Raw genomic sequence first — 114,639 nt, forward strand, 5'->3', positions numbered from 1 at the left:
AGAGCACGATCAAACCGCAGATTCTGATCTCGCTGGTCGAGGTCGATGTTGCCTCGATCATGAAGGCAAAGCGCGCCGGCGCCCAGGGTTATCTGTTGAAGCCGTTCAACCGGCCGCAACTGCTCGAACGTTTTCGTACCTTGAAGGTTGCCGCCTGACTCGGCACGTCCTCGGCCAAGAAGGACAGCAAAAAACCCGGCCTGAGCCGGGTTTTCTCATTAAATTCAATTGGATGATGTTCGCTCAGGCGCTGACGCGGATGTCTTCCGGCTCGCGCAGCACATAGCCGCGACCCCAGACCGTCTCGATGTAGTTCTGGCCACCGGATGCTGCGTCGAGCTTCTTGCGCAGCTTGCAAATGAAAACGTCGATGATCTTCAGTTCCGGTTCGTCCATGCCGCCATAAAGGTGGTTGAGGAACATTTCCTTGGTCAGCGTGGTGCCCTTGCGCAGCGAGAGCAACTCCAGCATCTGGTATTCCTTGCCGGTCAGATGCACGCGCTGGCCGCCGACTTCGACGGTCTTGGCGTCGAGATTGACCACCAGGTCGCCGGTGGTGATGACCGACTGGGCATGGCCCTTGGAACGGCGCACGATGGCATGAATGCGGGCGACCAGCTCGTCCTTGTGGAACGGCTTGGTCATATAGTCGTCGGCGCCGAAGCCCAGGCCGCGCACCTTGTCCTCTATACCGGCCATGCCGGACAGGATCAGGATCGGCGTCTTCACCTTGGACAGGCGAAGTGTCCGCAAGACTTCGTAGCCGGACATATCGGGAAGGTTGAGGTCGAGAAGAATGATATCGTAATCATAAAGTTTACCGAGATCGACACCTTCTTCGCCGAGGTCGGTCGTGTAAACATTAAAACTTTCAGATTTGAGCATCAGCTCGATGCTCTGAGCGGTTGCACTGTCGTCTTCTATCAGCAGAACGCGCATTTCATTCCCCTTTTCTGCCGCCGGACCATGTCACGACCCATCCGGGACCGGAGCAGTGATTGCCTGAACAGAGGCTGCCATCGAATGGTTAACAAAACCTAATTCCGCACCAAGGACGGTACCAGATTTTTTAACCCCTTTCTACACCCTCTTGAATCTAATGATGAATCACAGAACCAAATCGCTAATGCAACACATTAATAAGTCGGACTAAGTGACTCAAGGGACTCGCTGGCCGGCTTCCGTATCGGGAGCCGGAATTTTTACCCGGCCTTAAGTCCTCGCCCTTATGATTAACAATGCGCGTAAACGAATGGTTACCGCCGGCAAAAAACTTTAGGGATTTGTTTCCCATAGTTCGGGGAATGCCGGTGGATACGGGCGGCGCCAGGCCCTGGCGGGCGGATTGGACGATATGTGCAGGTGTGCGTTTCCGGGAGTACCGAATCATGAAGTCACGTGAAAACCTCGTTCGGCTGAAGCAATTTCAGGTGAATGAGAAGCGGCGGCAGCTGCTGCAGCTCGACATGATGATCGCCGAGTTCGAGCGCATGGCCGTTGAACTGGAGCTTCAGATCACCGCCGAGGAGAAGAAGGCCGGCATCACCGACATCAATCATTTTGCCTATCCGACCTTCGCCAAGGCGGCGCGTCTGCGCCGTGATAACCTCAGAAACTCTCAAAGCGACCTCGCCCAGCAGCGAAGCGCTGCCGAATCATTACTCGGCGAAGCTGAAGCGGAGCTTTCCAAGGCCGAGATGCTGGAATCGCGCGACACCAAGATCCGCGACGCGGAACTCGGCGGTCGCAGCGCCATGATCGGCTGACGGCAGAGTTTTAACCCGACCGGCGCCGCCTGACGCCGCGCTTTGCTTTGCGTGTAGCGCGCCAAAAAGCCCCGGCGCTGCTGATCCGGCCCGTAAGGCGGCCGCAGCTTCAGGCCCGTGCCAAATCCCTGTCCAGGTTCGCAGCCGCCCTCGCCCGCGCTTGCTTGATGTCAGGCACATGCTCTTCCGACCAGGAGCGTATCTGGGTGAGCAGCCCCGCCAGGTTCTGGCCAAGTTCGGTCAATTCATATTCGACCCGCGGCGGGATCACCGGAAAGATTTCGCGCCGCACAAGCCCGTCGCGCTCGAGGACGCGCAGCGTCTGCGTCAGCATTTTAGGCGTGATGCCTTCGAGCTTACGCGCCAGTTCGCCGTTGCGCATCCGGCCACGGCGCAGCGCACAAACCGTCAGATAGACCCATTTGCTGGCCAGCATCTCGAGCACGGCGTGCGAAGGACACGTCCGCTGGAAGGCGTCATAGCCGGAGCCGCAATCATTATCACTATCCATGAGGTGCCTATATATGGAAAAGGTACATACTGGACAAGGGAATATTACTATCCAAATGATAGTGGCACAGAAACCCCAGCAGGAGCCTCCCATGCGTGCCGTTGTCCAGAATTCAGTCGGCGGACCCGACGTCCTCGTCATCGCCGATCGCCCCGCGCCCTCGCCCAAGTCAGGCGAAGTGCTCGTGCGCGTGCATGCCGCCGGCATCAATCCGGTCGATGGCTCGGTGCGCGCCGGTTACTATCCTTTGCTGGGCGAACCGCCCTTCACTTTGGGCTGGGATATTTCAGGCACGGTCGAGGCGGTGGGCCCAGGCGTCGATGGCGGCCTCAAGGTCGGTGACGCCGTGTTCGGCATGCCGCATTTTCCCAAGCAGGCCGCAGCCTATGCGGAACTCGCTGTCGCCCCGGCCGATGAAATCGCACCGAAGCCGCAAGGCATCAATCACTTTCATGCAGGCGCGCTGCCGCTGGCCGGCCTGACTGCCTGGCAAGGCCTTGTCCACCATGGCGGCCTGAAGCGCGGCCAGCGCGTGCTGATCCATGCCGCCGCCGGCGGCGTCGGGCATCTGGCGGTGCAGATCGCCAAGGCGCACGGCGCTTATGTCATCGCCACCGCCAGCCCGAAGAAACTCGATTTCGTCCGCTCGCTCCGCGCCGATGAAGTGGTCGACTACACCAAGGGAGATTTCGCCGCCGAGGTCAGCGACGTCGACCTGGTGCTGGAGCCGATGGGCGGCGACCATGCCGACCAATCGCTGACAGTCCTGAAGGACGGTGGGGTCCTGGTGTCGCTGCTCAATTTCCACGACACCACCCGAGCCAAGGCTGCTGCGCGTGGGATCCGCGTCGAGCGCATGTCCGTCGTGCCCGACCGTGAAGGCCTCGTCGAACTTGGCAAACTGGTCGATGCGGGAAAGCTTGCGGTCCATGTGGCAAAGAGCTTTCCGCTCGAACAGGCGGGCGCCGCGCACGCTTTTCTCGCCACCAGGCCGATCGGCAAGGTGGTGCTGACGGTCTGAGCAGCAGGCATTACCGACAGGCAAAAGGGCGCGGTTACCGCGCCCTTTTCTATTGTGGTCCTGGCTCTAGTGCCGGTATTGCTGGATGCGCGTCGTGCGCAGCCCGGCAAGGCCGTATTCGTCGATCGACGCTTGCCAGGACAGGAATTCCTCGGTGGTCAGCTTGTAGCGCTGGCATGCCTCGTCGAGGCTCAAAAGCCCGCCGCGCACCGCAGCAACCACTTCCGCCTTGCGCCGGATAACCCAGCGACGTGTATTCGTCGGCGGAAGATCGGCAATCGTAAGAGGGCTGCCGTCAGGCCCAATAACATATTTGACTCGCGGTCTAACAAGATCGGTCATCGTACTCTCTACTAAAAACTCAAAGACCCAATCCCCACCACATTACCGCCACAGCTTTAAAAATTGCCTAAGCGAACCCTAATGAGTAGGTAAGGATCATGAACGCCGCGTTAGTCTTTTCGTCGGCATTTGAGGCAACGGCGGGCAGGCGCGCAATTTTCCCGCAAAATCGGCACCGCCGCAAAGCTGGCGCCGCTGGTGTGGTTGACCTATATTCGCGCCACTGCCATTGAAGCGCCACGCAGAACGAAAGAACCATGAATAGCCTCGACCTTCCCGCCAGCCCGCAAAACACCCGCATCGTCGTCGCCATGTCGGGCGGTGTGGATTCGTCTGTCGTTGCCGGCCTTTTGAAGCGCGAAGGCTATGATGTCGTCGGCGTCACGCTGCAGCTCTACGACCATGGCGCCGCAACGCACCGGGCCGGGTCGTGCTGCGCCGGCCAGGACATTGACGATGCCCGCCGCGTTTCCGAGACACTGGGCATTCCGCATTACGTGCTCGACTATGAGGAGCGCTTCCGTAAGGCGGTCATCGACCCGTTTGCCGAAAGCTACGTCGCCGGCGAAACGCCCATTCCGTGCGTCTCTTGCAATCAGACGGTGAAGTTCGCCGACCTTTTGGCCACCGCCAAGGACCTTGGCGCCGATGCGCTCGCCACCGGCCACTATATCCGCTCCGGGGCCAATGGCGCCCACCGCGCGCTATTCCGGCCCGTCGATGCCGACCGCGACCAGAGCTATTTCCTGTTTGCCACCACGCAGGCGCAGATCGACTATCTGCGCTTTCCGCTGGGTGGGCTGTCCAAGCCTGCGGTGCGGGCCATCGCCGAAGAAATGGGGCTGACCGTTGCCGCCAAGCAGGACAGTCAGGACATCTGCTTCGTGCCGCAGGGCAAATATTCCGACATCATCGCCAAGCTGAAGCCAGCTGCCGCCAACCCAGGCGACATCGTCCATATCGACGGCCGCGTGCTCGGTCGCCATGACGGCATCCTGCGCTATACGATCGGCCAGCGCCGCGGCATCGGCATCGCCTCGGGCGAGCCGCTTTACGTCGTCCATCTCGACGCCGACCGGGCCCGTGTCATCGTCGGCCCGCGCGAGGCGCTGGAGACCCACAAGATCTATCTGCGCAACATGAACTGGCTGGGCGATCGCGCGCTGTCCGACATTCCGGCCGCCGGCATGGAGCTGTTCGCCAAGGTCCGCTCGACGCGGCCGCCGCGCCCGGCCGTGCTGCATCACCGCGCCGGCAGCACCTTTGTCGAACTGGCCGACGGCGAGTCCGGCATCGCGCCCGGACAGGCCTGCGTGCTCTATTCCGACGACGGCAACGAAGCCCGCGTCTTCGGCGGCGGCTTCATCGAGCGCTCCGAGCGCGGCGCCGAGGCCGAAGCCATGCTCAGCCGGCTCGCAGCCAGGCCGGCGCAGATTCCCGCAGAGTAAACACTACCCTCTCGGAGACAGTTTTAGTTTCGATCTGCCTTAAGGGCAGAGTTTCGAAACGGTCTCAGGACTTTGTGTGCGTGACTGTACCCGCCGTCAGGATGCGGAGCACCCTGATGGCTTCCTCGCCGCTGGTGCGCGGCTCGGCCCGCGTCTCGATACACTGGATAAAGTGCTCGAGCTCGCGCGTCAGCGGCATGCCCTGGCCGACCGCGACATAGGATGGCTCGTTGGTGGTGAAGGCCCACTGGCCGCTGTCCTGCCACACCGCGTGGCGGTAGACGGCCAGCTTGCGCTCCCAGGGCTCGACATCGTCGAACACCGCCATTGCCTTGGTGCCGACCACGGTCAGCCGCCGCTCGCGATAGGGATTGAGCCGCGAGGTGAAGAGATGGCTGCGCAAGCCATTGGGAAAGCGCATGTGCAGATGCGCGAAATCGCTGAGATTGTCGAGGAGTGCTGCCCCCTCGCCCCTGACCTCGATCGGCTCGGTGCCGGTGATGGCCAGGATCATCGACAAATCGTGCGGCGCCAGATCCCACAGTGCGTCGTTCTCGGTGTGGAATTTGCCGAGGCCGAGCCGGTGCGAGTGGATGTAGCGGACCTCGCCGAGCTCGCCATTGTCGATCAGCGCCTTCAGCGTCTCGAAGGCGGGATGGAAGCGCAAGACATGGCCGACCATGAACACGCGGCCATTGTCCCTGGCCGCCTGCACGGCGCGCTCGGCGTCGGGCACGGTCAACGCAATCGGCTTTTCCACCAGCACGTCCTTGCCGGCCTCAGCGGCGCGCACGGCAAGATCGGCATGGAACTGCGGCGGCAGCGCCATGACGATGGCGTCGATATCATCACGCACGAACAGCTGGTCGGGCTCGATCGCCAGGCAGTCCTGCTCGCTGGCAAAGCCTTCGGCCCGCGCCCGATTGGCATCGGAAACCGCATGCAGCGCGCCGAGCGCCTTGAGGGTGCGGATGTGGTTGCTGCCCCAGTATCCGCAACCGAGGACTGCAATGCGCGGCTTCATCAGCTTCAAACTCTAATTTCTTGGCCGAGACATAGCGGCGTGCCCCGTCGAACTCAACCCCGGTGGCTTACCGGAGATGCCAGCCCGGCAAAGCTTTTACCGGCGACAATATGCCGGCGCCCCTCGCGCATCGATGCTTGACAGGCTCGCCCTCCCAACCTTATATCCGCGCGACCTTGGCGAACGCCTCGAAATGCCTTTCGATTTAAGGCGGATTTCGGGCCTTTCGCCGCCCTGGCGGGGTAGCTCAGTTGGTTAGAGCACGGGAATCATAATCCTGGGGTCGGGGGTTCAAGTCCCTCTCCCGCTACCAGCCTACCTAAGCTACTGAAATCATAGTAAAAACGCCGACCTATGGTAGCGCCCTGTCCGAAAAAATCTTCAATGATTCTCAGGACCTAGCCTGCTACCGTTGTGACGCCAACGAACGTGTTGCAACGCTTCGCAGACGACAAACTGCGCCTCGAGAGACGTGATTTGCGGGAATTGAAGTCTGCACCTGCGGACCCATTCGGTCCCAATTCCGAGGCGCAATCGACGCGGATTTTCGAATGGCGCGCCCATGTCGCACGCCAGCCCTCAACGCTCGGCGGCTTATGCCCAAGTTATCCAGCTAAATTAAGCAGTCTCATCGGGCGGGCGCTCTGGATTCGCCGACGCCAATCCGCGTGAGCGTACGCGGATCGTCTGACAGATACGATCAGCGAGAGAAGCGAGCGCGCCCTGCACAGTGCGTGCCCCAAGAACGGATTGGAGGGTAACGGCCTGTGTTGCAAACCTATGTTTGAAGGCCTCTCCGCCACAGAGGAAATCGACCAATCCCAAGCCGTGATCAAACGACCACTGTATATACTCCGTAATCAGGACCGCACCCGGCGACGCTCGGCTAAAGTCAGGGTCGTAGGTGGTAACGAATGCCATCATGACGTTGTGCTGGACGATGTTGATGGAAACCGCGACCATCGCACCATTGCATTCAAGTACGAAAATGCGCAGCACACCGGCGCGTGACAGCGCGTCCACCAGGGCGGCAAGAACCGGCTCGCCCTCTTCGAAAAGGTCGGATTCACGCGTGTGCTTTTCCAGCCATCTGCGCTTCAGCGCCGACAGTCGCTCCAGCAATGGCTGCAGCGGCTCGTCGGCCGACAGGAGGCGGAATTTCACTTCGCCTGTTTCTTCCAGTATCTTGATGCCGCGCCGATAGTTCTGGCGCATCTTTTTCGGCTGGTCCGCCAGCCATGCTGCTCCGCTGGCCCACTGTCCAGCGACGCGATAACTGACTTCCTCCCGGTGATTGGCGCGAAGCTTGACGCCGCTGGAAGAGCCCGGTGTAAAAATCCTGCGGGCTGCCGCATCCGGCGACAGACGATTGATAAAAGCAAGATCGAAGCCACCCGCCGAACAGATCCGGTTCCAGAGGTTCTGGAGGGCCGATAGGGAGCATTCCGGCGCGACAAGAATATCACCATAGTCCGTATAGCTATTGGCGGCCCATTCGAGGAGCCGAAGTCCTTTTCGTCTGCCGATCGCCAGGGGAATGACAGCGACCAGCCTGTCATCGCTCCATACCAGGCCGATCCGCAGCGAGCGCCGGTCGCGGTCACGCACGGTGCTCCACCATGCCGAAACCCAGGCATGGCTCTGAAAGATCAGTGCATGGGTACGATGCCATAGGTCTACCCATTCGGCTTCGATGGCGGCCAGGCGATCCGTCGAACTGACGATTTCCAGTCGCTCCGCATCAACAGCGTCAATCGAAGCCATTTTGTTCATGGTTGGAGACGGTCCTGCGGCTGCGCGACATCGATGCGCTTTTGAAAAAGTCGCATGATATGGTTTGCCATTTTCTTGAGCGGCAGCACGTAAAGTCCGAAAAGCGACTGATAGTCGCGTACGTCGCGATCTATCAGTCCAAACTTGAGGTCTTCGTCCGGATCCGGGATGAACTGCGTTCCGAATATGCGATCCCAGAATGAAAAAAGCAGCCCGAAATTCTTGTCGTAGTGGCGAGGGTCGACACTGTGATGCACCTGGTGCCAGTGCGGACACAAGATGACGCCGTTCAACCGGCCGAAGGAAATCTTCAGATGCGTGTGGCGAACAAAGTCCATCATGAGAATGTTGCGAATGACATAGACGTTGATGCCAAATATGGCGATCTCGACCGGATCAAGCGCAATCAGGCTCCACAAGCCGAAACTGATCCCCGGTATGACGCCGTCCCAGATCCGGTTCATCAGATCGTCCAGGGGGTGAACCCGGTCCTTGGTGATCCCAACCATCACTTCGGCCGAATGATGCACCTTGTGCAATTCCCACAGGAACGGGAAACGGTGCTGGGCAACGTGATATAGGTAGTAGGAGATATCGTAAGCAACGAGCATGGTTGCGGTGAAGAGGATGATCGTCACTGGGCCGGCGGGGCCGGGTATCAGCGGTTGCGAGATGCTGAAGAGCCAGCCGACTGCCTGGTTTGTTGCATATCCCGTGGCGGCAACGAAGGTGACACCGGCGGGAATGAGCAGGAAGGGCATCACCAGCCTTTTCGTGATCCAGAACAATGCGTCCGCTCGCGCGGATGGGTGCATGATGACTTCCGCGGGAAAGGCGAAGTCGAAAAAGTCCCGGAAGGATTTCTGTTCGACCGTTCGCCAGTAGGCGACCACCGCGCTCCCCAGCGCCGTGAGCAACAGGAGACCGAGTGTCAGCAGATCGATGTGTGAGAGTTTTTCCACGATCACTCTGGCGAATTCCGAAAACATCGATGCAGTGGCTCCTAGGTGGTGAAATGGTGATCCGGCTCGTCGCGAAGCACATATTGCCAAGCCTATCATATGCTGCCCGCAACTGTGTATCGGGATGCGACTGGCAGAACAATCATGGCCAAATTAGCAGATCAACGGTGTCAAAACCGCTAAATATCTGAACGTAATTAATGTCGAACGCTGCGCCTGCAACCTGCCCGTTATCGGGTCTGCGGCGGACTTGGCGCGAGCCGGATGACTACTCCCTTTTCGCCTACTTGGCCACGCCATGCGAGGCGTTCGGCTGGCTGCCTTGCACCAAAACGCGGCGAAACCCAGCCGCCCTGGCCCGGTGTGTCGCCGCCGGAACGGATGTGGATCGCTGCGTCTGGAAAGTGGATAGTCATCAAAGGTTCAGCGCCGCGCAATATCGTGACAATGTTTCCATCCCTGTTGGCGTGGAGGTCGGCGGCGAGTTGGAAGACGATCTCAGCGACGCGGCTGCCGCCGAGCAGTTGGTCGGTCACGAGGATGCCGTCGCCATCGCGTGTCACGGCGCGTTGATGCACAACGCCGAAGCGGCCTTTGTACCCGTCATGTCGGGCACACAGCCTCCAGTGCGGCCCCGGCTCGCTCTCCACCAATGTCGCAACCGCCTTGTGCGACCAGTTGAACGCCCCGGAGATGATGCTTTGGCTTTTACCCTCTAGGTTCAGCGTGTTGTGCGCCGGCGTCGAGCGGAACCAGTCGCGCCAGCCTCCCCCCGAACCATAGAGCCATGTGCCGGGGTCGACCAGCACCGGATCGCCGTCAATGCACAGGGTGAGCGACAGCGCGTCGGCATGACCGTGCGCCGCTATCGAAAGGTAGCCCAGCGGGCCGTGGTCGTATGTCAGATGGACGTTGCGACCATTCATCTCGCCGCGCCAGACGGAGAGCCCGCCTTGCGTGAATGTATGCAATCCATTCGGCACCGGCGCCGGCCGCGGTGGCGCGCCGAAGAAAAGCGCACGAAAATCGCCAGGCTCCGGTGCGCTGCCCGGCATCCGTAGAAAACCACGGATGGCGGCCGCGACCGATCCGACATAATCGGTTTCGCCCCCCAGCGTGATCACGCGGCCTTCATCATTGTCGCCGAAGCCGCTGGTTTTCGGCGGGAGCCAGCCTGCGAAATTGGCGAAAGCGGCCAAACGCGCTTCGACGGGCTGGGGAAAAGGCAGTCCGGCCTGGCGCGCCGCCGCAGCGCACAGCAGGAAAAGTTCGGCACTGAAGGCGGCGTAGGTCGGGGTCTGCTCGGCCCCGGCGCCATCGGCCAGGATCTGTTTGAGCACCTCAGCCAGGAGCGACTCGCGAGCCACCTCGGCCCCGAAAGCCAGACCGATCAAATATTCGCCAGCCAATTCCGCGACGAGATGGTTGTTGGCGGACGAAAAACGGGAGGGAAACCGCGGCAGCCAATAGGCGCTTGCCGCCAGTATTTCACCGACTTTTTCTCGCGTCGCCGCGCCAAGCCGGTCGCCGACGAGGTCGAGCGTGACAATCAGGCTGATGGCTCGTAGCGCGACCTCGATGCCCGAGGCCCAGCCAACGCCCCGAAATGGTGGGTTGGCGAAATGCCAGCTCTCGATCGCCGCCTCGATGGCCGCACGGGATTGATCATCGCCGGTGAGAAGCAGATGGGCAGCCAGTGGCGGCAGTTGCTGCAGCCGGTTGATTTCCCAGACATATTTTACATCGCCACGGCCGGTGGCATGGCGAAAATCGATATCGAAAGTATGGGTCTTGGGGCCTGGCCAAAGCCGGCCGGTCACCGGATCAAGGCGCCAGAGCTCGGGTGGAAAGAGAGTATAGGGGTCTCGCTGTGGCCAGGTCTGCCCAAGTGCTGAAAACTGGCCCCGAAGAGTGTTTTGCGCAGCCGCCTCGATAGCTTGCCGCTGGGCTGGTGTCGCAGCGGCCGGCACAGCATTCCGCAATCCGTGCAGCACCGGGTGCAACTGCGGCGACGCATAGCGCTGCCAGCCGTTGTCGCGGCGGCGCGAAACGGTCCTCCGGCGCTGCTCGTCCAACCGATGCAATATCTCGGCCAACTCCATGCTGCGCAATCGGTTGAAATACCACCCGACCCTCATCCGCGCTCCGCCAAGATTTTGATCCTCATACACCATCCCGTCGAAAAAGCGTGTGGCGGCATCCTCTTTTCCGTTCCCGCGGTTAATATCTTCGGCCATGACGCGGAGTTTTGCGATGAGAAAAGTTGTCTACGTCATAGCGTGCGCGCTTGGCATGGCTTTGTCAGCCGAGGCGGCGCCGATCCCGCTTGAGCGCGGCGTTGGCGTCCATGAATGGCTCAACTGGTCGCCGGTGGAGAAAGATGGTTCCTACAAATGGCCGCCCTATCGCAGCGAGAAGGAATGGCTTGCGGGCGGCAGGCCGCTCACCGATTGGCCGGACGGCGACCAGTTTGATCGCATTCGATCCATGGGCTTCGACTTTGTCCGGCTGAGTGTCGACCCTGGCCCTCTGCTTGCCAGCGAGGGCGCCAAACGACAACAGGCGCTGGACATGCTTGCCGCTGCGGTGCAGCGGGTGGTTTCAAGCGGGCTCAAGGTGGTTTTCGATCTGCATGGCGTCAGCCAGGTTCCGGCCTACAGCATGGAAATGATCTATGGCGGGGCCGACAGCGAGGGTGTTGCCCGCTATCGCAAAATGGTAGTGGCGGTGGCTGCCATGCTGATCAAAATTGGCGCCGACAAGGTCGCCCTCGAGCCCTATAACGAGCCCGCCTACTACCCTTGCGATTCAAGCGGCAGCGATGACTGGCAGCGGATCATGGCAGGCACGGTTCGCGATATTCGCGCCGTCAGCAGCGAACTCACCATCGTCGCGACCGGCGCCTGCGGCGGGAGCATCGCGGGACTGGTCAACCTGGACCCCAACTTCGACGACCCCAACGTCTATTACAGCTTCCACATGTATGATCCGCACAGCTTCACGCACCAGCGGGCCGATGACAAGAACGCTTTCTCCTCCGGCCTTCCCTGGCCTGCCGACGCCAGCACGCCCGAAGTGGTCGCCGAAACCCTCAAGGCGCAGATGGACGCCGCCGGCTTGAGCCAGATCGAAGAGGTGATGAACATGGCCTCGGCGCGTGAAACGATCGCCCGATACTTTGAGCAGAATTGGGGGCAGAGCCAGCTCGAAGCGGGTTTCCGTCAGGCGGTCGACTGGGCTGAAGCCCATGGCATAGCGAGCCGACGCCTGTTCGTGGGCGAATTCGGCGTTATCCTGATGTCTGCGGATGGCCGCATGGGAGCTTTCGATGCTGATCGCCTGCGCTATCTCATGGCAGTGCGCAGAGAGGCGGAACGCTTCGCGATGCCGTGGTCGGCCTGGGAATTCTCCAATCCTTACGGAATGAGTGTTATCCAACCCAAGGGGCCTGCGATCCCGGACCGGGAGATGTTGCGGGCACTAGGCCTGCCATAACTCGTCATCGCGTCAGGATCGGCTCGAGCGGTCTGCGTGGTTGCTGGCGATCAATCGCGTGAAACCCAAGGACTGTCGTCTCCAGTTGCAGCCGAGAGAGCCTGATCGAACCAAATCAGGCTCAGTTTTAAAATCACTCCACCGAGCAGCTATTTAATATATTCGCTGTAGATTGGTGTCCTCAATCATACGCAAACAAGGGAAAGAGGGCCAAGGGAAAGAATGTGCGGAATTGCCGGCTGGATTGGGCGCAGGGTCGAGAAGCCACAAGATCGGGCCGCCGGGATGTCGAATGCCTTGCAGCATCGTGGTCCCGATGCCGAAGGCATCGAACTCCTGGACCTGAATACAGGCGAGGACCAGTTGGCATTGGTGCATCGCCGCCTGGCGATTATTGACTTAAACGCCGATTCAAATCAGCCGATGCAGACCGAGGACGGACGGCTCCGGATTATTTTCAACGGCGAAATATACAACTACATCGAGCTGCGTGAGGAGTTGATCGGTCTCGGTCACCGTTTTCGCACACGCTCCGACACGGAAGTGCTGCTCAGGGCTTATGACCAGTGGCGCCTGGCCATGTTCGACCGATTGAGCGGGATGTTCGCTTTTGCGCTGTGGGACGCTCAACGGCGCGAATTGATCCTCGCTCGCGACCCCTTTGGAAAAAAACCCCTTTACCTCATGCAAGGCAGAAATTTGCTGTCGTTTGCCTCGGAGATCAGCGCGTTGTTGTCTGCGCAGCCAGATGGCCAGCAGCTCGATCTGGATGGAGTGCGCGAGTATCTGACCTGGCGTTACGTGCCTGGACCGCGGACGCTTTTTAAACAGATCCGCAAGCTCAACCCGGGAAGCTACGCTGTGTGGTCGCAAGGGGAAGTAACGGAAACGCGCTATTATGCGCCCCCGGATCAGACCGATCTGACAGCGGATATCGATCCAGGAACCGCCAAGCGACGATTTCTGGAATTGCTCGACCGTTCTGTCGAGATCAGGATGCGCAGTGATGCGCGGTTTGGCGCCTTTCTGTCCGGGGGGCTCGACTCGTCGGCAATCGTTGCCCTGATGACCAGGCACAGCGACAACCCCATTCGTACGTTTTCGGTCGGTTTCAGCGAACAGGCTTACAGCGAGCTTCCATTCGCCCGGCGCGTCGCCGATCATTTCAAGACCGATCATTGCGAAATCGTCATCCAGGCGGATGACCTGATGAATCATCTGCCCAAGATGGTCCGCCATCGGGGGGCACCTGTTTCACAAAGTACGGACATTCCAATTTACCTGATGTCGGTTCGAGCCTCGCGGGACGTCAAGATGGTGCTTACGGGCGAAGGGGCGGACGAGATTCTCGGCGGCTACCCCAAACATCGCGCAGAGTCTCTGGCGGGTGTCTACCGGTCACTTGTTCCAGCGTCGCTTCACAACAATCTCCTCGCCCCTTTGATGCGCGCATTGCCCGGCGCATCGGCCAAGTTCGACATATTTGCCCGAAGCGCGGGTGAACGGGACTTTGCCACCCGGATGATCTCCTGGTTTGGAGCCATGACGGCGCGGGAACGCGATTCGCTCCTCGGTGGGTTGGCCACTTGCGGCCATGACTGCAACGATTTCCCGTTCTCTTCGAGTGTGACGGAATCTCATCTGCGCCGTGTGTTGTTTTTTGATCAGACATCGTGGTTGCCCGACAACCTCTTGGAACGGGGCGACCGAGTGATGATGGCCGGTTCAATCGAGGGGCGAATGCCATTCCTTGATCGCGATCTGGTTTCCTTCGTCAGCCAACTGCCCGATCGTTACAGGCTGGGCTTCCTGCACAGCAAACAGATCCTGCGCGACTGCATGGCCGGCATGGTTCCCGACGAGGTCCTCAACCGCCCAAAGATCGGCTTCAAGGTGCCCGTCGCCGAATGGTTCCGCGGGCCGATGAGCGATTATGTACGGGACCATCTGTGTTCGTCCCATTCGGTCATCCGTAGCTATTTGAGCGCCAAGAAGCTGGACCAGATTGTCAGGGAGCACGCCGAGCGCGCCGCGGACCACGAAAAACTGATATGGGCGCTTTTGAACCTGGAGATATTCCACCGCGAATTCGCGCTTGGCCCGCCGCAGTGACGACAATGAAGGACAGCGTCAGCGCTTGACCGATCGCGCCTCGGACGCGACCGATCTCCAGACATCGCAGATCGCGTCGACAAACGGTGCAAGCTCAAGCCTTTCCCGGTGCACCGCCATGGCGGCGGCGCCAAGCCGCGCGCGCAGCGCCGTATCCTCGACCAGCCGAGTTAACGCCTCGGTCAACGCCGCCACATCGCCGGGCGGCACCAACAGACCGGATTGTTCGTGGGTGATGATGTCCTCGACCGCGCCAACCGGGGTGGCCACGACAGCCAGGCCGGCCGCCATGCCTTCGATCACTGACATTGGCAGATTTTCGGCGAACGAGGGGAGCACCAGAATATCGGCCGAAGCGATCAGTGATGCGACCTCGTCAGGTCCCACCCAGCCCGGAAAAGCAATACGGTCGGCAATCCCTAGAGCGACCGACCTCGCTCGTGCCGGCTCGACCTCACCATCGCCGGCGATCGTGGCACGCCAACCCCTGAGATGTTTCATCCGCTCCAGCGCCTCGCCCAACTGCGGCACGCCCTTTCGCTCGCCGATGCGGCCGAGGAACAGGATGTGCACGTGATCGCCTCCGCCGACATGCGCCAGGGAAGGAACTGCCGTGGCGTTGGGAACGATGACAATATTGCCGCCGTTCGCCGGTGCCCGGCTGGCGACGAAATCGCGCCAAAGCCCCCCCAGGACAATCACCCGGCCGGCATGCTCGAACAGAGCCCTGATACGGCGGCTCATGAAACTATGATCATCTTTCCAGAATGTCTGATACTGCGCCCCATGCAGATGAAGGACATATGGTATCGACAACAGCCTGGCGCAGGCGGCGATCATCATCTTGCGATAGGTGCTGCCGGAGACCGATATATTGATGTGAATGACGTCGGCGCGTCTGTCGAGGCGGGCCGCAAGCATCCGCGCGCAAAAACCAAGCATGTAGAAGATCGAAAGCCCGACATGTCCCGGGCCACGGCTGGAAAGAAAGCGCAGATCGATGTCGGCGATCTCTTGCCGTTCGAACTCCTGCTTCAGCGCCCCCATGATCCGGTCAATGCCGCCTTGTCCCGAAACGCCCGAGGGCGTTGCGACCAAGACATGTATTTTTCTATTGTGGGCGAGACGCTGCAACATGACACCATTTGGATTGCGGATGCCGGGTGACCGTAAAGCAAAGGTTCCAAAAAAGATTTACGACAAATCTTTTGGTTCAAACTGTATCCGTTCACCCTTTGCCGTCATCGTGCTGGAATTCCCGTCGGTCAACGATTAATCGACGGCAAATTTTCCGGGAACAACCCTTTGCTGCTCCGTTCCACACTCATCTATGGCCCAGCTATTCTGCTGACGCGGGTTTCCGCTCTGCTCCTGCTGGTCGTCATGACGCGGCTGATCGACCAGACGGAGTATGGCCTGCTGACCCTGGTGGTCACCGTGGGCGAAATGACGGATGTTGCCGTTACCAACTGGCTGCGCATTGCCTTGTTGCGGCTTGGCGGAAAAGGCGACGTCAGCCGTGGCAGCCTGATGCTTGCCGGACAGGTATTGCTTGTCACCACGGTGCTGGCCCTGATCATATCCGTGATCGCCTCGGCGGTGATCGTGCCGGAGCGCTGGATCGAATTTGCAATCGCCGTCTGCAGCTATCTGATTGCCGGCTCCATCAGCCGGTTCGCGTTGACGGTGCTGCAAATGCAGCAGCGTCATTCCCTCTATTCGATGCTTGAATATCTGCGCGGCCTGCTGCAACTCGCCTTGCCGATCGCCGCCATCCTTATCTTCCAACGCTCGTTTCTGACGGTATCGCTCGGCTCGAGCCTCGCCGTGCTGATTGCCGGCATCGTGGCGTGCGTGGTGGCATCCGGGCGCGTTATTGGCGGCCCGCCGCGCTTCACCCACAAGGAGTTTTTTGCCCTCGGCGTGCCCCTGGTCATCATGGCGCTGGTCGGTTTCGGTCTCAACAGCGCTGAACGCGTCTTCCTCAAGCTCTACTACGATGCCGGCGCGGTGGCCGTCTTCGCAGCCGCCTACGCATTGGCTCGGCAGCCGATCGATATGGTCGCCAACGCAATCAACATGGGCGCATTTCCAGAAGTGGTCAGCCGCTTCGACGAAGAGGGATCCGAGGCGTCCGGGCGGTTGTTGTCGCAACTCATGGCCTTGATGATACGCCTTTGCCTGCCGGTCGCAGCAATGCTTATCGCGCTCAGCGGCGACATCACGCGACTCCTGCTGCCCGCGGAATATCATGGTCGCTTCGGCCTGCTGTTCCCGATCATCGCCTTCAGCGTTCTTTGTGCCAATCTCACAAGCTTCGTTTATGGCGTCGTGGTGCACGCACATAAGCGGCCGTGGTTGCTGATCATCGCCAATTCCTTCGGCTCGGTGGCAACGATTTCACTGTCTTTTCTGTTGATTCCCACCATGGCGGAGGTTGGCGCGGCGTTGGCGTTGGCGGGCGGATCGCTGGCAGGTCTTGCAGCCTGCATCGTCATCGCCGAGAGGCTCACGCCGGTGCCGGTGCCCTGGCGCGACATCGCTGTCTCAATCATAATTTCTATCTGCACCGGATTGGCCGCCAGCCTCGCCAGCACTGCGCTGGGCTATATGCCGGCGATCTTTCCGCTCGCGGCGGGCGGCGTCGCCGGCGCTGCGGCTTTCCTGGGACTGACCTGGTTGTTTCACCCCGCGGCCGTGACGCATTTCATCGGCAAGCTAAGGGCACGGCTCCGGATCGCATAAATCCCGCGCTATGAGGCATGCTTGTCTGAAAGTCGCGAGCTTACGGATTGACGTTTCGGCGTCCCCGGCGAGACCAGAACTCACGCCACAGCAGCAGTGCATAGGCGGTGTTGGTATCGTAGTAGCGGCGCCACAAGCGTCGCGGCTCCTGCGCCACGCGGAACAGCCACTCCAGGCCGGCCGCCTGAACCAGTTTCGGTGCCCGGGCGACCTTTCCACCATAGACGTCGAAGCTGCCGCCCACGCCCATGACGAAACTCGGAGCGAGTACGTCGCGATAGCGCTTGAGAAAGCGCTCCTTGCTCGGCGTCGGCATCGCCACAAACAGGCAGTCGGCACCTGAAGCGTTGATGGCCTCGACGATCGCGGCCTCTTCCTCCGCCTTGAAATACCCATTGCGCCGGCCGGCAATGGCCAGGCTCGGATGATCTCTGGCAAGTCGGCTTTCAACTGCGTCGAGAATGTGCTGTTCAGCGCCCAAAAGGTAGGGGCGATAGCCACGCTTGGCGCACAGCGCAAGCAGGTTGATCATGACGTCGACGCCGGTCACACGCTCCGGCAACTCGACGCCGCAGAGCCGCGCGCCCCAAAGCACGCCTTTGCCGTCGACATTGACCATATCCGCCCCGACGACATCCTCGCGCAGTTCGGCATTCTTGCGCATGTTCACAAGCTTGGCGACGTTCACGACAACATGATGAAGCGGTCGCCGCGTCGCCATCGCCTCGTCTGCGATGGCCAGCGTCTCGGCCATGGTCAGCGCATGGATGGTCGCACCGAGAAACTCGCGGCGGCGTGATGCCAATAGGGAGTGTTGCGCCCATGCCGGGTCATGCGAGTTCATGCCGCTTCTCCGGTGCGAGCGAGAGACTGCGAGCGTTCCATTTCGGATTTCTTGCCTTCGATGCGGGCGTCGGGCTTGCGCGCCTTGCGCCAGGTCCACAGGCCTCGTGTGTCGACGAGCTTCTTGTCCTTGAGCGCTTCGGGATCGATCAGATTGAATTGTCGATGGTCGACCAGCAGGACGACGATATCGGATTGGTCAATAGCGGAAAGTGCATCGGTGAACATGATGCCGCTGCCCTCGAGCTCGTGTGGCAACTGACGCGCATTGGGCTCGGCAGCGACGATCTTGATATTGGGAATCTTGGACAGAAGCTTAACAACCTCGACAGCCGGGCTCTCGCGCATATCGTCGATATTGGGTTTGAAGCTGAGGCCAAGACAGGCGATCGTCTGGTTGCGGGTCGGGTCGAGCAATGCCTCGATGTCCCTGACCACCGACAAGGGTCGCTCGGAATTGATGCGCCGTGCCGAACTGATCAGCCGCGTATTGTTCGGTGCGGCGTCGATGATAAAATACGGATCGATCGCAATGCAGTGGCCGCCCACGCCCGGGCTCGGCTGCAGGATGTTCACGCGAGGATGCCGGTTGGCGAGATCGATTACCTCCCAGACATTGAGCGATAGATCCTGGCACACCGCCGCAAGCTCATTGGCGAAGGCGATATTGACATCGCGGAACGCATTTTCGGTCAGCTTAACCAGTTCCGCGCTTTCGGCCTGGGTTATGAACAGGTCGCCGGCGACGAAGCTTGAATAGAGTGCCGCTGTCCGCTCCGAAGACTTTCGGGACAGTCCGCCGATCGAGCGATCATTGTTGATCAGCTCGGTCAGCACCTTTCCCGGCAGCACGCGCTCGGGAGAGTAGGCGACCAGGACGTCAGCTTCCTCGCCATGCGCAACGGGAAATTTGAGATCGGGTCGCAGTTCCGCGAGCAGCGCTGTCATGACGCGCGTCGTGCCGACCGGCGATGTTGATTCCAGCACCACCAGGTCGTCCCGTTTTAGCACCGGAGCGATGCTTCGCGCTGCCGCAAGCACGTAGCTGACATCCGGCTTGCGGTCCGGGGTGATCGGAGTTGGAACGGCAATAATATAGGCATCGGCCGGCTGAGGCGTGCTGAATGCCTTGAGCTTGCCATTGGCGACGACTTTCTGGATCAAACCATCCAGGTCCGGTTCGATGATGTGGATTTCGCCGCGGTTGACCTTCGCGACCACCGCCTCATTGATATCGACACCGATGACTTCGAGTCCGCGGCTGGCAAAAATGGCGCAGGTCGGCAGGCCGATATAGCCCATGCCGATAACGGAAACGGTTTTGATTTCAGCCATGATTCAGCAATTCCTCAACGATCCGGGTCGCAGCTTGGCCATCGCCGTATGGGTTGTGCCTCTCCGCCATGCCGCGATAGACGCTCTCATCATCGAGCAGGCTATTGGCATTGGCCAGAATTTTTTCGATATCGGTACCGACCAGCCGGGCAGTACCAGCGGCGATCCCTTCGGGTCGCTCCGTGTTTTCCCGCATCACCAGCACCGGCTTGCCGAGTGAAGGCGCCTCTTCCTGCACGCCGCCGCTGTCGGTCAACACCAGGTAGCTCTGTTTCTGCAGGTACAGGAACGGCAAATAGTCCTGCGGGTCGATCAGGTGGATGTTCGGCACCGTCCCGATTTCGGCGTCGACCACGGAGCGCACATTCGGGTTGGGATGGACCGGGTAGATGATCTGCACATCCCTGCGCGCCGACAATGCCTTCAGCGCGGTGCAGATCCTCTGGATGCCGCCATCGAAATTCTCACGGCGATGACCGGTGACGAGGATCATTTTCTTGGTCGGATCGATGAAGGGGAAACGAGCGGCGAGCTTGGCGTTCATCAGCTTGTCGGCATCGATCTCGCTGGAGAAATGCAGCAGCGTGTCGATCACGGTATTGCCGGTTACGAAGATGGTGTTCGCAGCCTTTCCTTCGGCGATGAGATTGTCGCGCGCCTCGGTGGTCGGCGCAAAATGCCAAGTGGCGATGTTGCCGGCAATCTTGCGGTTCAGTTCCTCCGGAAAGGGAGAGTTGATGTTGTGGCTGCGCAATCCCGCCTCGATATGGGCAACCGGAATCCGCTTGTAGAAGGCAGCTAGAGCCGCGGTCATCGCGGTGGTTGTGTCGCCCTGGACGATGACGATGTCCGGCTTCGCCTTCTCCAGCACCCCCGCCATTCCGAGGAGCACGCGCGAGGTCACGTCGAACAACGTCTGACCTGGCTGCATGATGTTGAGATCGTAGTGCACCGGCAGGCCCGTCAATTCAATGACCTGATCGACCATCTCGCGATGCTGGCCCGTCACACATATTTCCGTGGTAAAGCCTGGATGGGCGAGCGCGGCGCGCGCCACCGGAAAACATTTGAGCGCCTCCGGCCTCGTGCCGAACACGATCAGCAGTTTTCGCCTTGAGGGCAAGTTCGGATGTGAAACGGCGTTCATGGTTGACCCTGGTCACCGAAAGCGTGGGCGCCCGGCTGACATGTGCTTTCAGCCTAACAATAGCGCCCTGAACCGCCTTCGTGTTCAAAAAAATTAACGTATGATTAACGCTAGAGTCCGCAGCCCCCCTTGGGCAACCCTTGCCAGGAACTGTGGGGAAAGATACCAGAGCAAGCCATTTTTGCTTTAACGAGAATAACTTGGGTTGACTAATATTTTAATCATCGGCCACGCCGTCGGATCCCGGCGCTGGGAAAATGAGCTTTTTATGCGGTTGGATGCGGCAGGTTACGTGGTCTCGAGTTGCCACGCGCCGGCGCCGGCGCCAACCGCTCGGGGGCTGGACACTGTCTTGGCGATCGAGAGCCGGCGTTTCGGTCCCTCGCTGGCGGGCCGGTCCGAGCCGTTGCCGCCCATCGATCGCGGCCCTCCGGACCTCGTCATAGATCTCACTGCCAGCGCAACGGGGCAAGACGCGCCAGTCCTGAGGCTCGAATTTTGCGGTCGCAACAGCTTTCCAGCCGGCGTTGCCGCAATGTTGGCGAGCGGACAATTGCCTGAACTTGGCGCTCGCCTCGATGGCGTTGTCGTGGCCCAGGCTAGACCGATGCTGGCAGACAGGCTCTGGCTATCCCGAAGCTGCAACGACCTGCTCGCCGGCGCCATGTCGCTGATCATGCAAACCGTCGCCCGCTTCTTTGCGGGCAAGCTTGTGCCGGTAAGCGACAACCCGGTGCCGATCCTGAAGAACGGCAGTTTTGTTCGACACTATGTGCCCCTTTTCGGCAGGGCTTTGATCGATCGCGCCGTGCAAAAAATCAGGCGGGGACGACGCCCCTTCTATTGGCAGGTTGCCTATCGGGTGATCGACGGACCAGGCATCGCCGAAACCGGGCAACTCGACGGCAAACCGTTCACAGTCCTGCCGGACGATGGCCAACGCTTCTATGCCGACCCGTTCGTCTTCGAGACCGACCGCCGCCATCATCTGTTTGTCGAGGAATTCCCCTACGCGACGAGTCGCGGCGTGATTTCCGTCGCCGAGCTCGGTGACGATGGCACTTTCGGTGTTCCAAGGGTTGTATTGGAGGAAGCGCACCACCTGTCGTATCCGCAGGTGTTCGCACACGATGGCGAGATTTTCATGATCCCCGAAAGTGGTTCGGCTCGCGAACTTGTGCTCTATCGCGCCGCGCAGTTTCCCGACCGCTGGGTCCGCGACACGGTGCTGATGACGGACAGGGATTTCAACGACGCGACGCTGCTCGAATCCGACGGTCGCTTCTGGCTGGTTGGAACGGAGCGGTTCGGCTACGGCAGCGCGTCGGACACGATGGCGGTCTATTGCGCGCCCTCGCTGCGCGGGCCATGGGTCGCCCATCCGCTCAATCCCATTGCCGTCGATCATTCGGCCACCCGGCCGGGCGGCGCCTTTATCCGCCAGGACGATGCCCTGGTGCTGCCGGTGCAGAACGGATCGAGGGCCTATGGCGGTGGTCTGGGGCTGATGCAGCTTGAGCGACTCGACGCGTCAGACGTCCGCTTCGCCTCGCCCCGGCCGATCGGCGCGGGTCCAGCATGGGCACGCACGGGCATTCATACGCTTAACCGCGCCGGCAATGTCGAGGTCGTGGACAGCGCGGGCTGACTGAAGCGCTGAAAGCCGTGAGCGTCCCGTTGCGTGACCTGCTTATTTGTTCTCCGTGGCAATATGAGGAAGCGGTGTGTTTCTCGTCTTCCTTCTGCCGTTCAGGGTCTGAAGAATCCGCTTCTCGATCATCTCGTAAATCACCAGACTGACGAGGCAGGCTGCCACGATGCTGACCACCGACACCAACCATACCGTTGTCGGATGCTCGTATCCGACGGTGCGTCTGGCCAGGTACGCCACAGCGCCGATCACGAAGATATGCGACAGATAAAGCGCGTAGGAAGCGTCGCCCAACTGCTCGAGAAGGCTCCAGTGCTTGAGTTTCGGCTCCAGAATGAGGCTGAGATGAAGCAGGCCCGCCGCCCACATTGCTTGTCCCGCGAAGCTGATCTGACCCAAGAGCGGCGTACCGTCATCGACGAATGAAAGCACCACGCCTGCAGCGGTCATTACGCCGAATATCCAGGCATGGCGTATGTCGGAAGTGAAATCACCGTCCAAATAGCGCCGCCCTATCCACATGCCGATTACGAATGCCACCGGAGAAGGGTTGAGATAGAACTGGATAACAGGGTTGGTGGGAGCCAGCCACAGCCCGGATATCCACATCGCAATGAAAAAGACCGTCAGCACAAATACGCGCGAGGTCACGGACAGGAATGCGAACACCGCAAAAGCGATATAGAAAAATACCTCGTAATTGAGCGTCCAGCCGAGTGAGAGGATTGGACTGGCGCTATCCCGTCCAGGCGCTTCGTGAACAATGAAGAGGAGCGACTGAAGATAGTGGGGCCATGTAAAGACGGTCTTCTGGAAGAGACTTGGCGCGAGCGCCGCCAGAACCGCGGCGAGGCTGGTGAAAAGCCAGTAAAGGGGGATGATCCGGATTGCTCGGCGTTTCAGGAAGGTGGCAGCGGAAAACGGACCATCTCCCGTAATATGGACCATTATGAAACCGCTGATGACAAAGAACAGAACGACGCCCAGGCGGCCCGCCGTCACAATAATCAGATTGTCCACGCCAATCTGATAGGAAAAGGCGTGTGCGAACAGAACCAGCAAGGCGGCGCAGGCGCGAAGATACTGAATCGAATAGAATTTCTTCACCTTGATCTCCTGCGCTTTGCCGGCGCCTGATGCCATTGTGCCGTCCACAGGCAGCGCGTCGGGCGCCGTGCAAAGCATCGCCATCAATACGACCGGCCAATTAAGTGTGGGTTACCGAGTTCACGAAATAGCGTAAATCCGGCTGCCGATGCATGTCGCGCAAGTGCATTGCGTGCATTCGTTCCCACGCGGCGCACTTTGGTGAGATTTCAATGAGCGGTGTCCGGCTTTTCGGCAAAGCTGACATGTGGCGGCCCATGCCCGGCATCGCCACTGTTAAGATCGGGTTATCCATATTCCTTTACGTTCGTGCAGGAAAATGTACCCGGGGGCGCGTTCGTCCCCTGCCATCTCAATCGCAAGCCGCAACGCTGGTCGGATAATCGTGAGTGTCACCCCCACAGAGCAACAGTTCGTGACCGCGCAGGCCAGCCGCCAAGACGCCCTCACACTCCTGTTCTTTCTCCTCGCGGCCTTCGCTTTCCTGCTCCGCTCGACCATCTCTCCGCAGTTGATGAATATGGTGATGTCCTATTCGACGGAGGGGGGGTCGTTTCCCGAAAAGCTGCATATCGGGACCTATGCCATCTTTCTGCTGCTTGTCGTCATCGCCACGACCCGGCCAATTCGGCTCGAAGGCGATGAAGTCAGGCTGTTCAAGGCGACATTGTTATATTCGCTGCTGCTGTTGTGGCTGGTGCCTTATCTCTTCGTGATAGGCCGTGCCGGCTCGGCCGGCTTCATAATCGATTCCTATCTGGTCTCTTGTGCCGCGGCGATGATCATGCTTGCCTTGGGTGACCATGTGCGCAGGGCGCTTGGCAATGTCATCGTCGGCATGATCGTCCTCAGCGCCATCATCGGAACGATCGAGGCCGTCACCCAGCATCGATTCCTGCCCTATCCCCTCGTTGAGCTGGACTTTCGGCCGATCGGACTGTCGGCCCATCCGCTGGCGCTGGGCGCGCTTTGCACCACCGCCATAGGTTTCGTTGCATTGACGCGGTGGCGTATCTGGGTGTGCGCGCTTTGCATCTTCATTCTCTTCATCGGCACGGCCGCTTCGGGCGCGCGCACCGCCCTGCTGCTCGCTTGCGGCGAGATCCTGTTCCTGCTCGTGTTCCTGCCTTGGCCGGACTTGTCACCCAGACATCAACGCCAGGCCAAACTCCTGGTGCTGATGCTGACGCTGGCCGGTGGCGCCATACTGATTGCGATACTCTTTTCGGCGGGGCTGCTGAACCGCTTCAGCAACACGCTCTTTGATCAAAATTACGACGCGCGCGTCAAGATCTACGATGTATTCAAGTTCGTTGAATGGAGGGACATCCTGCTTGGCATGAATCCCAACGAGTTGTTGAAGATCGTCAACGAAAAGCTCAACCTCCCCTTCATCGAAAGCACGCCGGTCGTTCTTACGCTTTTGTTCGGCCTGCCGATCGCCCTGCTCTTCGCGTTTGCTTTCTTCCGGTTCCTTTTCAAGCTCCTGCGCAATACGCCTCGGGCCGCCCATATCGCAGCGGCCGCGTCCATTCTCGCGGCATTGTCAAACAATGCCCTTTCTTCGAAGGCGCCGGATATCATGCTGCTCGTCATCTTGTTGCTCGCTTATCGAAAGCCGGATGGGCGCCTCGGCACGCCCCTTCAAGGCCAACCAGCATCAACAGCGACATGACGCCAAGCCCGCTCCTTGCGGGTGCCCTCGCGACGACCTCTTGTATTTCCATTTGAAACGCCTGCACGCTTTGCCAGGCTACGACGGGCGTGGCAGAATACCGACCAAGGGTGGATAGATCGCTGTTCCGGAACGCGCCTGACACGCCTGGAAAATGAAATGTTAACGATGTTTCCGTAAAGCAGGCTGTGCGTATTGAATATTAAAGGGTTAGCATGATGTCCGCCGCTTCCGGTCCTCCTCCAGCCGCGGCCGCCGCCGGCATTAGCCCCTATGAACGGATCGAAAATGCGCGGCGCGCCAGCAGGCCAAAGCCGCAACAAACCGCGCCGATCATGGCACATGCGGCGGCACCCGCTGTAACGTCGGCCCCTGTAACGTCGGCCCCTGTGTCGCCTGCACCCGTGGCGCCGCCTGTAGCCGAGCCCGTCACGACGGTGACGCTCAACAAGATCGGAACCTTTCTCGAACTCGATTTCGGGCGTCTGTTTGTCTGGCTGCGCGCCGGCCTCGCTCTGGTATGCCTGCTGGCAATCGCCGGCGGGATCATCGGCGGTGCCTACGCTCTGCTGAGCAAGCAGCGCTACACCGTGACCACGGACATCCTCATCAATCCCGCCAATCTTCAGGTTGTTCCGAACGATCTTTACCCGCAATCGGCCCAGGTCGATGGACAGCTGCTCAGCGCGCGCAGCAAAGAGCGCATCTTGACCTCGGGCAGCGTGCTTTCACGTGTTGTAGACGATCTTGACCTGGCCAGTGACCCGGAGTTCTTCGACGCGGACCGAAGCCGCACAGGGACGGACGGCGCCAAACCCGACCCAAAGCTTACCGCCCTGAAGAACCTGGCGGAACGGGTTAGCAGCATCGCGGATGAAAAGTCGTTTGTCACGACCTTGATGGTATCGGCGGAAACCCCCGCCAAGGCGATCCTGATTTCGCAGGATATCGTCAAGACTTTCCAGGAAGAGCTGGCCAGCGCCGAGGCTTCCGGCGCCAGCCGTGCCGCGGCCGCGCTGGACGGGCGGCTGGGCCAGCTCAAGAGCGATGTGCAGGCGGCCGAAGAGAAGGTCGAGGCCTATAGGCGCAGCCACAATCTGGCCACCAGCAATGGGCAGCTTGTTTCCTCGCAAACCATGACCCAGCTCAACGGCCAGATCGTGGAGACGCAATCGCGCGTCATCGCCGCGCAGGCAAGTTACGACGCCCTGCTTGCCGCCGGCGCAAACGGCACCAATTCCGGTCCCGCCACGTCGGAGGCGCTTGTGGCGCTGCGCGCAACGGCCAACGGCCTGCGCCAGCAGATCGATTCGCAGTCGATGACCTTTGGCCCCCGTCATCCGTCGATCGTCAGGCTGAAGACGGAGTACAACACGGTCAGCGCGCAACTCAGCGCCGAATACGCGCGCACCCTGCGCCTGGCGAAGGTCAATCTCGATGCCGCCAAAACCTCGTCGGCCTCCCTCAATGCCAAGATGAATGACTTGAAGGGCAACGTGTTCTCGGATAGCGATTCCGAGGTCGCCTTGCGTGAACTTGAACGTGACGCCGCGTCGAAGACGGCTATCTATGAAAGCTTCCTGTCGCGGGCACGCCAGATAACCGAGCGCGAACAGATCGACAGCACCAATGTGCAGGTGATTTCCACCGCAGTGCCGCCAAAGGGCCGTTCATGGCCCCCGCGCACGGTCGTGATGATCGGCCTGGGGGCCATTGGCGGCATGATCCTCGGCATGTTGCTCGCCATTACCCTGGGTATCGTGCGCGACATGCGTCTTCCGCCGAACCGCCCGGACGTCATTGCCAGCCGCGCCTGAAATGGCGAAGCGGATTGTCTTTCACATTGCCAGCCTCAGGGGCGGCGGCGCCGAGCGTGTGTTCGTCCTGATAGCGAACGAGCTGGCATCGCGCGGCCACAACGTCACGCTTTTTACCTGGAACGCGCAGGGGCCCAATGCCGCCCTGCTTTCGCCTGCCGTGCATCTGGTCGATTTCGGCCTCCCCATTCGCGGCGAGGGTTATGGCAAGTGGGCGACATTGAAAGGCATCGTGCGAAGCGCGGGCCTGCTTGGCCGCCTTTCTCCCGACGCGATCTACAGCGCCCCGGAATTCGCCAATCTGGTCGTGGCGCTGGCGCTTTCCCTCGCGCGAAGCAGGGCGCGGTTCTTCCCGAGTTTCCACGCCGCCGCCTCACTGCCTTCCGGCAGCCTTGGCGCGAAAATGGCGGTCTGGCTTTCGGCCCTGGTTGCGGCCCGCGCCACCAGGGCCATCGCGGTTTCTGAGGGTGTCGGCGGCGATCTTGTGGCCCGAGGCTTCCCGAAATCCAAGGTCGTGGTCATCAACAACCCGCTGCCGCCGGCTGCGGCATCCCAGCAACGCTCCTACGCCTGGCAGGCAGAGCTCGCGGCGATGGGCGACGGCCCCATCATCATCACCGCCGGACGCCTGGTGCCCGTTAAGGATCATTGGACGTTGCTGCGGGCCTTCGCTGTGCTGCGCGCCGGCCGCCGGGCCCGGCTTGTCATCTTCGGCGAGGGTCCGCTGGCCGACGAGCTGCGCGCCTATGCCGAAGAATCCGGTATCGGCGCAGACGTTCTGTTTGCGGGCTATGTCAATGATCCGGCGGCCTGCTACGCCGTAGCTGACTTGTTCGTCCTATCATCGACCAGCGAGGGCTTCGGCAATGTTCTGGTCGAGGCCATGGCAGCGGGGATTCCGGTGGTCTCCACGGACGCGCCGCACGGCCCGCGCGAAATACTTGATGACGGCCGCTTCGGCGCCCTGGTGCCGGTCGGCGATGCCGCGGCCCTGGCAGTGGCGATGGCCGGAATGCTCGACCAGCCGACAACCGCCGCGATCCTGAAAAGCAGGGCGGCGGATTTCGAAATTGAAAAGATCGGAGACCGGTACGAGGCGTTGCTCTGAATTAGCGCATGGATCGGCTTGCGGCGGCACAGGAATCCGCCATTGATGGGACAGGACGCCGCCAACATAGGCCGGTTACTCCCAATCCAATCATGATCTTTAACATCAATTTACCCGGAGTTGGTAACAACAGGGAACCCGCGTTTTATCCTCAGGATAGGGATTTTCCTTGCCGCAGCATCACAGCCTTCCTGCCGGCCGTGCAAACGATCGCAATTGGCCGCGATTGCACCGCTTCATGCGGGTTGAGCTGGAACTCGCGCCTGACGTCCTGGTGCCGCGAGCCGAAACGGAACTGCTTGGCCGGACGGCCGCGGCCATTCTTGGCGAACAGGCGCACGAAACGATCCTGATCGACATGTGCTGCGGCAGCGGCAATCTTGCCGTGGGCATCGTCAGCGAATGTCCTCGGGCTCGGGCATGGGCGGCGGACCTGACCGACAGCACGGTTTCGCTTGCCCGCCGCAATGTTGTGCGCCTCGCCCTGCAGGACAGGATCAAGGTCCGGCAAGGCGACCTATTTGCCGCGATCGAGGGTGACGGCCTCCGCGGCGCTGCCGACATGGTTGTGTGCAACCCGCCCTATATTTCCTCATCCCGTCTCGATAGCGAAAGCGCGCATCTGTTGGAGAACGAACCTCGGGAAGCTTTCGACGGCGGCCCTTACGGTATTTCGATCCTCCAAAGGCTGGTCCGGGATGCCGCAGCTTTCCTCAAGCCAGGCGGATGGCTGCTATTTGAGTTCGGCGAAGGTCAAGATCGGCAGATAGCAACCCTTTTATCGAGAACGAAATCCTACGAAACCCCAACCTTTGCCGTGACGGCCGACGGCCAGCCCCGTGTCGCCATGGCGCGCAAACATGGTGGCCGGGTTCCCGGAACCGGGAGCCCGGCGTGAGCGTCGTCCGCGCCCTCGATCAGGCCGACCTTGCGGCCGTCGCGGGCATGTTTCAACGCATGCTGCGCAAGAAGCGGGGGCCAGCGCCGGCCTCCCTCGTCGATTACATGAGGCGGTTTTATCTGGACGCACCCGACTGGGGCAGCGGGCTCCGTTCGCTTGTCCATGTCAATGACGCCGGCCAGGTTTCCGGGTTCGTCGGCGTTCATGCGCTGCCAATGAAATTCAACGGCCGGCAGCTCTACGCTGCCATCTGCAGCTCGCTGATGGTCGAGGATCACGAGACCGATCCGATGGCCGGTGCCCGCCTGTTGAAGGCCTTCCTCGATGGTCCGCAGGACATCTCCTTCAGCGAAACCGCCAATGATACGTCCGTGAAACTGTGGACGCGGCTTCGCGGCGTTGTGCTGCCGCAATACAGCCTTGACTGGGTTCGCGTGATGCGGCCGGCGACCTTCATGCTCAGCCTTTTTGCCAATCACATGAAGCTTGCCTGGATGTTCAACCCGCTCGCCCGGATCGTCGACCGGCTCTACCTTCGCAAAATGAAGGGCAGTCAACGACGCTGGACCGGCGTCGTCGCCAACGCATCGAGCCGGGGGGCATTTCGGGCCTCCGAGATCGACAGCGGCAGCTTTGCGGGGCTGCTGGAGCCGCTTTGCGCCCAATTTCCGCTACGTCCGCAGTGGGCGGAAGGTCAGCTCAACCATATTCTGGGCGATGCGGCGCAAAAGCCGGATTTCGGAGAGCTTGTCTACGTGTCGGTGGCATCGCCGAACGGCGCCAATGTCGGCGCTTTCGCCTATTACGCGCGACCGGACGGGATCGGCCGCGTGCTGCAGGTCCTCGCTCTTCCCGGCCAGGCCGGGCCGGTGATCGATTGCCTGGTCGAGCATGCCGCCCGGCGCGGTGTCTCCGGCTTGCGCGGCCGCGTCCAGCCCGCGCTTCTGGACGCCATGCTTGTAAGACGCATAGCCTTCATACCGGTCGCCTCGACCGTCGTGCATTCACGCGATCCCGAGCTTCTCGATGCCATGAAGAACGCGCAGGTCTTTCTGAACGGGCTTGCGGGCGAGCAGTGGAGCCAGTTGATCGGCGGCCGCTTCACCTGAAGCGTTCCGCCTACAGCAATTCCAGGAAAGGGTGCGCGGCTTTCCGTCCGGAATTGCGTAAAGACAAGAGCTTAGTATTTCTTTCATGCATGTCGTATCGCAAGACCGGATCACTTTTGCTCGATATGCATAGGTCAGGAGCCGACTTCGTCCACGCCGTCAACGAGCTGCGGGCGCAGGTGCAGATAGCGCGTTGCCTTTCGCTTGGCGGCGATGTCGGCCCAGACGCGTTCGATCTGTGAGGCGGTCAATCCCGCCGCTTGCCCTACCACCTCGGCGGACACGCCGTTGTTGAGGCCGTAGAGACACAGATCCATCCGATCGTAAGGCAGGGAGAAGTAGAATTCTTCCTGCGTCTGCGCCAGCGAGTAGGTGTCGGTGGTCGGCGGCCGGTTGCGGACCTCTTCCGGAATGCCGAGATAGGCGGCTAGCGCATAGACCTGCGTCTTGTAGAGATGCGCGATCGGCTTGACGTCGGCGGCGCCGTCGCCGTTCTTGACGAAGAACCCCTGGTCGTATTCCAGCCGGTTCGGTGTGCCGAGCACGGCGAAGTTCAGCCGGTCGGCATGATAATATTCGAGCTGCTTGCGGGTGCGCTGCTTCATGTTGGTGGCGGCAACGATGCCGAGATAGACAGCCACCGGCATCCGCAATTTCGTCTGCTTGCCTTGCGGGTCCTGCACCACCAGCGACGAGATGTTGTAGCCCTCGCCTTCGAGCACGTTCGCGATCACGATCTTCGAGGCCCAGCCCTTGCCATAGTCCGGGACCAATTCGCGGATGAAGGCGTCGCGGCGTTCATAGCAGCCCATTGCCCGCAGGGTCGGCCCGATATCCTCCACAACGGCCTCGACGCCGAAAGTGTCGGCGACCAGATGGCCGAGCCGCAGGCTTTCGGGGTCGGAATCGCTTTCCGGCATGAGGACGCACAGCACATTCTGGTGGCCGACGGCCCGCGCGGCCAATGCAGCCGAAACGCTGGAATCTACACCGCCCGAAAGACCGAGCACGAGTCCGCGCTTGCGAATGCCGCGCAACTGCTCGCGCAGGGCCGCCACGATCCTGTCCGTTTCGGCGGCGGGATCGATGGCCAGGGCTTGCGTGAAGGCCGGCGCATCCTGGGTTGAGCCGATGTTCATTGCTCGGCCTCCATCATCTCAGCCGCGAGCCGGCGGCTGACCTTGCCCGACTCCGTCTTCGGTAATTCGCTGCGGAACTCTATGATTTTGGGGACCATGAAATCCTCCAGGTGGCGCGCGCAGTGACGAATGATGTCCTTTCCGCCAAGCGCCGGATCGGACCGCACGACGAGCGCGCCAATCGCATGCCCCAGCACCGGATCCGGCACGCCGACGACCACCGCTTCCGCGATACCTGGATGGGCGTGGAGCACGGCCTCCACTTCCTTGGGGGCGACCTTCTCGCCACGCGTCTTGATGATGTCGTCCTTACGCCCGACAAAATAGAGAAAGCCGTCCTCGTCGGTCTGGAACAGGTCGCCCGTATAGAGCACCTTTTCCCAAGGGTTAGGCCCCGGCCGGAGCGCTCGTTCCGTCGCGGCCTTGTTGCGCCAATAGCCCTGCATCACGTGCGGACCGCGGATGACTAGCTCACCTGCCACGCCCGCCGGCACGCGTTGTCCAAGGTCGTCGACGACAAAGGCTTCCGTGTTGGGGATGGCTATGCCGACCGACCCTGGCCGGCGGTCAAGTTCCTCGGGTGGCAAATAGGTGCAGCGCTTGCATTCGGTCAGCCCATACATCGAATAGATCCGGACGCCGGGCAGCAGCGAGCGCAGGCGTTCTATGTGGGCTGGCGGCAAGGCGGCCGCGGTGTTGGAAATATAGCGGAGGCTGGGCAGGAAACCCGGCGCCAGATCACGCATCTGCAGGATCATCGCCGCCATGGTAGGCACCAGCGGAAGGCCGGTGACGCCCTCTTTGCGGATGCGTTCGAAGATCTCGTGCGGGAAGGCGAAGGACTTCTCGAGCACCAGCGTGGCCCCGAGCCTGACTGCCATCAGCAACTGATAGAGGCCATAGTCGAAGGCAAGCGGGAGGACGTTCAGGATGATGTCGTCCGGCGCGTTGCGCAGATAGGTGGCGATCGACCCCGCGGCAGCGTCGCAATTGCGATGCGTCATCATCACACCCTTGGGCCGGCCGGTCGAACCTGACGTGTAGATCAGCATCGCAAGGTCGACGTCGATGCCGCGATGGTTCACCTCCGCGCCATCGAACGTCAGGCAGTCAGTCAGGGACGCGGCCCCTGCCGGGCATTGCCCATCGGCCCCAGGGGTGGAAGCCACGAAGATGCCGGTCTTGCCTTGCGATGCGCAGGCTTCGGTGACCACGGGCACCAGCTTCGCCTGCGTCAGGACCGCCCTGGCGTCGCAATCGGCGATGACGTAACCGAGCTTGTCGGCCTTTGTGGAGGGGTTGATCGGACTGAAGGTCGCACCTGCCTTGAGTGCGGCAAAGATCGATACGGCGGCCTCCCAGCAATTGTCCATGAAGATCAGAACGCGGTCGTCGCGCCTGATCCCATTCATGAAGAGAGCGGTGGCCAGCCGGCTCGAAAGGTCGTCGAGTTCTTCGTAGCTCAGCCTTTTGCCCCTGGTGACCAATGCCGTCTTGGCCGGGTGGGCAGCAGCCTTCGCCACCAGAAAATGCTCGATCCGCACGGGACGTTCCTCGCCGTTGGCGCTTACGCTGCCAGCGTTTGTGCTCTCGCCTCGATGAAGGACGAGATGCGGTCAAGCGAGTCCAGGTTGGTCGGAACGATGTCGGCATCCACCATCGCGATGCCGAAATTGTCCTCGATGAAGGCCACCAGCTCAAGCACCGCAGTCGAGTCGATAATGTCGTTCTCGATCAGCGAGGCTGAATCCGACAGTTTGTAGGAGGTGTCGCCGAACAGGAAGTTGTCGACGATAAAGCTTCTGACCCTGTCCTTGATTGCCGTCATCGTGTCTTTCCTTTTCCTCGCCGTCTCAGGCCGCTCTTGCCGCGCCGACCGCTTGGCCGGCGAAATTCTTCTGCCACAGCTGCGTCGACAGAATGCCGACGAAGGCGGCGTTGTCGCGAAATCCGGTCGCGGTCTCCATGCGGCATTTCTCGTGGAGCTTGGCCACCGCCTTGGCGTTGAACAGGCCGCCGGCGGTAATGCTCGCCTCGCCCAGGCAGTCACGAACATAGTCTAGTTCCTCCGCCCCGACGAAGGAGCGGGCCTCCGGGGCGCGGTAAGGTTGCTTGGTGCGTTTACCGATCGCCGCCGGAAGGTGGTGCCTGGCCACCTTGCGCAATATGTGCTTCTCCATCAAGCCTTTCAGTTTCATCTCCGGCGGAAGTCTTGCCGCGAACTCTACCACGCGATGATCCAGGAAAGGAAACCGCCCTTCGATGCCGTGCGCCATGGCCATCCGATCGCCTTGGCTGGAGAGGATGTAGCCGGGCAGGAGGAAGCGGGTTTCGAGATATTGCGCCTGATGCAGCGGATGCCATAGGGAAAACGCCTCGGGTAGGCGGCTGGTCAGCTCTTCAGCTGCGTCATAACCCTTCAACGTCGCGCGCAGGTCGCCGGAAAAGAAGATTTTCGCCGCCGCCGTGGTCTTGAAGCGTGGCCGATGCGAGAACAGCGGATCGTCGAAGGCAGCGTTGCTGGTGCCGAAGAAGGCAGCCAGATACTCCACCGATTGCTGTTGCAGGCCCGGCAGATACGGGTAAAGCCGGCGGAACAGCTGCGGCCTCATGCGCGATGTGGGCTGCCGCCCGCAGAACCGGCGGACACGCGCCTCCTTGAAGACGTCGTAACCGGCGAAGACCTCGTCGGCGCCTTCACCCGTCAGCACCACCTTCAGGCCGGCCTGGCGAACCAGGGCGGACAATTTGTAGAGTGGCGCTGGCGCCGTGCGGATGATCGGCCGCTCGGTAAAGCGGATGACCTCAGGAAAGACGCTGGCGATATCGCGGGCGCCGCATTCTATGGCGTGGTGGCGCGTGCCGAGCGCCGAGGCCATTTCGGTCTGAAAGGCGCTTTCGTCATGCTCGGCGCTGTCGAAGGTTACGGAAAATGTCTCCAGTCTCCGAGGAGTCATGCCGGCGGCAAGCGCCGAAACAAGCGACGAATCGAGCCCTCCGGAAAGATAGGAACCGACCGGCACGTCGGCCCGCATGCGAAGCCTCACCGCATCGGTCAGAAGGGCTTGCAATTCCTCTGCCGCGTGGTCCTCGTTCGTGATCTTCGACGGCTCATCACGATGCGGATAGTCCAGGTGCCAGTACCGTTTGACCGTGACCTGCCCCTGCGTCGCGATCATCACACTTGCCGGTTCCAACTCGTGGATATTGCGGAACGCCGTGCGCGGAGCGATCGGCGCCCACAGCGTAAAGATCTGATCCAGCGCAACCGGATCAATTTCAGCGGAGACGCCCGGGACCTTCAGCAGGGCTTTGATCTCCGAGGCAAAGTAAAGCACCCCGTCCTTGCTTGTGTAGAACAGCGGCCGGACACCCATGCGGTCTCGTGCAAGCACCATTCGTCGCTGCCGATTGTCCCATATCGCCAAGGCGAAATCACCGTTCAGGAGAGACAAGCAGTCTTCGCCCATCTCCTCATAGAGCTGAAGGATGACCTCTGTGTCGCTCGACGTCCGAAAGTGCCGGCCCTTGGCGATCAGCCCTTCGCGCAGTTCTATGTAGTTGAAAATCTCGCCGTTGAACGCAATCGTCAAATTGCCGGCCTCGTCGGACATCGGTTGCTGGCCATCGCCGATGCCGATCACCGACAGCCGCGCATGCCCGAGCCCGGCATCGGGTGCTACGAATTTCCCTTGCTCATCCGGCCCACGATGGGCAATTGCGGCTACCATGTGCGTGAGCAAAGCTTCCGCATCCCGGATTGACCCGAAATAACCCCCGAATCCACACATCCCTTGAACTCATATTGAACGCTAAGGTACGGAACATAACCTCGATAGTGGCATCTGGGGTTAATCCGATAATTTCACCGAGCATGTGGTTAACAAGAAGTTTGCCACGATGTGGTCTTCGTGGCTAGGACGCGATGGCTCTCCATCACCTCGCGCTTGCGGCCGTAATAGCCGGAACGATAGCCCAGGCGCTCCGACGTGGCGAACCGCCTGGATACAAACGGACCGCGCGCAACGTGCTGGCGATCTTAAGGCAAATTCAACCGCAGGCTGCCGGGCTGACTATTATTGCGGTAGGTTTTTCAACGGTTGCAATGGCTTAGCGTTTTCCGACACGCCCTAGGCGCGAACGGACCAGAGCGTTTCCAAAAAAGTGTGACACGGTTTTCTCTGCAGAAGCGCGCGGCGCTTCTCAAGCAATTTGCCTCGAAATCAAGAGATGACGGGGGTTTCAACGTGTCTGTAGAACGGTTGATCGCTCTAGGCCTTTTGTCCGGGTTGGCATGGCCTGACACGGGCGGCTAAGGCTGGAAATGTGATTGCACGTCTTCGCTGCCGGGGGGCTGGCCGGAGGACGAGGAGGATGGCGCTGAATTTCGAATATATTGCCGGCCATCCGGCGCTGCACCGTCATGTCGAGGCGCAGTCGAAGGCGTTGCTGCATATCTATGAAACGAGCCCACGCCTGGCCGCCGTGTTCGCCACGCAACAGCGCTGGTTGCTGGCTCACACCGGCCTAGCCCTGCATTTCGCCCGCGACCCGCGCGATCCCCGCACGGAACTGACACTGGCCCGCTTCATCGATGCCGTGCTTCACTATTCCGTCGCTAGCCGCAACACGGCCGAAGCCTTCATCAAGGAGATGCTATACTATCACATCATCGAATACCTGCCGCACACCGGTGATGGACGAGCCCATCCCTTTCAGGTGACGGCAGCGACGCTGAAGGAATTCGACGGCTGGGTGGTTGCGCATCTGCGCACGCTCGACGGTCTCGACAGCGGCAGCCGCCTCGCCGCCTTTCTCGAGCAGCACGGCATGATTTCCAGGCTGCAGCCGCTGGTGGCGGAAGGCCTGCTCTCCTCCAACCCAGTGCGTGAGCCCAAGCAGACGTTTTCGCTGTTCATCTGGCTCAACAATGGCGGCATCGTCATGGATTGGCTGATGTCCGGCATCGATCCCGACAATGCCGCCCTCGACCGGATCCCGACCAGCGTGGTTTCGATCGGCGAATTCGCCAGTTGGCTAAAACTCTCGCGCACCCATCTTGCGCGCAAATTGCGCGACGCCGAAAAGCTCGGCAGCGTCGGCTGGCTGGGCCGGCGCGGGCATTCGGTGATGTGGGTGTCCAACAGCTTCTACCAGGAATACATGACCGTGCAGGCCGCCAAGCTTGCCGTCATCGATGCCGCGTTCGAGGCCTGCCGACCGGCGTCGCCGCACGCTGGCTGAACGTTCGGCGCAGACGCTGTTGCGCAGCCGATCGTGCCGACCGCGAGGACCCGTCCGGGCGCATGGCCGAGGTGGCCTTTCCGCCGTCGGGATACGGACATCTGGACAGCGGGGGCGAAGCCTGAAAGCGGAACGATCCGCGCGAGCGGCAGCGATCCGCCCGACGGGTTCGGGTGGATCAACTGGTCAAAAGCCGGGCGCAGCATCTCAATCGATGTCGAATGACACGCCCTGCGCCAGCGGCAGCGCCTTGGAATAGTTCACCGTGTTGGTGGCGCGGCGCATATAGGCCTTCCAGGCATCGGAGCCGCTCTCGCGCCCGCCGCCGGTTTCCTTCTCGCCGCCGAAGGCGCCGCCGATCTCGGCGCCCGACGTGCCGATGTTGACGTTGGCGATGCCGCAATCCGAACCATCGACGCCGAGGAAGCGCTCGGATTCCTGCAGGTCGCGGGTGAAGATCGACGACGACAGTCCGGCGCCGACCGCATTGTGCTCGTCGAGCACGGCATCGAAATCGGAATATTTCATCACGTAGAGGATCGGCGCGAAGGTTTCTTCGGTGACAGGAGCCACCTGCTTCGGCATTTCGACCAGCGCCGGATGCACGTAATAGGCATCGGGATGGCCATTCTCGACCCGCGAACCGCCGGTCAGCTTGCCGCCGTGAGCGGTGGCTTCCTTGAGCGCCTTCTGCATGGCGTCGAAGGCCGCCTTGTCGATCAGCGGCCCGACGAGCGAAGACGTCTCCAGCGGATTGCCGACCGAGACGCTCTCATAGGCCTTCTTCAGCCGCGGCAGCAGCGCGTCATAGACGCTGTCATGCACGAACAGGCGCCGCAGCGTCGTGCAGCGCTGGCCGGCGGTGCCCATGGCGCCAAAGGCGATGGCGCGCAGCGCCATGTCGAGATCGGCGGTCGGGCAGACGATGCCGGCATTGTTGCCGCCGAGTTCGAGCACGGCGCGGGCAAAGCGCTTGGCCAGACGCGGGCCGACATCCCGGCCCATGCGGGTCGAGCCGGTGGCCGAAACCAGCGCCACCTTCGGGTGGTCGACCAGGATCTCGCCGACGGAGCGGTCGCCAATCAGCACCGGTGCCAGGCCCTGCGGCGCATCTGCGCCGAAGCGCTTGACCGCGCCGGCAAAAATCGCCTCGCAGGCGAGCGCCGTCAGCGGCGTCTTTTCCGAGGGCTTCCACACCACGGCGTCGCCGCAGACCAGCGCGAGCGCCGCGTTCCACGACCACACCGCGACCGGGAAGTTGAAGGCCGAAATGACGCCGACGACGCCGAGCGGATGCCAGGTCTCCATCATGCGATGTCCCGGACGCTCGGTGGCGATGGTCAGACCGTAGAGCTGGCGGGAAAGGCCGACGGCGAAATCGCAGATGTCGATCATTTCCTGGACTTCGCCGAGGCCTTCCGACGGGATCTTGCCAACCTCGATCGACACCAGCCGGCCAAGCTCGGTTTTGTGCGCGCGCAACTCCTCGCCGAGCAGCCGCACCAGTTCGCCGCGCCGGGGACCCGGCACCATCCGCCAGGCCTGGAACGCCGTGTGCGCGGCATCGATGGTCTTGGCCGCATCGGCCGGCGAAATCGTCTTCAGCGCCGCGATCTGTTCACCCGTCACCGGACTGCGCACGACGAGGTCGCCGCCGGTCAGCGCGTCCTTGGCCACACCCAGTTTCGCCAGAAGTTCGGCCGTTTCCTTCGCTATCGTCATTTTTGTCCCTTTCAGATCCGCTCGCCATCATAGGGCGGCGGTCGAGCCTTGGCGCCATTATCGCCCGCATGCCGCAAGCGCTGTCATGGCGTGCCATTACTCGTTTCAGGGGAAAATCGCCACCCCGGCATGGTCCAAGCCGAGATTGCACGATTGAGCCAGAGGAGGAACAGGCTTAGTGCGCTGTCTTCGCCGGCGCCTTCACGGCTCCGTCTCGCATCAGCCGGTCGATATGCATGCGGATATGGGCGGCTTCCGCTGCCGTGTTGGCCAACGCAATGGCGCGATCGAAGGCGACACGCGCCTCTTCGCCACGGCCGAGCTGCATCAACAGACCGCCCTTGAGGCCGAAGAAGTGGAAATAGCCGGACAGCCTCTCGCCAAGCGGCTCGATCATGGCAAGGGCAGCTTCCGGCCCGCGCACCTTGGCGACCGCAACCGCGCGGTTCAGCGTCACCACCGGCGAAGGTTGCATCGCCTCCAGCAGGCTGTAGAGCAGGTCGATCTCGGTCCAGTCGGTCTCCTCGGGGGTTGCCGCCCGCGCATGAAGGGCGGCGATCGCCGCCTGCACCTGGTAGGGTCCGGGCTTCTGGTGGCGCAGGGCCTTGTCGACCAGCGCCAGGCCTTCGTCGATCATCTTGCGGCTCCACAGCGAGCGGTCCTGGTCGTCGAGCAGCACGATCTCGCCATTCTCGTCGAAGCGGGCCGGCGCGCGCGCATGCTGCAGCAAAAGCAATGCCGTCAGGCCCATGATCTCCGGTTCGGTCTGGAACAGCCGCAGCAACAGGCGCGCCAGCCGGATCGCCTCCTCGCAAAGCGGCGCACGCGCCGGCGCCTCGCCGCTGTTGGTGGAATAACCTTCGTTGAAGATCAGATAGACCATGGCGGCAACGGCGGCGAGCCGCTCCGAGCGCTCGACCGCGCCGGGCGTCTCGAACGGCACGCCGGCATCGGCGATGCGCGCCTTGGCGCGCGTGATGCGCTGTTCCATGGCGCTTTCGCCGACCAGGAACGCACGCGCGATCTGCTTGACGGTGAGACCGGAGACGATGCGCAGCGCCACCGCGATCTGCTGCGTAGGCGGCAGATCCGGATGGCAGCAGATGAACAAGAGCCGCAATATGTCATCGCGGTAGTGCGCGCCGTCCAGCCGTTCGGCGATATCGCTCTCGGCATCTTCCAGGTCCGAGATCTGGTCCTCTTCCGGCATCGGCGCCTGCTTGGCGCGCTTGCGCACCGCGTCGATGCCGGTGTTGCGGCCGACAAAGATCAGCCAGGCCGCAGGATCGCGCGGCGGCCCGTTCTGCGGCCAGTTCTTGAGTGCCCTCAGGCACGCGTCCTGGAAAGCTTCCTCCGCCGTATCGAGATTGCGGAAATAGCGCAGCAGCGCACCCATAGCCTGCGGGCGGGCAGCGCTGATCGCCGAGCTTATCCAGGCGAGGTCTGTCATGTGGCTACTCTGGTTGGGTTGAAGACGGAAACCGGTCGGATCTCATAGGATCCGCCGCTGGGATTGACCTCGGAAAGCTCGCGCGCGAAGTCGACGGCTTCGTCGAGATCGGCGCATTCCAGCGTGTAGAAGCCGAGGAACTGTTCCTTGGTCTCGGCAAACGGGCCGTCGATGACGACCGATTCGCCCTTGACCTTGCGCAGCGTCGTCGCGGCGGTGGTGGGCAAAAGCCGCGCCACCGGCCCAAGCCGGCCGGCTTGAGCATATTTTTCCTGCACATGCATGAGCTTTGCCATGACCTCGTCATCCTGTGCCTTGCTCCAGGAGGAGACGACATCTTCGGAGGCATAGCAGAGGATAGCGTAGAGCATGGGACGTCCTTTTCTGTCTCAAAGGACGAAACAGTAGGGCCTGTGCCGACATGGCGTCGACAAAAAAGTTACGCCATTTTTGTCAGCCTTCGCTTGCCTTCAACCATCTCAGCACAAGAGCCTCTTCATCATCGAGACCGTCGATCGCTCGCTTGCGCTTGTTGGCCTCGGTCATTTCGCTAAGCAGCCGCCCTTCCACCCAGGCTTCGAAAACCTGTGGATGGATGTAGCATTTGCGGCAGACGGCGCGTGTGTTGCCGAGCCGCTCGGCCACCTTGTCGATGACCGCGTTCATCACACGCTTGGTCTGCGCCTGGCTTTCGGGAAGCTCCGTCCGCGCAAACAGCGACGCGGCATGGATGGTGCCGCCCCAGGTGCGGAAATGCTTGGAGCTGAAATTGGCGCCGATCGCGTCGCGGATATAGCGGTTGACATCGTCGGAGCGCACTCCATGCCTCTCGCCGTCCTCGTCGAGATATTGGAACAGTTGCTGCCCCGGAATATCCTGCGCGCCGCGCACGACCCGGGCGATGCGGCGGTCGACCAGCTTCAACTTCCATTCCTTGCCGGACTTGCCCTTGAAGGCAAAGCGCAGGCTGGATCCCTTGATGTCGACGTGGCGGTCGCGTAGCGTCGTCAGCCCAAAGCTCTTGTTGTCGCGGGCATAGGCGGCATTGCCGACTCGGATCATCGTGTTGTCGAGCAGCCAGACAATTGCCGCCACGACGCGCTCGGCCGGCAGGCCACGGCGGCGCAGATCGGCATCGATCCGGCGGCGCAGTTCCGGCAGGCTTTCGGCAAAGGCGACAAGGCTGGAGTATTTGGCGCCGTCGCGCTCGGCGGCCCACAGCGGATGGTAGCGGTACTGTTTGCGCCCGCGCTGGTCGCGGCCGGTCGCCTGGATGTGGCCGGCGGGATCGGGCGAGATCCACACATCCGTCCATGCCGGCGGAATGGCCAGCGCCTTGATGCGGGCAATGGCTGCCGCGCCGACGGCCTGTCCTTTCGCGCCCTTGTAGGAAAAGCCTTCGCCCGCCTTCAGGCGCCGGATCCCCGGCTCGCTGTCGCTGATATAGGTGAGCGAGGCCTGTTCGGCAGCGGTCTGCGCGCCGTTCTTCGGCGCTCCATCGTCCCCCTGTCCGGCAGCCGACCGGCCGGATGGCGTCCCAGATTTGTCCAGCATGCCCGCTCCACGAGATTTTTCTCGTAGATAAGCGCCAGGCCGACTGCTGGTTCCGCGCTCAAGCTTTTTCGAGCGCGACCGGGATGACGTCGACGGCCTGGTCGCCGACCTGGCCGCCGGTGGTTTTCAGCACGCCGACGATCGGAGCCACGTCGGAATAGTCGCGGCCATAGCCAACGGTGATGTGGTCGTTGCTGGCCCGCATGCCATTGGTCGGGTCGAATTCCTGCCAGCCGGCATCGCGCCCACACCACACCTTGACCCAGGCATGCATGGCATCGGCGCCTTCGAGCCGCGGCTTCCCTTTCGGGGGAATGGTGCGCAGGAAGCCGCTGACATAACCCGCAGGAATACCTAGCCCGCGCAGGCCGGCGATCATGATGTGGGAGAAGTCCTGGCACACGCCCCGCTTCAAACGGAAGGCATCGCTGGCCCCGGTACGCACCGTGGTCGCTTCCCCGTCATAGGTGAAGTCGCGGTGGATGCGGTTGCACAGATCGATGGCCATGCCGACCGTCGAGCCGCCGGCGCTGTCGCGGGCATAGGCGGTGATCGCCGCATCGATGCCGGCATGATCGCTGGCGGCGAGAAAGTGATGCGGTGCATCCGGCGCCAGTGACCGTACGGCGCCGAGTTCTTCCCGCAGGCGCTGCAGATCGGGCGACACGTCGAGCCCAGGCTCCGGCCGTGACACCGACACGCGCGCGCTCATTCTGATGTCGAGCCCGTCATGGACGTCGCGAAAGGCGATCGCGGTGACATTGTTGCCGAAGAAATCGGCAAAATCCGTGCGCTCCGATGGGGCCGGCACAAACGAAAGCGAGGCCGCGATCACGCGCTGCACGCCGGCAATGGTCGGCGGCAATACACGCACCTGATGCCGGCTGCCACCGGCCGCGGCGTCATAATCGTAGCTGAGATGAAGCCTGATATCGTACAGCATGTTAACCGAAATACGCTTTAGCCAGGCTGCTATAGAGGTTGCCGATCTCAGTTGCGAGATCGTCCAGCACCTCCGCCGACATCTCCGATGGCTCCATGACGGCAATTGCCGTGTTGAGCTGCAGGATTTCCTTGGCCGCGACCGACATATGCCCCTCCGGCCCAACCGATGGCAACAGGCCGATCTCCGCCTTCAGCCGTTCGAGCTGGAACAGGATCGAGCGCGGGTTGAGTGGGTCGAGCGCCAAGAGGTCGATCACCGTGCGCCGTCCGGCCCGCACCGGATATTGCCGGCGGTGGGTCATGACGCTGTCACCGATCTCCAGCATCATGTCGAGCGAGCCGTCCGGCGCACCGGACCTTGTCAGTCGGGCTAGCGTACGGGCGATCTGGATGCCGCGCTCGATCCGCCGGCCGATCTCGAGGAAACGCCAGCCGGTGAAACGGTACATATTCTCGTGCAACAGGCCGGAAAAGCCGGCGAGCTTGCGCAGCATGACCGTCATCGCCCGTGTCGCGTCGTCACCCGGCGCCACCGTGGTGGCGAACTGATGAATGGTCTTCGACAGGTCCTTCAGCGCCAGCCAGCCATCGGGCGAAAAGCGGTCGCGGATCTGTCCGGCGCTGTAGACGGCGCTGTCCAGCGTGCCGATCAATCCGGGCGGAATGGCCGCTTCGAGATCGACGCCGAAGGGTTCGAGATAGTCCCTTATATCGGCGAGCAGCAGCATGTCAGGATCGGACGTCTCGGCCAGCCGCACATGATAGGCGCGCAGGATGCGAACCGTGTCCTCCGAGCGCTCGATATAGCGGCCGAGCCAGGTCAGGTTTTCCGCCGCGCGGCTGGGCAGGCTGCCCGGCATGGTGCGGACAAAGCTGTCATGCTCCTGCGGCAGCAGCGTCTCGCGCTCGACCGACCGGTCGCTGACCACCCAGACGTCGGCCGCCTGGCCGCCGCGCTGCATGGCGATGGCCGTCGGGTCGAGCGAAAGGCCGACACGGGCGAAACCGCCCGGCATTACCGTCCAGCCATCGGGCGTGCGCGCGAGATAAACGCGCAGGCTTGCCGGTCGCGGTTCCAGCCAGCCGCCGACATAGACCGGCGTCGTCGACAGCGTCACCGCTTCCTGGCCGACGAAACCGCTGCCATCGCTCTCGATGCGCGCGATCAGCGCGATGCGTTCCTCCGGCGTCAGTGCCGAACCGAGCCTGGTCTGGCCGTCATCCTCGAAGGCCAGCCGCGTCGACAGCGCCGGACCGATCACCATGCGATCGATATTGGCAAGCACATGGGCCCGTTCGGTTGCTTGCCCGCACCACCAGGTGGCGACGCTTGGCAACAGAAGTTCTTCGCCGCGCAATGCGCGCGAAATCTTCGGCAGGAAGGCGAGCAGCGCCCGGGTTTCCATCAAGCCCGAACCCAGCGCATTGACCGTCGAAACCGTGCCGCGGCGGGTCGCCTCGACCAGCCCCGGGGTGCCGATATGCGAGTCTGGCCGCAGTTCCAGCGGATCGGCGAAGGCGGCATCGAGCCGCCGCCACAGCACGCTGATCGGCATCAGCCCCGAAACCGTGCGCACCATAAGCTTGCCGCCGGCGACGGTCAGATCCTCGCCCTCGAGCAGCATGATGCCGAGATAGCGGGCGATATAGGCGTGCTCGTAATACGTCTCGTTGAGCGGCCCCGGCGTCAGAATGGCGACGCGGCCGTCATTCTCCTTCGCCATGCCGATCAGAGCATCGCGAAAGCGACGGAAGAAACCGGCCAGGCGATGCACATGCATCTCGCCATAGATGTCGGACAAAGCCCGCGTCGTGGCGACGCGGTTTTCCAGCGCAAAGCCGGCGCCCGACGGCGCCTGCGTGCGGTCGCCCAGCACCCACCAGCTTCCATCCGGCCCACGGCCAAGCTCGAAGGCGCAAAAATGCAGGAAATGACCGCTGGCCGGCATGGTGCCGACGACGGGGCGCAAAAATTCGGGGCTCGCCGCAATCAGGCCTGCCGGCAAGATTCCCTTCTCGATCAGCCGGTTCGGGCCATAGATATCAGCGACTATCTCCTCGAAAAGGTCGGCGCGCTGGACGAGACCGGCGCTGATCCCGGCCCATTCCTTGTCTTCGATCAGCAGCGGGATATGCGCCAGCGGCCATTCGCGCTCATTGGCGCCGGCCTTGTCATAGACGCGGTAATAAACCCCGGCGTCGCGCAGATACTGGTCGGCGCGGGCAAAGCGCTGGCCGAGCTTTTCCGGGCCCAGCTCCTCCAGCGCCTCGATGAAGGGCGCCCAGGCCGGACGCGGATGGCCCGAAGCATCGACCATCTCGTCGACGACGCCGTCAATCGGCTGGTAGTGCTCCAGCAGACTGTGCCTCAGCGGCTTGCCGCGGACCTTTTTCTGATTCCCCTTTGCCATCGCTGATCAGAGTCTTGCTGGCCGCCTGAGGTCAAGGGTCATGGGGAAGTCTTCAGAGGCTTCTTCATTGCGCAGCACATAGGCCGACGGCGTATGGCCGCGAGGCTCGAAGCGGGCGAGACGCCGCGCCTCGGCCTCATTGCCGTTGACCGGGAACGTGTCGTAGCTGCGCCCACCTGGATGCGCGACATGGTAGACGCAGCCGCCCACCGCCCGCCCCGACCAACGGTCGTAAATGTCGAAGACCAAAGGCGTGTTGACCGGCAGCGCCGGATGCAGGCCCGACGAAGGCTGCCAGGCCTTGAAGCGCACACCGGCCACCGCGACCTCGCGATTGTCGGTGACCTTCATCGGCACGATTCGGCCATTGCAGACAATGGCATGACGTTCCGGGTTGAGGCCTTCGGTCCTGACCTGCAGCCGTTCGACCGAGGAATCGACGAAGCGCACGGTGCCGCCGATGGCGCCTTGCTCACCCATCACATGCCACGGCTCCAGCGCCTGCCGCAGTTCCAGCTTGATGCCGGCATGCTGGACTTCGCCGCAGAACGGAAAGCGGAACTCCAGCTGAGCATCGAACCATTCCGGCCGGAATTCGAACCCGTTGAGCTTGAGGTCGTCGAGCACGTCGAGGAAATCCGCCCAGACATAGTGCGGCAGCATGAAACGGTCATGGAGCGAGGTGCCCCAGCGCACGAAGCGGCCATCAAGCGGGTTCTTCCACGCACGGGCGATGATGGCGCGCACCAGCAATTGCTGCGCCAGCGACATGCGCGCATTGGGCGGCATCTCGAAACCGCGGAACTCGACAAGCCCAAGCCGGCCGGTCGGGCCATCGGGCGAAAACAGCTTGTCGATGCAGATTTCCGAGCGGTGCGTATTGCCGGTGACGTCAGTCAACAGATTTCGGAACAGTCGGTCGACCAGCCAAGGCAGCGGTGCGTTGCCCTGGTCGGGATGCGGCACCTGCGCCATCGCGATCTCGAGTTCGTAAAGCGAGTCATGCCGCGCCTCGTCGAAGCGCGGCGCCTGGCTGGTCGGGCCGATGAACAGGCCGGAGAATAGATAGGACAGCGACGGGCGCCGCTGCCATTGTAGCACCAGGCTCTTCAACAGATCGGGCCGGCGCAGGAACGGGCTGTCATTGGGCGTTGCGCCGCCGACGACGACATGGTTGCCGCCGCCGGTACCGGTGTGGCGGCCATCGATCATGAACTTGTCGGCGCCAAGCCGTGTCTGCCGTGCTTCCTCGTAGATCGCCGTCGTCGTCGCCACGCAGTCCTGCCAGTTGGCAGCCGGATGGATGTTGACCTCGATGACGCCGGGATCGGGTGCCACCCTGATGACGTTGAGGCGCGGATCGTGCGGCGGTCCATAGCCTTCGATATGCACGGGAAGGCCGATCGCCTTGGCCGCGTTTTCTGCGGCTGCGACGAGCTCCAGATAGTCTTCCAGCGCCTCGACCGGCGGCATGAAGACGCACAGCCTGCCGTCGCGCGGCTCGACCGAAAGTGCTGTACGCACCGCGCCGCCGATCTCGGTGATCTCCTGCTCGACCCGGTCTTGCTGACCGGTCGTCGCAGTGAACGATACCGCCTGCTGGCGCCGCGCCATCTCGTCGGCGCCTTCCAGTTCGGCCGGAGCCGGTTCTGGCAGTATGGCTTCCCGCGCCGGCAGCGGTCCACGCGGCAGCGACGGATCGACCGGCACGATATAGGGGAACTGCGCCGGCGGCACATAGGGCAGCGTGCCCAGCGGCAGGCGGTAACCGACAGGGGAATCGCCCGGCACCAGGAACAGCCGCCCGCGCCGTGTCTTCCACTTCTCCGAGCGCCAGCGCGGGTCCGAAGCCTGGCTGTTCCAGCGCTGCACCGGCAGCACGTAGCCGGACGGCTTGGTCAGCCCGCGCTCGAACACTTTCGCCATGCGGCTGCGCTCTTCGGGGTCTTCCAGCTTGGAGTTGGACGGATCGACATTGTCGGGCAGCTTGCCTTCCTTCAGCAGCCATTCGGCCGGGTCCTCATAGGCCTCGCTGACCATCGCCTTGTCGATGCCGAGTTCGCCGGCGATTGCCGTCAGCAAGCTTTCGGCTTGCTGCGGCCCGACCTCCGCATCGCTCTTTTCGTGTGCGATCAGCGACGGATCGCTCCACACCGGCTGGCCGTCGGTGCGCCAATACAGCGAGAAGGTCCAACGCGGCAGGCTCTCGCCCGGATACCATTTGCCCTGGCCGTAGTGGAGGAAGCCGCCCGGCGCGAAGCGTTCGCGCAATTTGCGGATCAGCGCATCGGCCTTTTCGCGCTTGGTCGGGCCGACGGCGGCGGTGTTCCACTCGGCGGACTCGAAATCGTCGATGGAGACAAAGGTCGGCTCGCCGCCCATGGTCAGCCTGACGTCGCCCGCTTGAAGTGCGGCGTCGACCTTGTTGCCCAGCGCATCCAGCGCCTGCCAGCTTTCGTCCGAGAATGGCTTGGTGATGCGCGGATGTTCGGCGATGCGGTCGACACGCATGTCGAAGCCGAATTCGACATTGGCGAAGCTCGCCATGCCGGAAATGGGTGCGGCGTTGCGGAAATGCGGCGTGGCCGCCAGCGGCACATGGCTTTCGCCGGTGAGCAGGCCGGACGTCGGATCGAAGCCGATCCAGCCGGCGCCCGGCAGATAGACCTCGCACCAGGCGTGCAGGTCGGTGAAGTCTACGGCGGTCCCGGCTGGGCCATCGAGCGCGACCAGATCGGGCTTCAGCTGGATCAGATAGCCGGAGACGAAACGAGCGGCGATGCCGAGATTCCTGAGGATTTGCACCAGCAGCCAGCTCGAATCCCGGCACGATCCCTTTTTCGCGGCCAGCGTTTCCTCCGGCGAGAACACGCCGGTTTCCATCCGCACGATATAGGCGATTTCGCGCTGCAGCCGCGCATTGAGGTCGACGACGAAGTTGACGGTGTTGGTGGCGCTACGGTCGATGTTTGCGAGGAAAGCAGACAGCAGCGGCCCCGCCGGCTCCGGCGTGCGGTAGATGGCGAGATCGTCCCTGATGTGTTCGGGGTACTCGAACGGGAAGGTCTCGGCCGATGGTTCGACGAAGAAATCGAACGGATTGTAGACCGTCATGTCGGCGACGAGGTCGACCTCGATCTTCAATTCCGTCACCGGTTCCGGGAAGACGAAGCGGGCGAGGAAATTGCCGTAGGGGTCCTGCTGCAGATTGACGAAGTGGTTCGCCGGCCCGACCTTCAGTGAATGGCTGAGCACCTTGGTGCGGGAATGCGGTGCCGGCTGCAGCCTGATGACCTGGGGCCCGAGAACCACCGGCCGGTCATATTTGTAATGGGTCAGGTGGTAGACGGCTGCCAGTATTGCCATGGGGCCCCGGAGATCGGCGTTTCTTCAGCCGAACCCTGACACATCTATTGGCCATTCTCCAAGCAGAGATGTTGCGCTGCACCTAAATTAAGCACCCGAAGCCGGCTACGCTGTGTCGAGATTCAGGTCAGGCCGAGTCGAAAATGGCTGATACCGAGAACCGGAGCAGAGCGTACTTTTCGTACGCGAGCACCGGAAGCGCAGGCATCGGCCATTTGCAGGCCGGCCTCACCTGAACATCGGCACAGCTTTAGAAAAACGCCTGTATCCCCGTCTGAGCCCTGCCAAGGATCAGCGCATGCACGTCATGCGTACCTTCATAGGTGTTGACCGTCTCCAGGTTCTGCGCGTGGCGCATGACGTGGTAGCCGATCTGGATGCCGTTGCCGCCATGCATGTCGCGGGCCTGGCGGGCGATGTCGAGCGCCTTGCCGCAATTGTTGCGCTTGACGATCGAGATCATCTCCGGTGCCATCTTGCCTTCATCCATCAGCCGCCCGACGCGCAGCGAGCCCTGCAAGCCGAGCGCAATCTCGATCTGCATGTCGGCGAGCTTTTTCTGGAACAACTGCGTGCCGGCGAGCGGCTTGCCGAACTGCTTGCGGTCGAGTCCATACTGCCGGGCCCGGTGCCAGCAATCCTCGGCGGCGCCCATCGCGCCCCAGGAAATGCCGTAGCGGGCCCGGTTGAGGCAGCCGAATGGGCCGCCGAGGCCCCTGGCGTTGGGCAGCAGCGCGTCTTCGCCGACTTCGACGCCTTCCATCACCACCTCGCCGGTGATCGAGGCCCTAAGGCTGAGCTTGCCGCCGATCTTCGGCGCCGACAGCCCCTTCATGCCCTTCTCCAGCACGAAACCGCGGATTTCGTCCTTGCCGTTGTCGCCCTTCAGCTTCGCCCAGACCACGAACACGTCGGCGATCGGCGCGTTGGATATCCACATTTTCGAGCCGGAAATCCTGTAGCCGTTCGCGGTCTTCTCGGCCCGCGTCTTCATACCGCCGGGATCGGAACCCGCATCCGGCTCGGTCAGGCCGAAACAGCCGATCCATTCGCCCGAAGCCAGCTTCGGCAGGTATCTCTTGCGCTGCTCTTCCGTGCCATAGGCATGGATGGGGTACATCACCAGCGACGATTGCACCGACATCATCGACCGGTAGCCGGAATCGACCCGCTCGACCTCGCGCGCCACCAACCCGTAGGTGACGTAATTGGCGCCGAGCCCGCCATATTCCTCAGGGATGGTGATGCCGAGCAGGCCGGCCTCGCCCATCTCGCGAAAGATGCCGGCATCGGTCTTTTCCTCGAGATAGGCCTCCTCGATGCGCGGCGCGAGCTTGTCGGCGGCAAAGGCGGCCGCGCCATCGCGCACCATGCGCTCATCCTCGGAAAGCTGGTTCTCGATCAGGAAGGGGTCTTCCCAAACGAACGCGTTCTTGTCGGCGGCCATGGCTTCGCTCTCTCCCAAAATCTTGAAGTGCTCGGGCTTATCCGCCTTCGCTTCGGAAAAATCAAACAAAATTGCATCACAGGTCAATGAGGTTTAGTAATGGATCATGAACGTCCAACGCCGGCTTTTACCCAGCACCAGCGCCCTTGCCGCCTTCGAGGCCGTGGCCCGCCTTAGCTCCTTCACCGCTGCCGCCCAGGAACTCGATTTGACCCAAGGGGCCGTCAGCCGCCAGATAGCACTTCTGGAGGAACAGTTCGGCCGCCGGCTGTTCGAGCGCGACAGCCGCAATGTTCGGCTGTCCACGGCGGGCGAAATCTATGCCGAAGCCGTGCGGGCGGCACTCGGGCAATTGCGCGACGCCGCGCTCGGATTGATGAGCAATCGGCATAGCGGCATGCTGAACCTCGCCATACTGCCGACCTTCGGCACGCGCTGGCTGATGCCGCTGATCCCGGATTTCGTCGCAGAGAACCCTGACATCACCATCAACTTCGTCACCCGCATAGGCCGCTTCGACTTCGCCCGCGAGCGGCTCGACGCCGCCATCCATCATGGCCAGCCGGACTGGCCGGACGCAGATTCCACATTGTTGATGCGCGAAACCGTGATGCCGGTGGTCTCGCCAGACTTCCTTGCCAGCCGCGATATCACCACGGCGGCCGAGATCAGCCGCCTGCCGCTGCTGCACATGGCGACGCGTCCCGGGGCCTGGGGCGAATGGTTCGAGGAACAGGGCTTGAGCGCACCGATCGGACCCGGCATGCAGTTCGAGCAATTCGGCACCGTTGCCCAAGCCTGCATGGCGGGGCTTGGCGTCGCGCTCCTGCCGCAAGTTCTTATCGCCGGCGAATTGCAGCGCGGTCAGCTCGTGCCGGCGCCGGGACAGCCGATGCAAAGCCGCAGCGCCTACTACCTCGTCGTCCCGAACGACAAGCGCGGCCACCCGCCCGTCGTCAGCTTTCGCGACTGGCTGCTGGGCCAGGTTGAGAAGGAACCGGCCGTTCTGGCCTGGTAGCTACTTCCGCTTCATCGGCTCGGTTTCCGGCTGGAAGCGCAGCGTTTTTGCGACTTGCGTTCGGCAACTTTCGCATCGAGCTTGCTTTTGATCCGGGCGAAAGCCTGGTCTCCATCGACCGAACTGCCACTCGCCATGCCCTCGTCCCAAAGACGCCCCAACTCTTGGACACTCACTTTCTCGAAACTTGCCATATCGCGCGTATCTCCACACAAGGATGGTAGATAACGCTCTAGCGATTGCAAGGAACCATTCGAGGCTACTTCCGCTTCAAGGCATCGGCCAGTGCTGCGCCAAACGCGCCTCGCTGTGCCGGTCCTTCCGGCTGACGCTGCGGCATCGGCGAAGGTTGCGCCGGCTTGCCGCCGCCATTGTCGCGCGGCCCCTTCGGCGTCCCGCCCTCGCCGCCGTCCTTGCGCATGGACAGCGCGATGCGCTTGCGCTTGATGTCGACATCGACGACCCGCACCTTCACCACATCGCCCGCCTTCACCACCTCATGCGCGTCCTTGATGAAACGATCGGCCAGTTGCGAGACATGCACCAGCCCGTCCTGGTGCACGCCGATATCGACGAAAGCGCCGAAGGCCGCGACATTGGTGACGGTGCCTTCGAGAAGCATGCCGGGCTTCAGATCCTTGATATCGTCGACGCCGTCGGCAAAGGTCGCCGTCTTGAAGCCGGGGCGCGGGTCGCGGCCGGGCTTTTCCAGCTCCGCAATGATGTCGCGCACCGTCGGCAGGCCGAACCGTTCGTCGACGAAGACGCGCGGATCGAGCGCCTTGAGCGCGGCACTGTCTCCCATCAGCGAGCGCACATCGCGACCGCAGACGGCTACGATCTTCTTGGCCACGACGTAGGCTTCCGGATGGACCGACGAGGCGTCGAGCGGCTCGCTGCCATTGGCAATGCGCAGGAAGCCTGCGGACTGTTCGAACGCGCGCGGTCCGAGCCGCGCTACCTTGAGCAGCTCCTTGCGGCTGGCGAACGGCCCGGTCGCATCGCGATGCGCGACAATGGCATCGGCAAGCGACGCGCCCAGGCCTGACACGCGGGCCAAAAGCGGCGCCGAGGCAGTGTTGAGATCGACGCCGACGGCATTGACCGCGTCCTCCACCACCGCCTCCAGCGAGCGGCCAAGCCGGTACTGGTCGACATCATGCTGGTACTGGCCAACGCCGATCGATTTTGGCTCGATCTTGACCAGTTCGGCGAGCGGGTCCTGCAGGCGCCTGGCGATCGACACCGCACCGCGCAGCGACACGTCGAGCCCGGGAAACTCAGCCGCCGCTGTCGCCGAGGCCGAATAGACCGAGGCGCCGGCTTCGCTGACGATCACCTTGAGCGGCTTCGGCCCACCATCCGAAGGCATATCGGACAGCATGTCGGCGACCAGCTTTTCAGTCTCGCGGCTGCCGGTGCCGTTGCCGATCGAGATCAGCTCGACCTTGTGCAGGCGGATGAGCTTGGCGAGCTCCGCCTGTGTGCCGCGCACATCGTTCCGCGGCGGAAATGGATAGACCGTCGTCGTCGCCAGCACCTTGCCGGTGCCATCCACGACAGCGACCTTGACGCCGGTGCGGATGCCGGGATCGAGGCCCATGGTCGGCCGCGAGCCGGCGGGTGCTGCCAGAAGCAAATCCTTGAGGTTGCGTGCAAAGACATGGATCGCCTCTTCCTCCGCCCGCTCGCGCAGGTCGCGCATCAAATCGAGCGTCAGGTGCAGCGAAAGCTTGATCCGCCAGGTCCAGCCGGCGACTTCCATCAGCCAGCGGTCGCCCGGCAGGCTGCCGCCGATGGCGTAGGCATTGGCGATCATCCGCTCGACCGGCTTCACCGGCGAGGCATCGTCGGCATCGACCTCGATGTCGAGCGACAACACCTCTTCGTTGCGGCCGCGCAGCATGGCCAGCGCACGGTGGCTCGGAACATTGGCCCAGCGCTCGACATGCTCGAAATAGTCGGAGAATTTCGCCCCGGCCTCCTGCTTACCGTCGACGACACGGGCACGCATGAAAGCGCGCTCCTTCATGTAGGTGCGAAGCTTGCCGACCAGATCGGCATTTTCCGCGAACTGTTCCGACAGGATGTCGCGTGCGCCTTCCAGTGCGGCCTTGGCGTCGGTCACATCCTCGGTCACATAAGCCAGCGCCGCCTCGGCGGGCACCAACGACCGGTTGGCCAAAATAGCCTCCGCCAATGGCCCCAGCCCGCGCTCCCGGGCGATCTCGGCCTTGGTGCGCCGCTTGGGCTTGTAGGGCAGGTAGATGTCTTCCAGTTCAGCCTTGGTGGCGGCAGCCACAATTTTGGCCTCAAGTTCTTCGGTCAGCTTGCCCTGCTCGCGGATCGAACCGAGAATGGTATCGCGGCGCGCATCGAGTTCGCGCAGATAGGCCAATCGCTCGGCAAGGTCGCGCAATTGGGTGTCGTCGAGCCCGCCGGTGACCTCCTTGCGGTAGCGCGCCACAAACGGCACCGTCGCGCCCTCATCGAGCAGCCCTATAGCTGCTGATGCCTGCTCCGGCCGCGCCCCGATCTCTGCCGCGATGATGGATGCGATGCGTTTGCTGTCTGCTGCCATGCTGGTCCCTGTCGCAAAGAGGGGCGACCATAGGCGCTGATGTCCGTCACGCCAACCGCAGTGTTCTCAAGCGTCAAAGAGGTCCACAGGAAAGCGCCTTGCTTTGGCTCGTCCTCAGACCATCCCGCTCAGCGCCTCGAAAAAGGCAACGATCTCGCGTTCGAGCGGATAATCTTCAGGCACCGGCTGCGACCCCATTTTTGCAAACACCACTTCCATCTTCGGATCGACGTAGAGCCATTGGCCGTGGATGCCGATGCCGCAGAAAGCACCGTTTGCCGCACCCGTTTGGTACCACTTGTTGCGATAGCGGCCCTTCGGGAACAGATGCACCATCGTGCCGCGCTGCCAGGCCTCCGCGCTGCCGCCGGCAACGGTCGTATCGCGCACCCAGCCTTCCGGCACGATGCGCCGGCCATTGGCCGTGCCGCCCTGCCGCATCATCTCGCCGATACGCGCCAGGTCGCGCGGCGTCACCGAAATGCCGCCGGCGGTGCGCGCCGTACCTTCCATGTCGAGGCCGATCGAAGCCTCGCTGACAGCACCCAGCGGTAGCCACAGTTTCTCGCGCATCAGGTCCGGGAAGCGCTGGCCGGAAGCTCGTTCGAGCAGCAGGCCGAGCAGATCGGAATTGGGCGAACGGTAGCGGAAGGTTTTGCCGTGCGGTTCTTCGAGCCGCTGCAAGGTCAGAATGAATTCGCGCAAGCTTTCAGTGCCGCCGCCCGGATTCCACAGCGTCGCGCGGCGGTAACGGGCAAAGGCGCTTTCGGGATCGAGATAGGCCTCCTCGAAATCGAGGCTGACGCTCATATCGAGCACATGCCGGCAGCTTGCATCGGCATAGGCCGAGCCGGCGGCTTCCGGAATGTACTGGGTCACCGGCGCTTCCGGGTCGAACACGCCCTCGCCTTCCAGTATTCCGGCGATGATCGCGGTGACCGATTTGCTGATCGAAAAGATGATGTGACGGGCACCGAAATCCATATTGGGCGCGAACCAGTCGCCGATGACCTTGCCAGCCTTCATCACCGTCAGCGCGTCGCTGCTCGAACGTGTGAGGAATTCGGCCACCGTCTCCGGCGCGCCGGCGACGGGGACGTTTTCGCCGAGCAGGCCGCTCAGGTCCCGCACCGGTGCCTCGACGCTTCCCGGCGTCGCCGCCACGGGGGCGGTAGGCACCAGCTCGCCAAGGTTCTGGAACGACCAGCGGTTGAACGGGCTTTCGCGCCAGTTGGAGAGCAGCACCTCATTGCGGGCAAAGCCGTAGCGGGTCTCGAACGCAGTCTTGCCGGTCATGAACGTTTCCTCGGAGGGATGGTTTGTTGTGGGTCAACCAAGCGCCTTGGCGATGGCGTGCACCGCCTTCAGCGTTGCCACCGAATAGGCGACATTGCTGAAATCCGGATAGCTTGAAAGCTTGACCACGACCATGCCGGTGTCCCAGTCGATATGGATCATCTGCCCGAACACGCCCCGGCACATCAAAGCGCGCGTGCGCGGATTCTCGATCCAGAACTGGTTGCGATAGCTGCCCTCCGGCAGGCTCGGATTGAAGTCCGGCCCATGCTTGCCGTTGCGCGTCGCCTCGATCCAGTCGGCCGGCACGATGCCGCGGCCCTTGTCGAGGATCAGCTGGCCGAAGCGGGCGTAATCGCGCAGCGTCGCGTTGAAGCCGCCATCGGCCAGCGCATAGCCGGCGCTGTCGACCGTGAAGCAAGCGCTCTCGTCGGCGCCGAGCTTCTGCCACAGCTCCTCGGACACCAGCTGCGCCAGACGTTTACCGGTGACCCGCTCCATGATGAAGGCAAGCACGTCGGTCTCGATCGAGCGGTACTCGAACGCGGCGCCATGCGGCCGCACCTTGTCCTTCAGCTGCAGGATCAACTCGAACAGATGCGGCGGCCATTGGAAATCCGGATCGCTGTCCGGCGGCACCGGCTTCCAGCCCGTGGCGACATCAACCTGGCCGATGTCGGAGTAACGGTCGGTGTATTCCTCGGAAAACCGCACGCCGGTGGTCATATCCAGCACATGCTGCACGCTGGCGCCGTCCCAGCCGGTCGCGCCGAGCTCCGGCAGATAGGCGCTCACCGGTTTGGCCGGGTCGATCAAGCCGCGCCCAACCAGAATACCGAACACGGTGCCTGTTACCGACTTCGCCATCGACTGCGACAGATGCAGCGTGCGCTCGGCCATGCCGTTGAAATAGCGCTCATAGGCGACCTTGCCGTCTTTGAGCACCAGGAAGCCGTCCGTGTAGGTCTCGTCGAGCAGGCCAACGAGCGTCGTCGGACGGCCCTTGCTGTCTTCCACCGGCAGCGCGTCGAGATCGGTCTCTGCGCGCTCAAGACGATGGCGATGGCCATTACCGCGCCAGACCTCGATGGTCGGCAGGAATTCGCGGATGTGTTGGAAGGCCCAGCGATTCCATGGCGGCCGGTCCCAGTCGAGCTTCGGCAGCACCATTTGAGGCGGCGAGCCCTGCATGATCGACGGCCGCGGATCGCTGTTGCGATAGGAGTCCATGAAAGCCATTCCGGAAAAGAAAAGACCCGGCGGCGCATGCCGCCGGGTCTGTCAGACTGCGGTTATTTCTGCAGTTCGGTCCAGATCTTGGTGTAGATGTCCTGGATCTCAGGCGCGCACATCTTCTGGAATTCGCCTTGTGCCTTCGCAGCCTCCGGAATGACGACTTCCGGGGCATCCTTCATATCGGCCGGCATGTATTTGTCCGAGCCGGTAATGGCGTTTGCGTAACGGTGGAAGGCCGAGAGGCCGGCCGCGTTTTCCGGATCCATGATGAAGTTCTGGAACAGCTTGGCGTTCTCGACATTTTTGGCTTCCTTGAGAACGACGACGTTATCGCTCCACAGGCCGTAGCCTTCCTTCGGATAATTGTAATGGATGGCCGGATTGGCCAGCCGCTGACGCAGCGCCGAACCGTTCCAGTCGCTGGTCGCCTTGAAGTCGCCGGCGCCCATCTTTTCGATGGTGTTGTATTCCATGGCGATCCAGTTCGGCTTGGCCGCGACAAGCGTGTCGCGCACCTTCTTCAGCACCGTCTTGTCGTCGGTGCACTGCTGGCCGCCGACATATTTGATCGCCGCGAAGATAACGTCATTCATCTCGGGAACGACATTGGTCTTGCCCTTCAGCTCGTCCGGCGTGTTGAAGATGATGCCCCAGCTGTCGGCTGGTCCCTTGTAGGCATCGGTGTTGACGACGACGCCGACGGTGCCCAGCGCCCACGGCACGGAATATTTGCGGCCGGGGTCGAAGTCTGGATTGGCCCATTCCGGCGCCACGTTCTTGAAGTTCTCCATCTTGCCCGGATCGGTCTCCTGCACGAGGCCCTCCTTGATCCAGATCGGCACGTAGGTTTGCGACGGAACGGCGATGTCGAAGCCGGTGCCGCCCTGGCGTACCTTGGCGAGCGCCGTATCGTTGGAATCGTAATCGGTGATGGTCACCTTGACGTTGTATTTGGCTTCGAACTTTTTGATCACGTCGGGGCTGGTATAGTTGCCCCAATTGTAGATGTTCAGCTCGCCATCGGCGCTGGCCAGGCTCGTCGTTGCGAGCAGCGCCAACCCCATGGCGGCTGTCGTTGTTTTCCAGTTCATGGTTTTAGCTCCCATTTGTCGGTTCAGTCTCTTTTCCTGCTGACGAAGAAAAACAACGTGACGATCGCGACCGAAAGCAGCAGGAAGGCGGTCGATATCGCGTTGATCTCAGGCGTGATGCCGCGGCGGATCTGGCCGAGCATGTAGGTGGGCAGCGTATCCTGGCCGCCCGATTTGACAAACTCGGTGATGACGACGTCATCGAGCGAGATGACGAATGCCAGCATCAGTCCGGCCAGTATGCCGGGCCACAAAAGCGGCAGCGTGATGCGGCGGAAGGTCTTCCAAGGCGTCGCGTACAGATCGGCGGCCGCGCGCTCCAGCGTCAGGTCCATGTTTTCCAGCCGCGCCCGGATCGGCAGATAGGCGAACGGGATGCAGAACGCCGTGTGCGCGGCGATCAGATAGCCAATGCCGGAATAGCCGGTGAAGATCTTGATGCGCGAGAAGAAGATCAGCAGCGCCACGCCGGTGACGATCTCGGGCACCATCAGCGGCTGGTTGATCGCCGCATATTTGAAGGTGAGGCCCGGATAGGACGCGGTGCGCGTGGTGGCGAGCGCGGCCATGGTGGCAAAGATTGTCGACAGCACCGCAGCGACGGCGCCGATCTGGAACGAGCGTAGCGTCGCGTCGATAACTTGCACGTTCTGCCAAGCCGACTGGAACCAGCGCATCGAAAAGCCGCCCCATTCGGACGTCGAGTTCGCCGCGTTGAAGGCATAGGCGACCAGCACGATGATCGGCAGATAGAGCACGATAAAACAGGTCGCAGCGATCACCGTGAAGCCGGTCTGGTGCTTGATGGAAAAGTTCTTAGCCATGCCGCACCCCCGACTTGCCGGCATTGCGCACATAGGCAAGCAGCGCCACCATGACGATGATCATCACCGTGATCGACAGCGCCGAGCCGAGCGGCCAGTTGCGGCCTTGGCCGAACTGCAATTCGATCAGGTTGGACAGCATCATATTCTTGCCGCCGCCAAGCACGCTCGGCGTCACATAGGCGCCAAGGGCTGGAATGAAGACCAGGATGGAGCCGGCAATGACGCCGGGTTTGACCAGCGGGAAAATGATCTTCCGCAATACCTTGAAACGGGTCGCGTAGAGGTCGTAGCCCGCCTCGACGAGGCGAAAATCAAGCTTCTCCATGCTGGCATAGATCGGCAGCACCATCAGCGGCAGATAGACATAGGCCATGCCGATCAGAATCGCCGTGTCGGTGAAGAGGATCTGCACCGGCGCCGAGACGATACCAAGCTTGATAAGGATGGTGTTGATGATGCCTTCGTTGCGGATGATCTGCAGCACGGCGAAGGTGCGGATCAGAAGGTTGGTCCAGAACGGAATGGTGATCAGGAACAGCCAGAGATCCCTGGTTTTCTCGCTGCGCGTCGCCATGAAATAGGCGGTTGGAAACCCCAATGCCAAAGTGGCGATCGTCGTTATCACCGCCAGCTTGATCGAGCGCCAGAAGATGGTGACATGCGCTGCCGCAAGCGAAAGCGTATCGTCGAAAATGTCGCGTTCCATGAACACCGACAGCCAGGCATCGGGCGAGAACTGCCACTTCACATCGCCATAGGGGCCAGGCGTCAGGAAGGAGTAGATCAGCACGATCAGCAAGGGGCCGGTCGCGGCGAGGAAGATCACCAGCAAGGCTGGCGCTGACAGAAGCCAGCGGTCGCGCACATCGCGTCGCTGCGCTGCCTTGGCGACTTGTTCCGCGGTCGCCATGATCAGTCCTTCAGCACTTGCGCGGCGTCGTTGCCGATCGTGATGCCGATCTGGCCGCCCTGCACGAAGCCGTCACCGGCGCCGCGGCTGTTCTGACGCCGCACGATGAACGGCTCGCCACCGGCAAGGCGCAGATGGAAGTGCGTGTCGGTGCCGAGATAGACGATGTTTTCGACGGTGCCGGACAGCGAAGCGCTCGGGCTGGCCGTGCCCAACTGCGCATGCTCTGGACGCACGACGATGGTGACCTTGCCGCTGGGGCTGAAGCCTTCCGGCAGCGAGGCTGGGATTTCCACACCAGACGGCAGCTTCACCGTCGCCCGGCCACCAGTCGCGCTAACCACATCCGCCTTGAGGAAGTTCGACTCGCCGATGAAGTCGGCGACGAAACGCTCGGCCGGCCGGTCGTAGATGTCGCGCGGCGAGCCGACCTGCAGGATTTTGCCCGACGACATCACCGCGATGCGATCCGACATGGTCAGCGCTTCCTCCTGGTCGTGGGTGACGAAGATGAAGGTGATGCCCGTCTCGTGCTGCAGCCGCTTCAATTCGATCTGCATTTCCTTGCGCAGCTTGTAGTCCAGGGCCGAGAGCGGTTCGTCGAGCAGGAGCACCTTGGGCTGCGGCGCCAGCGCCCGGGCGAGCGCCACGCGCTGCTGCTGGCCGCCGGAGATCTGGCTGGTGCGGCGGCCCGCCAGCGCCTCCATCTTCACCAGTTTCAGCATCTCGGCGACGCGCGCCTTGATCTCGGCCTTCGGCTTGCCCAGCATTTCCAGGCCAAAGCCGATATTGTCGGCGACCGTCATATGCGGGAACAGCGCGTAGGATTGGAAGACGGTGTTGACCGGTCGCTTGAAGGGCGGCAACGGCGCGATGTCCTGGCCGTAGAGGAGGATTTCGCCGGCGGTTGGAAAGTCGAAGCCGGCAATCAGCCGCAGCAACGTGGTCTTGCCGCAGCCGGATGGTCCCAGCAGTGTAAAAAACTCATTCTCGCGGATAGATACCGAGACCGTATCGAGGGCAGCGACCTGCCCCTCACCCGATCCGAAAATTTTACTGACGTTTACGACTTCAATTGCATTCCGATCCGGTTTTTCCGGCACGATACGCCTCACTGTTGACCCCGCTCTTGCTGGCGGAGTTTTTCCCCTGTTCGATGTGACCACACGGCCGGTAGGTTGGCAAGTCCGGCATTGAATCACAGTTCAGTCGGTCATTTCGTCTTGCAAGCGGCAAGCTGTGCAAGCCGCATGCCATTGTCAGGCCTGGTAGGTGACCTTGCCACCGCAGACCGTCGTCACCGGCCGCAGCTTGTGCAGATCGGCCGGCGCCGTCTTCTCGATATCGGCCGACAAAACCACCAGATCCGCCATATAGCGGGGTTTCAGAACGCCTTTGCGATGCTCGGCGAATTCGGCATAGGCGCCCTCGACCGTGTAGGCGGCAATCGCTTCCTGCAGCGAGAAACTCTGGTCAGGATCGCCTTCTGCCCATGGTTTGCGCTGCACTGCCGCCTGAATGCTCAGGATCGGGTCGATCGCCGCCACCGGCCAGTCCGAGGCGAACACGACATGGGCGCCGGCGCTTTTCAGGGTGCGCCAGGCATAGCTCAGCGGCCAGCGGGCCGGTCCGATGCGTGACACCGTCGGCTCCAGTGGAAAATCCATGGCGCCGGGCGGATGCGACGGCTGCATCGAGGCGATGACGCCGAGTTCGGCAAAACGCGGCACGTCGGCTGCTGTGGTGACCTCGATGTGCTCAACCCTGTGCCGGCTGTCGCGCTTGCCATTGAGCTTCTGCGCCGCCTCGTAACCGTCGAGCACTGCGCGCACCGCGCCGTCACCGATCGAGTGCACCGCGATCTGCAGCCCGCGTTTGTCGATAGCCACGGCGAGATCGATAAATTGCTGCGGCGTAAACAGCGGCTCGCCGACCCAGTCGGGACGATCCGCATAGGGTTCGACCATAACAGCGGTCCAGGAATCGAGCACGCCGTCATAGAACACCTTGACCATGCCCGATGACAGCCACTCGCTGTCGTAGCGCTCGGCCATGACGGACGCCTTCTCGAGCATGTCGAGCGTCATGAAATTCTTGTAGTGGAACGGGATCTTGACGCGGCAGGGCAGGCCTTCCTCGGCCTCGATCTCGGAAAGCAATTCGAGCTGGTAGAGATTGCCGTCCATGTTCTGGATCGAGGTGATGCCGTGGCGCGCGCACCAGGCAAGTCCGCGCCGCATGATGTCACGGTCAGCGGCCCGCTCGGCGGCCGACGGCATTGGGTCGGGCTCGCCGCCGGTCGACAGCCCCAGCCGCACCCGGCTTTCGCCGGCAAGGTCGAGCACCGGACCGAAGGCCTCGCCCTCGCGCAATTCGCCCGCGGCCAGGCCGTCGTCACCCATCACGATCTCGTTGCCCGGACCGAGCGTGCGTCCCTTCAGGATGCCGGCCATCTCCAACGCCTTGGTGTTGGCCCACATCGTATGGTGGTCGGGCGCCGCCATGCAGAAGGGGCGGTCGGGCAGGATGGCGTCGAGATGATGGCGTGTCACCCGCTCGTCGCCGAGCACGGTGTAGTCGACGCCCTGGCCCACAAGCATTTTCGCCTCGGGCCGCGTCGTTGCGTAGTCGCGGATGGCGCTTTGAAGCGCCTCGAAGCCATGGATACCGCCGAGTTGAAGATGCGCGAGCTCGGCCCCTCCCGAGAACAGATGCATGTGGGCTTCGATGAAACCGGGCAGGACCGAACCGCCCTTGGCGTCGATCACCTCTGTGGTCGTTCCCTTGAGTTTTTCGATGGCGGCGTGGTTGCCTATGGCGATGATGGCGCCGTCCTTGACGGCAATCGCCTCGGCGGCGGGATTGTCATCGTCCATGGTCCGCACGCGACCATTGATGACGATCAGATCAGCATTTTGACCCGCACCCGTGACAGACATCGCGACTCCGCGCTTTTGACGACTGGCTGAGACCGACAACCCTCTAGTCCGACAAGCTGCCACTCCGCTGGAGCGGCGTTATCGGACGAAAACTGATGCCGGTGCGCTGTTTCGAAATTCCCCTTGTGATCTCTCAAAACAGCGTGGATAAAAGAATGCGACTAATTATTCGCGTTTGTCAACGTGCCGAATTTCGAATGTATTGTGGACAACACACCACGCCAATGTTGAGACCGGGACCTGTGTTGAACCGGCAGGGAACGAAGGCATCAATCCGTGAAGCGCAGTCTCAGCCGCGAAACCAGGATGGCGCTCGAACCGCGCAAGCAGCCGCGGCAGGAACGGTCGAGCAAGGTCGTCGACAGGATACTCGACGCTGCGCTGACCCTGACGCGGGAGCAAGGAACCAAGACGCCGACGACGCTCGCCATTGCCCGCCGCGCGGGCCTGTCGGTCGGTTCGGTCTACCAGTACTTTCCCAACAAGGAAGCCATTCTCCTCGACCTCGCCCGGCGCTGGCTGTCGTCGTTTCCCGAGGTGATCGCCAGGCGCATCGAGGTCACCCCACCCACCAACCGCGACGAGTTTCGGCAGGAGGTGCGCAAGCTCTTCATCGATACCTCCAGAATATATCTCGAAAACGCCACCCTGATGCCGGTGATCGAGGCGATATCCGGCAATGCCGACCTCAGGCCGATCCAGGACGAATATGACGAGCAGATCATCGCGCTTTACGCCGCGTGGCTGCAGCATGTGAACCCGGCCCTTGAGGACAAGATCGCCAGCCGGCTCGGCGTGCTGATGATGGATGTCGGGCACGCCTGCCGGCTTGTGGGGCTGAAAAGAGACCGAAAGACATACGACCTCATCGAGGACGATGTGGAAAGAATGTGGCTCGCTCTGGTCACCCCCTATCTCAACCTTGACTGATTTCGCTATTTCGAGAGGAATTTCATGAAGACTGTCTATTCGCCGCTTCATGCCGGCCATGCCGGCCAGATGGAACTGGTGACATCAGCCATCGTGCCGGGTTTCGAAAAGCCGTCGCGGGCCGAGTTCATCAGGGCGCGGGTCGAGAGCGAGAAGCTTGGGCCGATCCTCGGACCGGTCGAGCATGATCTCACCGCCGCCAAGCGCATCCACAAGGCCGACTATATCGACTTCCTGCCAACCGTCTGGCCGGCGTGGAAGGCCGCCGGCCTCGATGGCACGGCTATGCCGTTCACCTGGCCGACGCGCGGCCTGCGCGGCGACGTGCCACCCAAGCGCGTCGACGCCTTGCTCGGCTATTACTCCTTCGACGCCGGCGCCACCTTCGTCGAAGGCACATGGACCGCCATCAAATCGTCCTATGACGCGGCGCTGACGGCGGCGGCCTTGGTCAAGGGTGGCGAGCGGTCGGCCTTCGCGCTTTGCCGCCCGCCCGGCCATCACGCCGGTGCCGGGTTCATGGGCGGCTACTGCTACATCAACAATGCTGCGGTCGCCGCGCAGTGGTTCCTCGACCAGGGCGCCGAACGCGTCTCGATCCTCGACGTCGACTACCACCACGGCAATGGCACGCAGGAGATCTTCTATGAACGCGCCGACGTGCAGGTTCTCAACCTGCATGGCGATCCCATGGTCGAGTATCCGTTCTTCCTCGGCCATGCCGATGAACGCGGCGCCGGCGCCGGCGAAGGTTTCAACGTCAACTATCCCATGCCCTTCGGCACCAATTGGGACGCCTGGAACGCCTCGCTGGAGGATGCCTGCGTCAAGCTCGCCGCCTACGCCCCCGATATCGTCATCGTCTCCCTTGGCGTCGACACCTTCGAGAAGGACCCGATCAGCCAGTTCAAGCTGAAAAGCCCGGACTATCCGAAGATCGGCCGGCGCATGGCCAAGCTCGGCCTGCCGACGCTGTTCGTGATGGAAGGCGGCTACGCCGTCGAGGAGATCGGCATCAACGCCGTCGGCGTGCTCACCGGCTTCGAGGACAAATAGGAAAGCAATTCCAGGATAAGTGTGAGGCGGTTTTCCGGCCGGATTGCGCCAAAGAGATATGGGGCGGCTCCGGCCGCCCCGACCATCTAGGCGGCCGCAGCCGGGTTAGGTGCAACCACCGGAACGGCTGGCCTTCGCGACCGGCCGATGCGGTAGACAATCACCGCCGCAATCACGCCTGCCGCCAGGATGGCGAGCGCCAGCAACGGCCGGTACCAGAACCAGGCAATCGCGATCGTCACCGTGCCGACCAGGATCGCCAGAACGAAGGCGATGATGCCGGTGCCCATCCGCGCCATGCTGCCGAGGAAGGGTATGACGTCGAGGATCACCCCGATCGGGCTGAGGAACAGCGCAAAGCCTATGGTCAGCAACAGCAAGCCGGCGCCGCGCAGCAGCCAGGTGATCAGCGTGTTGGCGCTGACGGCGTCGGCGAACATCTTTTCGGCCGGGACGTTGCCGGTGTCGACCATCAGCAGCGCATCGCCGGCTTGCGTCTGGTAGGGCTCGAAGCGGCTGTCGGCCTGGCGCGCGATGATGCTGATCACGCCCAGCGGCGCCAGTTCGTAGCCGATTCGATAGTCACCCAAAGCGGGCGTCGTGTTGTCATTGCCGAGAAAAATCTTGCCATCGACGATGCTGAGCGGTTTCGTTCCGGTATAGGCAGCCTTTATCGCCGCCGACTGGTCGGCTGAGAGCGAATAGTCCTTGTCACCCTCGATACGGTCCAGCACTGGCGTATCGAGATCGAAGGCGACAAGCTTGCCCTCAGGAATCTGGAAGGTCCGGCCGTGGATTTCCATCGGCGGATTCTGGTGGCCGTCCGGCTTCTTGAAGTCCGACGAGTCGATCTGGCTGTCGTCCCACACCTTGGAATAGCTGTAGGTGGTCACCGTCTCTTCGCCACCGCCGAGCTTCTTCGTCGTCTCCGACTTGGACTCTTCCTTCCACTGATACATCTCGACGCTCCGCGACAGCCGCAGCCCTTGCGCCGCAATGCCGAAATCCGGATCCGCCAGGCCGCTGTCCGCCGTTACCGGTCCGCTGACATGAACCAGCTTGCCGTCATTGGCGGTATCGACGCTGTCGGCGCCGACCGAAACCACCGCTCCAGAACCTTCGGCCAGCGAGCGCGCCGTCTGCACGGCGCGGCCTTCGTTCCAGAACAGCCCGATCACCATCAGCACGATCAGCATAAGGCCGAAGATGACCCCGCCGACCGCACGCTTGATCCGGCCGAACCACGAGACGGATGTGACTTCCCGAAATGAATCGCTCATCGTTTCCCCCGAAACAAAGTTGCCCAAGATTTAAACGCGGCCGGCGGCCGCGTCGTATCGATCAGTCGGCGTGGATCTGCGCGCCGCAGTCCCTACCGCCTGTACAGGAATGCACCGCCCGTGTCGTGCCGCCATCGCCGACCCGCCATGGCGATGCGGAGAGCGGCGCCTGGCGATTGCCTCCGAGAAGATCGAGCGCCCGCATCGCCGTCTCTTCGCCGACCTCGTCACGCTTGACGATCTCGACGTCCTTGAGGCCGATCGCGGCAAGCTGCGGCATCACCACATCGGGGTCGCCCGCCACCACGATCAGCGACGGATCGAGCGACGCCAGGGCCAGCGCCTGTTTCTGAACCGCATCGAGCGTCAGCTTTGTGCGCGCCGCCATGCGGGTTTGCTGGTCCTCCAGCGTCGATCCGCTGCCGACCGCGCCAATCAGCGAGGAGAACAGACCAGCCGACGTCTCGGCCGATCCAGCCAGCGCCCGGCGATAGACGGTCACCGTGCGGTCGACCTCGTCCTGCGCTACCGGCAAGGTTGTCAGGCCGGCAAATCCTTTCAGGATTTCGGTAATCGCCGGCCCGGTGTTGGCGCGCTCGACGGTGGTTGCCACGACCAATCCCGAGCCGGCCTTCATCGGGCTCATCAGATAGCTCGACACGCCATAGGAGTAGCCCTTCTCCTCGCGGATCACCGAATTCAGCCGGCTGGAGAAATCGGCGCCAAGCAGGTTGGAGACCGCGGTCGATTCAGCGCGCTCGCTCTCGTCGGTGCCGGGCGCCGGCCGCGCCACGAACAGCGCCGACTGGCTGGCGCCGGGTTCGGGCACCAGCAGCACTTTCTGTCCCCCGTTGAAATGCGCCGCCGGCGACGGCTCGACGGCATAGCCGGCGGTGTCGCTTGTCCACGCGCCAAATGCTTTTTCAAGGCTGGCGGCGACGGTCGCGACCGGCATCGGGCCGACGCTGTAGAAGGTCACCGCCTTCGGCGTGAACTCCGCCTTGAATGCGTCCCTCGCCTCGTCGAGCGAGATCGAGGCCAGCGCCTTTGCCGACCAGTCCACCGCTGCCTTGCCCGGCACCTGCGGGATCAGCGTCGCCTTTGCCATGCGGCCGGCAACGCCGGGCAGATCCGCCTCGCGGCCGTTTAGCCAGTCGACTGTCTGCGCCATCAGCACCGTCCATTCGGTCTTGTCGAAACGAGGCTTCAGCACCGCGTCGGCGAGCAGGCCAATACCCTGGTCGAGCTTTTCCGGCGGCACGCCGAGCGTCATCATCGTGGTCAGCGTTCCGGCCTGGTGGCCGACGCCGGCGCCGATGTCGCTGGCCGCCTTGGCGAAATCAGCCGAGCCGCGATCGGCGGCCCCGCGTGTCGCCATGCTTGCTGCAAGCTCCAGCAATCCCTCCTTGCCTTCCGGCACGCTGTTCCAGCCGCCGGCGGCACTGGCCGCGACATAGACCATCGGCGCTTCCGGCATTGTGTAGTGGACGAGTTTGATGCCATTCGAGAGCGTCGCCGTTTCCATGGCGGGCAGTGTTGCCGAAGGCGCTTGCCCGGCCGCATGCTTCGGAATGTCGATCGCCGCTCGCTCCGGCGCGGTGAACGGCTGCGGTGTGCCGGACGAGCCGATCAGTGCATCGGGATAGCCGCCGCGCGGTCCGGGCTTCAGCACCAGCACGCTGGCGTCTTCCGGTTTCAACAGCCGCTTCATCGTGGCCTCGACATCCGCCACGCTGGCGTCCTTCACCCGCGGGTCGTCGACCAGCGCGCTCTGCGCATCGCCGAGCACGTCGGCATTGTAGGAGACGACGCCGGCGCGATCCTTCAGTGCTTCGCTGCCGAGCCGCGCTGCCTGCAAGATGCCCGTGCGCGCACGCTCGACATCGACCGGATCGAGCGGGGTCTTCAGGAAATCCGCGAACGCCGTTTTCATCGCGCTTTCCAGCGCTTCCGGCGCCACACCTTCGGCGGCACCCGCCTCGAAGGTAAAGCGGCCACCGAGCAGACCGCCGGTCCAGCTCGCGCTGGCATAGGTGGCAATGCCCAACTGCGAAACCAGCCGGTTGCGCAAAAATCCATATTCGCCGTTGCCGAGCAGTTCGGCGGCAATGCTGAGCGCACCATTGTCGGGCGACTGCGCCACCGGGCCACTGAAGCCGACCACGACGATGGGGCTTGGTACACGATCCTCGAGCACCAGCTTGAGCCGGGCCTGCGTCGGTGCCGGCACGGCGGGCCGCGCCACATCGGCGCCGCGCGCCACGCGGCCGAACGTGTCGGCAATCAGCGCCTTGGTGTCGTCGATCTCCAAGTCGCCGACCAGCACCAGCACCGCATTGTTGGGCAGATAGTAGCTGTTGAAGAAACCCCTGACATCGTCGAGCGTCGCCGCATCAAGATCGGCGACCGAGCCGATGACCATGCGGCTATAGGGATGCGGCTTCGGGAACAGCCCGGACCAGAAAGCTTCCCAGCCGGATGCGCCGGCCTTGTCGAGCACGTTCTGGCGCATCTCGTTCTTGACCACCGAGCGCTGCAGATCGAGCTTGGCCTGAGTCACCGAACGGCCGAGATTGGCCATGCGGTCGGCCTCCAGCGACAGGATCATCGGCAGTGACGACGACAGCCCGTCGACGTAATAAACGGTGCCGTCTTCGGTGGTCCAGGCATTGATCTCGTTGCCGAGCGCGGCGTGCGCGCCGAACACGTTCGGCCAGGCCGGCGTGCCGGAAAACATCAGATGTTCGAACAGATGCGCAAAGCCCGAGCGTCCCGCGGGTTCATTCATCGACCCGACGCGGTAGCGCAGGTTCATCACCACCTTCGGCACGCGATGGTCGGGCACCAGCACCACCTGCAGCCCGTTGTCGAGCGCATAGGTAACGGTCGGCTCAGCCTTGGCGGGCGCTTCCATACCGGCAAGAACCGCAAGCACCACCGTGAACGCCAGGAAAACCTGCTTCATCATGACCCCCGATGCTGATGGCCGCGAGCAAGCGCCGCCAAATCCGCCGTATGACCGAAGGGATGCCCACCCCTGCCGGCTGCCGAGACCCTATCGGAATCGATCGGCCCTCGATACGCAGTATCGCAACACCCTCTGGCTTTTTCGTGTCGGCGTTTCAGGCCTTTTGCGGCGGAAAAGGCCGCGGAAGCCGCCCCTGAGTCGCTTGAGTCCAATAATATTGATTTTGTCAAATCGCGTTTGATGTCGGATTCATCTGCGGGTAGATTAGACCCGAATCAGCCGGTCCTTGGGGGGCGCGGCGACCACCCAAAGTCTCAAGTTCCGGCAAATGACCGGCACCAGACGCGGACGGCTTCGCGTTCCCTGAATGGATTCGGCGATCAGCGCGACCGCCGCGCCGTGTGAGTGCTTCGTAAACGTGATGCGTCTTCAAGTTCGGCCGCTGCTAGCCCCAGCGTCCGGGCTCAAGAAAAGACTCCGGCCATGACATACAACCAAAGCATCCAATGAGCAGTTCCGCCGCGCTTCTCCAATCCGATACGTTAGGCTCGCGCCTTGAATCGCGCGGCGATCTCACCTCCTTTTTCATGCAGCTTGCCGCCGAGATCGGCGCCGACAGCTACATGCTCGTCGCCATCGTCCACGACCAAGATCGCAACGACGCCCGCATCGTCTCATCCAACTGGATCTTCGACGCCATTGAACTGATCGGCAAGCGGCTGATCGCCGGCCTTGCCCAGGGACCGCTGACCGTTGCACCTGGCATCCGCCCGAGGCCACTGGTCGCCGCCGCGGCGCCCGACGCCGGCGGACTGCTCACCGGCGAAGAGGCGCGCCTGCTCGACGTGCTTGGCCATGCCGAAGTCTATTCACTGCGGCTCAATGTCGGTCGCCAGCGGCTGTTTGCGCTTTTCTCGGCGGCCGAGGCCGGCAGTATCGACCAGCCGGCGCTGATGAAGGCTCAGTTGAAGTGCTGCTACGCGCTGTCCGCTATCCCGCAATTGATCGCCGCCGCCGCCATGCAGGACCCGCTGTCCGACCGTGAGCGCGAATGCCTGTTCTGGGTGTCTGAAGGCAAGACCACCGATGAGGTCGCGGTGATCCTCGGGGTCTCGTCCAACACCGTCAACAGCTACATCACCCACGCCATCCAGAAATTCGCGGCCTCGAACCGCGCGATGGCCATCGCCACGGCGATCAGGAGCGGCATCATTTGAAACACGCTGACATCAAGGCGGCGGCCGAAGCCCTTTTCAACGAGCAGCGCAATCCGTTCGGCGCCTTCTCCATCGGTTCCGAGACGCACCATGCCGTTACCATCCCGGACGCGGTGCGCCGCTGCCGCTGGATCGCCGTCGACATCAACGCGTCGGCGTTTGGCCTCTACTTCGTCAGCCCCTCGCCGGAACGGGCGCGCCTGGTGCCGAGCTTCGATTCCGACTATCCAGCCACCGCGGTGACAACCAAGTTCATTGCCGGCGCCAATGGCGAGGAGATGGTGCGCCACAGCGGCGCTTCGACAGCGCCGCGCTGGTGGGCCGATGACGGCATCGCCGGCTCGGACGCCGTCTTCCAGAACCTCGCCTGGGCGGAGCGGACGGCGCCGCTGGCGCCGGGCACCAACGGCATTGCCTTTCCCGTCCATGCCGATCGCGGCCATTGCGGGCTGGTGGTGTTCCTCGGCTCGACGATCGCTCTGCCGGAGGACACGCTCTACGAAATCCACGCCCGCTGTTTTTCGCTGTTCGCCGCCGTCGCCCGCATTCGTCCGAACGATGCCGGCCGGATGCGGTCGATCTCCAAGCGTGAACTGGAGTGCCTGAAGCTGACCGCCAACGGCAACACCAGCGAAGAGATCGCCAGGCTGCTGAAGCTGTCGGTCCACACCGCCAACCAGTATCTCACCCAGTCGACGCAGAAGCTCAACGCGGTCAACCGCAACCAGGCGGTGGCCAAGGCGCTGCGGCTGGGGCTGATCGAGTGATCGCGTCTGGCAGTTGGAGTAAGACAAAAGATCAGCGATAGGCGAGCGGCTCGGTCCTGCGGATTCGCGCCTCTTCGATCACCGTCTCCAGCAAAGCGGTGTTGTGCTCGGGGTCTTCCCCGGGCTTTTCGAACGACACATAGTTGACCGCGACCGAAGACCTCTCCTCGCTCAGCGTCAGCTGGAAATAGACGGTGACGCCCGGCGGCCGAAGCTCGAGATCGAGCACGATGCGCGGGCTGCCGCTCCAGTCGACATGTGCCTCTCCGCCATGGCCGAGCCTGAGCGTGCCTGGGAGGAAAAAAAGCTCCACAGCCGAATCCACCAGATCCGACAGGCAAGCGAAATGCTCGAGCCGGATGAAGGCGATGTAGTCGGCGACGTCGATCAGCCGCAACTCGTCGACCACCTGCTCGATGGCCTTGGCGACGATGAGTTCGCGGGATTTTGCGTGCGGTTGGCGGTTCATGAAATTTGTCTCCGCTCAGCCTTTTTGGAGTAGACGATCCGCACCAGTTCGGCGACGGCCTGGTAGAATTGCGACGGGATCACGCTATCAACCGAAACTTGCTTGTACATGGAGCGGGCGAGCGCCACGTCCTCGAAGATCGGGATGTTGTGCTCCTTGGCAATCTCGCGAATCTTGAGCGCCACAAGGTCCTGGCCCTTGGCCAGCACCATGGGTGCTGAATCCTCGTCGCGGACATATCTGAGCGCGATGGAAAAGTGCGTCGGATTGGCGATGATCAGCGTCGCGCGCGGCACCGCCGTCATCATCCGCTTGCGCGCCCGGTCGCGCGCCAGCGAGCGCAGCCGCGACTTGATGATCGGGTCGCCCTCGGACTGCTTGAACTCGTCCTTGACCTCCTGCTTGGTCATCCGCAGATCCTGCTTCCAATGGAAGCGCGACCAGACGACGTCGACCGCCGCGATCAGCCCCATGACGAAGACGATCGCCACCAATATGTCGACGGTGATGCTTTTGATGACGAGGCCGAAAGCGACGGGGTTGGTGATCATGCCGGCCAGGAGCTGGCGGTAGTCCTGCGACAGCGTGAAGTAGAGCACGATACTGGCGAAGCCGAGCTTGCCCAGCGATTTCAGGAATTCTACCCAGCCCTGAATACCGAACATCCTGGTCCAGCCCTTAGCTATCGAGATGCGCGACAGTTGCGGCCGGATCCGCTCGCCGACGACTTGCGGCATGTTCTGCAGCACCGAGGCGCCGATGCCGGCCACCACCAGCAGCACCAGCAGGCTGACGACGGCGTTGCCTATTTCCATCATCACGGTCTTGTAGAGCGCGATGACGTCGGTCTCGGTGTCCATCGGCCACGCCTCGGGCTTTTCCAGGAACATCGACAGGAACATGCCGAGATCAACGACCGCGTCCTTGGCGTAGAAGACGGTGAACACCAGTATGGCGATGAAGGACGCCAGAAGTGCGGCCTCCCTGGAATGGGGCAGCTTGCCCTGTTCGACGGTGTCGCGGATCTTCTTTTCGGTCGCGTCTTCGGTTTTGGAGTCTTTGTCCGCCGCTTCAGCCATTCAGCGCTCGGCGTTAAGCCGCTTCGCTCTGCTGCGATGAGGGCAGTTCGAAAGCCCCCTCGCGCGAAAGCCGGATTGTCGCCACCGCGATGTTCTTGCGCGCCGTCATGATGTCGGCAAGCTGAATGCCTTCCGAGCCCTGTCCGAGCTCGGACTCGATCATGCGCCGCGACCGTGCGCCGATCGCCGAGAGCGCCGATTCCGTCAATGCGGGTGCTGCACCGCGCAGCGCCAGCGTAATCAGTTCGGTCGACAGCCCGTCGAACAGAAGCACCCGCGCCTTCTGCGTCAAAAGCGGCAGATCGTCGAAGGCAAACAACCTGGAGCGGACACCGCCGAGGTCCGGCGTGCCGGCCTCTTCCAGATCCTGCATGACCTCTTCCAACTGAGGCTTGTCCATCTCGTTGAGCATACTGGCGACGCGCGCCTGTCCCGCCGAGATGTCCTTGGTCGCTGTCTGCGCCAGCACGCTGGCGCGCAGCTGGTTCTCGATGATCCTGGTCGCCGCGTCCGGAATGGTCGCCATCGTCACCATGCGCTTGATGATCTGGCTGCGCATCGGCTTTTCCATCGTCAGCAGAATGTTGGCGGCGGCCTGCGGCGCAAGCTTCGACAGCACCATGGCCGCGGTCTGGGGATGCTCGGCGGCAAGGAACGTGCCCAGACGCGTCGGCTCGAGCTTTTCCAGCTCCGGCCAGATCGGCGGTGGTCCTTCCGGCGCAACCTCGAAGCGCTTGTCGCCCATGATGGCGCTCATCTCTTCGGGCGACAGCGATTCATTGAGGATCGTGTCCATCCGGTCGGCGGAATCGAGCAGGCCCGCACCTTCGGTGAACTCGGCCTCGAATTCGGCAACGATGCGTTCGAGGTCGCTTTGCGGAATGGTGCGCAGCAGCCGCGCCCCTTCGATCAGTGCCTTCAGTTCTTCTTGCTTGAAGAATTTCAGCAGCCGGCTGGCCGAAGGCTTGCCCATCGCCACCAGGATGGCGGCGGCCTTTTGTGGGCGCGTGAGCGTCACCGGCGTCGTCATGGCATAAGCTCCGATCGCTGCTGAGACCGCATGTCGTCTAATCCTCAGGCGCTCTTGGCGGCAGCGATGATTTCGGTCAACCTGATGCCAAAGCGCGACGGATCGCTTTCCAGCACGGTGATTTCGCCGCGCGCGATCTTGCGGCCGTTGACCACGACATCGACCGGTTCGCCGATGCGCCGGTTGAGCGCCACCGTCGAGCCCTTCTGCAGCGCCATCAGGTCCGACACCGACATTTCCGTGCTGCCGAGGATGATCTGCACATCGACGGGGATGCTCATGATGATGTTCGAATTGGCGCCGGACGTGGCAGCCCGCAAGGCGGCGCCGGGGCGCTTTTCCTCCTCCTGGAGGACACCGCGCAATTCCTCGATGGCGCGGTCGAGCTGTTCGTCCGGCTGGTCGATATTGGCTTCCACCTTGGTCTTGGCCATCACTCGTCTCCAGATGCTTGGGCTTGCCCGGCGTCAGCCCGGCATGAGCCCATCGATAAAATCCTGACCGGCATCGTAAGGATGCCTGATCCGGACGGTGTAGTTCTGCCCGAGTTTACCGAACTCGCAGACAAACAGCGTCTTGTCGCGCGCGCTCAGCTTGGCTTGGGACTGCGCCGTCTCCTCGAGCTCGATGATCTGGCCCGGCTCGAAGCCGGCGAGGTCGCCGAGCGTCAGGCGGGCCAGCGGCATGGTCGCTTCGAGCGTCACCGTCGAGCGCATCACTTCTTCGGAAAAACGTGCCCGCCAGTCGGAGGTCGTGCCTTCGCTGTCGTGGACATCGGCGATACCGCGTGTGGCCAGCAGGATGCGCTGCGGGATCATCACCGTTACCGTTCCGCTGTCGGTCGGCGTCGAGATGCCGAAGACGATGCGCACCGCCGCGCCATCGCGCAGCACGCGGCGCTTGGCTTCGCTGCCCGAAAGCGCCCGCGGCACCGGCAGCCGCAGCTCGAGCGAGCGCCGGCCCGATCCGTTCAACGCCTGCGCAACTTCCTGAAAGACCGTGGTCGCGACATCGGTCTCGATCTGCGACAGAGCGCGCTCGATCGGCGAAACCGGCTGATCCGGATCGCCGCCGAACAGCGCGCACACCATCACGGCGATGGCCGGCGCATCAGCCACCAGCGTCATCGCATCCGAAGACGTCGGCGATGCTATGATGGCCATGGCAAAGGCATCGCCGGCATTCGTGCGGGCATCGGGAACACGGCTGATCTCGACCGTGCGCAGGTCGACGGTGACCGGTGCACCGAGCTCGCCGGCCAGGCTCTTCTGCAGCAGCGGCAGTGCGCGCTCCCCCATCGAGCGCCCGGTGCCGATGACGTGAGCGGCCTCACCGCTGTCACCGACCAGACGCTCAATGATCAGCGAGCGGGCTTGCGAGGGGCTGCCAGGACTTGTCATGACGGCGTGCGGTCCTGTCTGTCGTCATGCATGGCTCAAGCCGCTTTCTTCTCGGCGGAAGCTGTGTTCATCGTGCTTTGCTCGACGGCATCGATCGTCGGCCGCTCATAGGACGAGATGGTCTTGCGGCCGAACTCGATCGCCACCTGCGGCAGAGCGCCGTTCATGTAGGCAAGCAGCGTCTGCTTGACGATGATATAGAGGCGGTTCTTCTTCTCGCGCACCGTCTTGATCTTGGTGGCGACCGGCCCGACCACTGCATAGGACAGGAAGATGCCGAGGAAGGTTCCGACAAGGGCGGCGCCGATCAGGCCGCCGAGGATTTCGGGCGACTGGTCGAGCGCGCCCATCGCCTTGACCACGCCGAGCACGGCGGCGACGATGCCGAGCGCCGGCAGACCATCGCCCACCGCCACCAGCGCATGGTAAGCCTTCATCTTGTCGGACTTGATGGTCTGGATTTCCTCGTCCATCAGCGCCTCGATCTCATGCGAGCGGGCATTGCCGATGATGATGATGCGGCAGTAGTCGCAGATGAAATTCGTCAGGTCGTGGTTCTTGAGCACGGTCGGGAACGCCTGGAAGATTGCCGACTCCTCCGGATTGTCGATATGCGCCTCGACCTCGCTGCGCGACTTCGAGCGCAGTTCGCGCATCAGGCTGTGCAGCACGCCCAGCGTCTCCAGATAGTCGCGCTCTTTCGGCACCGCCTGCTTGAACGCTTCGAGGATACCCCTGCCGGTGTCCTTGACCGTCTTCATCGGGTTGGCGACGAGAAAGGTTCCAAGTGCGGCGCCACAGATGACCACCGCTTCCCAAGGCTGCATCAGCACATGCAGATGGCCGCCCATCGCCATGAAGCCGCCGAGAACACAGCCGAGCGTCACCACAAGTCCGATCAGAATGCCCACGCCAGATCCTTCCGCATCACGTCAGGCCTAACCGATAGCCCCCGTGCCTTGTGTGAGGCTTGAATCATGCAAGGTGAGGCGATTCAGCCTCGCGCAAGCAAGTCCGCATAGTCTTGCTTTTGAAGCTGCGACCGGAGGCATGTCGTGTTGAGCACTTTTACCAGCTACCAGCTCATCGCCAGAGACATCCCCAAGGCGATCGACCGCATCGAGGCGGAGCCGATCACCAAGCGCGACACCGACTACTATCTCGCGAACATCGGCAGCGTGAAATCGATCGACGATTTCGTCAAGAACGACCGGCTGTTCAAATATGCCATGAAAGCCTTCGGTCTCGGCGACATGGCTTACGCCAAGGCCTTCATGGTCAAAGCCCTGAAGGAAGGGGTGTCGGATTCCGACAGCTTCGCCAACAAACTGAGCGACAAGCGTTATGCCGAGTTCGTGTCGGCCTTCAATTTCGCCGCACTTGGCGCTAATGCCACGAGCTACAATTCGGCACAGCAGGGCGTGACCAACAATTATGGTCTCCAGGTCTCGGTCGGCCCTTCGCAGAACGGCTTCACCTACTACAAGGGCGAAACCTCGTACTACCTGAGCAACATTTCCAACGTAAAATCGATCGACGACCTGATGGGCAACGATCGCCTGCTCACCTATGCGATGGCCGCGTTCGGCCTGGACGCCGACGCCGAGCCGGCTGCGACCGTGCGGGCCATGCTGGAAGGCGGCGTCACCGACCCGAACAGCCCCGCAAACACGTCGACAAACAAGGGCTATGCGGCTTTCGTCGCGGCTTTCGACTTTGCCCAATATGGCGACCAGGCTACGGCGCGCGACGCCGTCCAGCAGGCGGTGCCGAAGGCTGTGATCGGCGGAACCGGACTGTTGCTCGTCAAGCCGACCGCGCAATACATCAAGGGCGAGGCCGACTACTACGCAGCCAACATCTCCAAGGTGAAGTCCATCGAAGACCTGCTGAAGGACAAGCGCCTGCTGACCTTCGCCATGGCTGCCTATGGGCTTGATGCATCGACCCAGACGACGAAGCAGATCCGCACCATGGTCAATGGCGGCGTCACCGATCCGTTGAGTCCCGCCAACCTGTTGACCGACAAGAGCTACGCCAACTTCGTCAGCGCCTTTGATTTTGCCCAGTATGGCGATCAGACGATCACGCGCGACGCGGTGCTGAAGACCACGCCGAAGCTCTACACGACCGAGTCCAGTCTTGGCCTCATCAAGCCGAATGCGGACGCCGTCCAGGCCGAGACCAGCTACTACCTCGCCAACATCACCAAGGTGAAATCGGTCGACGACCTGATGGCCGACAGCCGCCTTTATAACTATGCTCTGTCCGCAAGCGGGCTCGATCCGGCGACCACCAACAAGGATCTCGTCCGTGATGTCCTTGAGGGCGGTGTCCGCGATCCCGCCAGTGTCGCCAACAAGCTCTCCAACAAGGCCTATGCCAGGCTCGCCACCTCGTTGAATTTCGAGGCCTACGGCGAAGCGGCAACGACCCGCAGCCCGTCGCAGCAGCCGGTGGTCGACAAATACATGCGCCAGACCCTGGAAGAAGACGCCGGCAAGACCAATGAGGGCGTGCGGTTGGCGCTCTATTTCGAGCGCAAGGCCTCGACCATCACCAACTGGTACGACGTGCTGGCCGACACGGCCCTGGCCAGCGTGGTACGCACCGCCATCGGCCTGCCCGATTCCTTCGCTGCCGCAGATATCGACAAGCAGGCGCAGGCCTTCGACGCAAAGCTCGACCTCACCGATTTCACCGACCCGGCCAAGCTCGAGAAATTCCTCACCCGCTTCACCAGCCTTTGGGAAATCAATCATCCGACCTCGACCGCCCAGACATCGATCAGTGTGCTGTTTGCGCAGCCGACCACCGTCGGCATCTCGACCGATCTGATGATGGCCATGCAGAAACTGAGATTCTGAGAACACCATGCAGGACAGCCTTTACGTCGCCCTTTCCTCGCAGATCGCGCTTGAGCGCCGTCTCGACACCATCGCCGATAATGTCGCCAACGCCTCGACCATCGGCTTTCGCGCCACCGGCGTGAAGTTCGAGGATGTCGTCTCCGGCAGCGGCCCCAAATCGGTGTCCTTCGCCTCCTCCGGCAAGACCTATTTGTCCGGCGCGCATGGCGCGATGACGCAGACCGGCAACCCGTTCGACTTCGCCGTCCAGGGCGATGCCTGGTTCGGCATCGACACCCCGGCCGGCACCGTGATGACGCGCGACGGACGCTTTTCGATGAACGAGAACGGCGAGTTGATGTCGCTCGAAGGCCATCCGGTGCTCGACGCCGGCGGTGCGCCGATCCAGCTCGACCCGCGCGACGGCCCACCCAAGGCGGGCGCCGACGGCTCGCTGCGCCAGGGCGACAAGCTCGTCGGCGCCATCGGCCTGTTCAATTTCGATCCCGGCCCGAATTTCGTCCGCTACGGCAATTCTGGCATCGTGCCCGCGCGTGCGCCGGAGCCGGTCACCGACCGTTCCGATCTCGGCGTCGCGCAGGGCTATGTCGAGGAATCCAACGTCAATCCGGTGCTGGAGATGACGCGCCTGATCATGGTCCAGCGCGCCTTCGAGAACACGGCGGCGCTGATGCGCCAGACCGATGCCTCGACCGACGACGCCATCAAGACGCTCGGCTCCAAGTCGTAGCAGCATGTCGAGCAGCAAATCATCGATACGCGCGCTTGAACGGCAACCGGAGACAGCACCGGAAAACCGGCTGGCTGCGCTGGAGCGGATCTGGCGCCGCTTCGATGACACCGAGACGTTGCTGCGGCGCGGCGGCCGTGTTTCGGAGGTTTCGCCAACGCATTACAAGGTGCGCGGCCTGTCTGAAGTCGCCAGGCTTGGCGACCTCGTCGAACAGCGCGGCAATGCCGGCACGCGCCGCGGCGAGATCGTCAGGATCGGCCGCGACGAAGTCGTCATCGCCCCTTTCGAACGCAGCGCCGACGCCGGCATCGGCGACGCCGTGTTTCGCCGCGGCCCGCTGACGGTAACGCCGCATGCTTCGTGGCGTGGGCGCGCCATCGACGCGCTGACCCGCGTCATCGACGGCGGCCCGCCGCTGATCAGGATCGGCGAGGCTGCGAGCGGCGACGGCACAACGCCCGGCGCCATGGCGCGGCAGCGCGTCGGCACCGCCTTCACGACCGGGGTCAAGGTCATCGACATCTTCACGCCGCTCTGCCTCGGCCAGCGCCTCGGCGTCTTTGCCGGTTCCGGCGTCGGCAAGTCGACGCTGCTCGCCATGCTGGCCGGCGCCGACGCCTTCGACACCGTGGTCGTGGCGCTGATCGGCGAGCGCGGCCGCGAGGTACGCGAATTCCTCGAAGACACGATCGGCGCAGAGAGCATGGCCAAGACGGTCGCCGTCGTCGCTACCAGCGACGAGAGCGCCATGATGCGCCGGCGCGCGCCGGATACCGCCATGCGCGTTGCCGAACATTTTCGCGACCAGGGCCATCGCGTGCTGCTGGTGCTGGATTCGATTACCCGCTTTGCCCATGCGCTGCGCGAGGTAGCGACCGGCACCGGCGAGCCGCCGGTCGCCCGCGGCTATCCCGCTTCGGTTTTCACCGACCTGCCCAAGCTGCTCGAACGCGCTGGCCCGGGCGCTGAAGGCCCCGGTAGCAAAGGACAGGGATCAATCACTGCCATCATCTCGGTGCTGGTCGACGGCGACGACCACAACGACCCGGTCGCCGATTCGGTACGCGGCATTCTCGACGGCCATGTCGTGCTCGACCGCGCCATTGCCGAACAGGGCCGCTACCCCCCGGTCAATCCGCTGTCGTCGATCTCGCGCCTCGCCGACAAGGCATGGAGCCCCGAGCAACGCATGCTGGTGACCAGGCTGAAGTCGATGATCTCGCGCTTCGAGGACACGCGCGACATCCGCCTGCTCGGCGCCTATCAGGGCGGCGCCGATGCCGAGCTCGATATTGCCGTGCGCCAGGTGCCGCTGATCTACGAGGCGCTGACGCAGTCGCCCAGGGATCGCGCCTCGAGCGACGCATTCTCCGACCTCGCCCGTCATCTGAAAGGCAAGCAAAGTGTCGATGCAGGAGACTGAGCTTCAGTACACCGAGCGGCTTTTGCGCGAGATGATCGCAGAGGCCAGTGCCGCCGAGGAAGCCCGGGCCAACGAAGCGAGAGCTGTCAGGGCAAAGGCCGATCTCGACAAGGCCGCCAAGGCTGAGGCCATTCTGGCCAGGGCCGCCAGGCCATTCTTGCCCAGGGTAGCCAGCGTAGTCGAGTCCACTGTGCCTCGCTTGGCCGAGCCTGCCTTGCCCAGCGTCGTCAAGCCTGAATTGCCAAGGGCCCCTCGCGCCGGCCCCAAAGAAGCGATCGAGACCAGTCGTGACTCGCTTCTCGACGGGCTGTTCCCGGTCACCGAATGGCCGCAGCCGCCAAGGCCGCAATATCCCAGGCTCGACAAGAAATCCGACCGCCGCAGCGATATCGTCTTTGCCGCGCTCGGCATCACGCTTGGCCTGATCTGCGCGCTGTTTCCCTGGTATATCTTCTTCAATCAGGACCAGTTCGGCGTGCAGGCGATCAAGTTCGGCGGCAGCGGCACCAATGCAGGGCGGGTCAGCGGCGGCTCGCAGATGGAGAACAGCGGTCAGCCGCTGACGGCAAACGATGTTCCCGATGTCGACCTGTTCGCCACCGGCACGCTGCAGGACCCCGAGGACAAGACCCAGCCTCCCGGCGTCGACGAGCAGCCCTTCCCGGCGGACGCCAAATTTCGCATGGTTCATGTCGCCAATGGCCGCGCCATGATCGAGGACGATGCCGGCCTGTGGATCGTCCAGCGCGGCTCGAAGCTGCCCGATACCAGCGTCGTCTCGTCGATCGAGCAACGGGGCGGCAAGTGGGTCATGGTCACCAGCACCGACCAGGTGATCGAACTCTCCAAATAGCGGCACACCGGATTTACCCCCGAGCCGCGCAAGGTCCGCGCAAGACTGGCAGCCTAGTCTTGTACGTACCAGCCCGGAGATCCCCATGGAGCCCGTCAATCTTTTCGATCTCGCCGCCAAGCAGTCGCAATGGCTGTCGGTGCGCCAGTCGGCCATTGCCGGCAACATCGCCAACGTCAACACGCCGGGCTACACCGCCGGCGATGTCGAGCCGTTTGAGAAGGTGCTCGACCGCACGGCAGTGTCGCTGACCGCCACCCAGGCAGGCCACCTCGGCACTGCCGCCACTAATGCCGGCTTCACGGTCAAGCCAGAAGAGACGATCGGCGCCATCATGCCCTCGAAGAACACGGTCGTGGTCGAGAACGAACTGATGAAGGCCGGCGAGGTCCGCCGCTCGTTTGAACTCAACACCGCGATCGTCAAGGCCTTCCATTCGATGATGATGATGGCGGTGAAGAGCTGACCATGGACGCCTTGACCTCAGCCCTCAAGATCGCCGCGTCCGGCCTCAGCGCCCAGTCGGACCGCTTGCGCGTCGTCTCGGAAAATCTCGCCAACGCGCAGTCGACCGGCAACACCCCGGGCGCTGACCCCTATCGCCGCAAGACCATCAGTTTCGTCTCGGAACTCGACCGTGCCTCCGGTGGCACGACAGTTGAGGTCAACTCCATCGACCGCGACCCCAGCGACTTTCCCGTCGAATTCCAGCCCGGCAACGAGGCCGCCGACGACAAGGGCTACGTCAAGATGCCCAATGTCAACGTGCTGGTCGAGATGGCCGACATGAGCGAGGCCAACCGCTCCTACGAAGCCAACCTTCAGGTCATCAAGCAGGCGCGTGATCTGATCTCCATGACCATCGACCTGATGAGGAACCAGTAATGATCAGCGGCATTGGCGGTATCGGATCGCTTCCCCTCAAGCCGGAGATCGGTGGCGCCGATACCACGACCGACCTGTTCCAGGGCACCAGGGCGCCGATGGCCGGCAGCGAAATCGGCGCCACCTTCGCCGAAGCGCTGAGCCAGGCTGCTTCAAAGACCGTCAACACCTTGCACAACGCCGAGCAGGTCTCGATCCAGGCGCTCAAGGGCGACGCCGATACCCGTCAGGTCGTCGACGCCGTCATGAGCGCCCAGCAGGCCCTGCAGACCACGATCGCCATCCGCGACAAGGTCGTCTCCGCCTATCTCGAAATCAGCCGTATGGGCATCTGAGGAGACTTGCCGTGAAAGCACTCGCCATCGCAGCGACCGGCATGAATGCCCAGCAGACCAATCTGGAAGTGATCGCCAACAACATCGCCAACATCAACACCACCGGCTACAAGCGCGCGCGCGCCGAATTCTCCGACCTGCTCTACCAGGTCGACCGCACGCAGGGCGTGCCCAACCGCTCCAATTCATCGCTGGTGCCGGAAGGCGTGTCGATTGGCCTTGGCGTCAAGACGACGGCGGTGCGCAACGTCCATACCCAGGGCGAACTGACCTCGACCGGCAACAGTTTCGACATGGCGCTGACCGGCCGAGGCTGGTTCCAGATCGAGGGCGCCGACGGCGGCACACTCTACAGCCGCGCCGGCGCCTTCAACACCAACGCCACCGGCCAGCTGGTGACCGTCGACGGCGCCAATGTCATCCCGGCCATCACCGTGCCGACCGATGCCATCGAAGTCGTGGTCAACAAGACCGGCCAGGTCTTTGCCCGCATCGACGGCCAGACCGACCTCCAGCTGCTCGGCCAGCTGCAACTCGCCAACTTCGCCAATGAAGCCGGCCTGGCGCCGCTCGGCGATAATCTGTTCCAGGAAACGCCGGCCTCGGGCCCGGCCAATGTCGGCGTGCCCGGCGATCCCGGCTTCGCCTCGGTCGAGCAGGGTTATCTCGAGGCCTCCAACGTCGATCCTGTCAAGGAAATCACCGAGCTGATCTCGGCGCAGCGCGCCTATGAGATGAACTCCAAGGTCATCCAGGCCGCCGACGACATGGCCTCCGTCGTGTCCAAGAACATCAGGTAAGGTTTGATGCTCTCTCCGGCCTCCCGCTCCGCGCTTTGCCGCACCGCGCTGATGCTCGCGCTGGTAGCCGGCGGTGTGCCGGCGTTTGCCCAGGAGAGCGCAGACCAGCAGACCAGCACCCACGTCGCGAGCAGTCAGGCAACCGGCGAGATCGTTCTGATCCCCAACCGGGTCATTTATCCCGGCGAGATGATCGACACCGGCGTGCTGAAACCGGTGACGCTGCTCCCCGGAAAGCACAGGCCGGATGCGGTCGCCACGCAGGCCATGGAACTCCAGGGCAAGGTCGCCAAGCGCACGCTGCTGCCCGGCCGCTACATCCCGGCCGCCGCCATCCGCGACGCCTGGCTGGTCGAACAGGGCGCCGCCGTGCAGGTCTATTTCATCGCCGGCGACCTCACCATTTCGGCTACGGCGGTGTCGCTGCAGCCGGGTGCCGCCGGCGATTTGATCAAGGTCCGCAACACAGACAGCGGCAAGATCTTTTCCGGCACGGTGATGGCGGACGGCACCGTCCGGGTCAGCGCGTCATGAGACGCGGAGCTGCCCTTCTGCTCGCGACCGTTGTCGGCCTGCAGCCGGCGCTGGCCGACGGTCTTACGCCGAAGCAAAAGCGCGATCTTGCCGGCCAGAATGGCGGCGCCTTTGTCGATCCCGAATATGATCCGGCCACCACCAACCGCATGTTCAGGGTCTCCAACGGCCCAAGCTCTCTGCCACCCGGCCAGGTCGCATCGCGCATCAAGGACATTGCGCAGCTGCAGGCTTCGCGCGACAACCAGCTCGTCGGCTACGGCCTCGTCATCGGCCTCGCCGGATCGGGCGACAGCCTGCGCAATTCGCCCTTCACCGAACAGTCGATCCGCGCCATGCTCGAAAATCTCGGCATCGCCACCGAAGGCGGCAGCGCGCGGGCCAAGAACGTCGCCGCCGTCATCGTCACCGCCAACATGCCGCCTTACGTGCAGTCGGGCGCCCGCATCGACATCGACGTCTCCTCGATGGGCGACGCCACATCGCTTGCCGGCGGCACGCTGATAATGACGCCACTGAAGGCGGCCGATGGCGAAATCTATGCTGTCGGGCAAGGCTCGGTCATCGTTTCCGGCTTCACTGCCCAGGGCGATGCCGAAAAGCTGACGCAGGGCGTGCCGACGGCCGGCCGCGTGCCCAACGGCGCCATCGTCGAGCGCACGGTGCGCGCCGAATTCGAGGACCAGGCGCTGCTCACCTTGCAATTGCGCAACCCCGATTTCTCCACTGCCGTTCGCATCGCCGACGCCATCAACGGCTACACCTCGCAACGCTTCGGCATGCGCGTGGCGGCGGAGCGCGATGCACGTACCGTGCAGATCAGGCGGCCGAAGAATGTTTCGGCGGCGCGCTTCTACGCCGAGATCGAGAATTTGGTGGTCGAGACCGACACGCCGGCACGCGTCGTCATCGACGAACGCACCGGCACCATCGTCATCGGCAACGAGGTCAAGATCTCGCGGGTGGCGATCAGCCACGGCACGCTCACCGTGCGCATCACCGAACAGCCGAAGATCGTCCAGCCGGAACCGTTCTCCAAGGGCGTGACAGCGGAGGAACCCTTCACCACCATCGATGCCACGCGGCCTGACGCCCGCGTCAATGTGCTCGACGGACCGAACCTCGAAACGCTGGTGTCGGGCCTCAACCGTCTCGGCGTCAAGCCGGACGGCATCATTGCCATTTTGCAAGGCATCAAGTCGGCCGGCGCTTTGCAGGCCGATCTGGTTCTCCAATAGGCCAAGCCGATGATCGATTTCTTTTCCCAAAAGCAGCACCGCCGAAGCGCGGCCTTGGCAGCTTGCGTCATCGCCGCCACCGTCCTTGCCGGCGGCACTGTCCGCGCGGAAGAAGCGGTGCGGCAGGTTCTGCCTGGCGGGCAACAGCCGGCGGCAATGCAGCAGCTGGTCCGCGAGAAGGTGCCCGATGAAAGCGAGATCCAGCGCTTCTGCTCCAACATCGCCGACGCCGCCCGCGACCGCCGTTACGCGCTGCAGGCCGAAGAGTTGAAGCAGTTGCAGGCTGGCATCGACCAGCGCATGAAGGCGCTGGACGACAAGCGCGCCGAATACGAGCAATGGCTGAAGCGGCGTGAAGTTTTCCTGGCCCGCGCCGAGGATGGCGTCGTCAAGATCTATGCCGGCATGAAACCGGATGCCGCGGCCGAGCGCCTGGCCATGGTCAACACTGATCTCGCCGCCGCCATCCTGATGAAACTCGATTCGCGCAAGGCCGGCGTCATTCTCAACGAAATGGACCAGAAGGCGGCAGCCACGCTCACCGGCATTATGGCCAGCGCGGCGCGAAGGGTAGACCCGTCATGAAGTCGCATATACTCGCCCTGGTCGCCACCGCTTCACTTGCCGGCTGCGCCTCCGACCCCAGGGAGATCGGCAGGGAGCCGGCGCTGTCGCCGGTTGGCGCCGGCATTACCGGCAGCGTCAATGCGCCCTACTCCTATCCCGAAACGCCACCCGCGCCAGTGAAGAAATTCTCGCTGTGGGATGATCGCCAGAGCCGGTTGTTCACCGACCCACGCGCGCTGCGCGATGGCGACATCCTCACCGTCAGGATCAAGCTCAACGACAAGGCCAACTTCAAGAACCAGAACGACCGCAGCCGCACCGCCGGGCGCAAGCTCGGCTATGACGTCAACCTCGGATGGGAAGGTGCCACCACCAGCGGCAAGGGCGACGCGGGGCTGAGCTCCACCACCGAAACCAATGCGGACGGCGAAATCAAGCGCTCGGAGAACCTCGAGCTCAACGTCGCCGCCGTCGTCACCGAAGTCCTGCCCAACGGCAATCTGATGATCCGGGGCTCACAGGAGGTGCGCGTCAATTACGAGCTCAGGGTGCTGACCATCGCCGGCATGGTGCGTCCATCCGATATCGGCGCTGAAAACACCATCTCTTATGAACGCATCGCCGAGGCGCGCATCTCCTATGGCGGCCGCGGCCGCGTCAGCGAAATCCAGCAGCCCGCTTACGGTCAGCAGATCCTCGACCAAGTCCTCCCCTTTTAGGACTGGAGAACGGCGCCGTGGCAAATGTCGAACAGGTTCAGCAAAAAAAGGGCCCGTCGCTTGTCATCCAGCTTGCGATGCTGCTGGCGATGACGGGCGCCGCGATCGGCATGGGCTGGATGTCCGGCGGCTATCTGAAGGGCGTCGGGGGACCGGTGCCGGTGCCCGCCGCGCCCGAGAACCAGTCCAACGCCGAGCAACCGAGCAAGGCGGCCGAACATGCGCCCGGCACCGGGCCGACGCTTGTCCAGCTGGCGCCGATCACCACCAATCTGGCTTCGCCTGCCGACACCTGGATAAGGCTGGAAGCGTCGGTGGTCTACGATGCGCCGCAGCCGCCGGAACTTACCGAAAGCATTCACCAGGACCTGCTTGCCATGGTCCGCACCCTGAAGATGCATCAGATCGAAGGCGCCAGCGGCTACCAGCATTTGAAAGCCGACCTCGAGGAGCGCGCCGCAATCCGCAGCGGTGGCCATGCCAAACAGGTTCTGATCAGGACATTGCTGCTCGAATGAGAAAACTCGTCCTCGCCGCCGCGATCGTCGTCGCCGCCACCTCTGTCGCCGCCGCCCAGCAGCTCGATCTCGGCGGCATCGGCAAGGCCGACGGCGCCACCGTCGGCTATATCATCCAGATGTTCGGTCTGATCACCGTGCTGTCGGTGGCGCCGGGCCTATTGATCATGGTGACGAGCTTCACCCGCTTCGTCATCGCCTTCTCGATCCTGCGCGCCGGCATCGGCCTGCAGTCGACGCCGGCCAATCTGATCCTGATCTCGCTGTCGCTGTTCATGACCTTCTACGTCATGGCGCCGACCTTCGACCAGGCCTGGAACACCGGCGTCAAGCCGCTGATGGACAACCAGATCAGCCAGACCGAGGCGTTCGAAAAGATTTCGGACCCGTTCCGCACCTTCATGCTGCACAATGTCCGCGACAAGGACTTCGACCTGTTCGCCGATCTCGCCCGCGAACGCGGCCAGGTCGTTGCCAGGGACACCGTCGACCTGCGCATCCTGGTGCCGGCCTTCATGATCTCCGAAATCCGCCGCGGCTTCGAGATCGGCTTCCTGATCGTGCTGCCGTTCCTCGTCATCGACCTGATCGTCGCCACCATCACCATGGCCATGGGCATGATGATGCTGCCGCCGACCGTCGTTTCGCTGCCCTTCAAGATCCTGTTCTTCGTCCTCATCGACGGCTGGAACCTGCTTGTCGGCAGCCTGGTGCGCTCCTTCACCTGACCGTCCGCGCGCCGTTGGCGCCTTGCTAAAGTTTTATGCAATATATTTCCGGTTAACCGTCCCGTTTAGCCCTTTGGTAGGGACTTGCCCGCATATTGCTCGCAGATGGCGGGTGATCGGGTCTCACGATCATTGGCATGATGCCGCTCCGTCATACCGGAAAAGCCGGTATGTCAAAAACACCCTGTAAAAATCAAGGTACGAGTAGCCATGTCCAGTATCATGACGAACGCCTCGGCGCTGACCGCGCTGCAGAGCCTGAACAACACCAACAAATCCCTCGAGCAGACGCAGGCCCGCATCTCGACCGGCTACCGCGTTGCCACCGCTTCCGACAACGCCGCTTACTGGTCGATCGCGACCTCGATGAAGTCCGACAACAAGGCCAACTCGGCCGTGCAGGACGCCCTCGGCCTCGGCGCCGGCAAGGTTGACACCGCTTACACCGCCATCAACGACGTCAAGGACCAGGTCGACCTGATCAAGACCAAGCTGGTCACTGCCCGTAGCGCCTCGAAGGAAGACCAGCAGAAGATCGCGACCGAAATCAACGCCATCCAGGCGCAGATCAAGTCCTCGGTCGCCAACGCCAACTTCGCCGGCTCGAACCTGCTGCAGAACGACGCTGCCGCTGCGTCCGACCTGAAGATCGTTGCGGCTTACAACCGTACCGGCGCGACCGTCACCATCGACACCATCGACGTCAAGGCAGCCGATACGCAGGTTCTCGATGTCGCCGGCACGGGCGGCATCGTCGGCGGCCTGCTCGCCGCTGCCTTCTTCGACCCGAGCACCACGGCGGTTACCCCCGCCGCCATCGACACCGCGCTCGGCACTGTTGAAACCGCGCTTGCCAAGCTGTCCACCGGCGCTGCCTCGCTCGGCGCCGCCAAGTCGCGCATTGACACCCAGAAGAGCTTCCTGTCGAACCTGTCGGACTCGATCGACAAGGGCGTCGGCGCGCTGGTCGACGCCGACATGAACAAGGAATCGACGCGGCTGCAGGCCCTGCAGGTCCAGCAGCAGCTCGGCATCCAGGCGCTGTCGATCGCCAACGGCAACTCGCAGTCGATCCTGTCGCTCTTCCGCGGCTGATCTCTCGACATTACGACTGACACCATCCGTCGGGCCGCGCCAACAGCGCGGCCCGATTTCTTTTGCGGCTGTTGATTGTCTTGCTGAATGGCTGCCGATTTTTGCTCTTGGCCAGCGCCCTGAATGGCTTGGTTTAACAGGCCGTTAACCATATCCCGGTAGTCATGGTTAACCATTCCATGGCGGGCAGACCATACGGTCGATGGGCTTATGCCTACCCCCCTTGATGAAGTTGATCCGGCGTGTGCGGGACACGCCAGTGTTTGAAAAGGGGTAAATATCTTGGCTAGCATCATGACGAACGCTTCGGCTCTGACCGCGCTGCAGAGCCTGAACAACACCAACAAGCAGCTTGAAACCACTCAGTCGCGCATTTCGACCGGATACCGCGTCGCCACCGCCAGCGACAACGCCGCCTACTGGTCGATCGCCACCACGATGAAGTCCGACAACAAGGCGCTTTCGGCCGTTCAGGACGCGCTTGGCCTCGGCGCCGGCAAGGTCGACACCGCCTACACCGCCATCACCGACATCAAGGACCAGGTCGACCTGATCAAGGCCAAGCTGGTCACTGCGCGCAGCGCCAGCAAGGACGACCAGCAGAAGATCGCGACCGAAATCAAGGCCATCCAGGACCAGATCAAGTCGTCGGTCACCAACGCCTCCTATGCCGGCTCGAACCTGCTGCAGAACGACGCTGCCGCGACCTCCGACCTGAAGATCGTCGCGTCCTATAACCGCACCGGCACGACCGTCGCCATCGACACCATCGACGTCAAGGCGGCCGACACGCAGGTTCTCGATCTTCCCGGCACCGGCGGCATCGTCGGCGCTCTGCTGGCGACGACCTTCTTCGATCCCAGCACCACCCAGGTCCTTCCGGCAGCCATCGACACCGCACTTGGCGCCGTTGAAACGGCGCTTGCCAAGCTGTCCACGGGTGCCGCCTATCTCGGCGCCGCCAAGTCGCGCATCGACACCCAGAAGAGCTTCCTGTCGAACCTGTCGGACTCGATCGACAAGGGCGTCGGCGCGCTGGTCGATGCCGACATGAACAAGGAATCGACGCGGCTGCAGGCACTCCAGGTCCAGCAGCAGCTCGGCATCCAGTCGCTGTCGATCGCCAACGGCAACTCGCAGTCGATCCTGGCGCTGTTCAAGCAGTAAGCCTGACCCGGCTTTCTCTTCCTTGAATAGGGGCCGCGCCAACAGCGCGGCCCTTTCCTGTATGGGTGTGTTTTGACGCATGTCGTTGACTCGGAACCGCTGCACACTTCCGGGCGACATGCTCTATCATCTTCGCACAAGCTTCGCGGTCTAGTGTTCCCACGGAATATCATGCTGGGAGCGCTTGAATCGTGCCGCAACAGATCCAGAGCATCATCTCGAATCTCAGGGCATTTGGCGTCAGGCGCCTTGCCATGCTGGCCGGCATTGCCGCATTGGTGATGGCCGTCATCGGCATCGGCTCGGTCTATCTCAACCGCCCGGCCTATGAGACGCTCTATGTCGGGCTCGATCGCTCCGACGTGAACCAGATCGGCCTGGTGCTCGGCGAAGCCGGCATCGGCTTCGACGTCGGCTCCGACGGCACCTCCGTGCTGGTGCCGGCCGGCACAACCGCGCAGGCGCGCATGCTGCTTGCCGAAAAGGGCCTGCCGACCAGCGCCAATGCCGGCTACGAACTGTTCGACAATGTCGGTTCTCTCGGGCTGACCTCCTTCATGCAGCAGATCACCCGCGTGCGCGCGCTGGAAGGCGAGATCGCCCGCACCATCCAGTCGATATCCGGCATCAAGGCCGCCCGCGTTCACATCGTCATGTCCGAGCGCGCCAATTTCCGCCGCGACGAACAGCAACCCTCCGCCTCGGTGGTCATCCGCTATTCCGGCATCGACGCCGAAAAGAGCGCCATGTCGATCCGCCATCTCGTCGCCGCCGCCGTGCCGGGCCTGTCGGCCGACAAGGTTACCGTGCTCGATTCCAACGGCAACCTTCTCGCCGCCGGCGACGATCCCTCCAACACAAGTGCTGCCCGCACGCTCGGCGTCGAGCAGACCGTCGAGGCGCAGATCGGCGACAACATCCGCCGCGCGCTGACGCCTTATCTCGGCCCCGACAATTTCCGCGCCAGCGTCAAAGCCGACGTCAATACCGACACCCGCCAGACCGAAGAGACGATCTTCGATCCGGAGTCGCGCGTGGAGCGTTCCGTGCAGTCGGTGCGCGCCAACGAAAACAGCAATCAGAGGCAGGCCTCGACCCCGGCCACCGTCGAGCAGAACCTGCCCGAGACCCAGGCGACCAGCACCGATGGTCCGCAGACGTCATCGGCGAACGACCGCAAGGAGGAGATCACCAATTACGAGATCAACTCCAAGAAGATCGCCACAGTCTCGAACGGCTATTCCGTTACCAAGATGTCGATCGCCGTCGTCGTCAATCAGCAGCGGCTGATGACCATCCTCGGCAAGGACGCAACGCCCGAGCAGATCGCCAAGCGCGTTGCCGACATCCAGAAGATGGTGGCTTCGGCCACCGGCTTCGACGACAAGCGCGGCGATATCATCGATGTCTCGGCGGTCGAGTTCATCGACGGGCTCGACGGCGAGGCGGTCGAACAGCCGGGCATAATGGCATCGATCGGAACCCATGCCGGTACGATGATCAATGCCGGCGCCTTCATCGTCGTGGTGTTCCTGGTCGCCTTCTTCGGCCTGAGGCCAATGGCCACCGCGCTGAGCGCGCGGCCGACGCCGGCACTTGCCGGTCCGAGCTTCGACGACGTCCAGCGTTCACTGCCGACACCCGAAGCCGCCAGCGCCGAACAGGCGCCGGCTGCCTTGCCCGGCAGCCGCCCCGGCCCGACTCCACTCGATGATCTTCGCCAGAAGATCAGGCCGGCGCCACAGGAGCGGCTTGCCCGCATGGTCGACATCAATGAGGAGCGCACCGCGCAGATCCTGCGCAAATGGGCGGCCCAGGAAGCAGCGGTATAGACCATGGCCTCGGCAGCGCTTTTCGACCTTTTGCCGGATTTCGGCGCACGCAGCCAGCGTGCCGGCCAGCCCTCGCTCGCGGCCATGGCCGAGCCAAGGCCGGAGACGTCGGCGCCGCAGGCCGACATCGGCGCGCTGATCGCCGAAGCGGTCATCGATGCCGAAGCCGCCCTTGAAGCCCGCCTTGCCATCGCCCAACAGGCAGCGCTCGAGGCGCAGAGACAGGCCAACGCCGATGAAGCAAAGGCCTTTCTGGAAAGTTTCGGCGGCGATCTCGGCGCGGTCGTCACTGCCCGTATCGAGATCATGGAGGCCAAGGTCAGCGACCTCGTCGGCGCCACCATCGCGCGCATCATTGGCGGCCTTGTCAGCGACGATCTGCAGAAGCGTTCGCTGGAAGCCCTTGCCGGCACGATCCGCGAAGCCGTCGGCGACAGCGAGGCGGTGCGCATCGCCGTGCGCGGACCGCTGTCATTGTTCGAGACGCTGAAGGCTTCGCTCGGCCCACGCGCGGCCAATCTCGATTTCGTCGAGGCGCCCGGCTTCGACCTTACCGTCGCCATTGACGAGGCGGTGTTCGAAACCCGCATTGCCGAATGGTCGGCCGCCTTGTCGGAGGCCCTGTCATGAGCGAGGGCCCTCTTAAGAACGAGTGGACGTCATGAGCGTTGTCGAGGCCGCAGACGCCAGGCATGAGATCATCATCGTGCGGCGCAACCACGACGACCACGACGACGCCCACCATGGCGGCGTCTGGAAGATCGCCTTTGCCGATTTCATGACTGCCATGATGTGCTTCTTCCTCGTCATGTGGCTGATCAACGCCGCCAACGAGCAGACCAAGGCAGCCGTCGCCAGCTACTTCAATCCGGTCAAGCTGGTCGATCGCAACGCCAGCCGCAAGGGCCTCGAAGACCTCGGCGATGGCCCGAGCAAGGTCAGGCTGACGGCGGACGACCCGCGGGACAAGACCAGCAAGGCCGGACAGGACGGCGTCGGCGGCGCCGGTACTTCCGACAAGAAGCAATCGAAGGAATCGGCGCCAAAGACGGATCTTTCCGACGAGCATCTGTTTGCCGATCCCTATGCGGTGCTGTCGGAAATCGCCACCGACACCGGCGTCATGCAAAATGTCAGCGAGAAGGGCGATGGCGGCGCGCAGGCGTCCGGCCCGGCTACCGGCGCATCCGGCGGCCAATCCTACCGCGACCCGTTCGCGCCGGATTTCTGGTCGCAGCAGGTGGCTGCACCAGGCGCCGAAGCCACCGCCGAACGCACCAAGATCGAAGGCGATCCCCTGAAGCCGGGTGACAAGGCGGCACAGACGCAAGTGGCGGAGGTGAAGGCCGTGCCGGCCGCGCCGCCAGTGGCCGCGGCGCCGCTCGAGCCGCTGGCGAAATCCGTTTCCGATAAGCCGCTGACCAAGGCTGAAGCCAAAGCAGAGGCCAAGGCTGAAGCAGCGAAGGCCGAAATTGCAAAGGCCGAAGCCGCCGAAGCACAACCCGCACCCAAACCCGAAGCCGCGGAAAAAGCGCCGACGGCCGCCACTGTTAGAGCCGCGGCGCAGGTCAAGCAGGAACTGGCCGAGGCCTTCAAGCCAGGCGACAAATTGCATAATGGCGTCTCCGTCGAAGCCACCGACAAGGGTGTCGTCATTTCGATCACGGACCAGTTCGATTTCGGCATGTTCGAGATCGGATCGGCGGTGCCTAGGCGTGAACTGGTGCTGGGGATGGAAAAGATCGGCCGCATCGTCAACGAGCAGAAAGGCACGATCAGCATCAACGGCCACACCGACGCGCGGCCGTTCCGCAGCGACACTTACGACAATTGGCGGCTGTCCACGGCGCGCGCCCATTCCGCCTATTACATGCTGGTGCGCGGCGGCGTCGACGAGCGCCGCATCACCGAGGTCGCCGGCTTCGCCGATCGCGAGCCGAAAATTGCAGCCGACCCGATGGCGGCCGCGAACCGCCGCATCGAAATCCTGATGGCGACCGACGGATGAGGCGCGCCGCCATCATCGGCCGCGCCGTCGGGCTGCTGCTGCTGAGCGCTGTCCATCCGCCATCGGCCTTCGCCGAGGACGGCTTGCAGCCCTATCAGCTGGTGCGCTCGCTGCAGCTTGTGCAGGACCGCATCGCCGCCGGCGATCACGCCGCGCTGCCGATGCAGGCCAAGCTGCTCGAAATGGCCGACACAAGGCTGCGCGCGGCGGACGCAGATGATTTCAGCGACCCGAAGAATTTTCGCGCCTTGCTGGTCTATGGCATGAGTGGCGGCAACCCCGTCACCGTCGAGGCGGCGGTGTCGCGCGCCAAGACCGACCCGCAAAGCCTGACCATCGCCAAGGGCATTGTCGATTATCTGAACGGCCGGCAGGCGGCTGCGATCGAGGCGCTGAAGCCGATCGATCCGATGACCCTGCCCCCCGATGTCGGTGCCTTTCTGGCGCTGGTCAAGGGCTCGCTTCTCGCCACCGAGCAACCGGTCAGCGCGCTTGCGCTGCTCGACGATGCTCGCCTGCTCAGCCCCGGCACGCTGGTCGAGGAAGCAGCACTGCGCCGCTCGGTCGGCATCGCCGCCGCGCAAGGCGACGGTGCGCGTTTCGCGCTTGCCTCAACCCAATACGTCGAAGACTACCTCTATTCGCCCTATGCCAGCCAGTTCGCCGACGCCTTCGTCTCCGGCGTCATCACGCTGCACATGGCGATCAGCCAGGACAAGCTCGCCGACATCACCGCAATGATGGATCCAGAACGCGAGAAGGTGATCTATCTGCGCATCGCCCGCCGCGCCGCGATCGACGGCTTTGCCGATCTCTCCGCCTTTGCCTCGGCCAGGGCTGAACGGGGCCGCGACGGCATCCACAATCAGGACGATCCGCGCGCCCAGCTCTATTCCAGCCTGTCCACGGTAACGTCCGGCACCATCGGCGAGGTCCGCGCCAAGCTGGACAAGATCGATCGCAACCAGCTTTCGCAAAGCGACCGCGACCTGCTCGATGCCGCGCAGGCCGTGGCGGGTGAAGTCATCGCCCCGCCGGCGCCGCTGCCTGCCGAAAAGCCCGCACCTGCCGCGGCCAGGCAGGAGCCGGTCAAGACCGCGGCCGTGGAAAGACCCGACGAGCCAGAGCTGCCGCCGGTCGAAGGCGCGATGCCGGAACAGCCAGCCGCCACAACGTCGAGTGAACAGCCCGCAACCGACCAACCGAAGGCGGCAAGTGAGCCGGCCGCGCAGGCACCGAGCACGCCCGAGCCAAAGGCGGCGGAAACGCCTGCAGTCGCCTCGGCCAGCGATGCGGCTCCGGTCGTGCCGGCATCGGTGCCGGCCCCCGCCGCAGTAGAGCCTACCGATCCCACCGACGCCGCCATGGCGAGGACGCGTCACCAGCTCGATTTGATCGACCAGATGCTTGGAGCAGCCCCGAAATGACCACCAATGTTGGCCAGGCCCTGCCGGCTCCCGCGCACGCCGGATCGAAGCAGTCGGCCTCAAACGCCAAGGGCGGCGACAAAAGCTTCGGCGACATGGTGCGCGGCGACGACGATGCGCCGACACCGATAGGCCAGGGAGCAATTGAGGCCGCGTCGCACGAGCTGCATTGGGCCAAACGCAGCCCTGCCGGTCCCGGCAAAAGCGAAATCCCACACACCCAGTCTGGCAAAACGGGGACGAAATCCGCTGCCGGCAAGGCCGCAAAAGAACATGCCGATAGTGGCCCGGACAAACCATCCAAGGACGCTGAGGTGGCCGGACGAGACGCGGATGCAGGATCGCTGCAGGATCATTTGCCACTGGTGCTGGCGCTGCACGATATCAGGCATTTCTCAACGGTCCGGACAAGCGGGAACGGCATCGCGACGAATGGACAGACTGGGCAACCGGCGCCCGCTGGCGAGGCCATTTCTGCACAGACGTCGCCTCTGAAGAGACACCGCGCAGCGTCCGGCATTGACAACAGACTCGACACGACGACGCGATCGGAACGGGCCAAGCCCGGTACCAGCGTTTCCGCACAGGATCAGGGGCAAAAGCTGCCCGCGATCGGGCTCCAGTCCGGCAAACTGCCGCACCAGGATGGTCCGACGCCTCCTCTACCGGCGGGCCAGACGGCAAGCGACGTTTCGGCACCCGAGGCAAAACGGTCCGCGCCGTCGGCGAAGTCCGTCGATGGAGCCCATTCCGCGGCATCGTCCACACAGGGAAAACAGCCGCCATTCGCTGCGCGCGTCGACATTGTCGCCGAACAGAGCTTCCCCGCGCCGGCGCATAGTCCGATAAACCAAACGACTTCGGCGCTTATCGACGCGCTGGCTTCGGATAACGGCCTGCGGCAAGCGGTTTCGACGCCGTCGACGACCGCCCAGACGGCCGGTTCTGTTGCCGTTCCGACACATATATTGAAGATCGAGCTTCACCCGGCAGAGCTCGGCATGGTCACCGCCAGTCTCAGGCTTTCCGGAGAACAACTTTCGATAGAATTGAAGCCCGAAACCCATGAGGCTTACCGCCGTCTCGCCACCGACAGCGACGCCATCGTGAAGTCGTTGCGCGGGCTCGGCTTCGATGTCGACAAGGTGACCATCCTGCAACCCTCGATAGCGATCCACGCAGCGGCCCGCAGCGATGCAGCGAACTCGCATCCAATGCCGCAAGGCCGCGACCAGTCCGCTTTTCAGCCCGGAAACTCGAGCGGCAACAATACGGGTTCGGGCGGCCACCAGTCGGGAAGAAACCGCAATGACGATGCCCAGGAATTCGGCCGCGCTGGCGCGCCTGCTCGCGAGCGTGCTGGCGACGATATGTTTATCTAGCCTCGCCACCAAGCCGGCCACCGCCGCCACCAACCCTTGCGAGCCCGAGATTTTGCGTGCCGCCGATCGCTATGGCGTGCCGGCCGGCATCCTCTATGCGGTCGGACTGACCGAGACCGGCAAGAAGGGAAGCCTGCAGCCTAATGCGTTGAATATAGAGGGGAAAGCGGTATTTCCAAGGAACCGCACCGAGGCCCTGGCCGCCTTCGAAGCAGCCCGGCGCGAGGGCAAGACACTCATCGATCTCGGCTGCATGCAGATCAACCATCACTATCACGCCGCGCATTTCCGCAGCGTCGACGACATGCTGGACCCGCGCCAGAATGTCGACTATGCCGCGCGCTTCCTGGCCAGCCTGCATGCGCGTCATGTCAGCTGGTCGATGGCCGTCGCCCGCTACCACGCCGGCCCCGACAATGACCCCGCGCAGAAATTCTATGTCTGCCGCGTCATCGCCAATATGGTCGCCACCGGCTTCGGCAAATGGACCCCGAACGCCCGCAACTTCTGCAACCATTAGGTGAATCATCTCTTGCGAACGGCTGCAAATCCACGCCCGGCGGGTGACGTGCCACGTCACCCGTTCGGCAACCAACGATACAACCTCCTGATTGCGGTTATTTCGAAACTCGAAATAACTCCCAAGAAAATAGCTACAAGAAATGATGGTTGTTCAGGATTCCCGGCACCGGTTACGGCTCTTCCCACGGGGCAGATGATCTGATTCGGAGGCGGGGCCGATGATTGTAATCGTTGACGAGCGTGAGCTCGTAACTGAAGGCTATAATTCACTTTTCGATCGTGAGGGCGTCGCCTGTGCAGGCTTCGCGTCCGGTGAATTCGGCGAGTGGGTGACATCGGCCGCCGACACGGATTTGCGATCGGTCCGAGCCTTCCTCATCGGCGACTGCCGCGAAGGCGCCATCTCGCCACGCCAGATCCGCGACCGCACCGGCGCTCCGGTTATCGCGCTCAGCGAACAGCACTCGCTTGAAAATACGCTGCGGCTGTTCGAGAGCGGTGTCGACGACGTCATCCGCAAGCCGGTCCATATCCGGGAGATCCTGGCCCGCATCACCGCCATCCGCCGCCGCGCCCATGAGGACGTCAGCTATACCGAGATCGGCGCCATGCGCATCTTCATGGACGGCCGCGATCCCGAGATCGATGGCCAGCCGTTGCCTCTGCCGCGCCGCGAACGCCGCATCCTCGAATATCTGGCGAGCAACCGCGGACGCCGCGTCACCAAGACCCAGGTCTTCAACGCCATCTACGGCATCTTCGACGAAGAGGTCGAGGAGAACGTCGTCGAGAGCCACATCTCCAAATTGCGCAAGAAGCTGCGCGAAAAGCTCGGCCAGGACCCGATAGATTCCAAGCGCTTCCTTGGCTACCGGCTGGTGTTCTGATGGCGGTCTGCGCCAGCCTCGCGCAAGACAGAAATTATATCCTCGCGACCACAGATGGGCCCAACGATGTTGGGCATTGAGGAGACGTTCGATGAGCCTTTACGGAATGATGCGGACCGGCGTTTCCGGCATGAACGCGCAGGCCAACCGCCTTTCGGCCACAGCCGACAACATCGCCAATTCCGACACCACCGGCTACAAGCGATCCTCGGCCGAGTTTTCGACGCTGATCATGCCGCAGGTCGGCGGCGCCTATAATTCCGGCGGCGTCAACACCACCATCCGCTCGGCCATCAGCGCCCAGGGCGTGCTGCAGTACACGACCTCGGTTTCCGACCTTGCGGTCAACGGCAACGGTTTCTTCGTCGTCCAGGACCCCAGCGGAACGCCTTTCCTCACCCGCGCCGGCGCATTCGTTCCCGACGCTCAGGGCAGACTGGTCAACGCCGCCGGCTACCAGCTGATGGCCTACAGCTACGCCAACGGCACACCGGCTGCCACCGCCAACGGTTTCGAAGGGCTGGTGCCGGTCCAGATCTCCGACCAGGAAATGACCGCGACGCCCAGCACCGCGGGCAACTTCAACGCCAATCTGCCGGCCGGCGCCACGCCGCCCGCCGGTCCGCTGCCGTCCACCAACAGCCCGACGGCGGAATACACGTCGAAATCCTCGATGGTCACCTACGACAATCTCGGCAACAAGAAGCTGCTCGACCTCTATTTCACCAACACCGGGACCGGCACCTGGTCGGTCTCTGTGTTCGACCAGTCCCAGGCGACGCCGGGCACATCCTTTCCCTATACGGGCGGCGCGCTGGCCACGGCCAACCTGACCTTCGACACCACCACCGGCAAACTCACCGGCGCCGTCGATTCGATTACCATCCCCGTACCGGGCGGTGCGTCGCTCGACCTCGATTTGTCCAAGCTGACTCAGCTCGGCACCGGCTTCACGGTCTCCGAAGCCAAGGTCAACGGCAACGCGCCCAGCACGATCGAAAAGATCCAGATCGGCGAGGACGGAGTCATTTACGCCCAGTATCAGGACGGCTCGACCAAGCCGCTGTTCAAGATCCCACTGGCCGACGTCCAGAGCGCCGACAACCTCACCGCACTGCCTGGCAATGTCTATGCGCAGTCCACCGACTCCGGCACCGTGCGCATCGGCTTCGCCAATGAAGGCAAGCTCGGCAGCATCATCTCCGGCGCGTTGGAAAATTCCAACGTCGATATCGCCGAGGAATTGACCAACATGATCGCGGCGCAGCGCAGCTACACCGCTAACTCGAAAGTGTTCCAGACCGGTTCCGACCTCATGGATGTCCTTGTCAACCTGAAGAGATAAACGACGGGCGCCAGGGGAATGAACCCAAACCAGAGCAGCGCGGTGCGCGGATTTCGAATTCAAGGCCACACCGGCAAACCGGCCGGGGTGGTCTGGAATTGCAGGTTTCCGAACGCCGACGCCGCCGACAGGGCAGAGACGTCATCCCCTCCCCACTGGCCTCGTGAAAGACCCGCATGTCGCTGACTTCCGCATTGACCATAGCCCAACAGTCGCTTCAGACCACATCGAAGCAGACCAGCGTCCTTTCCCGCAATATTGCCGACGCCAGCAACCCCGACTATGCCCGCCGCACGGCGGTCGTCGTCAGCAGCGCGCCCGGCGCCCGCTCGGTCGAGATCCAGCGCGCCACCAACGCCCTGCTGTTTCGCCAGAACCTTAGCGCGCAATCGGCATGGAGCGGCCAGAGCACGCTTTACAGCGGAATTGACCGCCTCGCCGTTGCAGTCAACGGCGTCGACAACGCCTCCTCTGCCTCGACCGCGATCGGCAAGCTGCAGAACGCGCTGCAGCTTTACGCCGCGACGCCATCGAACCAGAACCTCGGCTCCAGCGTCATCGACGCGGCCCAGCAGGTGGTGCGCGCTCTGAACGACGGCACCAACGCGATCCAGGATTTCCGCACCCAGGCCGATGGCGAGATATCAACGGCGGTTAACGATCTCAACTCGCTGCTTAGTCAGTTCCAGGACGCCAACAAGGCGGTCATCTCCGCAACCCGTTCGGGTACCGACGCATCCGACGCGCTCGACCAGCGCGACGCTTTGCTGAAGAAGATCGCGGACTATGTGCCGGTGTCGACCTTCACGCGTGGCGACAACGACATGGTCATCACCACCAAGGATGGCACGACACTGTTCGAGACCATTCCGCGCTCGGTAAGTTTCACCCCGTCGGCGGGCTACACGGCCGGCACACCAGGCAACACCATCTACATCGACAATGTGCCGGTCAGCGCCGGGGCTGGCGGCAACACCAGCGCCGACGGCAAGCTCGCCGGGCTCATCACCTTGCGCGACGGCGTCGCGGCGACGATGCAGAGCCAGCTCGACGAAGTGGCGCGCGGCCTCATCACCGCCTTTGCCGAAACAGCACCTTCGCAGCCCGACCGAACCGGCCTGTTCACCTGGTCGGGTGCGCCCGCCATTCCGGCCGCCGGCACGCTGATCGACGGGCTTGCCGGCTCGATCAAGGTCAACGCCGCAATGGACTCGAGCGTCGGCGGCAATCCGGTGCTGCTGCGCGACGGCGGCGCCAATGGTGCGGCCTATATCGCCAACACTGCCGGCAACGCCTCCTATTCGCAGCTCTTGATCGGCTATGGCGACAAGCTCGACAAGCCGATGCCTTTCGACGCTGCGGCCGGCATCACCGTCACGTCCAGCGTGTCCGACTACGCCGCCAATGCCATTGGCTGGTTCGAAGGCCAGCGCCAGCAGGCCTCGAGCAACGCCGACGCCAAGGAAGCGCTGGCATCGCGCACCGCCGAGGCGCTGTCCAACGACACCGGCGTCAATGTCGACCAGGAGATGTCGCTGCTGCTCGACCTCGAACACACCTATCAGGCCTCGGCGCGCATGATGAAAACCGTCGACGACATGCTGTCGGCCCTGCTCGATGCCGTGGGATAAGCCATGAAAGCCACATCCGTCTCCTCAGCCGCTCTCTCCAACGCCGCGCGCTATCAGCAGATGCGCATGCAGGCCGAACTGGTCAAAGCCACCAAGGAATCGACGACCGGCACCGTCGCCGATGTCGGTCTGGCGCTCGGCGCGCGCACCTCGCAGGCGGTCACCTTCTCGCGCGACCTCGACCGGTTGAACGTCATCATCGATTCCAATTCGCTGGTCACCGCGCGGCTGTCCTCGACGCAGGCTGCGCTTGGCCAGCTTTCCGACACTGCGCAGAATTTGCTGACCGCGCTGACCGCCGCCGGCAATTCCTCGAGCACCATCACGCAGCAAGCCGGCAAGGCCGCCGTGCAGCAGATGACCTCTATCCTCAACGCCAGCGTCAACGGCGAATATCTGTTTGCCGGCACCAACACCGACGTCAAGCCGATCGACGATTTCACCGCCGCCGGCTCGCCGGCCAAGGCGGCGTTCGACGCTTCCTTCTCGTCGTATTTCGGCTTCACGCAGACCGATCCGCTCGCCGCCAACATCACCGCCGCCCAGATGGATAGCTTCATCACCAGCAATGTCGTGCCGCAGTTCATGGGCGCCGGCTGGCAGGCCAACTGGTCGAACGCCACCGACCAGCAGATCGTCAGCCGCATTTCGCTGGGGGAAACCACCCAGACCTCGGCCAGCGCCAATGACGACAGCATCCGCAAGCTCGCCATGGCTTCCGCCCTGATCACCGGCCTGCTCTCCGGCAATATCAGCCAGGCGGCGAAGACCGCCGTTGTCGGCCGCGCCCAGGCGATGGTCGGCGAGGCGCTGGGCGGGCTAGGGCAACTGCAGGCCGAGACCGGCCTTGCCGAGAAGCGGGTCTCCGACGCCAGCGACCGCATGAAGACGCAGGTCGACCTGTTCGAGCGCCATATTCTCGATCTGGAAGGCGTCGACCCCGCCGAGGCAGCCACCCGCGTCGCGGATCTGACGCAGCATATCGAGACGTCCTTCGCGCTGACCGCGCGCCTGCAGCAGATGAGCCTGCTGAACTACCTGACCTGACAATCTCAACCGCAACGGTAGAGCCAAACGATGTACCAATTCTCCTACGCCGACATCCAGACAGACTCCGTTGCCGATGCGAAAGATCGCGAGCGGCAGCTTTTGACCCGCTCGATCGAAATGCTGGCGGCGGCGGCGGCGGTCGGCCACACCTCGATGGAAGCGGTCGAGGCGCTGCACTTCACCAACCGGGTCTGGACCACCTTCGTCGAGGATCTCGGTTCCAGCGACAATGTCCTGCCCAAGGAACTGCGCGCCAACCTCATCTCCATCGGCCTGTGGCTGCTGCGCGAGGCCGAGGACATCCGCCAGGGCCGCACCGACAATTTCGAAGGGCTGATCGAAGTGTCCCAGATCATCCGGGACGGCATTCAATGACCAACACGCTGAAGATATCGCTGAAGCCGAACGAGAAGATCTACATCAACGGCGCCGTCATCCGCGTCGACCGCAAGGTCACCGTCGAGCTGATGAACGACGTACAGTTCCTGCTCGAGAACCATGTCATCCAGGCCGACGATGCCTCGACGCCGCTCAAGCAGCTCTATTTCATCCTGCAGGTGATGCTGATGAACCCGGCCGGCGCCATCGAGGCGCGCGCCATGTTCCGCCGCTCGCTTCCCTTGCTTTTGGCAAGCTTCGAGGATGAGCAGATCAGTGGCGCGCTGAAGCAGATCGACCGCATGGTCGGCGAAGACCATATCTATGAAGCGCTGAAGGCTATCCGTGCGCTTTATCCGCTCGAACGCCGCGCACTTGGCGGCAATGACGATGTTCTGGGTGCGAAGCGCCCGCTGGCCGTGGGAGCACAATACTGATGAATGTGGACATGACGACGACGATCCCCATGGGTGCCAACCAGGGTACCCAGCAGACATCGAAGACAGCGGTCGACTACCAGTCGTTCCTGAAGCTGTTGATCGCCGAGATGAAGAACCAGGATCCGACGAAACCGATGGATTCGACGCAGTACGTCGCCCAACTCGCCACCTTCTCGCAGGTAGAGCAATCGGTGCAGACCAACACCAAGCTCGACCAGATCATGCAGTCGTCGGCGCTATCGCAGGCCGATGCCCTGATCGGCCGTTCGATCACCTCGGCCGACGGCAAGACGACCGGCGTCGTGGCCTCGGTCAAGCTTGCAAGCAACGGCGTGATCGCCGTGCTGCAGAACGGCACCGAAGTGCCGGTCGGCGCGGGCGTTTCGATAAAGCCGGCCAGCTAGACAGTTCCATAGAGGCGCGCTCACATGAACGAGGCCGACGCCCTAGACATCGTCCAGTATGCGGTGTGGACGGTGCTCGTCGCGTCCGCGCCGGTGGTGCTGGTTGCCATGGTGGTCGGCATCGGCATCGCGCTGATCCAGGCCCTGACCCAAATCCAGGAAATCACCCTGACCTTCGTACCCAAGATCGTAGCCATCATGCTGGTCGTGGCGCTGACCGGTCCGTTCATCGGCAGCCAGATATCGGCCTTCACCAACGTCATGTTCGAGCGCATCGAAAACGGGTTCTAGGCAGCGCTTGCAGGCGGCTGTGTTCCGGCTAGATTGCAGGCCATGACTCAGGCAGAACTCACCGGCAGGCCATGTGCGGAATAGCCGGCGTCTGGCGCAAACGAAACCCGATCGACGCCAACGACCTGTCGGATGTCGCCAGCATGATGCAGGCGCTGGTACATCGCGGCCCCGACGATCATGACAGCTGGCACAACAATCGGCTGGCGCTCGGTCACCGCCGACTTACCATCATCGATCCCTCGCCCGCCGCCCGTGAGCCGATGCTGACTTCTTCCGGCGATGGCGTTCTCGTCTACAATGGCGAGGTCTACAATTACCGCTCGCTGCGCGAAACGCTGCAGGCGCAAGGCGTCGTCTTTCGAACCATCTGCGATGCCGAAGTGGTTCTCGAAGCCTTGCATCACTGGGGTCCCGAAAAAGCCGTGCCGCTGTTCGACGGGATGTTTTCCTTCGCCTATTTCGACGCTCGCAGCAGTGCGCTGTGGCTTGCGCGTGACCGTCTTGGAATCAAGCCGATGTCGGTGGCCGACACGCCGGAGCGAATCCTGTTCGCCTCGGAGGACAAGGCGATCCTCGCCTGCGACGGTTTTCCGCGCGACATCGACAGCCGCGAGATCACCTTGCGGCTTGCCTGGCAGAGCCGCGATTCCAGCTACAGCCTGTTCGACCGCATCGAGCGCCTGCCGCCCGCCGGCCTGTGGAAGATCACCGATGGCGTTATCGAGAAGCGCCGCTTCTGGCATGTGCTGGACGTGCTGGAGACCGCGCGCATTACCGGCGATGCATCCGCTGATGCTGAACACATGGCGACGCTCGAGGCGTTGCTCAAGGACAGCGTCGGACTTCACTGCATCGCCGATACCAGCGTTGCCACCGCCTGCAGCAGCGGTGTCGATTCCGGCCTGATAACGGCGCTGGCAAAGCGGTTCAGGCCGGAAGTCCACGGTTATGTCGTCGACCCGCAGCTCGGCAACAGCGAGGCCGAAGACGCCGAACGCACCGGCCGCCATGTCGGCGTGCCCTTGCGCCGGGTGCCGGTCGACAGGAACCGGTTTTTCGAACTTTGGCCAAGGGTAATCTGGCATCTTGAAAGCGATGGCTGGCACGCCAGCCATGTCGCACTGCTGGCGCTTGCCGAACGATGCCGGGCCGACGGCGTCAAGGTGCTGCTCACCGGCGAAGGCGCAGACGAATTGTTTGGCGGCTACCCCTTGCAGGCCTTGAGCATGAAGAAGTGGCGTTCCTGGTCGTGGCCCCGGCGCCTGGTCCATTCGAAGCGCTCGCTCGACCGGAGATTCGAGCAACAGCGTCATGCCCCCTACAAGGTCTCGGCTGGAAGCCACTCACAAATGGATCGCAGCATGGTCCTGCGTGCTTTGTCGCCGGAGCTGAATTTCCTGCAAACCGAGATCTTCGACCGCCTGGAGCCGGTTATGCCGCCCGCGGATCGCGCCTTTCTCGGTAGTTGCCTCTACGACCTCTATTCGCATCTGCAGGACATACTGCACCGGCACGACCGGCTGAGCATGGCGGCGTCCGTGGAACTGCGGGTCCCGTTCCTGGAAAACCGCCTGATCGACTTCGCCATCCATTTGCCGAGGCGGCAGAAATACCGCGACAAAACAGGAAAATGGCTTTTGCGAAAGATCGCTGAAAAGCACATTCCGCGCCAGAACGTCCAGGCGCGCAAGATCGGCTTCGAAATGTCGTCGCAATTCTCTGCCGGCACGGAGACTTTGCTGCGCGGCGGTTTCCTGCGCGATGCCATGAAATGGCCCGCCGCGAATGTGGAGGACATGGTCCAGCTCGCGCGGCGCGAGCAACCGTCCAGGCTGCGGCTTGTCGGCATGGAGCTTTTCCTGCGCCTTCACGCCGGCGGCGAGACGACAGGCACGCTGACCGAAGCCTTGCATACCGCTGCCCGGGACAGAAGCTGACTTCGCGCGCGGCCGACAGCCCCGAGCAGTGGACCAATGAGAACATCGCTCTGGGTAGCGAACCCTTCCCGGCTGACGTATTTTCGCCTTGCTATCCTGTTGTTGGACCATGATCTTTTTCGAAGACGCGTTCGCCCTTTTGGATGTCGTGCTCTATCTCAAACGGATGCCATGATTGTCGTCCCGGCGGACGAAACCAGCACGTTAAGGTGGGACAGGTCTGATGATCGATGACGAGCCGGACAGCGAACGCGTTTCGGCGCTGGCGCCGTTCCGGCACGGCATCTTCCGCGCCGTCTGGTCGGCCAGCCTGGTGTCGAATTTCGGTGGCCTGATCCAGGGCGTCGGCGCCGCCTGGATGATGACCACCATCGCCACGTCGCCCTATCAGGTGGCGCTGGTCCAGGCCTCGGCCACTCTGCCGATCATGCTGTTTGCACTCGTCGCCGGCGCCATCGCCGACAGCTTCAACCGGCGCAAGGTGATGCTGATCGCCCAAATCTTCATGCTGGTCGTCTCTGCACTTCTAACGCTGTTCACCTGGAACGGCTGGATGACGCCGTGGACGCTGCTTGCCTTCACCTTCCTAATCGACAGCGGCACGGCGCTCAACAACCCGTCCTGGCAGGCATCGGTCGGCGACATGGTGCCGCGCAACAAGCTGCCGGCCGCGGTTGCACTCAATTCACTGGGCTTCAACCTGACACGCAGCGTCGGCCCGGCGATCGGCGGCATCATCGTTGCCGCCGCTGGTGCGGCTGCTGCGTTCGCCGCCAATGCGCTGAGCTATATAGGTCTTATCATCGTGCTCTTCCGCTGGAAGCCGGAGCTGCCGGTCTCGACGCTGCCGCGCGAGACGCTGGGCGCCGCCATGGGCGCCGGCCTGCGCTATGTCGCCATGTCGCCCAACATCGGCAAGGTGCTGGTCAGGGGCTCCGCCTTCGGCTTCAGCGCCGGCGCGGTTTTGGCGCTGCTGCCGCTGGTGGCGCGCGACGTCGTCAAGGGCGATGCCTTGACCTACGGCATCATGCTCGGCGCCTTCGGCATCGGCGCCGTCGGCGGCGCGCTGATAAGCGTGCGTCTCAGACAATTGCTGTCCAGCGAGACGATGGTGCGGATGGCCTTCGCCGGCTTTGCCGTCTGCGCCTTCAATGCCGCCATCAGCCTCAATGCCTGGCAGACTGCGGCGGGTTTGCTCATCGGCGGCGCCTGCTGGGTGATCGCGCTGTCGCATTTCAACGTCACGGTGCAGATGTCGACGCCGCGCTGGGTCGTCGGCCGGGTGCTGTCGGTCTACCAGACGGCGACCTTCGGCGGCATTGCGCTGGGCAGCTGGATCTGGGGCGTCGTTGCCGATGCGCATGGCGCCGAAACCGCGCTGATTGCGGCGGCCATCGCGATGCTTGTTGGCGGCGCCATCGGCCTGTTCCTGCCGCTGCCGCAGCAGACGACTCTCAACCTCGACCCGCTCAACCGCTTCAAGGAGCCGCATCTCGGCCTCGACCTGAAGCCGCGCAGCGGCCCCATCGCCATCATGATAGAGTACATTATCCGCGACGAAGATGTGCCCGAATTCCTCGCCACCATGGCCGAGCGCGGGCGCATCCGCCGCCGCGACGGCGCCCGCAACTGGACGCTGGCTCGGGACCTAGAAAATCCCGCAGTCTGGATCGAACACTACCACACGCCAACCTGGCTGGAATACATCCGCCACAACCGGCGCGCCACCCATGCCGACGCCGTCGTCGGCGAGCGGGTGCGGGCGCTGCACAGCGGCGACGAACCGCCGCGCGTGCGCCGCCTGATCGAGCGCCCGACGACCGCCGGCACCGCGCTGGTCTCGCCGAAGGGGCCGATCGATCACTGAGCTCGCCATAGCCGTAGCGCCGGTCAGCCGGCGCTCTGGATCATGTAGAGCTTGCGCGTGGTCTCGCGTATCAGCCACTCGCCCTTCCAACCCTGCGGCAGGACGAGGAGATCGCCCGGACCGAGTTCCCGCACCTCGCCATCGATGCGGCTCAGTTCCACGCGCCCCGAAATGATGTGGCAGATCTCCGACGAGTCCGAACGATCGGCGGTGAAGCGGCCGGGCGTGCATTCCCAGATGCCGACATCGACAGTCCCGTCCGGCGATTGAAAGAACGAGCGCACGGCCTCGACCTGATCCCCTTCAATCGAGGTTGGCTTAGGAGAGAACGCGCCGATCTCGGCCTTGGCGAGATCGCGGAAGGTCGAAAGATCGATCAAGTCTAGCTCCATGGATAAGAGCAATTCCAGGAAAGCGGTCTGCCCCGGAATTGCGTGAGAACAAATGGCTTTAGTGGCCGGTGATGCTGTCGGCCAACGCGGCCAGCTTCGAGGTGTGCGCAAGCCCTGCCGCCTCGCGGCCATCGGCAATGCGATAAAGCTGGTACATCGAATGCACGCCCAGCCAGCGGAAGGGCTCCGGTTCCCATGGCCTGACCTTGCGGTTGTCCCAGGGCAGCTTCGTCAGCTCGGTGTTTGCCCCGAGAACAAGGTCAGCCAGCGTGCGCCCCGAAAGGTTGGAGCTGGACACGCCGAGGCCGACATAGCCGCCGGCCCAGCCCATGCGGGTCGCGGGGTCGAGGCCGACCGTGGTGCACCAGTCGCGCGGCACGCCGAGCACGCCGCACCAGGCGTGATCGATGCGGCATCCCTTGGTCTGCGGCAAGAGCGTCGTCAGGATCGTGTGCAGCTGGTCGATCGTGGCCTGCTGCGTCTGGCCGTTGACGTCGGTGCGCGAGCCGTAGCGATAAGGCACGCCGCGTCCGCCCATCGTGATGCGTCCCTCACGCGTGCGCTGGGCATAGCAATAGGCATGCGCCGCATTGCCGAGCAGTTCGTGCCCTTCCCAACCGATGTCGCGCCACAGGTCGGGCGGCAGCGGCTCGGTCACGATCTGCGCGCTGTTGAGCGCCAGCCAGGTCCGCTCCTCGCCGGGGATGCCTGATGTAAAACCCTCGGTCGCGCGGATGATCGTCTCCGCCTGCACCGTACCGCGGTCTGTCGTCACGCTGCCCTTGGCGATGCTTGTCACCGTCGTCTTCTCATAGATCGGCACGCCCAGCCGCTCGGCGGCATCGGCAAGCCCACGCACCAGCTTGGCCGGCTGCACCCGCGCCTGGCCATGCACGACGAAGCCGCCCATGACGTTACGGATGTTGATGCGCGTGCGCGTTGAGGCGGCGTCCAGCATCTCGACGCGGTTCGGGTCGACATCCCAGGAACGGATCGTCTCGCATTCTTCGCGCACACGCTCCAACTGCGCTGCGTTGGTGGCCACCGTCAGATTGTCGACGCGGCGAATGTCGGCGTCGATGCCTTCCTCGGTCGCGACCCGGATCACTTCGTCGACGCAGCCTGCCATCGCAGCCTGCATCGCCATCACGCCTTGCCGGCTCGATGTCTTGACATATTTTTCGCGCGACCAGCTGAAGCCGCCCGACAGCCAGCCGCCATTGCGCCCCGAAGCGCCGAAGCCGGCAAATTCGCGCTCGACGATCACGACGCGCAGCGATGGCTTCGCCTTTTTCAGATAGTAGGCGGTCCACAGGCCGGTATAGCCGGCGCCGACAATGGCGACATCGGCCTCGATGTTTCCAGGCAAGGGCGGGCGCGGAACGGGAACCGCCCCCAGATCCGCATACCAGAACGATTTGTCGCCATTGCGCTTGGCTTGCATGGAATGACTTTCAGATGGGATCAGGCCAGATGGGATCAGGCCAGATGGGATCAGGCCAGATGGGATCAGGCCAGATGGAATCAGGTGAGTGTGGTGTCGGCGCTTGCGTCGTCCGCCAGCAGCTTGGCATCGCTGCCGTCGACGTGGCAAGCGCCGAGTAGGGACATTTAAGATGCGGGCCGAGGCCTAGTCTTCGCCCGACAGGTCGCGCCGCGCCTTGTCGAGTTCCTCGGCGTAGCGCCGTATCAGATGGCCCTCGGTCAAAAGCCCGACAACGGCCCGGTTGTCGAAATTCTCGACCACCGCCAGTTCCTCGGCGACGGCGCGCTGGATGGTTTCGCCGGTGGACTGGACGTTCATGGTCGGCACCAGCACCGCATGCCGGAATTTGGCCGGCGCCAGCACCGGCGTCTCACCATCGGACGGATCGCTGTGCAGTTCGGCGACGATCAGCACGCCGACATAATGCCGGCTGCTTGCGGCGCCATTCTGGCGCTGAGGCGCAGTCAGGCTTCCCGCCCCGCTTCAATTCCCCGCGAGCGTGTCGAGGTATATGAGCGGTCGCTTACGCAATCGACGCAGCTGTGTTATTTTTGCCCGTCCCTCAAGGAGGAGAAGATGAGTGCGCGGGGACTTTTTTCATTAGCTGTTGGCATGATTTTTTTGAGCTCGTCTGCGGTGAGCAATTCAAGCATGGATATGCCGTTTGGGTCTGTTGTGTCGCACCCGATGTCTCTTTTGGCGGGAGGCAATCCGTAAAACCAAAGCCGGCCGGCAAAGGAATTTATCCAGACTGCACAACAAGATGTTTGCTGTCCTGGCGGCTACCCTTGGTATCGCAATTCGACGAACACCTGCTACGGCAGCTATGAAGACTGCCACGATACCGATGGCGGCGGATGGTCCTGCAGACAGGTCAACGCCTGCTAGACTTTCTTGGGCCCACGCCTTCTTGACTGTGCCCGGTCCTCAGATCGGCTTCGGCTCGCCGGCCTCATAGAGCATGAGGTTGCGCTCGCCTATGCCGAGCGATGCCCAGCTCGCCCGCCAATCGGCGATGTGAGGCGAGCGGAAATGCGCGTCGAGCGCGGCCCTGTCGCTCCACACCTCGGTTACATGGATGAGCCCGGCGTCGAGCACGTCCTGCGCGTAGGAGTATTCGATGCAGCCGGGCTCCGCACGGCTGCCCAGTATCATGCGCCGCATGGCCGGCCTTGCCTCGTCGAGCCGTTGCGCAGGCAGGCGAATGGTGCCGATGATCACCAGCATGATCTCTCTCCTCAAGGCCTCTGTCGTCCTGGCAAGTAACCAGTCCTCCCACCCTCGCGCAAGCTTGACCGGTTAGGCTCGAAGGGCTGTCGCGTGCTCGGCAGGCTTGTGATTGGGGACGATATGGCCGTCAGCGAAAGCTTAGCGACAGGAACAGTGGCCAAGAACGGCCGCGATGTCTTCTTCGCCATCGGCATCGTCATCATCCTGGCCGTGCTGTTCCTGCCGATCCCGGCCTTCCTCATCGACATCGGCCTCGCCTTCTCGATCGCACTGTCGGTGCTGATCCTGATGGTGGCGCTGTGGATCCAGCGGCCGCTCGATTTCTCGTCCTTCCCGACCGTGCTGCTGATCGCCACCATGCTACGGCTATCGCTCAACATCGCCACCACGCGCATGATCCTGTCGCACGGCAATGAGGGCACGCACGCCGCCGGCTATGTCATCGCCGGCTTCTCCAAACTTGTGATGGCCAGCGATTTCGTCATCGGCCTGATCGTCTTCATGATCCTGATTGTGGTCAACTTCATCGTCATCACCAAAGGCGCCACCCGTATTGCCGAAGTCGGCGCCCGCTTCACCCTCGACGCCATCCCCGGCAAGCAGATGTCGATCGACGCCGACCTGTCCGCCGGCATGATCGACGACAAGACAGCGCAACTGCGCCGCCGCGAGCTGGAAGAGGAATCCTCCTTCTTCGGCTCGATGGACGGCGCCTCGAAATTCGTCCGCGGCGACGCCATTGCCGGCCTTATCATCACCGCCATCAACATCGTCGGCGGCATCGCCATCGGTTACATCAGGCACGGCATGGGCATGGGCGAAGCCGCCGATGTCTTCATCAAACTGTCGGTCGGCGACGGCCTCGTCACCCAGATCCCGGCGCTTATCGTTTCGCTCGCCGCCGGCCTGCTTGTGTCCAAGGGCGGCACGCGCGGCTCGACCAACCAGGCGGTGTTCGGCCAGCTCGGTGCGCATCCGCGCGCGCTCTATGTCGCGGCCTCGCTGCTCGTCCTGCTCGGCCTGATGCCCGGCCTGCCGCTCTTCCCGTTCTTCACGCTGGCCGCCGGCATGGCCGGCCTTGGCTACGTCATCCCGATGCGCGCCAACCGAGAGGCTGCCGCCGCCGAAGCGATCAAGGATCTGGAGAAGGCGAACAAGGTCGAGGAAGAGAAGAACTCGGTCAAGGCTTCGCTGACCACCGCCGAGATCGAGCTTCTGATTGGCAAACAGCTGTCGACGCGGCTGCTGGTGTCGCATCAGGAACTGGTGTTCCGCATGGCCAAGATGCGCAAGAAATTTGCCACGCAATATGGCTTCGTCGTGCCGGAAGTGCGCGTCGCTGACGATTTCGGCATCCCGCCGAAAAGCTATCAGATCAAGGTCCACGGCACCGTCGTCGCCGAATACCAGATGCGCGTCGGCGAGATCATGGTGCTGCTCGGCAACCGGGATTTGCCCGACGTTCCCGGCGAGGAAATCCGCGAGCCGGCCTTCGGCATGCGCGCCTTCTCGGTGCTCGAAACCTTCGCCGAGGATCTGAAGCGCGAGAACTATACCTTTGCCGACAACATGTCGGTGCTGCTCACCCATTTGTCCGAGGTGATCCGCAACAACCTGCCGCAGCTTCTGTCCTACAAGGACATGAAGGCGCTGCTCGAGCGCCAGGATCCGGAATACCGCAAGCTCGCCGACGAGATCTGCACCTCGCACATCTCCTATCCCGGCCTGCAGGCGGTGCTGAAATTGCTGCTGGCCGAACGCGTATCGATCCGCAACCTGCATTTGATCATCGAGGCTATCGCCGAGATCGCGCCGCATGTGCGCCGCACCGAGCAGATCGTCGAGCATGTCCGCATCCGCATGGCCCAGCAGATCTGCGGCGATCTCTCCGAGGGCGGCATGCTCAAGGTGCTGCGCCTCGGCAACCGCTGGGACCTCGCCTTCCACCAGAGCCTCAAGCGCGACGCCAAGGGCGAGGTGCGCGAATTCGACATCGACCCGCGCCAGCTGGAGGAATTCGGCCAGGACGCGACCAAGGCGATCCGCAAGCATCTCGAGGCCGGCGAGCGTTTTGTCCTCGTCACCGCGCCCGATGCTCGCCCCTATGTGCGCATGATCATCGAGCGCCTGTTCACGACGCTTCCCGTTCTCTCCCATGTCGAAATCGCCAAGGGCGTCGAGATCAAGGTGCTCGGGACGATCTCGTGAACATACTGTCGCAAGGCGTCGTCATCGCCGCCTTCCTCGCCTTCTGTCGCATCGGCGCCTGCTTCATGCTGATGCCGGGCCTGTCCAGCGCCCGCGTGCCGGTCCAGGTCCGGCTGTTCGTGTCGATCGCCGCCACCGGTGGCCTGCTCGCCTTCCTGTGGGACAAGATCTTTCCCTTCGTCGATGCGCGTCCGCAGGTGCTGGCGCCGATGATCATCTCCGAACTTTTGGTCGGCGGGCTGATCGGCGCGATGACGAGGCTCTACATGGAGGCGCTGCGCTTCATGGGTTCGGCCATCGCCATGCTGATCGGCTATGGCGGCACCGGCGGCCCCGCCATCGAGGAGCCAGAGCCGCAGGCGGCCCTCGCCGCCATCATCTCGTTTTCAGCGTTGCTGCTGCTCTTCGTCTTCGATTTCGACCACGAGATCATCCGCGCTCTGGTCGCCTCCTACACGGTGGCGCCGGTCAACGTCTTCTTCAATCCGCAGGCCGCCCTGGTCGATCTCACCGACGCGGTGTCGGACGCCTTCTTCCTGGTCATCCGGCTCGGCAGCCCGTTCATCGCCTATGCCATCCTGGTCAATTTGACGATCGGCTTCGTCAACAAGCTGACGCCGCAGATTCCGGTCTACTTCATCTCACTGCCTTTCGTCATCGCCGGCGGCATGATCATCTTCTACTTCGCCATCGGCACCATGCTGTCGCTGTTCGTCGACGGCTTTGTCGATCTGACGCTGGCGAGGTGAGATGAGCACGCGCAAGGAACGGCTGAAGAAACTGGTCAAGGTGCAGGAGCAGCTGAAGGCCCTGCACGAGACGCGCCATGCGGCCTTCCTGGCGGCAGCGGCAACCGCCGAAACCGAGGCCAGGGAACTTGTCCAGCATTTCGACGCCGACCAGTCGATGGCGGTGCTGTTCCCTGACCTCTACCATCGCCGCATCGCCAATGCGCTGGTCCGGCAGGAAGCGAGCCTGGAAAGCGCCAGGCAGGAGATCACGCTCATCGCCACTGCGACGGCGCGCACCAACATGGTCGAACGTGCCTACAAGGACGTGCGCCGACAGGACGAACGCGAACGCTCCGACCGCGACCGGCTCGATCTGATCGCGCAGAGGCGAGGGCAGGAATAATCGGAAGTTAGAGCCGGGTCACCTGCGGACGGCGTTCGGTTTCGTTCCGTGCGGCGGGCTGTGTTGGGTGTACGGCGCCGTGTTCGGCCTCTGCGCCTACGCCACCTACGATCTGACCATGGCGACGCCGGCAGCGCCCACCGCAAACGACCAGATCGCATCGACCCAGCCGGAGTTGCCGCTGCTGATAGCAATGGCCTAGCATCCGGCGAAGGATTTCGAGCCGGCAAGCCTGCCACAAGCTTGTTGCGGCATGGTCGCTCAGGAAACCCGGCAAAGAGGCGGACTTTCTTGGCGATTTCTCCACCCAGTGACATCGTTCTCGATGTTGCCCGAGCCGTCGATCCGGCGGATATCGAGGCTGCCCGTGCCGCGCTGGCCAAGCGGGCCAACGGCGTTGGCGGTAATTTTTCTGTCGACATGGCTGCTTCGGTCGATGCCGGCTCGATCCTGTCGCGCGCTACCGCCGACAAGGCCGCCGCAAATGCCGATCCCGCCAGCAAGTTCAAGAAGTTCGAGGCGATGGTCTTGCAGACCTTCATCCAAAACATGCTGCCCAAGGACACCGAGGGCGTCTACGGCAAGGGGCTGGCCGGCGACATGTGGAAATCGCAGCTTGCCGAGCGTGTCGCCGACGTCATGGCCGAGCGCGGCGGGATCGGCATCGCCAAATCGCTGCTCGCCGACCACTACAAGGACGGCAAGCGCACCGTGCCGATCGGTCCGGTGTCAACCGGGCCGCACAAGACCGAGATCGACCAGCAGACCCGGCTGTCCACCTCGCTGGTCGAGGAATTGCAGCGCAAGGCCGCACGGTCGATGACCGGCGACGAGACGACCATCAAAACCGAAATCAAGATCTAGACCAGGATTTTCAATGGCCGATTTTTCAAAATACTCTTCCAACCTGCCGGCGCGTACGTCCGAAGCGCCGATCCCGTTTGCACGGCCGGGCAACCTTGCCGCCATCATCGGCCGCATCGAGGAAGCGGTCGAGGAAGAGACGGCCGGTTTGAAGAACGACACCAGCTATGACCTCAAGGCCTCCAACGCCCGCAAGAGCCGCTACCTCTATGAGCTGACCCGCGCCATGAAGGGCGCCAACGAGATCGAATTCCTGGAACAGCATCGCGACAGTCTGGCGCGGCTGCGCCAGAAGCTCGCGAAAAACGAGGCTGCAATCCTCGCCCACCTCAACGCGGTCAACGAAGTCGCCACGCTGTTGAAGAACGCCATTCAGCGCGCCGAAGCCGACGGCACCTATTCGGCCGGTGAATTCGGTTGGGCGAGCTGATGATCTCGGCAACAGGCGGGAACAACCGGTGATCAAATTCATCGCCGCCGCGATCTGGATCTGCGCCGCCACGCTTGGCGCGGTGTTCTATTCGTTCCAGGCGGCCGGTGAGCGCGGTGTCGGCGAGACGCCGAAACCGATGCTGGGTGGCCTCGACTACGTCAAGACCGACATCATCTCGGTGCCGCTGATCCGCGATTCCAAGATCGACGGCTATTTCCTCACCAAGCTCGTCTACACGGTCGAGCCGGCCGAGATAAAGAAGATGTCGATCCCGGCCGAAGCGCTGATGACCGATCAGGTCTATTCCTATCTCTACTCCAATCCTCAGATCGACTTCACCAAGAAGGAAACCATCGATCTCGATGCCTTCCGCAAGGCCATACGCGACACCGTCAACGCCCGCGTCGGCGCCGACCTGGTGCATGAAGTGCTGATCGACCAGGTCAACTTCCTGACCAAGGACGAAATCCGCGACAACGCCATGCGCCGCCGCAAGGATCCGGCCACGCCGACCGAACCGGCCCCGGCGGAATCGGCCCAGGCCGAGGCGGCGAAGCCCGCTGCTGAACACTAACCTTCGTCGCAGGGCGAATGTTCTCTGCCGCATTCCTTCCGACTGAAACGAGATGACGCATCGCGCGTTGACGTTTACGTCAACTCGAAGCTATATGCGCCAAGCGACCAGGATCGCGGTACGCGCGAGACAGTGACTTCGGCGGAGGCCGGTCACTGAAGCGCGGCAAAACGCAACGAGACCAGGAGAACAGTCATGAACGTTCAGGACATTGCCGAGAAGATGAGGTCGCGCGTGGCGAGCGCCGGGTTCGAACATTCCGTGAAGTTCGATACCGGCAGCAACGGCGTCATCGTCATCGACGGCGCGACCGTCTCAAACACCGATGCGCCGACCGACTGCACCATAAAGCTGTCGCTCGACGATCTGGATTCGCTGATCGCCGGCGACCTCAACCCGACCATGGCGTTCATGTCCGGCAAGATAAAGGTCGAAGGCGATATGTCGGTCGCCATGGCGCTCAGCCAACTGATCGGCTGAGCCCTTCGCAAAAACAAAATGCCGCCCTCGCTGAAATGCAAGGGACCGGCGGCGGCGTTTGTTTTTGGACAATCAGGCGGCCAGCGACAGCCTCTGTGCCTTGAGCTTGCGACCTGCAGCCTTCAGCGTGCCATGCGCGCCGTCGAGCGCACCATCGATCAGTTCCAGCGCCAGCAGGCGGTGCCGCTCGTACGGACCAGGCATGGCGAGCGCGCCGGTCTTCTCCGCCGAGAAGCCGAAGCGGCCATAGTAAGGCACATCGCCGACCAGCAGCACCGCGGCATGGCCGAGACGCGCGGCCTCGGCCAAAGCATGGCGCATCAGCGCCGAGCCGATGCCGGCGTTCTTCAGCGCCGGATCGACGGCGAGCGGTCCGAGCAGAAGTGCTCCCGGGCCACCCTCGCCCAGACGCACGTCCCACAGCCGCACCGTACCAGCAACCGCGCCGGCTGCATCGCGCACGATAAAAGCGAGGCCTTCGGAAGGCCGGCGGCCACGCCGCAGCTTCTCCGACGATTTCTTGCGCCGCATCGGCCCCATGGCGCGATCGAGCAACGCTTCACGCGATGCAATGTCTGCCGCAGTTTCGGCGACGATGGGAATGGCGCCGGCCATCTCCCCCTCGAGCGGGGAGAATCCAATGCCGTCAATGTAATTTACAATGTCCATTTCCGCGATCCTTCACGAGCGGAGCTTGTTCCACAG

At 62.8% G+C, this 114,639-nt stretch carries 105 protein-coding genes and 1 tRNA gene (1 of these 106 cut by a window edge); 60 read left to right on the forward strand and 46 right to left on the reverse strand.

Annotated features, from left to right (window positions below):
- Positions 1–158, forward strand: the final stretch of a protein-coding gene (locus NKJ64_RS03555) for a response regulator transcription factor (RefSeq protein ID WP_023669946.1). 211 nt of this gene lie to the left of the window's left edge; only the last 158 of its 369 coding nucleotides appear in the window; its start codon lies off the left edge, out of view; it ends in the stop codon at positions 156–158.
- An 85-nt stretch (positions 159–243) separates the two neighbouring features.
- On the opposite strand, the gene ctrA is transcribed toward NKJ64_RS03555, so the two are convergent.
- Positions 244–939, reverse strand: a complete 696-nt coding sequence (gene ctrA, locus NKJ64_RS03560; RefSeq protein ID WP_006203583.1) for a response regulator transcription factor CtrA — start codon at positions 937–939, stop codon at positions 244–246.
- Between the two features lie 449 nt (positions 940–1,388).
- Between ctrA and NKJ64_RS03565 the strand changes: the two genes are divergently transcribed.
- Positions 1,389–1,766 (forward strand): flagellar export protein FliJ, encoded by a 378-nt coding sequence (locus NKJ64_RS03565; RefSeq protein ID WP_023669945.1) that lies wholly within the window; start codon positions 1,389–1,391, stop codon positions 1,764–1,766.
- Between the two features lie 109 nt (positions 1,767–1,875).
- Here NKJ64_RS03565 and NKJ64_RS03570 read toward each other — a convergent pair whose 3' ends face one another.
- Positions 1,876–2,277, reverse strand: coding sequence for a winged helix-turn-helix transcriptional regulator (locus tag NKJ64_RS03570; RefSeq protein WP_023691645.1), 402 nt, complete (start codon positions 2,275–2,277; stop codon positions 1,876–1,878).
- Positions 2,278–2,368: 91 nt separating this feature from the next.
- On the opposite strand from NKJ64_RS03570, the gene NKJ64_RS03575 reads away from it, so the two are divergent.
- Complete coding sequence (locus tag NKJ64_RS03575) at positions 2,369–3,298, forward strand: NADP-dependent oxidoreductase (protein WP_352461981.1); 930 nt, start codon at positions 2,369–2,371, stop codon at positions 3,296–3,298.
- Positions 3,299–3,364: 66 nt separating this feature from the next.
- Here the strand turns inward: NKJ64_RS03575 and sciP are convergent, their stop codons facing one another.
- Positions 3,365–3,640 carry a CtrA inhibitor SciP gene (gene sciP / locus NKJ64_RS03580; protein WP_013529904.1) on the reverse strand — a complete coding sequence of 92 codons (276 nt, stop codon included), beginning with the start codon at positions 3,638–3,640 and terminating at the stop codon, positions 3,365–3,367.
- A 257-nt stretch (positions 3,641–3,897) separates the two neighbouring features.
- On the opposite strand from sciP, the gene mnmA reads away from it, so the two are divergent.
- Positions 3,898–5,088 carry a tRNA 2-thiouridine(34) synthase MnmA gene (gene mnmA, locus NKJ64_RS03585; protein WP_352461983.1) on the forward strand — a complete coding sequence of 397 codons (1,191 nt, stop codon included), beginning with the start codon at positions 3,898–3,900 and terminating at the stop codon, positions 5,086–5,088.
- Positions 5,089–5,152: 64 nt separating this feature from the next.
- On the opposite strand, the gene NKJ64_RS03590 is transcribed toward mnmA, so the two are convergent.
- Positions 5,153–6,112 carry a Gfo/Idh/MocA family protein gene (locus NKJ64_RS03590; protein WP_023669941.1) on the reverse strand — a complete coding sequence of 320 codons (960 nt, stop codon included), beginning with the start codon at positions 6,110–6,112 and terminating at the stop codon, positions 5,153–5,155.
- Between the two features lie 236 nt (positions 6,113–6,348).
- Between NKJ64_RS03590 and NKJ64_RS03595 the strand changes: the two genes are divergently transcribed.
- Positions 6,349–6,425, forward strand: a tRNA-Met gene (locus NKJ64_RS03595).
- A gap of 305 nt (positions 6,426–6,730) precedes the next feature.
- Here NKJ64_RS03595 and NKJ64_RS03600 read toward each other — a convergent pair.
- From NKJ64_RS03600 to NKJ64_RS03610, 3 genes are all read right to left on the reverse strand, one after another.
- Positions 6,731–7,885, reverse strand: a complete 1,155-nt coding sequence (locus NKJ64_RS03600; protein WP_352461985.1) for a GNAT family N-acetyltransferase — start codon at positions 7,883–7,885, stop codon at positions 6,731–6,733.
- Positions 7,882–8,874 carry a sterol desaturase family protein gene (locus tag NKJ64_RS03605; protein WP_023686296.1) on the reverse strand — a complete coding sequence of 331 codons (993 nt, stop codon included), beginning with the start codon at positions 8,872–8,874 and terminating at the stop codon, positions 7,882–7,884. The genes NKJ64_RS03600 and NKJ64_RS03605 overlap by 4 nt, the downstream gene beginning before the upstream one ends.
- A 203-nt stretch (positions 8,875–9,077) precedes the next feature.
- Positions 9,078–11,084, reverse strand: coding sequence for a heparinase II/III family protein (locus NKJ64_RS03610; protein ID WP_023671805.1), 2,007 nt, complete (start codon positions 11,082–11,084; stop codon positions 9,078–9,080).
- Between the two features lie 16 nt (positions 11,085–11,100).
- On the opposite strand from NKJ64_RS03610, the gene NKJ64_RS03615 reads away from it, so the two are divergent.
- Complete coding sequence (locus NKJ64_RS03615; RefSeq protein WP_352461986.1) at positions 11,101–12,342, forward strand: glycoside hydrolase family 5 protein; 1,242 nt, start codon at positions 11,101–11,103, stop codon at positions 12,340–12,342.
- A 222-nt stretch (positions 12,343–12,564) separates the two neighbouring features.
- Entirely contained in the window at positions 12,565–14,454 is a 1,890-nt protein-coding gene (gene asnB / locus NKJ64_RS03620; RefSeq protein ID WP_352461988.1) for an asparagine synthase (glutamine-hydrolyzing), read from the forward strand.
- Between the two features lie 18 nt (positions 14,455–14,472).
- On the opposite strand, the gene NKJ64_RS03625 is transcribed toward asnB (NKJ64_RS03620), so the two are convergent.
- Positions 14,473–15,591: a glycosyltransferase family 4 protein gene (locus NKJ64_RS03625; protein ID WP_023671802.1), complete on the reverse strand. Its 1,119-nt coding sequence runs from the start codon at positions 15,589–15,591 to the stop codon at positions 14,473–14,475.
- A gap of 168 nt (positions 15,592–15,759) precedes the next feature.
- On the opposite strand from NKJ64_RS03625, the gene NKJ64_RS03630 reads away from it, so the two are divergent.
- Positions 15,760–17,199 carry a lipopolysaccharide biosynthesis protein gene (locus NKJ64_RS03630; protein WP_023671801.1) on the forward strand — a complete coding sequence of 480 codons (1,440 nt, stop codon included), beginning with the start codon at positions 15,760–15,762 and terminating at the stop codon, positions 17,197–17,199.
- Positions 17,200–17,239: 40 nt separating this feature from the next.
- Here NKJ64_RS03630 and NKJ64_RS03635 read toward each other — a convergent pair whose 3' ends face one another.
- Genes NKJ64_RS03635 through wecB form a run of 3 tightly spaced genes read right to left on the reverse strand, consistent with a single transcriptional unit; the run spans position 17,240 to position 20,524 of the window.
- Positions 17,240–18,043: a WecB/TagA/CpsF family glycosyltransferase gene (locus NKJ64_RS03635; RefSeq protein ID WP_023725122.1), complete on the reverse strand. Its 804-nt coding sequence runs from the start codon at positions 18,041–18,043 to the stop codon at positions 17,240–17,242.
- Positions 18,040–19,377 (reverse strand): UDP-N-acetyl-D-mannosamine dehydrogenase, encoded by a 1,338-nt coding sequence (gene wecC, locus NKJ64_RS03640; protein WP_023671799.1) that lies wholly within the window; start codon positions 19,375–19,377, stop codon positions 18,040–18,042. The genes NKJ64_RS03635 and wecC overlap by 4 nt, the downstream gene beginning before the upstream one ends.
- Positions 19,370–20,524: a non-hydrolyzing UDP-N-acetylglucosamine 2-epimerase gene (gene wecB / locus NKJ64_RS03645; protein ID WP_352461990.1), complete on the reverse strand. Its 1,155-nt coding sequence runs from the start codon at positions 20,522–20,524 to the stop codon at positions 19,370–19,372. The genes wecC and wecB overlap by 8 nt, the downstream gene beginning before the upstream one ends.
- Positions 20,525–21,188: 664 nt before the next feature.
- Between wecB and NKJ64_RS03650 the strand changes: the two genes are divergently transcribed.
- Positions 21,189–22,172 carry a glucosamine inositolphosphorylceramide transferase family protein gene (locus tag NKJ64_RS03650; RefSeq protein ID WP_352461991.1) on the forward strand — a complete coding sequence of 328 codons (984 nt, stop codon included), beginning with the start codon at positions 21,189–21,191 and terminating at the stop codon, positions 22,170–22,172.
- A gap of 42 nt (positions 22,173–22,214) precedes the next feature.
- On the opposite strand, the gene NKJ64_RS03655 is transcribed toward NKJ64_RS03650, so the two are convergent.
- Positions 22,215–23,318: an acyltransferase family protein gene (locus NKJ64_RS03655; protein WP_352461992.1), complete on the reverse strand. Its 1,104-nt coding sequence runs from the start codon at positions 23,316–23,318 to the stop codon at positions 22,215–22,217.
- 379 nt (positions 23,319–23,697) lie between these two features.
- On the opposite strand from NKJ64_RS03655, the gene NKJ64_RS03660 reads away from it, so the two are divergent.
- From NKJ64_RS03660 to NKJ64_RS03680, 5 genes are all read left to right on the forward strand, one after another.
- Positions 23,698–24,957 (forward strand): VpsF family polysaccharide biosynthesis protein, encoded by a 1,260-nt coding sequence (locus NKJ64_RS03660; RefSeq protein WP_023751290.1) that lies wholly within the window; start codon positions 23,698–23,700, stop codon positions 24,955–24,957.
- Positions 24,958–25,175: 218 nt separating this feature from the next.
- Positions 25,176–26,774, forward strand: coding sequence for a GumC family protein (locus NKJ64_RS03665; protein ID WP_031243977.1), 1,599 nt, complete (start codon positions 25,176–25,178; stop codon positions 26,772–26,774).
- Position 26,775: 1 nt separating this feature from the next.
- Entirely contained in the window at positions 26,776–27,882 is a 1,107-nt protein-coding gene (locus NKJ64_RS03670) for a glycosyltransferase (RefSeq protein ID WP_023671792.1), read from the forward strand.
- A gap of 169 nt (positions 27,883–28,051) precedes the next feature.
- Complete coding sequence (locus tag NKJ64_RS03675; RefSeq protein WP_023671791.1) at positions 28,052–28,780, forward strand: N5-glutamine methyltransferase family protein; 729 nt, start codon at positions 28,052–28,054, stop codon at positions 28,778–28,780.
- Positions 28,777–29,892: a hypothetical protein gene (locus NKJ64_RS03680; RefSeq protein WP_023671790.1), complete on the forward strand. Its 1,116-nt coding sequence runs from the start codon at positions 28,777–28,779 to the stop codon at positions 29,890–29,892. The genes NKJ64_RS03675 and NKJ64_RS03680 overlap by 4 nt, the downstream gene beginning before the upstream one ends.
- A gap of 134 nt (positions 29,893–30,026) precedes the next feature.
- Here the strand turns inward: NKJ64_RS03680 and nadE are convergent, their stop codons facing one another.
- From nadE to asnB (NKJ64_RS03700), 4 genes are read right to left on the reverse strand one after another with little or no spacing between them, the layout of a single operon-like run.
- Positions 30,027–31,031 (reverse strand): NAD(+) synthase, encoded by a 1,005-nt coding sequence (nadE, locus tag NKJ64_RS03685; protein ID WP_023751291.1) that lies wholly within the window; start codon positions 31,029–31,031, stop codon positions 30,027–30,029.
- A complete protein-coding gene (locus tag NKJ64_RS03690) occupies positions 31,028–32,575 on the reverse strand; it encodes a class I adenylate-forming enzyme family protein (protein ID WP_352461993.1) in 1,548 nt (515 codons plus the stop codon). Before NKJ64_RS03690 ends, nadE begins: the two co-directional genes overlap by 4 nt.
- Before the next feature lie 23 nt (positions 32,576–32,598).
- A complete protein-coding gene (locus NKJ64_RS03695; RefSeq protein ID WP_023686311.1) occupies positions 32,599–32,859 on the reverse strand; it encodes an acyl carrier protein in 261 nt (86 codons plus the stop codon).
- Positions 32,860–32,884: 25 nt separating this feature from the next.
- Positions 32,885–34,822 carry an asparagine synthase (glutamine-hydrolyzing) gene (gene asnB, locus NKJ64_RS03700; RefSeq protein ID WP_023828184.1) on the reverse strand — a complete coding sequence of 646 codons (1,938 nt, stop codon included), beginning with the start codon at positions 34,820–34,822 and terminating at the stop codon, positions 32,885–32,887.
- 583 nt (positions 34,823–35,405) lie between these two features.
- Here asnB (NKJ64_RS03700) and NKJ64_RS03705 point away from each other — a divergent pair.
- Positions 35,406–36,275, forward strand: a complete 870-nt coding sequence (locus NKJ64_RS03705) for a hypothetical protein (RefSeq protein WP_023828185.1) — start codon at positions 35,406–35,408, stop codon at positions 36,273–36,275.
- Between the two features lie 207 nt (positions 36,276–36,482).
- On the opposite strand, the gene amaB is transcribed toward NKJ64_RS03705, so the two are convergent.
- From amaB to NKJ64_RS03745, 8 genes are all read right to left on the reverse strand, one after another.
- On the reverse strand, positions 36,483–37,997 hold the full coding sequence (gene amaB, locus NKJ64_RS03710) for an L-piperidine-6-carboxylate dehydrogenase (protein WP_023671784.1): 1,515 nt from the start codon (positions 37,995–37,997) through the stop codon (positions 36,483–36,485).
- Positions 37,998–38,172: 175 nt separating this feature from the next.
- Positions 38,173–39,447: an RNA polymerase sigma factor gene (locus NKJ64_RS03715; RefSeq protein WP_023707663.1), complete on the reverse strand. Its 1,275-nt coding sequence runs from the start codon at positions 39,445–39,447 to the stop codon at positions 38,173–38,175.
- On the reverse strand, positions 39,444–39,818 hold the full coding sequence (locus tag NKJ64_RS03720) for a YciI family protein (RefSeq protein ID WP_023671781.1): 375 nt from the start codon (positions 39,816–39,818) through the stop codon (positions 39,444–39,446). The genes NKJ64_RS03715 and NKJ64_RS03720 overlap by 4 nt, the downstream gene beginning before the upstream one ends.
- An 82-nt stretch (positions 39,819–39,900) precedes the next feature.
- On the reverse strand, positions 39,901–41,001 hold the full coding sequence (locus tag NKJ64_RS03725; RefSeq protein ID WP_023686314.1) for a DNA topoisomerase IB: 1,101 nt from the start codon (positions 40,999–41,001) through the stop codon (positions 39,901–39,903).
- Between the two features lie 58 nt (positions 41,002–41,059).
- Entirely contained in the window at positions 41,060–41,944 is an 885-nt protein-coding gene (locus NKJ64_RS03730) for a transglutaminase family protein (protein ID WP_023754986.1), read from the reverse strand.
- A gap of 1 nt (position 41,945) precedes the next feature.
- Complete coding sequence (locus NKJ64_RS03735) at positions 41,946–44,357, reverse strand: circularly permuted type 2 ATP-grasp protein (RefSeq protein ID WP_023754987.1); 2,412 nt, start codon at positions 44,355–44,357, stop codon at positions 41,946–41,948.
- Positions 44,358–44,363: 6 nt separating this feature from the next.
- The gene (locus tag NKJ64_RS03740; RefSeq protein WP_023754988.1) at positions 44,364–47,723 is read right to left on the reverse strand and encodes a transglutaminase family protein; all 3,360 of its coding nucleotides are present in this window, start codon (positions 47,721–47,723) and stop codon (positions 44,364–44,366) included.
- A gap of 250 nt (positions 47,724–47,973) precedes the next feature.
- Complete coding sequence (locus tag NKJ64_RS03745) at positions 47,974–49,170, reverse strand: acyl-CoA dehydrogenase (RefSeq protein ID WP_023754989.1); 1,197 nt, start codon at positions 49,168–49,170, stop codon at positions 47,974–47,976.
- A 106-nt stretch (positions 49,171–49,276) separates the two neighbouring features.
- Between NKJ64_RS03745 and NKJ64_RS03750 the strand changes: the two genes are divergently transcribed.
- On the forward strand, positions 49,277–50,188 hold the full coding sequence (locus tag NKJ64_RS03750) for a LysR family transcriptional regulator (RefSeq protein ID WP_023754990.1): 912 nt from the start codon (positions 49,277–49,279) through the stop codon (positions 50,186–50,188).
- 11 nt (positions 50,189–50,199) lie between these two features.
- Here NKJ64_RS03750 and NKJ64_RS03755 read toward each other — a convergent pair whose 3' ends face one another.
- The 9 genes from NKJ64_RS03755 to NKJ64_RS03795 all read right to left on the reverse strand — a co-directional run bounded on the left by NKJ64_RS03755 (position 50,200) and on the right by NKJ64_RS03795 (position 61,068).
- The gene (locus tag NKJ64_RS03755; protein ID WP_023671771.1) at positions 50,200–50,382 is read right to left on the reverse strand and encodes a hypothetical protein; all 183 of its coding nucleotides are present in this window, start codon (positions 50,380–50,382) and stop codon (positions 50,200–50,202) included.
- A gap of 65 nt (positions 50,383–50,447) precedes the next feature.
- Positions 50,448–52,769 carry a Tex family protein gene (locus NKJ64_RS03760; protein ID WP_352461995.1) on the reverse strand — a complete coding sequence of 774 codons (2,322 nt, stop codon included), beginning with the start codon at positions 52,767–52,769 and terminating at the stop codon, positions 50,448–50,450.
- 114 nt (positions 52,770–52,883) lie between these two features.
- The gene (locus NKJ64_RS03765) at positions 52,884–54,065 is read right to left on the reverse strand and encodes a serine hydrolase domain-containing protein (protein ID WP_352461996.1); all 1,182 of its coding nucleotides are present in this window, start codon (positions 54,063–54,065) and stop codon (positions 52,884–52,886) included.
- Between the two features lie 33 nt (positions 54,066–54,098).
- Positions 54,099–55,295, reverse strand: a complete 1,197-nt coding sequence (locus NKJ64_RS03770) for a serine hydrolase domain-containing protein (RefSeq protein ID WP_023691711.1) — start codon at positions 55,293–55,295, stop codon at positions 54,099–54,101.
- A gap of 62 nt (positions 55,296–55,357) precedes the next feature.
- Complete coding sequence (locus NKJ64_RS03775) at positions 55,358–56,392, reverse strand: ABC transporter substrate-binding protein (protein WP_023683465.1); 1,035 nt, start codon at positions 56,390–56,392, stop codon at positions 55,358–55,360.
- A gap of 23 nt (positions 56,393–56,415) precedes the next feature.
- Entirely contained in the window at positions 56,416–57,216 is an 801-nt protein-coding gene (locus NKJ64_RS03780; protein ID WP_023671766.1) for an ABC transporter permease, read from the reverse strand.
- Positions 57,209–58,129, reverse strand: coding sequence for an ABC transporter permease (locus NKJ64_RS03785; protein WP_023828190.1), 921 nt, complete (start codon positions 58,127–58,129; stop codon positions 57,209–57,211). Before NKJ64_RS03785 ends, NKJ64_RS03780 begins: the two co-directional genes overlap by 8 nt.
- Positions 58,130–58,131: 2 nt before the next feature.
- Positions 58,132–59,232 (reverse strand): ABC transporter ATP-binding protein, encoded by a 1,101-nt coding sequence (locus NKJ64_RS03790; protein ID WP_023699750.1) that lies wholly within the window; start codon positions 59,230–59,232, stop codon positions 58,132–58,134.
- Between the two features lie 156 nt (positions 59,233–59,388).
- Entirely contained in the window at positions 59,389–61,068 is a 1,680-nt protein-coding gene (locus tag NKJ64_RS03795) for an amidohydrolase (RefSeq protein ID WP_352461997.1), read from the reverse strand.
- A gap of 276 nt (positions 61,069–61,344) precedes the next feature.
- On the opposite strand from NKJ64_RS03795, the gene NKJ64_RS03800 reads away from it, so the two are divergent.
- Together NKJ64_RS03800 and NKJ64_RS03805 are read left to right on the forward strand one after the other, a co-directional pair.
- Complete coding sequence (locus NKJ64_RS03800; RefSeq protein ID WP_023714009.1) at positions 61,345–61,998, forward strand: TetR/AcrR family transcriptional regulator; 654 nt, start codon at positions 61,345–61,347, stop codon at positions 61,996–61,998.
- Between the two features lie 24 nt (positions 61,999–62,022).
- Complete coding sequence (locus NKJ64_RS03805) at positions 62,023–63,054, forward strand: histone deacetylase family protein (RefSeq protein ID WP_023733426.1); 1,032 nt, start codon at positions 62,023–62,025, stop codon at positions 63,052–63,054.
- Between the two features lie 86 nt (positions 63,055–63,140).
- On the opposite strand, the gene NKJ64_RS03810 is transcribed toward NKJ64_RS03805, so the two are convergent.
- Entirely contained in the window at positions 63,141–64,334 is a 1,194-nt protein-coding gene (locus NKJ64_RS03810) for a TMEM43 family protein (RefSeq protein WP_023733427.1), read from the reverse strand.
- A gap of 61 nt (positions 64,335–64,395) precedes the next feature.
- On the reverse strand, positions 64,396–67,302 hold the full coding sequence (locus tag NKJ64_RS03815; protein WP_352461999.1) for a M16 family metallopeptidase: 2,907 nt from the start codon (positions 67,300–67,302) through the stop codon (positions 64,396–64,398).
- Positions 67,303–67,808: 506 nt separating this feature from the next.
- Here NKJ64_RS03815 and NKJ64_RS03820 point away from each other — a divergent pair.
- Positions 67,809–68,519: a helix-turn-helix transcriptional regulator gene (locus NKJ64_RS03820; RefSeq protein WP_023671758.1), complete on the forward strand. Its 711-nt coding sequence runs from the start codon at positions 67,809–67,811 to the stop codon at positions 68,517–68,519.
- Complete coding sequence (locus NKJ64_RS03825) at positions 68,516–69,286, forward strand: helix-turn-helix transcriptional regulator (protein WP_023686334.1); 771 nt, start codon at positions 68,516–68,518, stop codon at positions 69,284–69,286. Before NKJ64_RS03820 ends, NKJ64_RS03825 begins: the two co-directional genes overlap by 4 nt.
- Positions 69,287–69,317: 31 nt before the next feature.
- Here the strand turns inward: NKJ64_RS03825 and NKJ64_RS03830 are convergent, their stop codons facing one another.
- From NKJ64_RS03830 to motA, 6 genes are read right to left on the reverse strand one after another with little or no spacing between them, the layout of a single operon-like run.
- Positions 69,318–69,755 (reverse strand): BspJ family T4SS effector nucleomodulin, encoded by a 438-nt coding sequence (locus tag NKJ64_RS03830; protein WP_023671756.1) that lies wholly within the window; start codon positions 69,753–69,755, stop codon positions 69,318–69,320.
- Positions 69,752–70,834, reverse strand: coding sequence for a flagellar biosynthesis protein FlhB (gene flhB, locus NKJ64_RS03835; RefSeq protein WP_023683475.1), 1,083 nt, complete (start codon positions 70,832–70,834; stop codon positions 69,752–69,754). Before flhB ends, NKJ64_RS03830 begins: the two co-directional genes overlap by 4 nt.
- A gap of 13 nt (positions 70,835–70,847) precedes the next feature.
- Entirely contained in the window at positions 70,848–71,864 is a 1,017-nt protein-coding gene (locus tag NKJ64_RS03840) for a flagellar motor switch protein FliG (RefSeq protein WP_352462001.1), read from the reverse strand.
- Positions 71,865–71,908: 44 nt separating this feature from the next.
- Complete coding sequence (gene fliN / locus NKJ64_RS03845) at positions 71,909–72,298, reverse strand: flagellar motor switch protein FliN (protein ID WP_352462002.1); 390 nt, start codon at positions 72,296–72,298, stop codon at positions 71,909–71,911.
- Positions 72,299–72,331: 33 nt separating this feature from the next.
- Positions 72,332–73,264, reverse strand: coding sequence for a FliM/FliN family flagellar motor switch protein (locus NKJ64_RS03850; RefSeq protein WP_023703971.1), 933 nt, complete (start codon positions 73,262–73,264; stop codon positions 72,332–72,334).
- Between the two features lie 35 nt (positions 73,265–73,299).
- Positions 73,300–74,175: a flagellar motor stator protein MotA gene (gene motA, locus NKJ64_RS03855; RefSeq protein ID WP_023671751.1), complete on the reverse strand. Its 876-nt coding sequence runs from the start codon at positions 74,173–74,175 to the stop codon at positions 73,300–73,302.
- Between the two features lie 144 nt (positions 74,176–74,319).
- On the opposite strand from motA, the gene NKJ64_RS03860 reads away from it, so the two are divergent.
- From NKJ64_RS03860 to NKJ64_RS04015, 32 genes are all read left to right on the forward strand, one after another.
- Positions 74,320–76,131 (forward strand): DUF1217 domain-containing protein, encoded by a 1,812-nt coding sequence (locus tag NKJ64_RS03860; RefSeq protein WP_023710977.1) that lies wholly within the window; start codon positions 74,320–74,322, stop codon positions 76,129–76,131.
- A 7-nt stretch (positions 76,132–76,138) separates the two neighbouring features.
- Entirely contained in the window at positions 76,139–76,864 is a 726-nt protein-coding gene (gene flgF / locus NKJ64_RS03865; protein WP_023671749.1) for a flagellar basal-body rod protein FlgF, read from the forward strand.
- Between the two features lie 4 nt (positions 76,865–76,868).
- Positions 76,869–78,290 carry a flagellar protein export ATPase FliI gene (gene fliI / locus NKJ64_RS03870; RefSeq protein WP_352462003.1) on the forward strand — a complete coding sequence of 474 codons (1,422 nt, stop codon included), beginning with the start codon at positions 76,869–76,871 and terminating at the stop codon, positions 78,288–78,290.
- Positions 78,277–79,143, forward strand: coding sequence for a hypothetical protein (locus NKJ64_RS03875; protein ID WP_352462006.1), 867 nt, complete (start codon positions 78,277–78,279; stop codon positions 79,141–79,143). Before fliI ends, NKJ64_RS03875 begins: the two co-directional genes overlap by 14 nt.
- 85 nt (positions 79,144–79,228) lie before the next feature.
- A complete protein-coding gene (flgB, locus tag NKJ64_RS03880) occupies positions 79,229–79,609 on the forward strand; it encodes a flagellar basal body rod protein FlgB (protein WP_352462008.1) in 381 nt (126 codons plus the stop codon).
- Positions 79,610–79,611: 2 nt separating this feature from the next.
- Positions 79,612–80,028: a flagellar basal body rod protein FlgC gene (gene flgC, locus NKJ64_RS03885; RefSeq protein ID WP_023686341.1), complete on the forward strand. Its 417-nt coding sequence runs from the start codon at positions 79,612–79,614 to the stop codon at positions 80,026–80,028.
- Positions 80,028–80,363, forward strand: coding sequence for a flagellar hook-basal body complex protein FliE (fliE, locus tag NKJ64_RS03890; protein ID WP_023686342.1), 336 nt, complete (start codon positions 80,028–80,030; stop codon positions 80,361–80,363). The genes flgC and fliE overlap by 1 nt, the downstream gene beginning before the upstream one ends.
- 11 nt (positions 80,364–80,374) lie before the next feature.
- Positions 80,375–81,163 carry a flagellar basal-body rod protein FlgG gene (gene flgG, locus NKJ64_RS03895; RefSeq protein ID WP_023686343.1) on the forward strand — a complete coding sequence of 263 codons (789 nt, stop codon included), beginning with the start codon at positions 80,375–80,377 and terminating at the stop codon, positions 81,161–81,163.
- 6 nt (positions 81,164–81,169) lie between these two features.
- Positions 81,170–81,697, forward strand: coding sequence for a flagellar basal body P-ring formation chaperone FlgA (gene flgA / locus NKJ64_RS03900; RefSeq protein WP_023686344.1), 528 nt, complete (start codon positions 81,170–81,172; stop codon positions 81,695–81,697).
- Positions 81,694–82,935, forward strand: a complete 1,242-nt coding sequence (locus tag NKJ64_RS03905) for a flagellar basal body P-ring protein FlgI (protein ID WP_023683306.1) — start codon at positions 81,694–81,696, stop codon at positions 82,933–82,935. Before flgA ends, NKJ64_RS03905 begins: the two co-directional genes overlap by 4 nt.
- A 9-nt stretch (positions 82,936–82,944) precedes the next feature.
- Positions 82,945–83,520: a MotE family protein gene (locus tag NKJ64_RS03910; RefSeq protein ID WP_023686345.1), complete on the forward strand. Its 576-nt coding sequence runs from the start codon at positions 82,945–82,947 to the stop codon at positions 83,518–83,520.
- Positions 83,517–84,221: a flagellar basal body L-ring protein FlgH gene (gene flgH / locus NKJ64_RS03915; RefSeq protein WP_023686346.1), complete on the forward strand. Its 705-nt coding sequence runs from the start codon at positions 83,517–83,519 to the stop codon at positions 84,219–84,221. The genes NKJ64_RS03910 and flgH overlap by 4 nt, the downstream gene beginning before the upstream one ends.
- A 17-nt stretch (positions 84,222–84,238) precedes the next feature.
- Positions 84,239–84,739: a flagellar basal body-associated FliL family protein gene (locus tag NKJ64_RS03920; protein WP_023686347.1), complete on the forward strand. Its 501-nt coding sequence runs from the start codon at positions 84,239–84,241 to the stop codon at positions 84,737–84,739.
- Complete coding sequence (fliP, locus tag NKJ64_RS03925; RefSeq protein ID WP_023686348.1) at positions 84,736–85,467, forward strand: flagellar type III secretion system pore protein FliP; 732 nt, start codon at positions 84,736–84,738, stop codon at positions 85,465–85,467. The genes NKJ64_RS03920 and fliP overlap by 4 nt, the downstream gene beginning before the upstream one ends.
- A gap of 210 nt (positions 85,468–85,677) precedes the next feature.
- Entirely contained in the window at positions 85,678–86,562 is an 885-nt protein-coding gene (locus tag NKJ64_RS03930; protein ID WP_023683303.1) for a flagellin N-terminal helical domain-containing protein, read from the forward strand.
- Positions 86,563–86,844: 282 nt separating this feature from the next.
- A complete protein-coding gene (locus NKJ64_RS03935; protein WP_023683302.1) occupies positions 86,845–87,729 on the forward strand; it encodes a flagellin N-terminal helical domain-containing protein in 885 nt (294 codons plus the stop codon).
- Between the two features lie 191 nt (positions 87,730–87,920).
- Positions 87,921–89,561 carry a flagellar basal-body MS-ring/collar protein FliF gene (fliF, locus tag NKJ64_RS03940; protein ID WP_023710972.1) on the forward strand — a complete coding sequence of 547 codons (1,641 nt, stop codon included), beginning with the start codon at positions 87,921–87,923 and terminating at the stop codon, positions 89,559–89,561.
- A 3-nt stretch (positions 89,562–89,564) separates the two neighbouring features.
- Complete coding sequence (locus tag NKJ64_RS03945) at positions 89,565–90,191, forward strand: hypothetical protein (RefSeq protein WP_023814592.1); 627 nt, start codon at positions 89,565–89,567, stop codon at positions 90,189–90,191.
- Between the two features lie 31 nt (positions 90,192–90,222).
- On the forward strand, positions 90,223–91,569 hold the full coding sequence (locus tag NKJ64_RS03950) for a MotB family protein (protein ID WP_352462010.1): 1,347 nt from the start codon (positions 90,223–90,225) through the stop codon (positions 91,567–91,569).
- Positions 91,566–92,996: a MotC family chemotaxis protein gene (locus NKJ64_RS03955; RefSeq protein ID WP_023744229.1), complete on the forward strand. Its 1,431-nt coding sequence runs from the start codon at positions 91,566–91,568 to the stop codon at positions 92,994–92,996. Before NKJ64_RS03950 ends, NKJ64_RS03955 begins: the two co-directional genes overlap by 4 nt.
- The gene (fliK, locus tag NKJ64_RS03960) at positions 92,993–94,378 is read left to right on the forward strand and encodes a flagellar hook-length control protein FliK (RefSeq protein ID WP_352462012.1); all 1,386 of its coding nucleotides are present in this window, start codon (positions 92,993–92,995) and stop codon (positions 94,376–94,378) included. The genes NKJ64_RS03955 and fliK overlap by 4 nt, the downstream gene beginning before the upstream one ends.
- Positions 94,311–94,898, forward strand: a complete 588-nt coding sequence (locus NKJ64_RS03965; RefSeq protein ID WP_373432824.1) for a transglycosylase SLT domain-containing protein — start codon at positions 94,311–94,313, stop codon at positions 94,896–94,898. Before fliK ends, NKJ64_RS03965 begins: the two co-directional genes overlap by 68 nt.
- 220 nt (positions 94,899–95,118) lie before the next feature.
- Complete coding sequence (locus NKJ64_RS03970; RefSeq protein WP_023683295.1) at positions 95,119–95,787, forward strand: response regulator transcription factor; 669 nt, start codon at positions 95,119–95,121, stop codon at positions 95,785–95,787.
- A gap of 91 nt (positions 95,788–95,878) precedes the next feature.
- Positions 95,879–97,132: a flagellar hook protein FlgE gene (locus tag NKJ64_RS03975; protein ID WP_023691731.1), complete on the forward strand. Its 1,254-nt coding sequence runs from the start codon at positions 95,879–95,881 to the stop codon at positions 97,130–97,132.
- A gap of 176 nt (positions 97,133–97,308) precedes the next feature.
- Entirely contained in the window at positions 97,309–98,763 is a 1,455-nt protein-coding gene (gene flgK, locus NKJ64_RS03980; protein WP_023686357.1) for a flagellar hook-associated protein FlgK, read from the forward strand.
- A 3-nt stretch (positions 98,764–98,766) separates the two neighbouring features.
- The gene (locus tag NKJ64_RS03985) at positions 98,767–99,810 is read left to right on the forward strand and encodes a flagellar hook-associated family protein (RefSeq protein ID WP_027049837.1); all 1,044 of its coding nucleotides are present in this window, start codon (positions 98,767–98,769) and stop codon (positions 99,808–99,810) included.
- A gap of 30 nt (positions 99,811–99,840) precedes the next feature.
- A complete protein-coding gene (flaF, locus tag NKJ64_RS03990; RefSeq protein WP_023671893.1) occupies positions 99,841–100,188 on the forward strand; it encodes a flagellar biosynthesis regulator FlaF in 348 nt (115 codons plus the stop codon).
- Entirely contained in the window at positions 100,185–100,628 is a 444-nt protein-coding gene (gene flbT, locus NKJ64_RS03995) for a flagellar biosynthesis repressor FlbT (RefSeq protein WP_023695743.1), read from the forward strand. The genes flaF and flbT overlap by 4 nt, the downstream gene beginning before the upstream one ends.
- A complete protein-coding gene (gene flgD / locus NKJ64_RS04000) occupies positions 100,628–101,035 on the forward strand; it encodes a flagellar hook assembly protein FlgD (protein WP_023728383.1) in 408 nt (135 codons plus the stop codon). The genes flbT and flgD overlap by 1 nt, the downstream gene beginning before the upstream one ends.
- A 24-nt stretch (positions 101,036–101,059) precedes the next feature.
- A complete protein-coding gene (gene fliQ, locus NKJ64_RS04005) occupies positions 101,060–101,326 on the forward strand; it encodes a flagellar biosynthesis protein FliQ (RefSeq protein ID WP_352462014.1) in 267 nt (88 codons plus the stop codon).
- 71 nt (positions 101,327–101,397) lie between these two features.
- Positions 101,398–103,266, forward strand: a complete 1,869-nt coding sequence (asnB, locus tag NKJ64_RS04010; protein ID WP_023828210.1) for an asparagine synthase (glutamine-hydrolyzing) — start codon at positions 101,398–101,400, stop codon at positions 103,264–103,266.
- Between the two features lie 223 nt (positions 103,267–103,489).
- A complete protein-coding gene (locus NKJ64_RS04015) occupies positions 103,490–105,133 on the forward strand; it encodes an MFS transporter (RefSeq protein WP_023671898.1) in 1,644 nt (547 codons plus the stop codon).
- 23 nt (positions 105,134–105,156) lie between these two features.
- Here NKJ64_RS04015 and NKJ64_RS04020 read toward each other — a convergent pair whose 3' ends face one another.
- From NKJ64_RS04020 to NKJ64_RS04035, 4 genes are all read right to left on the reverse strand, one after another.
- Entirely contained in the window at positions 105,157–105,525 is a 369-nt protein-coding gene (locus NKJ64_RS04020; RefSeq protein ID WP_081730900.1) for a cupin domain-containing protein, read from the reverse strand.
- Between the two features lie 58 nt (positions 105,526–105,583).
- On the reverse strand, positions 105,584–106,969 hold the full coding sequence (locus NKJ64_RS04025; protein WP_352462016.1) for an NAD(P)/FAD-dependent oxidoreductase: 1,386 nt from the start codon (positions 106,967–106,969) through the stop codon (positions 105,584–105,586).
- 186 nt (positions 106,970–107,155) lie between these two features.
- Positions 107,156–107,425, reverse strand: coding sequence for a hypothetical protein (locus NKJ64_RS04030; RefSeq protein WP_023755014.1), 270 nt, complete (start codon positions 107,423–107,425; stop codon positions 107,156–107,158).
- A 513-nt stretch (positions 107,426–107,938) separates the two neighbouring features.
- On the reverse strand, positions 107,939–108,238 hold the full coding sequence (locus tag NKJ64_RS04035) for a putative quinol monooxygenase (protein WP_023755015.1): 300 nt from the start codon (positions 108,236–108,238) through the stop codon (positions 107,939–107,941).
- A gap of 123 nt (positions 108,239–108,361) precedes the next feature.
- Here NKJ64_RS04035 and flhA point away from each other — a divergent pair, with 123 nt between their 5' ends.
- The 8 genes from flhA (at position 108,362) to NKJ64_RS04075 (ending at position 113,934) form a co-directional block, all read left to right on the forward strand.
- Complete coding sequence (gene flhA / locus NKJ64_RS04040; RefSeq protein WP_352462017.1) at positions 108,362–110,449, forward strand: flagellar biosynthesis protein FlhA; 2,088 nt, start codon at positions 108,362–108,364, stop codon at positions 110,447–110,449.
- On the forward strand, positions 110,446–111,198 hold the full coding sequence (gene fliR / locus NKJ64_RS04045; RefSeq protein WP_023828211.1) for a flagellar biosynthetic protein FliR: 753 nt from the start codon (positions 110,446–110,448) through the stop codon (positions 111,196–111,198). The genes flhA and fliR overlap by 4 nt, the downstream gene beginning before the upstream one ends.
- 1 nt (position 111,199) lies before the next feature.
- On the forward strand, positions 111,200–111,583 hold the full coding sequence (locus NKJ64_RS04050) for a hypothetical protein (protein ID WP_023755016.1): 384 nt from the start codon (positions 111,200–111,202) through the stop codon (positions 111,581–111,583).
- 67 nt (positions 111,584–111,650) lie between these two features.
- Positions 111,651–111,785, forward strand: coding sequence for a hypothetical protein (locus NKJ64_RS04055; RefSeq protein WP_023691742.1), 135 nt, complete (start codon positions 111,651–111,653; stop codon positions 111,783–111,785).
- A gap of 89 nt (positions 111,786–111,874) precedes the next feature.
- On the forward strand, positions 111,875–112,447 hold the full coding sequence (locus tag NKJ64_RS04060) for a rod-binding protein (protein WP_023671918.1): 573 nt from the start codon (positions 111,875–111,877) through the stop codon (positions 112,445–112,447).
- 13 nt (positions 112,448–112,460) lie between these two features.
- A complete protein-coding gene (locus tag NKJ64_RS04065) occupies positions 112,461–112,877 on the forward strand; it encodes a hypothetical protein (protein WP_023671919.1) in 417 nt (138 codons plus the stop codon).
- A 28-nt stretch (positions 112,878–112,905) separates the two neighbouring features.
- On the forward strand, positions 112,906–113,454 hold the full coding sequence (locus NKJ64_RS04070; RefSeq protein ID WP_023683275.1) for a hypothetical protein: 549 nt from the start codon (positions 112,906–112,908) through the stop codon (positions 113,452–113,454).
- 195 nt (positions 113,455–113,649) lie between these two features.
- Complete coding sequence (locus tag NKJ64_RS04075) at positions 113,650–113,934, forward strand: SCP2 sterol-binding domain-containing protein (protein ID WP_023825415.1); 285 nt, start codon at positions 113,650–113,652, stop codon at positions 113,932–113,934.
- A 72-nt stretch (positions 113,935–114,006) separates the two neighbouring features.
- On the opposite strand, the gene NKJ64_RS04080 is transcribed toward NKJ64_RS04075, so the two are convergent.
- Positions 114,007–114,549 carry a GNAT family N-acetyltransferase gene (locus tag NKJ64_RS04080; protein ID WP_023804728.1) on the reverse strand — a complete coding sequence of 181 codons (543 nt, stop codon included), beginning with the start codon at positions 114,547–114,549 and terminating at the stop codon, positions 114,007–114,009.
- Positions 114,550–114,639: the final 90 nt, after the last annotated feature.

Origin of the sequence: Mesorhizobium sp. M0062, assembly GCF_040323125.1 — a bacterium.
GTDB lineage: Bacteria > Pseudomonadota > Alphaproteobacteria > Rhizobiales > Rhizobiaceae > Mesorhizobium.

Bases quoted from the DNA above. Each gene is read 5' to 3' on its own strand.
- ctrA (WP_006203583.1), bottom strand. From the start codon at position 939: ATGCGCGTTCTGCTGATAGAAGACGACAGTGCAACCGCTCAGAGCATC.
- NKJ64_RS03565 (WP_023669945.1), top strand. From the start codon at position 1,389: ATGAAGTCACGTGAAAACCTCGTTCGGCTGAAGCAATTTCAGGTGAAT.
- NKJ64_RS03570 (WP_023691645.1), bottom strand. From the start codon at position 2,277: ATGGATAGTGATAATGATTGCGGCTCCGGCTATGACGCCTTCCAGCGG.
- NKJ64_RS03575 (WP_352461981.1), top strand. From the start codon at position 2,369: ATGCGTGCCGTTGTCCAGAATTCAGTCGGCGGACCCGACGTCCTCGTC.
- sciP (WP_013529904.1), bottom strand. From the start codon at position 3,640: ATGACCGATCTTGTTAGACCGCGAGTCAAATATGTTATTGGGCCTGAC.
- mnmA (WP_352461983.1), top strand. From the start codon at position 3,898: ATGAATAGCCTCGACCTTCCCGCCAGCCCGCAAAACACCCGCATCGTC.
- NKJ64_RS03590 (WP_023669941.1), bottom strand. From the start codon at position 6,112: ATGAAGCCGCGCATTGCAGTCCTCGGTTGCGGATACTGGGGCAGCAAC.
- NKJ64_RS03600 (WP_352461985.1), bottom strand. From the start codon at position 7,885: ATGAACAAAATGGCTTCGATTGACGCTGTTGATGCGGAGCGACTGGAA.
- NKJ64_RS03605 (WP_023686296.1), bottom strand. From the start codon at position 8,874: ATGTTTTCGGAATTCGCCAGAGTGATCGTGGAAAAACTCTCACACATC.
- NKJ64_RS03610 (WP_023671805.1), bottom strand. From the start codon at position 11,084: ATGGCCGAAGATATTAACCGCGGGAACGGAAAAGAGGATGCCGCCACA.
- NKJ64_RS03615 (WP_352461986.1), top strand. From the start codon at position 11,101: ATGAGAAAAGTTGTCTACGTCATAGCGTGCGCGCTTGGCATGGCTTTG.
- asnB (WP_352461988.1), top strand. From the start codon at position 12,565: ATGTGCGGAATTGCCGGCTGGATTGGGCGCAGGGTCGAGAAGCCACAA.
- NKJ64_RS03625 (WP_023671802.1), bottom strand. From the start codon at position 15,591: ATGTTGCAGCGTCTCGCCCACAATAGAAAAATACATGTCTTGGTCGCA.
- NKJ64_RS03635 (WP_023725122.1), bottom strand. From the start codon at position 18,043: ATGAACTCGCATGACCCGGCATGGGCGCAACACTCCCTATTGGCATCA.
- wecC (WP_023671799.1), bottom strand. From the start codon at position 19,377: ATGGCTGAAATCAAAACCGTTTCCGTTATCGGCATGGGCTATATCGGC.
- wecB (WP_352461990.1), bottom strand. From the start codon at position 20,524: ATGAACGCCGTTTCACATCCGAACTTGCCCTCAAGGCGAAAACTGCTG.
- NKJ64_RS03650 (WP_352461991.1), top strand. From the start codon at position 21,189: ATGTCGCTGATCATGCAAACCGTCGCCCGCTTCTTTGCGGGCAAGCTT.
- NKJ64_RS03655 (WP_352461992.1), bottom strand. From the start codon at position 23,318: ATGGCATCAGGCGCCGGCAAAGCGCAGGAGATCAAGGTGAAGAAATTC.
- NKJ64_RS03665 (WP_031243977.1), top strand. From the start codon at position 25,176: ATGTCCGCCGCTTCCGGTCCTCCTCCAGCCGCGGCCGCCGCCGGCATT.
- NKJ64_RS03670 (WP_023671792.1), top strand. From the start codon at position 26,776: ATGGCGAAGCGGATTGTCTTTCACATTGCCAGCCTCAGGGGCGGCGGC.
- nadE (WP_023751291.1), bottom strand. From the start codon at position 31,031: ATGAACATCGGCTCAACCCAGGATGCGCCGGCCTTCACGCAAGCCCTG.
- NKJ64_RS03695 (WP_023686311.1), bottom strand. From the start codon at position 32,859: ATGACGGCAATCAAGGACAGGGTCAGAAGCTTTATCGTCGACAACTTC.
- asnB (WP_023828184.1), bottom strand. From the start codon at position 34,822: ATGTGTGGATTCGGGGGTTATTTCGGGTCAATCCGGGATGCGGAAGCT.
- NKJ64_RS03705 (WP_023828185.1), top strand. From the start codon at position 35,406: ATGGCGCTGAATTTCGAATATATTGCCGGCCATCCGGCGCTGCACCGT.
- amaB (WP_023671784.1), bottom strand. From the start codon at position 37,997: ATGACGATAGCGAAGGAAACGGCCGAACTTCTGGCGAAACTGGGTGTG.
- NKJ64_RS03715 (WP_023707663.1), bottom strand. From the start codon at position 39,447: ATGACAGACCTCGCCTGGATAAGCTCGGCGATCAGCGCTGCCCGCCCG.
- NKJ64_RS03720 (WP_023671781.1), bottom strand. From the start codon at position 39,818: ATGCTCTACGCTATCCTCTGCTATGCCTCCGAAGATGTCGTCTCCTCC.
- NKJ64_RS03725 (WP_023686314.1), bottom strand. From the start codon at position 41,001: ATGCTGGACAAATCTGGGACGCCATCCGGCCGGTCGGCTGCCGGACAG.
- NKJ64_RS03730 (WP_023754986.1), bottom strand. From the start codon at position 41,944: ATGCTGTACGATATCAGGCTTCATCTCAGCTACGATTATGACGCCGCG.
- NKJ64_RS03735 (WP_023754987.1), bottom strand. From the start codon at position 44,357: ATGGCAAAGGGGAATCAGAAAAAGGTCCGCGGCAAGCCGCTGAGGCAC.
- NKJ64_RS03740 (WP_023754988.1), bottom strand. From the start codon at position 47,723: ATGGCAATACTGGCAGCCGTCTACCACCTGACCCATTACAAATATGAC.
- NKJ64_RS03745 (WP_023754989.1), bottom strand. From the start codon at position 49,170: ATGGCCGCCGACAAGAACGCGTTCGTTTGGGAAGACCCCTTCCTGATC.
- NKJ64_RS03750 (WP_023754990.1), top strand. From the start codon at position 49,277: ATGAACGTCCAACGCCGGCTTTTACCCAGCACCAGCGCCCTTGCCGCC.
- NKJ64_RS03755 (WP_023671771.1), bottom strand. From the start codon at position 50,382: ATGGCAAGTTTCGAGAAAGTGAGTGTCCAAGAGTTGGGGCGTCTTTGG.
- NKJ64_RS03760 (WP_352461995.1), bottom strand. From the start codon at position 52,769: ATGGCAGCAGACAGCAAACGCATCGCATCCATCATCGCGGCAGAGATC.
- NKJ64_RS03765 (WP_352461996.1), bottom strand. From the start codon at position 54,065: ATGACCGGCAAGACTGCGTTCGAGACCCGCTACGGCTTTGCCCGCAAT.
- NKJ64_RS03770 (WP_023691711.1), bottom strand. From the start codon at position 55,295: ATGGACTCCTATCGCAACAGCGATCCGCGGCCGTCGATCATGCAGGGC.
- NKJ64_RS03775 (WP_023683465.1), bottom strand. From the start codon at position 56,392: ATGAACTGGAAAACAACGACAGCCGCCATGGGGTTGGCGCTGCTCGCA.
- NKJ64_RS03780 (WP_023671766.1), bottom strand. From the start codon at position 57,216: ATGGCTAAGAACTTTTCCATCAAGCACCAGACCGGCTTCACGGTGATC.
- NKJ64_RS03785 (WP_023828190.1), bottom strand. From the start codon at position 58,129: ATGGCGACCGCGGAACAAGTCGCCAAGGCAGCGCAGCGACGCGATGTG.
- NKJ64_RS03795 (WP_352461997.1), bottom strand. From the start codon at position 61,068: ATGTCTGTCACGGGTGCGGGTCAAAATGCTGATCTGATCGTCATCAAT.
- NKJ64_RS03805 (WP_023733426.1), top strand. From the start codon at position 62,023: ATGAAGACTGTCTATTCGCCGCTTCATGCCGGCCATGCCGGCCAGATG.
- NKJ64_RS03810 (WP_023733427.1), bottom strand. From the start codon at position 64,334: ATGAGCGATTCATTTCGGGAAGTCACATCCGTCTCGTGGTTCGGCCGG.
- NKJ64_RS03815 (WP_352461999.1), bottom strand. From the start codon at position 67,302: ATGATGAAGCAGGTTTTCCTGGCGTTCACGGTGGTGCTTGCGGTTCTT.
- NKJ64_RS03820 (WP_023671758.1), top strand. From the start codon at position 67,809: ATGAGCAGTTCCGCCGCGCTTCTCCAATCCGATACGTTAGGCTCGCGC.
- NKJ64_RS03830 (WP_023671756.1), bottom strand. From the start codon at position 69,755: ATGAACCGCCAACCGCACGCAAAATCCCGCGAACTCATCGTCGCCAAG.
- flhB (WP_023683475.1), bottom strand. From the start codon at position 70,834: ATGGCTGAAGCGGCGGACAAAGACTCCAAAACCGAAGACGCGACCGAA.
- NKJ64_RS03840 (WP_352462001.1), bottom strand. From the start codon at position 71,864: ATGACGACGCCGGTGACGCTCACGCGCCCACAAAAGGCCGCCGCCATC.
- fliN (WP_352462002.1), bottom strand. From the start codon at position 72,298: ATGGCCAAGACCAAGGTGGAAGCCAATATCGACCAGCCGGACGAACAG.
- NKJ64_RS03850 (WP_023703971.1), bottom strand. From the start codon at position 73,264: ATGACAAGTCCTGGCAGCCCCTCGCAAGCCCGCTCGCTGATCATTGAG.
- flgF (WP_023671749.1), top strand. From the start codon at position 76,139: ATGCAGGACAGCCTTTACGTCGCCCTTTCCTCGCAGATCGCGCTTGAG.
- fliI (WP_352462003.1), top strand. From the start codon at position 76,869: ATGTCGAGCAGCAAATCATCGATACGCGCGCTTGAACGGCAACCGGAG.
- NKJ64_RS03875 (WP_352462006.1), top strand. From the start codon at position 78,277: ATGCAGGAGACTGAGCTTCAGTACACCGAGCGGCTTTTGCGCGAGATG.
- flgB (WP_352462008.1), top strand. From the start codon at position 79,229: ATGGAGCCCGTCAATCTTTTCGATCTCGCCGCCAAGCAGTCGCAATGG.
- flgC (WP_023686341.1), top strand. From the start codon at position 79,612: ATGGACGCCTTGACCTCAGCCCTCAAGATCGCCGCGTCCGGCCTCAGC.
- fliE (WP_023686342.1), top strand. From the start codon at position 80,028: ATGATCAGCGGCATTGGCGGTATCGGATCGCTTCCCCTCAAGCCGGAG.
- flgA (WP_023686344.1), top strand. From the start codon at position 81,170: ATGCTCTCTCCGGCCTCCCGCTCCGCGCTTTGCCGCACCGCGCTGATG.
- NKJ64_RS03905 (WP_023683306.1), top strand. From the start codon at position 81,694: ATGAGACGCGGAGCTGCCCTTCTGCTCGCGACCGTTGTCGGCCTGCAG.
- NKJ64_RS03910 (WP_023686345.1), top strand. From the start codon at position 82,945: ATGATCGATTTCTTTTCCCAAAAGCAGCACCGCCGAAGCGCGGCCTTG.
- flgH (WP_023686346.1), top strand. From the start codon at position 83,517: ATGAAGTCGCATATACTCGCCCTGGTCGCCACCGCTTCACTTGCCGGC.
- fliP (WP_023686348.1), top strand. From the start codon at position 84,736: ATGAGAAAACTCGTCCTCGCCGCCGCGATCGTCGTCGCCGCCACCTCT.
- NKJ64_RS03930 (WP_023683303.1), top strand. From the start codon at position 85,678: ATGTCCAGTATCATGACGAACGCCTCGGCGCTGACCGCGCTGCAGAGC.
- NKJ64_RS03945 (WP_023814592.1), top strand. From the start codon at position 89,565: ATGGCCTCGGCAGCGCTTTTCGACCTTTTGCCGGATTTCGGCGCACGC.
- NKJ64_RS03950 (WP_352462010.1), top strand. From the start codon at position 90,223: ATGAGCGTTGTCGAGGCCGCAGACGCCAGGCATGAGATCATCATCGTG.
- NKJ64_RS03955 (WP_023744229.1), top strand. From the start codon at position 91,566: ATGAGGCGCGCCGCCATCATCGGCCGCGCCGTCGGGCTGCTGCTGCTG.
- fliK (WP_352462012.1), top strand. From the start codon at position 92,993: ATGACCACCAATGTTGGCCAGGCCCTGCCGGCTCCCGCGCACGCCGGA.
- NKJ64_RS03965 (WP_373432824.1), top strand. From the start codon at position 94,311: ATGCCCAGGAATTCGGCCGCGCTGGCGCGCCTGCTCGCGAGCGTGCTG.
- NKJ64_RS03970 (WP_023683295.1), top strand. From the start codon at position 95,119: ATGATTGTAATCGTTGACGAGCGTGAGCTCGTAACTGAAGGCTATAAT.
- NKJ64_RS03975 (WP_023691731.1), top strand. From the start codon at position 95,879: ATGAGCCTTTACGGAATGATGCGGACCGGCGTTTCCGGCATGAACGCG.
- flgK (WP_023686357.1), top strand. From the start codon at position 97,309: ATGTCGCTGACTTCCGCATTGACCATAGCCCAACAGTCGCTTCAGACC.
- NKJ64_RS03985 (WP_027049837.1), top strand. From the start codon at position 98,767: ATGAAAGCCACATCCGTCTCCTCAGCCGCTCTCTCCAACGCCGCGCGC.
- flaF (WP_023671893.1), top strand. From the start codon at position 99,841: ATGTACCAATTCTCCTACGCCGACATCCAGACAGACTCCGTTGCCGAT.
- flbT (WP_023695743.1), top strand. From the start codon at position 100,185: ATGACCAACACGCTGAAGATATCGCTGAAGCCGAACGAGAAGATCTAC.
- flgD (WP_023728383.1), top strand. From the start codon at position 100,628: ATGAATGTGGACATGACGACGACGATCCCCATGGGTGCCAACCAGGGT.
- fliQ (WP_352462014.1), top strand. From the start codon at position 101,060: ATGAACGAGGCCGACGCCCTAGACATCGTCCAGTATGCGGTGTGGACG.
- asnB (WP_023828210.1), top strand. From the start codon at position 101,398: ATGTGCGGAATAGCCGGCGTCTGGCGCAAACGAAACCCGATCGACGCC.
- NKJ64_RS04015 (WP_023671898.1), top strand. From the start codon at position 103,490: ATGATCGATGACGAGCCGGACAGCGAACGCGTTTCGGCGCTGGCGCCG.
- NKJ64_RS04020 (WP_081730900.1), bottom strand. From the start codon at position 105,525: ATGGAGCTAGACTTGATCGATCTTTCGACCTTCCGCGATCTCGCCAAG.
- NKJ64_RS04025 (WP_352462016.1), bottom strand. From the start codon at position 106,969: ATGCAAGCCAAGCGCAATGGCGACAAATCGTTCTGGTATGCGGATCTG.
- NKJ64_RS04035 (WP_023755015.1), bottom strand. From the start codon at position 108,238: ATGCTGGTGATCATCGGCACCATTCGCCTGCCTGCGCAACGGCTCGAC.
- flhA (WP_352462017.1), top strand. From the start codon at position 108,362: ATGGCCGTCAGCGAAAGCTTAGCGACAGGAACAGTGGCCAAGAACGGC.
- NKJ64_RS04050 (WP_023755016.1), top strand. From the start codon at position 111,200: ATGAGCACGCGCAAGGAACGGCTGAAGAAACTGGTCAAGGTGCAGGAG.
- NKJ64_RS04065 (WP_023671919.1), top strand. From the start codon at position 112,461: ATGGCCGATTTTTCAAAATACTCTTCCAACCTGCCGGCGCGTACGTCC.
- NKJ64_RS04075 (WP_023825415.1), top strand. From the start codon at position 113,650: ATGAACGTTCAGGACATTGCCGAGAAGATGAGGTCGCGCGTGGCGAGC.
- NKJ64_RS04080 (WP_023804728.1), bottom strand. From the start codon at position 114,549: ATGGCCGGCGCCATTCCCATCGTCGCCGAAACTGCGGCAGACATTGCA.